The sequence below is a fragment of the Pseudomonas sp. K2I15 genome (assembly GCF_002204795.1).
Taxonomy (GTDB): domain Bacteria; phylum Pseudomonadota; class Gammaproteobacteria; order Pseudomonadales; family Pseudomonadaceae; genus Aquipseudomonas.
This window is the reverse complement of record NZ_NIXO01000018.1, coordinates 1-102,533: the sequence shown is the minus strand read 5'-3', so window position 1 is coordinate 102,533 and position 102,533 is coordinate 1. Positions and strand designations below refer to the sequence as shown.

87 protein-coding genes and 3 pseudogenes are annotated in these 102,533 nt (G+C 60.7%); 47 read left to right on the top strand and 43 right to left on the bottom strand.

All coding sequences use genetic code 11. From position 1 onward, the window contains the following. Positions 1-65: 65 nt before the first annotated feature. Both CEC48_RS13515 and CEC48_RS13510 read right to left on the bottom strand, forming a co-directional pair. Positions 66-1,559: a sensor domain-containing diguanylate cyclase gene (locus CEC48_RS13515; protein ID WP_088424209.1), complete on the bottom strand. Its 1,494-nt coding sequence runs from the start codon at positions 1,557-1,559 to the stop codon at positions 66-68. Between the two features lie 86 nt (positions 1,560-1,645). Then, a complete protein-coding gene (locus CEC48_RS13510) occupies positions 1,646-2,968 on the bottom strand; it encodes an OprD family porin (RefSeq protein WP_088424208.1) in 1,323 nt (440 codons plus the stop codon). 349 nt (positions 2,969-3,317) lie between these two features. Here CEC48_RS13510 and CEC48_RS13505 point away from each other — a divergent pair, with 349 nt between their 5' ends. From CEC48_RS13505 to CEC48_RS13490, 4 genes are all read left to right on the top strand, one after another. Next, a complete protein-coding gene (locus CEC48_RS13505; protein ID WP_088424207.1) occupies positions 3,318-4,292 on the top strand; it encodes a D-glycerate dehydrogenase in 975 nt (324 codons plus the stop codon). A 174-nt stretch (positions 4,293-4,466) separates the two neighbouring features. Next, a complete protein-coding gene (locus CEC48_RS13500) occupies positions 4,467-5,369 on the top strand; it encodes a chemotaxis protein CheV (RefSeq protein WP_088424206.1) in 903 nt (300 codons plus the stop codon). Positions 5,370-5,372: 3 nt separating this feature from the next. Next, positions 5,373-5,855, top strand: coding sequence for an N-acetyltransferase (locus CEC48_RS13495; protein ID WP_088424205.1), 483 nt, complete (start codon positions 5,373-5,375; stop codon positions 5,853-5,855). A 108-nt stretch (positions 5,856-5,963) separates the two neighbouring features. Beyond that, a complete protein-coding gene (locus CEC48_RS13490; RefSeq protein WP_088424204.1) occupies positions 5,964-6,707 on the top strand; it encodes a YkgJ family cysteine cluster protein in 744 nt (247 codons plus the stop codon). Between the two features lies 1 nt (position 6,708). Here the strand turns inward: CEC48_RS13490 and CEC48_RS13485 are convergent, their stop codons facing one another. The 5 genes and pseudogenes from CEC48_RS13485 to CEC48_RS13470 form a co-directional block, all read right to left on the bottom strand. Further along, positions 6,709-7,866, bottom strand: a complete 1,158-nt coding sequence (locus CEC48_RS13485) for a transporter substrate-binding domain-containing protein (RefSeq protein WP_176438714.1) — start codon at positions 7,864-7,866, stop codon at positions 6,709-6,711. A 191-nt stretch (positions 7,867-8,057) separates the two neighbouring features. Continuing rightward, positions 8,058-8,174, bottom strand: a pseudogene (locus CEC48_RS31080) (methyl-accepting chemotaxis protein); the annotation flags it as partial. A gap of 3 nt (positions 8,175-8,177) precedes the next feature. After that, a pseudogene (locus tag CEC48_RS31075) lies at positions 8,178-8,387 on the bottom strand (PAS domain S-box protein); the annotation flags it as partial. Between the two features lie 107 nt (positions 8,388-8,494). Continuing rightward, positions 8,495-9,286 carry a transporter substrate-binding domain-containing protein gene (locus CEC48_RS13475; RefSeq protein WP_088424202.1) on the bottom strand — a complete coding sequence of 264 codons (792 nt, stop codon included), beginning with the start codon at positions 9,284-9,286 and terminating at the stop codon, positions 8,495-8,497. A 168-nt stretch (positions 9,287-9,454) separates the two neighbouring features. Then, positions 9,455-9,697, bottom strand: a complete 243-nt coding sequence (locus CEC48_RS13470) for a hypothetical protein (protein WP_088424201.1) — start codon at positions 9,695-9,697, stop codon at positions 9,455-9,457. A 214-nt stretch (positions 9,698-9,911) separates the two neighbouring features. On the opposite strand from CEC48_RS13470, the gene CEC48_RS13465 reads away from it, so the two are divergent. Genes CEC48_RS13465 through CEC48_RS13450 form a run of 4 tightly spaced genes read left to right on the top strand, consistent with a single transcriptional unit; the run spans position 9,912 to position 16,233 of the window. Next, the gene (locus CEC48_RS13465) at positions 9,912-11,078 is read left to right on the top strand and encodes an efflux RND transporter periplasmic adaptor subunit (protein ID WP_088424200.1); all 1,167 of its coding nucleotides are present in this window, start codon (positions 9,912-9,914) and stop codon (positions 11,076-11,078) included. Next, a complete protein-coding gene (locus tag CEC48_RS13460; protein ID WP_088424199.1) occupies positions 11,075-14,170 on the top strand; it encodes a multidrug efflux RND transporter permease subunit in 3,096 nt (1,031 codons plus the stop codon). Before CEC48_RS13465 ends, CEC48_RS13460 begins: the two co-directional genes overlap by 4 nt. A 31-nt stretch (positions 14,171-14,201) precedes the next feature. Further along, positions 14,202-14,879, top strand: coding sequence for a heavy metal response regulator transcription factor (locus CEC48_RS13455; protein ID WP_088424198.1), 678 nt, complete (start codon positions 14,202-14,204; stop codon positions 14,877-14,879). Beyond that, positions 14,869-16,233, top strand: a complete 1,365-nt coding sequence (locus CEC48_RS13450) for a heavy metal sensor histidine kinase (protein WP_088424197.1) — start codon at positions 14,869-14,871, stop codon at positions 16,231-16,233. The genes CEC48_RS13455 and CEC48_RS13450 overlap by 11 nt, the downstream gene beginning before the upstream one ends. Positions 16,234-16,272: 39 nt before the next feature. Here the strand turns inward: CEC48_RS13450 and CEC48_RS13445 are convergent, their stop codons facing one another. Further along, positions 16,273-17,241, bottom strand: coding sequence for a LysR family transcriptional regulator (locus CEC48_RS13445; protein WP_088424196.1), 969 nt, complete (start codon positions 17,239-17,241; stop codon positions 16,273-16,275). 191 nt (positions 17,242-17,432) lie between these two features. On the opposite strand from CEC48_RS13445, the gene CEC48_RS13440 reads away from it, so the two are divergent. The 4 genes from CEC48_RS13440 to CEC48_RS13425 are packed head-to-tail and all read left to right on the top strand — an operon-like array spanning position 17,433 to position 22,199. Then, a complete protein-coding gene (locus CEC48_RS13440) occupies positions 17,433-18,944 on the top strand; it encodes an efflux transporter outer membrane subunit (RefSeq protein ID WP_088424195.1) in 1,512 nt (503 codons plus the stop codon). A gap of 10 nt (positions 18,945-18,954) precedes the next feature. Then, positions 18,955-21,138: an FUSC family protein gene (locus tag CEC48_RS13435; RefSeq protein ID WP_088424194.1), complete on the top strand. Its 2,184-nt coding sequence runs from the start codon at positions 18,955-18,957 to the stop codon at positions 21,136-21,138. After that, positions 21,128-21,328 (top strand): DUF1656 domain-containing protein, encoded by a 201-nt coding sequence (locus CEC48_RS13430; RefSeq protein WP_088424193.1) that lies wholly within the window; start codon positions 21,128-21,130, stop codon positions 21,326-21,328. Before CEC48_RS13435 ends, CEC48_RS13430 begins: the two co-directional genes overlap by 11 nt. Before the next feature lie 10 nt (positions 21,329-21,338). Next, the gene (locus CEC48_RS13425; RefSeq protein ID WP_088424192.1) at positions 21,339-22,199 is read left to right on the top strand and encodes an HlyD family secretion protein; all 861 of its coding nucleotides are present in this window, start codon (positions 21,339-21,341) and stop codon (positions 22,197-22,199) included. Positions 22,200-22,301: 102 nt separating this feature from the next. Here the strand turns inward: CEC48_RS13425 and CEC48_RS13420 are convergent, their stop codons facing one another. The 17 genes and pseudogenes from CEC48_RS13420 to yaaA form a co-directional block, all read right to left on the bottom strand. Then, complete coding sequence (locus CEC48_RS13420; RefSeq protein ID WP_088424191.1) at positions 22,302-22,700, bottom strand: DUF4440 domain-containing protein; 399 nt, start codon at positions 22,698-22,700, stop codon at positions 22,302-22,304. After that, on the bottom strand, positions 22,697-23,509 hold the full coding sequence (locus CEC48_RS13415) for an SDR family oxidoreductase (RefSeq protein ID WP_088424190.1): 813 nt from the start codon (positions 23,507-23,509) through the stop codon (positions 22,697-22,699). Before CEC48_RS13415 ends, CEC48_RS13420 begins: the two co-directional genes overlap by 4 nt. A gap of 20 nt (positions 23,510-23,529) precedes the next feature. Further along, a complete protein-coding gene (locus CEC48_RS13410) occupies positions 23,530-23,994 on the bottom strand; it encodes a multidrug transporter (protein WP_088424189.1) in 465 nt (154 codons plus the stop codon). Between the two features lie 154 nt (positions 23,995-24,148). Further along, positions 24,149-25,600, bottom strand: a complete 1,452-nt coding sequence (locus CEC48_RS13405; protein ID WP_088424188.1) for a mannose-1-phosphate guanylyltransferase/mannose-6-phosphate isomerase — start codon at positions 25,598-25,600, stop codon at positions 24,149-24,151. Between the two features lie 93 nt (positions 25,601-25,693). After that, positions 25,694-25,780: pseudogene (locus tag CEC48_RS31840) on the bottom strand (outer membrane lipoprotein carrier protein LolA); the annotation flags it as partial. A 39-nt stretch (positions 25,781-25,819) separates the two neighbouring features. Continuing rightward, positions 25,820-26,476: an alginate O-acetyltransferase AlgF gene (locus CEC48_RS13400; protein ID WP_088424187.1), complete on the bottom strand. Its 657-nt coding sequence runs from the start codon at positions 26,474-26,476 to the stop codon at positions 25,820-25,822. Positions 26,477-26,492: 16 nt separating this feature from the next. Continuing rightward, positions 26,493-27,689 carry an alginate O-acetyltransferase gene (locus tag CEC48_RS13395; RefSeq protein ID WP_088424186.1) on the bottom strand — a complete coding sequence of 399 codons (1,197 nt, stop codon included), beginning with the start codon at positions 27,687-27,689 and terminating at the stop codon, positions 26,493-26,495. An 11-nt stretch (positions 27,690-27,700) separates the two neighbouring features. Beyond that, positions 27,701-29,266, bottom strand: a complete 1,566-nt coding sequence (locus tag CEC48_RS13390; RefSeq protein WP_088424185.1) for an MBOAT family protein — start codon at positions 29,264-29,266, stop codon at positions 27,701-27,703. Between the two features lie 217 nt (positions 29,267-29,483). Further along, entirely contained in the window at positions 29,484-30,593 is a 1,110-nt protein-coding gene (locus CEC48_RS13385; protein WP_088424184.1) for a mannuronate-specific alginate lyase, read from the bottom strand. Between the two features lie 8 nt (positions 30,594-30,601). Next, a complete protein-coding gene (locus CEC48_RS13380; protein WP_088424212.1) occupies positions 30,602-32,050 on the bottom strand; it encodes an alginate O-acetyltransferase in 1,449 nt (482 codons plus the stop codon). 11 nt (positions 32,051-32,061) lie between these two features. After that, on the bottom strand, positions 32,062-33,654 hold the full coding sequence (gene algG, locus CEC48_RS13375) for a mannuronan 5-epimerase AlgG (RefSeq protein WP_088424183.1): 1,593 nt from the start codon (positions 33,652-33,654) through the stop codon (positions 32,062-32,064). After that, positions 33,654-35,141 (bottom strand): alginate export family protein, encoded by a 1,488-nt coding sequence (locus CEC48_RS13370; protein ID WP_088424182.1) that lies wholly within the window; start codon positions 35,139-35,141, stop codon positions 33,654-33,656. The genes algG and CEC48_RS13370 overlap by 1 nt, the downstream gene beginning before the upstream one ends. Beyond that, positions 35,138-36,529, bottom strand: coding sequence for an alginate biosynthesis TPR repeat lipoprotein AlgK (gene algK / locus CEC48_RS13365; protein ID WP_088424181.1), 1,392 nt, complete (start codon positions 36,527-36,529; stop codon positions 35,138-35,140). The genes CEC48_RS13370 and algK overlap by 4 nt, the downstream gene beginning before the upstream one ends. Before the next feature lie 2 nt (positions 36,530-36,531). Continuing rightward, positions 36,532-37,701: an alginate biosynthesis protein Alg44 gene (locus CEC48_RS13360; protein ID WP_088424180.1), complete on the bottom strand. Its 1,170-nt coding sequence runs from the start codon at positions 37,699-37,701 to the stop codon at positions 36,532-36,534. A gap of 48 nt (positions 37,702-37,749) precedes the next feature. Beyond that, complete coding sequence (alg8, locus tag CEC48_RS13350) at positions 37,750-39,231, bottom strand: mannuronan synthase (protein ID WP_176438713.1); 1,482 nt, start codon at positions 39,229-39,231, stop codon at positions 37,750-37,752. Between the two features lie 84 nt (positions 39,232-39,315). Further along, positions 39,316-40,632, bottom strand: coding sequence for a nucleotide sugar dehydrogenase (locus CEC48_RS13345; protein ID WP_088424178.1), 1,317 nt, complete (start codon positions 40,630-40,632; stop codon positions 39,316-39,318). Between the two features lie 821 nt (positions 40,633-41,453). Beyond that, complete coding sequence (yaaA, locus tag CEC48_RS13340; protein WP_088424177.1) at positions 41,454-42,233, bottom strand: peroxide stress protein YaaA; 780 nt, start codon at positions 42,231-42,233, stop codon at positions 41,454-41,456. Positions 42,234-42,989: 756 nt separating this feature from the next. On the opposite strand from yaaA, the gene CEC48_RS13335 reads away from it, so the two are divergent. From CEC48_RS13335 to CEC48_RS13305, 7 genes are all read left to right on the top strand, one after another. After that, positions 42,990-44,114: a polysaccharide deacetylase family protein gene (locus tag CEC48_RS13335; RefSeq protein ID WP_088424176.1), complete on the top strand. Its 1,125-nt coding sequence runs from the start codon at positions 42,990-42,992 to the stop codon at positions 44,112-44,114. A 350-nt stretch (positions 44,115-44,464) separates the two neighbouring features. Further along, on the top strand, positions 44,465-45,859 hold the full coding sequence (locus CEC48_RS13330; RefSeq protein ID WP_088424175.1) for a PhoH family protein: 1,395 nt from the start codon (positions 44,465-44,467) through the stop codon (positions 45,857-45,859). Between the two features lie 152 nt (positions 45,860-46,011). Beyond that, positions 46,012-46,485, top strand: coding sequence for a cyclic pyranopterin monophosphate synthase MoaC (gene moaC, locus CEC48_RS13325; RefSeq protein WP_088424174.1), 474 nt, complete (start codon positions 46,012-46,014; stop codon positions 46,483-46,485). Next, positions 46,482-46,724 (top strand): molybdopterin converting factor subunit 1, encoded by a 243-nt coding sequence (moaD, locus tag CEC48_RS13320; protein ID WP_076015690.1) that lies wholly within the window; start codon positions 46,482-46,484, stop codon positions 46,722-46,724. Before moaC ends, moaD begins: the two co-directional genes overlap by 4 nt. Before the next feature lie 2 nt (positions 46,725-46,726). Continuing rightward, positions 46,727-47,176 carry a molybdopterin synthase catalytic subunit MoaE gene (gene moaE / locus CEC48_RS13315; RefSeq protein ID WP_088424173.1) on the top strand — a complete coding sequence of 150 codons (450 nt, stop codon included), beginning with the start codon at positions 46,727-46,729 and terminating at the stop codon, positions 47,174-47,176. 203 nt (positions 47,177-47,379) lie between these two features. Next, entirely contained in the window at positions 47,380-48,378 is a 999-nt protein-coding gene (locus tag CEC48_RS31060) for a hypothetical protein (RefSeq protein ID WP_141099674.1), read from the top strand. A gap of 61 nt (positions 48,379-48,439) precedes the next feature. Further along, positions 48,440-53,230, top strand: a complete 4,791-nt coding sequence (locus tag CEC48_RS13305; protein ID WP_088424171.1) for an RHS repeat-associated core domain-containing protein — start codon at positions 48,440-48,442, stop codon at positions 53,228-53,230. Positions 53,231-53,236: 6 nt separating this feature from the next. On the opposite strand, the gene CEC48_RS13300 is transcribed toward CEC48_RS13305, so the two are convergent. The 3 genes from CEC48_RS13300 to CEC48_RS13290 form a co-directional block, all read right to left on the bottom strand. Beyond that, positions 53,237-54,364, bottom strand: a complete 1,128-nt coding sequence (locus tag CEC48_RS13300; RefSeq protein WP_088424170.1) for an FAD-binding oxidoreductase — start codon at positions 54,362-54,364, stop codon at positions 53,237-53,239. Positions 54,365-54,539: 175 nt separating this feature from the next. Further along, positions 54,540-56,027 carry an ATP-dependent RNA helicase RhlB gene (gene rhlB, locus CEC48_RS13295; protein WP_088424169.1) on the bottom strand — a complete coding sequence of 496 codons (1,488 nt, stop codon included), beginning with the start codon at positions 56,025-56,027 and terminating at the stop codon, positions 54,540-54,542. A 96-nt stretch (positions 56,028-56,123) separates the two neighbouring features. Continuing rightward, positions 56,124-56,780: an alpha/beta hydrolase gene (locus tag CEC48_RS13290; protein ID WP_088424168.1), complete on the bottom strand. Its 657-nt coding sequence runs from the start codon at positions 56,778-56,780 to the stop codon at positions 56,124-56,126. Positions 56,781-57,127: 347 nt separating this feature from the next. On the opposite strand from CEC48_RS13290, the gene CEC48_RS13285 reads away from it, so the two are divergent. The 4 genes from CEC48_RS13285 (at position 57,128) to CEC48_RS13270 (ending at position 61,296) form a co-directional block, all read left to right on the top strand. Next, entirely contained in the window at positions 57,128-58,159 is a 1,032-nt protein-coding gene (locus tag CEC48_RS13285) for an amino acid ABC transporter substrate-binding protein (protein WP_088424167.1), read from the top strand. A 72-nt stretch (positions 58,160-58,231) separates the two neighbouring features. Then, the gene (locus tag CEC48_RS13280; protein ID WP_088424166.1) at positions 58,232-59,413 is read left to right on the top strand and encodes an amino acid ABC transporter permease; all 1,182 of its coding nucleotides are present in this window, start codon (positions 58,232-58,234) and stop codon (positions 59,411-59,413) included. Positions 59,414-59,423: 10 nt separating this feature from the next. Then, entirely contained in the window at positions 59,424-60,521 is a 1,098-nt protein-coding gene (locus CEC48_RS13275; protein WP_088424165.1) for an amino acid ABC transporter permease, read from the top strand. A gap of 10 nt (positions 60,522-60,531) precedes the next feature. Then, complete coding sequence (locus CEC48_RS13270) at positions 60,532-61,296, top strand: amino acid ABC transporter ATP-binding protein (RefSeq protein ID WP_003171943.1); 765 nt, start codon at positions 60,532-60,534, stop codon at positions 61,294-61,296. A 57-nt stretch (positions 61,297-61,353) separates the two neighbouring features. Here CEC48_RS13270 and CEC48_RS13265 read toward each other — a convergent pair whose 3' ends face one another. Together CEC48_RS13265 and CEC48_RS13260 are read right to left on the bottom strand one after the other, a co-directional pair. Beyond that, entirely contained in the window at positions 61,354-61,842 is a 489-nt protein-coding gene (locus tag CEC48_RS13265) for a type II toxin-antitoxin system MqsA family antitoxin (protein WP_088424164.1), read from the bottom strand. Next, entirely contained in the window at positions 61,839-62,150 is a 312-nt protein-coding gene (locus CEC48_RS13260) for a type II toxin-antitoxin system MqsR family toxin (protein WP_088424163.1), read from the bottom strand. Before CEC48_RS13260 ends, CEC48_RS13265 begins: the two co-directional genes overlap by 4 nt. Positions 62,151-62,309: 159 nt before the next feature. On the opposite strand from CEC48_RS13260, the gene CEC48_RS13255 reads away from it, so the two are divergent. Both CEC48_RS13255 and CEC48_RS13250 read left to right on the top strand, forming a co-directional pair. Then, positions 62,310-62,969: a FadR/GntR family transcriptional regulator gene (locus tag CEC48_RS13255; RefSeq protein ID WP_088424162.1), complete on the top strand. Its 660-nt coding sequence runs from the start codon at positions 62,310-62,312 to the stop codon at positions 62,967-62,969. Beyond that, complete coding sequence (locus CEC48_RS13250) at positions 62,959-64,254, top strand: CynX/NimT family MFS transporter (RefSeq protein WP_088424161.1); 1,296 nt, start codon at positions 62,959-62,961, stop codon at positions 64,252-64,254. Before CEC48_RS13255 ends, CEC48_RS13250 begins: the two co-directional genes overlap by 11 nt. Here the strand turns inward: CEC48_RS13250 and CEC48_RS13245 are convergent. The 8 genes from CEC48_RS13245 to CEC48_RS13210 form a co-directional block, all read right to left on the bottom strand. After that, positions 64,251-64,892 (bottom strand): DUF1120 domain-containing protein, encoded by a 642-nt coding sequence (locus tag CEC48_RS13245; protein ID WP_088424160.1) that lies wholly within the window; start codon positions 64,890-64,892, stop codon positions 64,251-64,253. The genes CEC48_RS13250 and CEC48_RS13245 overlap by 4 nt on opposite strands. A gap of 15 nt (positions 64,893-64,907) precedes the next feature. Continuing rightward, the gene (locus CEC48_RS13240; protein WP_088424159.1) at positions 64,908-66,044 is read right to left on the bottom strand and encodes a DUF1120 domain-containing protein; all 1,137 of its coding nucleotides are present in this window, start codon (positions 66,042-66,044) and stop codon (positions 64,908-64,910) included. 11 nt (positions 66,045-66,055) lie between these two features. Beyond that, positions 66,056-68,494 (bottom strand): fimbria/pilus outer membrane usher protein, encoded by a 2,439-nt coding sequence (locus CEC48_RS13235; protein WP_088424158.1) that lies wholly within the window; start codon positions 68,492-68,494, stop codon positions 66,056-66,058. A gap of 133 nt (positions 68,495-68,627) precedes the next feature. After that, on the bottom strand, positions 68,628-69,332 hold the full coding sequence (locus CEC48_RS13230; RefSeq protein WP_088424157.1) for a fimbria/pilus chaperone family protein: 705 nt from the start codon (positions 69,330-69,332) through the stop codon (positions 68,628-68,630). A gap of 20 nt (positions 69,333-69,352) precedes the next feature. Continuing rightward, positions 69,353-69,979 (bottom strand): DUF1120 domain-containing protein, encoded by a 627-nt coding sequence (locus tag CEC48_RS13225; RefSeq protein WP_088424156.1) that lies wholly within the window; start codon positions 69,977-69,979, stop codon positions 69,353-69,355. Positions 69,980-70,070: 91 nt separating this feature from the next. Continuing rightward, on the bottom strand, positions 70,071-70,691 hold the full coding sequence (locus CEC48_RS13220; RefSeq protein WP_088424155.1) for a DUF1120 domain-containing protein: 621 nt from the start codon (positions 70,689-70,691) through the stop codon (positions 70,071-70,073). Between the two features lie 31 nt (positions 70,692-70,722). Beyond that, complete coding sequence (locus tag CEC48_RS13215; protein WP_088424154.1) at positions 70,723-71,346, bottom strand: DUF1120 domain-containing protein; 624 nt, start codon at positions 71,344-71,346, stop codon at positions 70,723-70,725. Positions 71,347-71,382: 36 nt separating this feature from the next. Continuing rightward, on the bottom strand, positions 71,383-72,003 hold the full coding sequence (locus CEC48_RS13210; RefSeq protein ID WP_088424153.1) for a DUF1120 domain-containing protein: 621 nt from the start codon (positions 72,001-72,003) through the stop codon (positions 71,383-71,385). A gap of 388 nt (positions 72,004-72,391) precedes the next feature. Between CEC48_RS13210 and CEC48_RS13205 the strand changes: the two genes are divergently transcribed. From CEC48_RS13205 to dacB, 8 genes are all read left to right on the top strand, one after another. Then, positions 72,392-73,210 carry a response regulator gene (locus CEC48_RS13205; RefSeq protein WP_088424152.1) on the top strand — a complete coding sequence of 273 codons (819 nt, stop codon included), beginning with the start codon at positions 72,392-72,394 and terminating at the stop codon, positions 73,208-73,210. A 198-nt stretch (positions 73,211-73,408) separates the two neighbouring features. Continuing rightward, positions 73,409-74,044: a response regulator transcription factor gene (locus CEC48_RS13200; RefSeq protein WP_088424151.1), complete on the top strand. Its 636-nt coding sequence runs from the start codon at positions 73,409-73,411 to the stop codon at positions 74,042-74,044. Between the two features lie 98 nt (positions 74,045-74,142). Continuing rightward, positions 74,143-74,613 (top strand): nuclear transport factor 2 family protein, encoded by a 471-nt coding sequence (locus CEC48_RS13195; RefSeq protein ID WP_088424150.1) that lies wholly within the window; start codon positions 74,143-74,145, stop codon positions 74,611-74,613. 36 nt (positions 74,614-74,649) lie between these two features. Beyond that, entirely contained in the window at positions 74,650-74,925 is a 276-nt protein-coding gene (locus CEC48_RS13190) for a GIY-YIG nuclease family protein (protein WP_088424149.1), read from the top strand. Between the two features lie 75 nt (positions 74,926-75,000). Then, the gene (locus CEC48_RS13185; protein ID WP_088424148.1) at positions 75,001-75,936 is read left to right on the top strand and encodes a glutathione S-transferase family protein; all 936 of its coding nucleotides are present in this window, start codon (positions 75,001-75,003) and stop codon (positions 75,934-75,936) included. 110 nt (positions 75,937-76,046) lie between these two features. Next, positions 76,047-78,473: a TonB-dependent receptor gene (locus CEC48_RS13180; protein WP_088424147.1), complete on the top strand. Its 2,427-nt coding sequence runs from the start codon at positions 76,047-76,049 to the stop codon at positions 78,471-78,473. Continuing rightward, positions 78,473-79,510 carry a hypothetical protein gene (locus tag CEC48_RS13175; RefSeq protein ID WP_088424146.1) on the top strand — a complete coding sequence of 346 codons (1,038 nt, stop codon included), beginning with the start codon at positions 78,473-78,475 and terminating at the stop codon, positions 79,508-79,510. Before CEC48_RS13180 ends, CEC48_RS13175 begins: the two co-directional genes overlap by 1 nt. A gap of 54 nt (positions 79,511-79,564) precedes the next feature. After that, positions 79,565-81,025, top strand: a complete 1,461-nt coding sequence (gene dacB / locus CEC48_RS13170; protein WP_088424145.1) for a D-alanyl-D-alanine carboxypeptidase/D-alanyl-D-alanine-endopeptidase — start codon at positions 79,565-79,567, stop codon at positions 81,023-81,025. Between the two features lie 53 nt (positions 81,026-81,078). Here dacB and CEC48_RS13165 read toward each other — a convergent pair whose 3' ends face one another. Continuing rightward, complete coding sequence (locus CEC48_RS13165; RefSeq protein ID WP_088424144.1) at positions 81,079-81,954, bottom strand: helix-turn-helix domain-containing protein; 876 nt, start codon at positions 81,952-81,954, stop codon at positions 81,079-81,081. Between the two features lie 137 nt (positions 81,955-82,091). Between CEC48_RS13165 and CEC48_RS13160 the strand changes: the two genes are divergently transcribed. Next, entirely contained in the window at positions 82,092-83,003 is a 912-nt protein-coding gene (locus CEC48_RS13160; RefSeq protein ID WP_088424143.1) for a DMT family transporter, read from the top strand. Between the two features lie 139 nt (positions 83,004-83,142). Here CEC48_RS13160 and norR read toward each other — a convergent pair whose 3' ends face one another. Beyond that, positions 83,143-84,687 carry a nitric oxide reductase transcriptional regulator NorR gene (norR, locus tag CEC48_RS13155; RefSeq protein ID WP_088424142.1) on the bottom strand — a complete coding sequence of 515 codons (1,545 nt, stop codon included), beginning with the start codon at positions 84,685-84,687 and terminating at the stop codon, positions 83,143-83,145. Between the two features lie 147 nt (positions 84,688-84,834). Here norR and hmpA point away from each other — a divergent pair, with 147 nt between their 5' ends. The 8 genes from hmpA (at position 84,835) to queC (ending at position 93,318) form a co-directional block, all read left to right on the top strand. Then, positions 84,835-86,016 carry an NO-inducible flavohemoprotein gene (gene hmpA, locus CEC48_RS13150; protein WP_088424141.1) on the top strand — a complete coding sequence of 394 codons (1,182 nt, stop codon included), beginning with the start codon at positions 84,835-84,837 and terminating at the stop codon, positions 86,014-86,016. 284 nt (positions 86,017-86,300) lie between these two features. Beyond that, complete coding sequence (locus tag CEC48_RS13145) at positions 86,301-86,807, top strand: disulfide bond formation protein B (protein ID WP_088424140.1); 507 nt, start codon at positions 86,301-86,303, stop codon at positions 86,805-86,807. A gap of 799 nt (positions 86,808-87,606) precedes the next feature. After that, entirely contained in the window at positions 87,607-88,548 is a 942-nt protein-coding gene (gene cyoA / locus CEC48_RS13135; RefSeq protein WP_088424139.1) for a ubiquinol oxidase subunit II, read from the top strand. A gap of 3 nt (positions 88,549-88,551) precedes the next feature. Next, positions 88,552-90,570: a cytochrome o ubiquinol oxidase subunit I gene (gene cyoB / locus CEC48_RS13130; protein WP_088424138.1), complete on the top strand. Its 2,019-nt coding sequence runs from the start codon at positions 88,552-88,554 to the stop codon at positions 90,568-90,570. Between the two features lie 3 nt (positions 90,571-90,573). Beyond that, on the top strand, positions 90,574-91,200 hold the full coding sequence (locus tag CEC48_RS13125; protein ID WP_088424137.1) for a cytochrome o ubiquinol oxidase subunit III: 627 nt from the start codon (positions 90,574-90,576) through the stop codon (positions 91,198-91,200). Further along, positions 91,200-91,535 (top strand): cytochrome o ubiquinol oxidase subunit IV, encoded by a 336-nt coding sequence (cyoD, locus tag CEC48_RS13120; protein WP_003216374.1) that lies wholly within the window; start codon positions 91,200-91,202, stop codon positions 91,533-91,535. Before CEC48_RS13125 ends, cyoD begins: the two co-directional genes overlap by 1 nt. Before the next feature lie 11 nt (positions 91,536-91,546). Next, the gene (gene cyoE / locus CEC48_RS13115; protein ID WP_017480052.1) at positions 91,547-92,434 is read left to right on the top strand and encodes a heme o synthase; all 888 of its coding nucleotides are present in this window, start codon (positions 91,547-91,549) and stop codon (positions 92,432-92,434) included. Between the two features lie 191 nt (positions 92,435-92,625). After that, positions 92,626-93,318 (top strand): 7-cyano-7-deazaguanine synthase QueC, encoded by a 693-nt coding sequence (queC, locus tag CEC48_RS13110; protein WP_088424211.1) that lies wholly within the window; start codon positions 92,626-92,628, stop codon positions 93,316-93,318. 42 nt (positions 93,319-93,360) lie between these two features. On the opposite strand, the gene CEC48_RS13105 is transcribed toward queC, so the two are convergent. Next, entirely contained in the window at positions 93,361-94,257 is an 897-nt protein-coding gene (locus CEC48_RS13105; protein ID WP_088424136.1) for a queuosine precursor transporter, read from the bottom strand. Then, positions 94,244-94,849 (bottom strand): helix-turn-helix transcriptional regulator, encoded by a 606-nt coding sequence (locus CEC48_RS13100; RefSeq protein WP_176438712.1) that lies wholly within the window; start codon positions 94,847-94,849, stop codon positions 94,244-94,246. The genes CEC48_RS13105 and CEC48_RS13100 overlap by 14 nt, the downstream gene beginning before the upstream one ends. A gap of 277 nt (positions 94,850-95,126) precedes the next feature. Here CEC48_RS13100 and glyA point away from each other — a divergent pair, with 277 nt between their 5' ends. The 4 genes from glyA (at position 95,127) to CEC48_RS13080 (ending at position 100,325) form a co-directional block, all read left to right on the top strand. Continuing rightward, positions 95,127-96,482: a serine hydroxymethyltransferase gene (gene glyA, locus CEC48_RS13095; protein ID WP_088424135.1), complete on the top strand. Its 1,356-nt coding sequence runs from the start codon at positions 95,127-95,129 to the stop codon at positions 96,480-96,482. Between the two features lie 241 nt (positions 96,483-96,723). Beyond that, on the top strand, positions 96,724-97,275 hold the full coding sequence (locus CEC48_RS13090; protein ID WP_088424134.1) for a sugar dehydrogenase complex small subunit: 552 nt from the start codon (positions 96,724-96,726) through the stop codon (positions 97,273-97,275). A 14-nt stretch (positions 97,276-97,289) separates the two neighbouring features. Next, complete coding sequence (locus tag CEC48_RS13085; RefSeq protein ID WP_088424133.1) at positions 97,290-98,879, top strand: GMC family oxidoreductase; 1,590 nt, start codon at positions 97,290-97,292, stop codon at positions 98,877-98,879. A 3-nt stretch (positions 98,880-98,882) separates the two neighbouring features. Continuing rightward, entirely contained in the window at positions 98,883-100,325 is a 1,443-nt protein-coding gene (locus CEC48_RS13080) for a cytochrome c (RefSeq protein ID WP_088424132.1), read from the top strand. 86 nt (positions 100,326-100,411) lie between these two features. Here CEC48_RS13080 and CEC48_RS13075 read toward each other — a convergent pair whose 3' ends face one another. Next, positions 100,412-100,861, bottom strand: coding sequence for a hypothetical protein (locus tag CEC48_RS13075; RefSeq protein ID WP_088424131.1), 450 nt, complete (start codon positions 100,859-100,861; stop codon positions 100,412-100,414). 361 nt (positions 100,862-101,222) lie between these two features. Here CEC48_RS13075 and CEC48_RS13070 point away from each other — a divergent pair, with 361 nt between their 5' ends. Further along, on the top strand, positions 101,223-102,308 hold the full coding sequence (locus CEC48_RS13070) for a pyridoxal phosphate-dependent aminotransferase (protein WP_088424130.1): 1,086 nt from the start codon (positions 101,223-101,225) through the stop codon (positions 102,306-102,308). Positions 102,309-102,533 lie beyond the last annotated feature (225 nt).

The window sequence follows — 102,533 nt, the reverse complement described above, 5'->3', positions numbered from 1 at the left end:
GTGCTTGGGCTCATCGGGCGTACTTCTGCTTCGAGGATGCCTTTAGCGTAGTTGCTGATAACGGCTCATGCGGGACGGCTGTGAACGATACGGTTGCGTCCGGAGTGCTTGGCTTCATACAGCGCCCGGTCGGCCGTCAGCAGCAGCTCTTCGAGTGAGCCACGGCTGCGTTTGTCCCAGGTGCTGAGGCCGATGCTGACGGTGACCGGCAGCGCGTCCCCGTCCGCAGGTGGCAAGTGCTCCACCGCGCTGCGGATATGCTCGGCGAGCGTGCTCGCGCCCTCGCCGTCGGTGTCCGGCAGGATCACCGCGAACTCTTCGCCGCCGTAACGGGCGGCGAGGTCGGCGGGGCGACGAATATTGCTGCCGATGACCCGGGCCACGTTGCGCAATGCCTCGTCACCGCCCTGGTGGCCATGCCGGTCGTTGAAGGCCTTGAAGTGGTCGACGTCGATCATCAGCAAGGCCAGCGGCTCGTTCGAGCGTTGGGCACGCTCCCATTCCAGGCGCAGGCGCTGGTCGAGGGTGCGGCGGTTGGCCAGGCCGGTGAGGGCGTCGGTGGCGGCCAGCTCCGACAAGACCTTTTCGGCGCGATAGCGGCGGCGCAGTTCCAGGCGCAGCATCCAGGTCAGCCACAGCAGGCCCACACACAGCACGCCGGTGGCGCCACTGATCAGCAGGGCTGCGCGTTTCCAGGCGGCAAACACGTCGTCGCTGGACAGCGCCACCACCACAATCAGCGGCAGCGCGCCGACGTTGGTGAACGTGTAAAGGCGTTGCGTGCCGGTGGTGGTGGACACGCCGCTGAAACTGCCGCTGCCTTCGCGCAGCATTCTTTTGAAGTTCGGCCGCGTGCTCAGGTCCTTGTTGATCATGTCTCTTTCGAGCAGGGGTTGCTGGGCCAGCAGAATGCCGTCGTTGTTCAGCAGGTTGATGGTGCTGCCGCTGCCGATGGTGAGGCTGTTGAACAACTGGTCGAAATACGCCAGGCGCATGGTCGCCACCGCCACGCCGGCAAATTCGCCGTTGGGCCCGGACACCCGGCGGCTGAACGCGATGCGCCAGACTTGATCGCAGTCGCAATGGATCTTGAAGGGGCGGCTGATGAACAGCCCTGCGTCGGGGTTCTGCTGGTGCACCTGAAAGTAATCGCGATTGGCGAAATTGCGCGGCGTGGGTGTCAGTGTGGAGGAGTCGGCGGTGACCGCGCCGGTCTTGTCCAGCAGCAAGACTTCGCCTTTGAAAGGGGCGGCTGTGGACTGGTCGAACTGCACCATATGCAGGACCTCGGCCGAGACCTGGGGCAGGTCATTGCGGGTGGTCGCGGTGATCAGGCCGTTCAGGGCCAGGTCGTAGAGTTCGACGTTGCGCAGCACATCGGCGTTGATCAGTTGGGTGATGTTGCTGGTGGAGCGCTTGGCCGCCTGCAGGGCGCTGGCGTGTTCGCGAATCAACAGCACAGCCACGATGATCACGATCAGAGCGACGGTAAGGCCACTGCCCAGAATCAGCAAAAGCTCCGGGCGTGCAGGCGGGGTGAAGGCGCGGCGTTGAATCATGGGACTGACTTCGGCACTCAAGATGCTGGCAGTTTAGTTCCCTGCTGTGAAAAATAAGTCGTCGCCGCAAAAAGAAAACCTGAACGTTAGAAAACGTCAATCGGGTAGTCGACGATCACCCGGTATTCATCCACGTCCCGGTCCACTGCCGCGTAGCCGTTGCCGCCGCGATTGGTCGCCCATTGCAGGCGCACGGCCAGGTCCTTGGCCTTGCCGCCTTGCACCACGTACTTGAGGTCGATGTCCCGTTCCCAGTGCTTGGCGTTCTTGCCGTCGGCGCTGTACCAGGACGAGTAACCACGGCTGTCCGGATCGGCCGTGGTCAGGTCGGTCTTGCCGCTGATGTAGGACACCGCCGAGGTCAGGCCCGGCAGGCCCAGTCCTACGAAGTCATAGGCGTACTTGAGCTTCCACGAGCGCTCATTGGGGCCGTTGAAGTCGGAGTATTGCTGGGAGTTATCCAGGTAGATGCTGTCGCCCTGGCTGATGTAGTCGAACGGGGTGTTGCCGTTGACTCGCTGGTAGGCGGCGGTGACGCTGTGATGGCCCACGCCCACGGTGAAGTGCAGGCTGTAGGTGTTGTTGTCGATGTTACCCAGCAGGGCTTTGCCGGTTTCCTGGGTGTGGTAGTAGTGCAGGCCCGGGTTGAGGCTGACCAGTTCGTTCAACTGCCAGGTGTAGTCCAGGTCGTAGTAGTACTGGTTCCAGATGTCCTTGAGTTCGGACGCGTACAGGTTGCTGGTCAGCCCCGGTACGCCGCTGAAGGACACGCCGGCCCAGTCCAGGTGCCGGCTGTCTTCGCCGTTGGGCAATGCGCCGTAGCTGGTGCCGATGCGGCGGTGGCCGCTCTGGTTGTAGAGCTTGGTAAAACTGGCCTGGCCGCCTTCGAACATCCAGCCGTCGAAGCTGTGGTTGGTCAGGCTTACACCACGAAAGGTCTGGGGCAGCATGCGGGTCATGCCACCGGCGATCACCGGGTTATTGAGGAACAGGTCGCCGGCTTTCAGCTCGGTGTCGAAGGCACGCATTTTCAGGGTGGCGCCGGCGGTGGAGAACGAGCCAGGGGCTTTGCCGTTACCGGAGCCCACCGGCAGGATGCTGGAGCCGTCGGTGCCGCCACCGCCGTCGAGCTTGAGGCCGAGCATGGCGTTGGCATCCAGGCCGAAGCCGACGGTGCCCGGGGTGTAGCCGGATTCGAAGATCCCGATGACGCCTTGGCCCCATTCCTTGCTGTCATCGGTGTGAATGTCGCGGCGGTCGCGGTTCATGTAGTAGTTGCGGGTATTGATCTTGAAGCTTGCACCTTCGACGAAACCGTCGGCGGTCGGGGTGTCTGCCGCGTGGGCAAGGGGAACGATCGTTGCAGCAATCGCGAGGAATAACGGGGTGAACGCAAGCGAGGTTTTCACCGGTGGAGCTCCTTTGGGTCAATCGAAACCGGCCAGTGTTCTTGGGGTTCCTGGCCTTTTTTCAGCGCAAAAAAAAGCCGCTCAACTCAGCGGCTTTAAGACAGATTCCCAGTATAGAGCCCTGGAAATAAGTCGAGGGAAATCGGGGGAGAGCGGGTCGGTCTTAACCGCTGCGCTCATCGATGCGACAAATTAGCGCAGGTGAGCGGTGCGATACAGAGTGTAACAAGATAATGACTGTTACCCAAATCGCAACAGTCTGGCGGTGTGGGTGCGGGGCGTCCTGACAACCCCACGCAAGAATGTTAGCGTGCTTGCCATTCCCACGTAGTCGATGAGCCCGCCTTCCATGAAAAAGACCGTCCTCGCCTTCAGCCGCGTCACCCCGGAAATGATCGAACGCCTGCAACAGGATTTCGAGGTCATCGCCCCCAACCCCAAGCAGGGCGACATCAACGCCCAGTTCAACGAAGCCTTGCCCCATGCCCATGGCCTGATCGGCGTCGGTCGCAAATTGGGCCGTGCGCAACTGGAAGGCGCGAGCAAACTGGAAGTGGTCTCCAGTGTGTCGGTGGGCTACGACAACTACGACCTGGCGTACTTCAATGAACGCGGGATCATGCTCACCAACACCCCTGACGTACTCACCGAAAGCACCGCCGACCTGGCCTTCGCCCTGCTGATGAGCAGCGCGCGCCGCGTCGCCGAGCTGGACGCCTGGACCAAGGCCGGCCAGTGGAAAGCCAGCGTCGGCGCGCCGTTGTTTGGCTGCGACGTACACGGCAAGACACTGGGCATCGTCGGCATGGGCAACATTGGCGCGGCCATCGCCCGCCGTGGTCGCCTGGGTTTCAATATGCCGATTCTGTACAGCGGCAACAGCCGCAAGACCGAACTGGAACAGGAGCTGGGTGCGCAGTTCCGCAGCCTCGACCAATTGCTGGCCGAAGCGGATTTCGTCTGCCTGGTGGTGCCATTGAGCGAGAAAACCCGTCACCTGATCAGCCATCGCGAGCTGGGGTTGATGAAATCCAGCGCGATCCTGGTGAACATCTCCCGTGGCCCGGTGGTGGACGAGCCGGCGCTTATCCAAGCCCTGCAAAACCAGACAATCCGTGGCGCGGGCCTGGATGTGTACGAGCAGGAGCCGCTGTCGGAGTCGCCGCTGTTCCAGCTGAGCAACGCCGTGACCCTGCCGCACATCGGCTCGGCCACCCATGAGACCCGTGAAGCCATGGCCAACCGTGCCCTGGAAAACCTGCGCAGTGCATTGCTGGGCCAGCGCCCGCAGGATCTGGTCAACCCGCAGGTGTGGAAGGGCTGACCACTGCTCTTTGTAGGAGCGAGCTTGCTCGCGAAGAACGTCAACGATAACGCGGGTAGCCTGGATAAACGTGGCGCCCTCGGGTTTTTCGCGGGCAAGCCCGCTCCTACAGTTTTTGGCCGTGAAGTCGATAACGGTTTATAGATCGTCATCCCTGATCCACAGAAGGTTTTTATGTCCACCACCAAAGCCCGCGCAGACTCACTCTCGCTTCTGCTCTTTACCTTGCGCAGCGGCAAGCTGATGGCGATCAACCTGCTTAAAGTCAGTGAAATCATTCCCTGCCCGCCACTGACCAAGCTGCCGGAGTCGCACCCGCACGTCAAAGGCATCGCCACCTTGCGCGGTACGGCCTTGTCGGTGATCGACCTGAGCCGGGCGCTGGGGGAAATGCCCCTGCAAGATCCGGACGGCGGCTGCCTGATCGTCACCGATGTGAGCCGCTCCAAGCAGGGCCTGCATGTGCAGGCGGTGAGCAAAATCGTGCACTGCCTGACCACCGACATTCGCCCGCCGCCGTTTGGCTCCGGTGGCACGCGTTCGTTTATCACCGGCGTGACCCAGGTCGAAGGGGTGCTGGTGCAGGTGCTGGACATCGAAAAAGTTATCCATGGCATCGCCCCGGCGCAGATCGAAGCGGCGCCCACCGACCTGAGCATGGAAGAAGCCGAAGTGCTGGGCCACGCCCGAATCCTGGTGGTGGACGACAGCCAGGTGGCCCTGCAGCAGTCGGTGCACACCCTGCGCAACCTCGGCCTCACCTGCCACACCGCCCGCAGCGCCAAGGAAGCGATCGACCGTTTGCTGGAACTGCAAGGCACCGCCGAGCAGATCAACGTGGTGGTCTCGGACATCGAAATGTCCGAAATGGACGGCTACGCCTTCACCCGTACCCTGCGCGAAACCCCGGACTTCCAGGACCTCTACGTGCTGCTGCACACCTCCCTGGACAGCGCGATGAACAGCGAAAAAGCCCGCTTGGCCGGCGCCAATGCAGTGCTGACCAAGTTTTCTTCCCCCGAACTGACCAAGTGCCTGGTGGTAGCCGCCCAGACCGTGGCGCAACAAGGCATCTGACCGGTGGGTGAATACTTCCACCTGTTGCGCCGCGACCTCACCGGCAGCCTGCCCGCCCCGCAATGGCCGGCGGGTATTGCGCTGGATCATTACCACGAAGCAATGGCACCGGCGATCCATGCGGTATTGAGCCTGGCCCAGGAACAGGGCGGCGGACGTGTCGGCCCTCTTGAGCACTGGCGCCAGCAGTTCGTCACCGACGCCGAGTTCGACCCGAAACTGTGCCTGGTGGCCAGTAATGCCAGCGGCATCCTCGGCGTGTCGCAATGCTGGACCAGCGCCTACATCAAGAACCTGGCGATTCATCCGTGTGCCCAGGGCATGGGGCTGGGCCGGGCCTTGCTGTTGCACACCTTCTTGGTGTTCAAGCACCGCGGCGAAGCGTTTGTCGACCTCAAGGTGCTGGAGTCCAACCAGCGGGCCCGGCACCTGTATGAAAGTGCCGGCATGGTGTTTGTGCTGCGAGACCTGGTGCCCGAGGACTGAAGGCGCTGGCGCATAACTTGCTTTGTACAGTGGCAGAACGGTGAACAGAGGCAAAAACCCGTCACCGTTCATGAGTGCCTTCTGACCTTGCCTGGTGACAGATCCTCCATGAATACCCACTTTTCCTGCGTCGGTTGCGGCAAATGCTGCACCGACCACCATGTGCCCCTGACCCTTGAAGAAGCCCGCAGCTGGGCGGCTGACGGCGGTAATGTCATCGTGCTGGTGGAAGGATTCCTGGGCAGTGGCCTGGGGCTGCCCGAGTTGCAGCGTGAGCACGCACAACGCCGTTCCGCCATCGTGCCCAGCGGCAACGCCGAGGCGTATGTGGCAATCACCTTTGCCGCGTATAACGCCGGGCGCTGCCGGAATCTTGACGAAGGCGACCGTTGCCGCATCTATGAGCGGCGGCCGTTGGTGTGCCGCATCTACCCGATGGAAATCAACCCGCATATCCCGTTGAACCCGGGCGCCAAGGACTGCCCGCCGGAATCCTGGGAGCAGGGGCCGGCGCTGATCGTGGGGGGCGAGTTGATGGACAAGGAGCTGGCCGAGTTGATCCGCCGCTCACGCCAGGCTGACCGCGACGATATCCAGGCCAAGGAAGCGGTGTGTGGGTTGCTGGGCATTCACACCACCGCGCTCAAGGGTGACGGGTTTACCGCGTACCTGCCGGATATGGGCCTGTTTGCCCAGGCAATCGAGTTGGCGACGCAGGAGGCCGTGCAGGCCACTGAGTGGGTGTTTCATGCGTCGGGGATGGATATTGCCGAGCAATTGCTGGACGCCGGCGCCCGGATTGCCACCGAGGTGCCGGCCAACTATGCATTCATTTCTTTGCGGGCGGCTTGAGCTAAAAGCTGGCCAGACATTCGATTTCGACCCGGGCATCCAGTATTAAACCGCCCGCGGCAAAGGTCGTTCGAGTGGGAAGACGATTCGCTGAAAAGTAGTGGGTATAGACTTTATTCATGGCCGCGAAGTCGTTGATGTTCGCGAGGATTACCGTGCATTTGGCGACCCTGTCCATGCCCAGCCCTTTTTCCTCGAGTATGCTTCGTAATGTTTCCAAGGCCTTGGCTGTTTGTGCGCGAATGCCTCCGCTGACCAGTTTGCCGCGCTCGTCAAGTCCCAGCAGCCCGGAGATGTAGAGGGTTTGCCCCACTTGCACCGTTTGGGAGAAAGGCAAGCTACCCTCTGCCGGCGTGTACAACATCGGAACCGGATCGCTGTTTGAGGTCCGCAGGTAACGCTGGGTAATCAGCGAGTACTGGCCACTTTCCTTCAAGCGTTGAAGCGCCTGGTTCAGCGCCATACGCAGGTCGGGCTCGCCCTTGCGAACCCCAATGGCGACGCCGCTGCCGAGCATTTCATCGACAATCTCAGGCCCCGCGAACTCAAAGCCCGCGCCCTCTGGGGTTTTCAGCAAGGCGTCGGAGATCTCGAGGGTGTCTTGCAACGTTGCGTCGATATCGCCGGCCAGCAGGCTGCTGATCAGCTCGGCATTCAGGTTGAAACTTCGTACCACCACGCCATAGGGTACCCATCGCGCCAAGGCATAGGCTTCTCGGCTGGTGCCCGCCAGCACGCCAATCCGTTTGCCTTGAAGCGCCTTGGCCTCAGGCACAAGCCCGAGGCGCTTGCGCGCTACCAGCCTCGTTTCAAGGGCGTAGAGATTATCGGTGAAGTCGATTTTCTGCCGCCGTGCCGGGGTGGCCGACATGGGCATGATCGCATCGAATCGACTCGCCTCGAGTGCTGCCAGGTTGGTTGCATACTCTTGATCGACCCACACGCAGCGCGCCTTGAGTTCGGCGCACAAGGCGTTGCCCAACTCAATGTTCAAACCGACCAACTCACCTTGGGCATTGCGGCTTTCAAACGGCGGTACCAGGGCCTCTACCCCGAAGCGTATCTCGGCCAGCGTTTTTTCAGCCGCGTACGTCACGGAGCACAGGGTTCCTGTGGCCGTAGATAAAACCAGTGCCAATAGTATTCTCAGGGATGTCATTTGCCTGTCCTGTAGGAAGAAAGGTGGGAGGCGTCCCGGCCCCGTTACCGGCGCCTGCCCCCCCCCTCAGAAGCTTTCACAGCCACACGCTGGCCTTCAATCAAGGCACTTCCTTTCTTCCCGTAGGAGTTGACTCAAAATCTTGTCGGACGTTTTTTGATCTACCGCCGCTTATTCCAGAACTCCTCCACCAACCGTCGCACTTCATCGGCTACCACGGCAAACCCGCGTCCCTGTTCCCCGGCCCGCGCCGCTTCGATGGCGGCATTGAGCGCCAGCAAGTTGGTCTGTTCAGCGATCGCCCGGACATGCCACATGTGCGCAAACGCAGCGGGCGGCATGTCCGGGTGACGCAGCAGGTTGTGCGGGGTACCCAACAACACCTCGCGGGTATAGCCGCTGATATCGATGAAGTCCTGGTTGGCGTAGGTAATTGCGCTAGTCAGGTCGGTGGTCGAGAGGATATTGGCGTCGGGGGCAAAATCCACATTTCGACCGGTGACCGGCAGATTGATCTTCATGCAAACGCGCGCTCGTGATTGTTGGAGGAGTCGGCAGGGCGTCGACTCCAAGCGCACGGGTTGGGTAAATACTGATCCTGTTCATGTTCGGTGCAATTAATTGGCAATTACGGGCTGGAGGGCGGCGCGTCCAGGCGGTAGGGCAGGACGATGCGCTGGTATTCGCCACTCTGCATCAGTTGCTCAAGGGCGCAATTGAGGGCGCTGCGCAACGCGGTGTCGGGCTTGCGCAGTGCAATCGCCACGCCGTTGCCCAACAGTTCGGTGGTGACGGCGGGGCCCAGGAAGTCGAAAACCTGGCCCTCGGCCGTGTCGAGCAGCGCCTCGCGGATTTCCACCGTGCCTTGCAGGGTCGCATCGATGTCGCCTGCCAGCAGGCTGCGGATCAGTTCGTCATTGCGCCAGAACGCCTTGACGATCACGCCCCTCGGCGCCCACTTCGACAGGGCAAAGGCCTCGCGGTTGCTGCCCACTAATACGCCCACACGCTTGCCCTTCAGCGACCGTGTGCTCGGTTTCAAACCGGATGTCTTGCGGGCCACCAGACGCGTAGTGATCGGATAGAGGTCATTGGTGAAGCTCACCCGCTGGCGCCGCTTCGACGTAGGGGCCATGCCCATGATCGCGTCGAATTGCCTGGCCTCAAGGGCGGGGAAGTTTTCTACAAGGATCTGGTCGACCCAGGTACACCGTACATTGAGCTGTATGCACAGGGCATTGCCCAGTTCGATGTTCAGCCCTGCAAGCTGGCCTTGTTGATTGCGGCTTTGGAAGGGTGGGAATTGCGCGGCGACGGCGAAGCGAATTTCGCGCCGAGGTTGATCATTGGCCGCTGCGGCAGCGACAGCACCGAACATCAGTAACAAGAGCAGCACAACACAGGTGCGTATAAGAACCACGGGAACGTCCTTTTCCGGAAAACCAGCTTCACCACCCCCAGCCCCGTGATAAAGAATCGGGGCAGGCGGGTGTCGTGCAAGCTTTCAAGAATTGGCCGCAGGCCTACAAGGCGAAACGTCAGTAAACGTTGTAGGCACAGATCGCCATTGCGCGGGATTTGTTACCGGTCAGCGCTTGCCCATCGAGCGACGGGTGCCGGGAGGTGCCATGCCCGGGCTCTTGGTGTGGCCGTTCTTGGCGCCGTTTTTGTACCACGGCTGGCTGGCGTTTTTCGCCTCGGCCAGTTCGCCCGGCTTGAACGGAAACTTGAACGCCGGGATCTCGGCGCGGGTTTCGCCTTCGACGCTGTCAGGGTTGGCCTGTTGGTCGATGTCGACCGCTTCAACAGCGGGTTGTGTCGGGGAATTCATGGAAGCTCCGGGGAGTACTGAAAATGACGCGGGCCCGACTTGCAGGCCACACCGTCGCGCAGTATACCTGCGCGCCTCGGATCTTTAACCACTGCTCGTACGAATGGTCGGACTTTACTGACGGCGCTGTCAGTTAGCAGTCACTTTGCTGACCGGGTTGGCGGGCTATAAAGAACCTTCATTCTTCCGATCCTTTGCCCTGGCGCCTCACCCCATGCACATTCAACGAAAACCGGCCTTGATCGTAGGCGTCCTGGTGGTACTGGCCGTGGTTGCCTGGGCGGGGACTCGCCCGGCCAAGACCAAACTCACCGCGCCCACGGCGATTCCAGTGCGTGTGGTCAGCGTCAAACAGCAGGACATCCCGCGTTTTGTCAGCGGCATTGGCTCGGTGTTGTCGTTGCACAGCGTGGTAATTCGCCCGCAAATCGACGGCATTCTCACCAAATTGCTGGTCAAGGAAGGTCAACTGGTGAAGACCGGCGACCTGCTGGCAACGATTGATGACCGCTCTATCCGCGCCAGCCTGGATCAGGCCAAGGCGCAACTGGGTGAAAGCCAGGCGCAACTGCAGGTCGCGCTGGTCAACCTCAAGCGCTACAAGGAGCTGAGCATCGACGACGGCGTGTCCAAGCAGACCTATGACCAGCAGCAAGCCTTGGTCAATCAGCTCAAGGCCACGGCGCAAGGTAACCAGGCGGCCATTGATTCGGCCCAGGTGCAGCTTTCGTACACCCAAATTCGTTCTCCGGTCACAGGCCGCGTCGGGATTCGCACGGTGGATGAAGGCAACTTCCTGCGCATGAGCGACACCCAGGGCTTGTTCTCCGTGACCCAGATCGACCCGATTGCCGTCGAGTTCTCCTTGCCGCAACAAATGCTTCCGACCTTGCAACGCCTGATTGCCGCGCAACTGCCCGCCGACGTCAACGCCTACATGGGCGCCGACACCGACGGCCAGACCGGCGACCTGCTCGGCGAAGGCCGCCTGAGCCTGATCGACAACCAGATCAGCGGCACCACCGGCACCATCCGCGCCAAGGCCGAGTTCAGCAACGGCGCGCAAAAGCTCTGGCCGGGGCAACTGGTGACGATCCGGATCCAGACCGCCCTGCACAAGAACGCCCTGGTCGTGCCACCGACCGTGGTGCAACGTGGGCTGGATTCGCACTTCGTGTACCGGCTCAACGGTGACAAGGTCGACATCGTGCCGGTGCAGGTGGTGTACCAGGACAGTGACATGAACATCCTCCAGGGTGTGCAGGTCGGTGACGTACTGGTCAGTGATGGCCAGTCGCGGCTCAAGGCGGGCGCTCAGGTAGAAGTGCTCAAGGAACCGCCGCAAGTGATCCAGACCGTTGATGCCAAGGTGCAGCCATGAGTGGCAGTCGTTCGCCGTCTGCCTGGTGCGTCGACCACCCGGTCGCCACCTTGCTGCTGACCTTCGCCTTGGTATTGCTCGGGATGATTGCCTTCCCACGCCTGGCCATCGCCCCACTGCCGGAAGCGGAATTTCCGACGATCCAGGTCAGTGCCACGCTGCCCGGCGCCAGCCCGGACACCATGGCTTCATCCGTGGCAACCCCGCTGGAGGTGCAATTCAGTGCCATCCCCGGCATGACCCAGATGACCTCCAGCAGCGCCTTGGGCTCCAGCCTCCTGACCCTGCAATTCACCCTCACCAAGAGCATCGATACCGCCGCGCAAGAAGTGCAGGCGGCGATCAATACCGCGTCCGGCAAACTGCCCAGCGATATGCCGAGCCTGCCGACCTGGAAGAAGGTCAACCCGGCGGACAGCCCGGTGCTGATCCTCAGCGTCAGCTCCGACAGCATGCCCAGCACCGAGCTGAGCGACTACGTGGAAACCCTGCTGGCCCGTCAGATCAGCCAGATCGACGGCGTAGGCCAGATCAACATTACCGGCCAGCAACGCCCGGCCATCCGGGTGCAGGCGTCGCCCGATAAGCTCGCGGCCATCGGCCTGACCCTGGCGGACGTGCGCCTGGCGATCCAGCAATCGAGCCTGAACCTGGCCAAGGGCGCGATCTACGGGCAGAACAGCGTGTCGACCCTGTCGACCAACGACCAGTTGTTCCACCCCGAGGATTACGCCCAGTTGATCGTGTCCTACAAGGATGGGGCACCCGTACAACTGCGCGATATCGCCAAAGTCGTCAACGGTTCGGAAAACGCCTACGTGCAGGCGTGGTCCGGCGACACGCCAGGCGTCAACCTGGTGATCTCCCGCCAGCCCGGCGCGAATATCGTCGAGACCGTGGACCGCATTCAAGCCGAGCTGCCACGCCTGCAAGCGATGTTGCCGGCTTCGGTGCAGGTCAGCGTATTGACCGACCGCACCAAGACCATTCGCGCCTCCCTGCATGAAGTGGAAGTGACCCTGCTGATCGCCATCCTGCTGGTGGTGGCGGTGATGGCACTGTTCCTGCGCCAGTTGTCAGCCACGTTGATCGTGTCCAGCGTACTCGGCGTGTCGCTGGTCGCCAGTTTTGCGCTGATGTACCTGATGGGCTTCAGCTTGAACAACCTGACCCTGGTGGCGATCGTGATCGCCGTGGGGTTTGTGGTGGACGATGCCATCGTGGTGGTGGAGAACATTCACCGCCACCTGGAGGCAGGCCTCGACAAGCGCACCGCTGCGATCAAGGGCGCGGGCGAAATCGGTTTTACCGTGGTCTCCATCAGCTTCTCGCTGGTGGCGGCGTTTATTCCGCTGCTGTTCATGGGCGGTGTGGTGGGGCGGTTGTTCAAGGAGTTTGCGCTGACGGCCACGTCGACCATCCTGATTTCGGTGGTGGTCTCATTGACGTTGGCGCCTACCCTGGCCGCGTTGTTCATGCGCGCCCCGACCCATCACGCCCACGACAAACCCGGCTTCAGCGAACGCCTGCTCGCAGGCTACGCGCGCAACCTGCGCCGCGCCCTGGCCCACCAACGCACCATGGCTGCAATCTTCATGGTGACCCTGGCCCTGGCCGTGGTCGGCTACGTGTACATCCCCAAGGGCTTCTTCCCGATACAAGACACCGGCTTCGTGCTCGGCACCAGCGAAGCGGCGGCCGACGTGTCCTTCCCGGACATGGTCGCCAAGCACAAGGCGATCGCCGAGATCGTCAAGGATGACCCGGCGGTGGAAGCGTTCTCTCATTCGGTGGGCGTGACCGGCAGCAACCAGACCATCGCCAACGGCCGGTTCTGGATCGCCTTGAAAGATCGCGGCGACCGCGATGTGTCTGCCAGCCAGTTTATCGACCGCATCCGGCCGAAACTGGCGAAAGTGCCGGGCATCGTGCTGTACCTGCGTGCCGGCCAGGACATCAACTTAAGCTCCGGCCCCAGCCGCGCCCAGTACCAGTACGTGCTCAAGAGCAATGACGGGCCAACGCTGAATACCTGGACCCAGCGCCTCACCGAAAAACTGCGGGCCAACCCGGCGTTCCGCGACCTGTCCAACGACTTGCAGCTGGGTGGCAGCATCACCCACATCAGCATCGACCGTCAGGCCGCCGCGCGTTTTGGCCTCACCGCCACCGATGTGGACCAGGCGCTGTACGACGCCTTCGGCCAGCGCCAGATCAACGAATTCCAGACCGAGATCAACCAGTACCAGGTAGTGCTGGAGCTGGACACCCAGCAACGCGGCAAGGCTGAAAGCCTGAACTACTTCTACCTGCGCTCGCCGCTGACCAACGAGATGGTGCCGCTGTCGGCGGTGGCCAAGGTCGACCCGCCTACCGTGGGGCCCTTGTCCATCAGCCATGACGGCATGTTCCCGGCGGCCAACCTGTCGTTCAACCTGGCGCCGGGCGTCGCGTTGGGTGATGCGGTGATCATGCTCAACCAGGCCAAGAATGAAATCGGCATGCCGACCACCATCATCGGCAACTTCCAGGGCGCGGCCCAGGCGTTCCAGAGTTCGTTGGCCAGCCAGCCATGGCTGATTCTCGCGGCACTGGTGGCGGTCTACATTATCCTGGGTGTGCTGTACGAGAGCTTTGTGCACCCGCTGACCATCATCTCCACCTTGCCGTCGGCGGGGTTGGGGGCGCTGATCATGTTGTCACTGATGGGCCAGGACTTCTCGATCATGGCGTTGATCGGCCTGGTGCTGCTGATCGGTATCGTGAAGAAGAACGGCATCCTGATGATCGACTTCGCCCTGGACGCCCAGCGCGTGCGCGGCCTGCCGCCTGAAGAGGCAATTTATGAAGCGTGTGTCACGCGGTTCCGGCCGATTATCATGACCACCCTCGCCGCGCTGCTGGGTGCGGTGCCGCTGATGCTGGGCTCCGGCCCCGGTGCGGAAATGCGCCAGCCGTTGGGCATCGCGGTGGTGGGCGGGTTGCTGGTGAGCCAGGCGCTGACGCTGTTCACCACGCCGGTCATATACTTGTACCTCGAGAAGTTTTTCCATAGACCCAAACCAGCTCCCCAGCTGGCAACCACACACTGAGGCTGAGGCCCCGTCCTGGAACAAAAGGCTCATGCGTGTACTGATTATTGAAGACGAAGAAAAAACCGCCGACTACCTGCACCGCGGCCTGACGGAGCAAGGCTATACCGTCGACGTCGCCCGTGAAGGCGTCGAGGGTTTGCACCTGGCCCTGGAGAACGATTACGCGGTGATCGTGCTCGACGTGATGCTGCCCGGCCTGGATGGTTTTGGCGTATTGCGCGCGCTGCGAGCGCGCAAGCAGACGCCGGTGATCATGCTCACCGCCCGCGAGCGCGTGGAGGACCGCATTCGCGGCCTGCGTGAAGGTGCAGACGATTACCTCGGCAAGCCATTCTCGTTCCTTGAACTGGTGGCGCGCCTGCAAGCCCTGACCCGCCGCAGCGGCGGGCATGAGCCGGTGCAGGTGACCATCGCCGACCTGTGGATCGACCTGATCAGCCGCAAGGCCAGTCGCAACGGCATTCGCCTGGACCTGACCGCCAAGGAGTTCTCGCTGCTCAGCGTATTGGCGCGGCGCCAGGGTGAAATCCTGTCCAAGACCTCGATTGCAGAAATGGTCTGGGACATCAATTTCGACAGCGATGCCAACGTGGTGGAAGTGGCGATCAAGCGCTTGCGGGCCAAGCTCGACGGGCCGTTTGAACAGAAGCTGCTGCACACCATTCGCGGCATGGGTTACGTGCTGGAGAACCGCAGTGTCGGCTAATTCCATCGCCCTGCGCCTGAGTGGCATGTTCACGTTGGTGGCGCTGCTGATCTTCCTGTTGATCGGCGGCGCGCTGTATCAGCAGGTGGATAAAGGCCTGGGCTTGCTGCCCGGCGCTGAGCTGGATGCGCGTTATAGCGTGCTGGAGTCTTCGGTGAATCGCTTTGGCACGCCGGACCACTGGGAGAAAATCACCGCCAAGCTCAAGCTGCTGGGGCAGGAAGACAAGCGCATCCGCTTCTGGGTGGTGAGCAGCGATCCCACCTACGAATACGGCAACCCGGACGCACAGATTCGCGCCTTCGCCGCAGGCCCGACGGGCAAGCGTGACTTGCGCCTGCCGGGTCAGGCTTACCCGTTCAAAGTGCTGGTCAGCCAGTTTCCGGCCAAGGACCAGCGCCCGCCGCTGCGCTTCTTGATCGCGGTCGACACCGAAAATTTCCGTACCACGCAACACCAACTGCTGGTGGCGCTGATCAGCCTGGCGTTTGTCGGCGTAGTGTTGGCGTCGCTGCTGGGGTTCTGGGTGGCGCGTATCGGCCTCAAGCCGCTGATCAAGCTGTCGGATGAGGCGCAGAAACTCGCGCCGCCGAAACTCTCGGGGCGCCTGCAATTGTCGCCGTTGCCGCCGGAGCTGAAGCAGTTCGTCAATTCCTTCAACTCAACCCTGGAGCGGGTGGAACAGGCGTATTCGCGCCTGGAGTCATTCAACGCCGATGTGGCCCATGAGCTGCGCTCGCCCCTGACCAACCTGATCGGCCAGACCCAGGTGGCGCTGACCCGTGGGCGTTCGGCAGAACATTATTTCGAGGTGCTGCAATCGAACCTCGAAGAGCTGGAGCGGCTGCGTTCGATCATCAATGACATGCTGTTCTTGGCCAGCGCCGACCAGGGCAGCAAGGCCACCAAACTGATCACCAGTTCACTGGCTGATGAAGTGGCGACCACCCTGGATTACCTGGACTTCATCCTGGAAGACGCCCAGGTGCAGGTGCAGGTGAGCGGCGATGCCCAAGTACAGATCGAGAAGGCGCACCTGCGTCGGGCGCTGATCAATCTGTTGAGCAATGCGGTGCAGCACACCGCGCCTGGGCAGGTGATCGAGGTGAAGATCGATGTGCTCGAGGATCACGTGTCGATCGGGGTGACCAACCCGGGCGAACGGATTGCCAGCGAGCATTTGCCCCGGCTGTTTGAGCGGTTTTATCGGGTGGATGCGTCCCGCAGTAATAGCGGGGCGAATCACGGGCTGGGGCTGGCGATCGTCAAGGCCATCGCGTTGATGCACGGCGGGGATGTGTTTGTGCGCAGTGAGGGCGGCGGCAATACTTTTGGCATTACGCTGCCGGTGTAGCGGGGTGCGTGCCTGTCCGTGTGCACGCTTCAACCAGCATCAGTTGCTCAGCCGGGCCCCGCCCAAACTGCCACTTAGCTCATAGGCCGCTAATTCCGCCTGATGCGCGGCCATGATCTCCGGCAAGGAGCTGCGCAGGTATTCCACCCACGTCTTGATCTTCGCATCCAGGTATTGGCGCGAAGGGTAGATGGCGTACAGGTTCAGTTCCTGGGAGCGGTAGTTGGGCATCACCCGCACCAACGTCCCGCTACGCAGCCCTTCAATCGCCGCATACACCGGCAACAGGCCAACGCCCATGCCGCTGGTGATTGCGGTTTTCATCGCATCGGCCGAGTTCACCAGGAACGGTGAGCTGTTGATGGCGACGCTCTCCTGGCCTTCAGGGCCGTTGAACGACCATTTATCCAGCTGAATCACCGGGCTTACCAGGCGCAAACACGCGTGGTTGAGCAGGTCGCTGGGCCGTTGCGCACAGCCATTGGCCTTGACGTAAGCCGGTGACGCACAGGCGATGCTGTAGGTTATCCCCAGCCGTTGCGAGACAAACCCCGAATCCGGCAGCTCGCTGGCCAGCACGATGGACACGTCGTAGCCCTCGTCCAGCAAGTCCGGCACGCGGTTGGCCATGGTCAGGTCAAAGGTCACGTCCGGGTGGGTGCGGCGGTAGCGGGCAATCGCATCGATCACGAAGTGCTGGCCGATGCCGGTCATGGTGTGCACTTTCAGCTGGCCGGAGGGGCGCGCATGGGCATCGCTGGCCTCGGCTTCGGCTTCCTCGACATACGCCAGGATTTGCTCACAGCGCAACAAATAGCGCTTGCCGGCCTCGGTCAGGGCGATGCGGCGGGTGGTGCGGTTGAGCAAACGGGTTTGCAGATGGGCCTCAAGGTTGGAGACCGCGCGCGAGATGTTGGCGGTGGTGGTGTCCAGTTGTGCGGCGGCGGCGGTGAAGCTGCCGGCTTCGGCTACGCAACTGAAGGCGCGCATGTTTTGCAAGGTGTCCATGGGGTGCTCTCTGGGAGATGGCAAATTGTGACACGAAGTTTCTTTTTTTTGCAGAGCGAATAATGAACCTACCAAAAGATTATCGCCTGAACTGTAACAAAGATTCACAAGAATCCCACCTTATCGCCATCCGGCCCGCCCCTTAGAATTGCGCCACCTTCCCCGCAACACCCTCTCAGGAATTCGCAGCAGTGCCGCGTCGCATCAGCAGAGAGCTGAAGACTCTCAGTGTTTGGGCCTTATCGTTAGCAATCAGCGGCTGCATCGGAACCGGGGGAATTGCCCCTCAAGGCCAGTCACTCGTCGCCAATGCATTGGCCACCGACGAAGCGATCAAAACCGCTGCCCAGGACGCCCACTGGCCCACCGCGCAATGGTGGCAAGCCTACGGCGACCCGCAACTCAACCACTGGATCGACCTCGCCGTGCAAGGCAGCCCGAGCATGGCCATGGCCGCCGCTCGCGTGCGTGAAGCCCGGGCCATGGCTGGCATCGCCGAATCGGCCGAGTCGTTGCAGGTCAATGGTGACGCCACGCTCAAGCGCCACAACTGGCCCAGCGACCAATTTTACGGCCCGGGCGCCCTGGACAATTCCACCACCTGGGACAACAACGCTTCCCTGGGCTTCAGTTATGCCCTCGACCTCTGGGGCCGCGAAAGCAATGCCACCGAACGTGCCGTGGACCTGGCCCACATGAGCGCCGCCGAAGCGCGTCAGGCCCAGCTCGAATTGCAAAACAACGTGGTGCGCGCCTATATCCAGTTCTCATTGCACTTCGCCCAGCGCAATATCGTGGCCGCCACCCTGGCCCAGCAACAGCAGATCCTCGACCTTGCGCAAAAGCGCCTGAATGGCGGGATCGGCACCCACTTTGAAGTCAGCCAGGCCGAGACACCGTTGCCGCAAACCCATCGGCAACTGGACGCCCTGGATGAAGAGATCGCCCTGAGCCGCAACCAGTTGGCTGCGCTGGCGGGCAAAGGGCCGGGGGAGGGCGCGCAATTGCAGCGGCCCACCTTGTCCCTTGGTGCACCGCTTAAGTTGCCTTCTAGCTTGCCCGCCGAACTGCTCGGCCAGCGCCCGGACGTGGTCGCCAGCCGCTGGCAAGTAGCGGCCCAGGCCCGCGGTATTGATGTGGCCCACGCCGGTTTCTACCCCAACGTCGACCTGGTGGGCAGCCTCGGCTACGTCGCCACCGGCGGCGGTATGCTCAGTTTCCTGACCGGTAAGAAGCTCAACTACACCGCAGGCCCCGCCATCAACCTGCCGATCTTCGACGGCGGCCGTTTGCGCTCGCAACTGGGGGAAGCCAGCGCCGGCTACGACATCGCCGTGGCGCACTACAACCAGACGCTGGTCAACGCGCTCAAGGGCATCAGCGACCAGTTGATCCGCCGCGAGTCGATGGACAAGCAACAGGCCTTCGCCGCCGAATCGGTGGCCTCGGCGCAGAAAACCTACGACATAGCGATGATTGCCTACCAGCGCGGCCTCACCGACTACCTCAATGTGCTGAATGCCCAGAGCCTGTTGTTCCGCCAGCAGCAGGTGCAGCAACAGGTCCAGGCCGCACGCCTGAGTGCCCACGCCGAACTGGTGACCGCATTGGGCGGTGGCCTCGGCGCCGGCAGCGACGTGCCCCAGGACAGCAAGACTCTACCGAGCAAGACCCCGGCGGCCCTCGCCGTGTTTGATCACTGAGTAGGATGCGATGACTCCCTTGCCTGCACCGCTGCGCTGGTTGCACTCCCTTGAGTGGCGCCGTGGTTTTTTCGATTGGGCACGCAGCGACGGCGTGACCTGGGTTTATATCTTCAAGGTGCTGATCGCGGCCTTCCTGACGCTGTGGCTGGCCATGCGACTGGAGTTGCCGCAGCCACGCACCGCGATGATCACCGTATTTATCGTGATGCAGCCGCAAAGCGGCCAGGTATTCGCCAAGAGTTTTTACCGCTTCCTGGGCACCCTGGCAGGCTCGGCGGTGATGGTGTTGCTGATCGCCTTGTTCGCGCAGAACACCGAACTGTTCCTCGGCTCGTTGGCGATCTGGGTCGGTATCTGTACCGCTGGCGCAACGCGTAATCGCAACTTTCGCGCCTACGGTTTTGTGCTGGCTGGCTACACCGCTGCGATGGTCGGGCTGCCGGCCCTGGCCCATCCAGACGGCGCCTTTATGGCTGCAGTGTGGCGGGTGCTGGAAATTTCCCTGGGGATTCTTTGCTCCACACTGGTCAGCGCCGCGATCCTGCCGCAAACCTCCAGCGCCGCGATGCGCAACGCCTTGTACCAGCGCTTTGGTGTGTTCGCGCTATTCGTTACCGATGGCCTGCGCGGTCGTAGCGAGCGCGAAGGGTTCGAAAGCAGCAACGTGCGCTTTATCGCCGAAGCCGTGGGCCTGGAAGGGCTGCGCAGCATCACCGTGTTCGAAGACCCGCACATGCGTCGACGCAATGGCCGGCTGACGCGCTTGAACAGCGAGTTCATGGGCATCACCACCCGCTTCAACGCCTTGCACCAATTACTCGAACGCCTGCGCAGCCAAGCGGCCGATCATGTGGTGGCCGCTATCAAACCCGGCTTGCAAGACCTTGCGCAATTGCTCGATGGCTTCTCCGGCCGCGCCCTTACCAGCCCCGACGCGGCGCGTCTGGTCGGCCAACTCACCGCTTACAAAGAAGGCCTGCCCGCCAAGGTCCGCAGCCTGCGCGCGAGCTTCCAGGAAAGCGCCCCCAGTGACGCCGAACTGCTGGATTTTCACACCGCCTACGAGCTGCTGTACCGCTTCGTCGACGACCTGCACAACTACGCCCAGACCCACGCGTCCCTGGCCGACCACAGCCACGCGCGCGAACACTGGGACGAACCCTACACCCCCAAAACCAACTGGCTGGCCTGCGCCGCCTCGGGGATTCGCGCCTCGTTCATCCTGATCGTCCTCGGCAGTTACTGGGTCGCCACCGCATGGCCCAGCGGCGCCACCATGACCCTGATCGCCGCCGCCACGGTGGGCTTGTCCGCCGCCACGCCCAACCCCAAACGCATGGCGTTTCAAATGGCCTGCGGCACGTTGATCGGGGCGCTGGTGGGCTTTGTCGAAATGTTCTTCGTATTCCCCTGGATCGACGGTTTCCCGCTGCTGTGCGTGATGCTCGCCCCGGTGATCATCTTCGGCGCATTCCTGGCCTCGCGTCCGCAGTACGCAGGCGTCGGCGTCGGGTTGCTGATCTTCTTCAGCACCGGCTCGGTGCCGGACAACCTGACGATCTACAACCCCTACACCTTCATCAACGACTACATCGCCATGGTCATCGGCATGCTGGTGTGTGCGGCGGCGGGCGCGATCATCCTGCCGCCCAACAGCCGCTGGTTGTGGCGCCGGCTGGAGCAGGACTTGCGCGAGCAAGTGGTGTTCGCCATCAGCGGCAAGCTCAAGGGCCTGGCGTCAGGTTTCGAAAGCCGCACCCGCGACCTGCTGCACCAGGCCTATGGTTTTGCCGCCGGGCAACCGCAGGTGCAACGCAATCTGCTGCGCTGGATGTTCGTGGTGCTGGAAGTCGGCCACGCGATTATCGAGTTGCGCAAGGAACAGGCGATCTTGCCGGTGCACCCGGCGTATGCCGAGTCCCAGCCGTGGCGCCAGGCGATCCGGGTGATGGGCCGTTCGTTGGTGCGCCTGTTCCTGCAACCCAGCGCCAGCAACCTGGAGCGCAGCCTGATCGCCGTCGACCATGCCATCAGCCGGGTGCAGGCCACCGACGAACCCTTCGCCCCGCACTTCGACACCTCGGCCCTGCGCCGGGTGAAAAGCTACCTGCACTTTATCCGCACCTCACTGCTGGACCCGCAATCACCCCTGGCTGCCCTCAAGCCCGAAGGACCCGCTCATGCCTCGTGAAATCGCCTTCCACGGCGTCTACATGCCCACCCTGACCCTGATGTTTTTTATCGCGGCGGGATTGGCCTGGGCCCTCGACCGCTTCCTGGCCGGCTTTGACCTGTACCGTTTTTTCTGGCACCCGGCGCTGTTGCGCCTGAGCCTGTTCGCTTGCTTGTTCGGCGCCCTGGCGCTGACCGTCTACCGTTGAGAATGCCCTGATGAAAAAGTTTTTCAGCCTGCTCGCGACCTTGCTGGTACTGGCCCTGGCGATCTGGATTGGCCGCACGCTGTGGGTGCAATACATGGAAACCCCATGGACCCGCGATGGCCGCGTGCGCGCGGACATCATCAACGTCGCCGCCGATGTCACGGGCGAGGTGGTCAACGTGCCGGTGCGTGACAACCAGTTGGTGAAAAAGGGCGACCTGCTGATGCAGATCGACCCCGAGCACTACCAGATCGCGGTCAAGCAGGCGCAGTCGCTGGTGGCGTCGCGCAAGGCCACCTGGGAGATGCGCAAGGTCAACGCCCACCGCCGCGCCGACCTCGACGCCCTGGTGATCTCCAAGGAAAACCGTGACGACGCCAGTAACATTGCCGACTCGGCCCTGGCCGATTACCAACACGCCTTGGCGCAACTGGAAGCGGCCGAACTGAACCTCAAGCGCACCCAGGTGCTGGCGGCGGTGGACGGCTACGTCACCAACCTCAACGTGCACCGTGGCGACTACGCACGCATTGGCGAGGCGAAGATGGCGGTGGTGGATATGAACTCGTTCTGGGTCTATGGCTTTTTTGAAGAAACCAAGCTGCCCCACGTGAAAGTCGGCGACAAGGCCGACATGCAGTTGATGAGCGGCGAAACCCTCAAGGGCCATGTGGAAAGCATCTCGCGCGGGATCTACGACCGTGACAACCCGGAAAGCCGCGAACTGATTGCCGATGTGAACCCGACCTTCAACTGGGTGCGCCTGGCCCAGCGGGTGCCGGTGCGGATTCACATCGATGAAGTGCCGGAGGGTGTGCTGTTGGCGGCGGGCATAACCTGCACAGTGATCGTTAACCAAACACAGAACTAAATGTGGGAGCGGGCTTGCTCGCGAAGGCAGTTTGTCAGTCAACGAAAATATCGACTGATCCACCGTATTCGCGAGCAAGCCCGCTCCCACATTTTGACCGCGTCAGGTCTGTAAAAACGTTTCGTGCAAGTGGCGCCACAGCAGGGCGCCACTGGCCTGCTTTTCAAACACCACGGTCGAACGCCGATCTGTTTGTGCACCGCTGCCATCCACCTGCTGCTCGCGATAACTCACCGTCGCGCCACGGGCATGTCGGTCAATCCCGGTAAATTCGCTGAGGCTGATCTTGAACCCGGGCCGCTTGCCGCCCGCCTGGCTGAACAGCTGCTTGAGCATCGCAAAGTCCAGTTGTTTGCCGGCCGGGGTGATCATGGAAAAGTCCGGCGAAAAACGCCCCAACAAAACCTGCAGTGTTCCCTCGGGTGCAGTCCCGGCAAACCATTGTTCGATCTCGACATGGGCCTGGATCACTTCATCAAAAAAATCGCGGTAATCAATCACAAGGCGCCATCCAATCCAAAACGTTTCTTCAATATCCATTCCAGCAAACCCTTGGGCAACAACGCCGCCATCCACGGCAACGCGTGGCAACCATTACCCGAGCGCAACAGGCGTGGCGGCGTAGTCTGTTGCACGGCCTTGAGCACGTCCGCCGCAAACTGGCTGGCGGGCGTAGGCCGGTCCTGGGAGGCCTTGGCCCGGGCGCGGATGCTTTCGCGCAGTGGCCACCAGGGCGATTGCTCATTGATCAACAACTCGGCCTGGGTGCCGGCGTTTTTCGCAAAGCTCGTATCAATGGCCCCCGGCTGCACCTCCATCACGCGCACACCAAACGGTGCCAGCTCCATGCGCAACGCATCACTCAAGGCCTGCACCGCCGCTTTCGAGGCGCAGTACGCACCGGCAAACGGGGTGACCAGCACACCCGAGACACTGCCGATGTTCACCACCAACCCTTTGCGCTGGCGCAGGGCAGGGAACAGCGCCTGGGTCACCCCAACCACGGAAAACACGTTGGTCTCGAACTGCTGCTGCATCGCCTGGGTGCCGCCGTCGAGCAGCGGGCCCATGGCGCCGTAGCCGGCGTTGTTGATCAGTACATCCAACTCGCCGATCTGCCCGGCCAATTGCGCCAGTGCAGCGCTGTCGTTGACATCCAGTTGCACGGCGTTGAAGCCGGCGGTGCTGAGTGCCGTCACATCGTCGGTGCGCCGGGCACTGGCCCACACCTCAAAACCGGCGTGCTTGAAGGTATCTGCCAGGGCACGGCCAATGCCACTGGAACACCCGGTGATGAGTACGTTGGGCATGGATCAGTCCTTTGTCGTGATTAGTCGGAGAAGCTGCCTTGCAAATGCTCGGCGCGAAATTCCAGAGTTTGTGGGCGGTAGCCGGGGCGCAGCGGCGGCACCGGCAGGCAGTCTTCCCAGGTGGCGCCGGCTTGCAACTCGCCGGGGCCGCGGTAGCGTGGGGCAGCGTACACGTTGTCGGCCAGGTTGATCGTATCGCCCGGCGCATAGGCGGCGACGCGCCAGCGCAGTTCGGTCAGCGGTACGCTGTTACCGTTGTTCAGGGTGAGTTTGAGCGGTCGGTCGGCCGGGCATTCTTTAGGGGCGTAGACGGTGCGCAGCTCCAGGCGTGCCAATTGTTGGGCCTCGCGGTTGTCCAGCCACACCACCGATACCGCCACCAGGCCCAAGCCGACGGCGGCTGCCAGAGAAACCGGAAAGGCCTTGGCCGGGTAGCGCAGCAGGAGGATCAGCCAGGTGATAATCAGCAAGACACCAAAGAACATGGCAACAACCTCGAAAACGGAACGAGCATCCTAACTAAGCGTAGGTGGAGTTGACCATCTTCGGGTTCCGCAGGCTCAAAGAAAAAGCCCCCGACCCACCGGCTGCGGATAGGGGACGCAGTCGGTGGGACGGGGGCTTCTTGTGCCGCTCTGTTTACTGCGCGATGGTTTTCACCGACACGCCGCGCTCGATCGGCGTAGACCGACCGTAGATATCTTCAAAGCGCTCGATATCGTCTTCACCCAGGTAGCTGCCGGACTGCACCTCGATAATCTCCAATGGAATCTTGCCCGGGTTACGCAAGCGGTGCACCGAGGCAATCGGGATGTAGGTGGACTGGTTTTCGGTGAGCAGGAACACGTTCTCGTCACAGGTGACTTCGGCGGTGCCGCTGACCACAATCCAGTGTTCGGCGCGGTGGTGATGCATCTGCAGCGACAGGCACGCGCCCGGCTTGACCGAGATGTGCTTGACCTGGAAGCGGCCGCCCATGTCCACCGAGTCATACGAGCCCCACGGACGGTACACCTCGCAGTGGTTCTGGGTTTCGCTGCGGCCCTGTTCGTTGAGGGTGTTGACCATCTGCTTGACGCCCTGGACCTTGTCCTTGTGGGCAATCATCATCGCGTCCTTGGTTTCCACCACCACGATGTTTTCCAGGCCGATCACCGACACCAGTTTGCCGTTGCCGTGGATCATGCAGTTGCGGCTGTCCTGGATCACCACGTCGCCCTTGCTGACGTTGCCGTTGGCGTCTTTTTCATTCACGTCCCACAGCGACGCCCAGCAACCTACGTCGCTCCAGCCGGCGGTCAATGGCACTACGCAGGCCAGTTGGGTTTTTTCCATCACGGCGTAATCGATGGAATTGTCCGGGCAGCAGGCAAAAGTGGATTCGTCGATGTCGATGGTGTCGTCGGTGTGGTTGCTGCGTTCCAGGGTCAGCAGGCAGGTGTCGTAGATGTCCGGGTCGTGCTTTTTCAGCTCTTCCAGGAAGCGGCTGGCGCGGAACAGGAACATGCCGCTGTTCCAGAAATAGCCACCGCTTTTGACGAACTCGGCGGCGCGTTTTTCGTCCGGCTTTTCAACGAACTGCTGCACGCGGCTGACGCCTTCGGGCAGCAGCGAATCGTTGGTCGACTTGATGTAGCCGTAGCCGGTTTCCGGACGGGTTGCCGGTACGCCGAACAGCACCATCTCGCCGCGCTCGGCCGCCACGGTGGCCAGGGCCAGGGCGCGTTGCAGGGCTTTCTGGTCCTCCAGTACGTGGTCGGCCGGCAGCACCAGCATCAGCTCGTCACGGCCTTCGTTGACCAGCATCATCGCGGTCAGGGCCACGGCCGGCGCGGTGTTGCGGCCGAACGGTTCCATCAGGATGCGCTGGGTTTCCAGTTTACGGGCGGCCAGTTGCTCGTTGACGATAAAGCGGTGGTCCTTGTTGCAGACCACGATGGGTGCGTCCATGCCGTCGAATACCAAGCGCTCCAGGGTTTGCTGGAACAAGGTGTGCTCGCCGGTCAGGGCCAGGAACTGCTTGGGAAACTGTTTGCGCGAAAGCGGCCAAAGACGTGAGCCGCTACCACCGGAAAGGATTACTGGGATCATGGTGTTTCTCCTTGAATCAATATGGGTTAGAGCCACGAGCGTTCTGTCGTTTCACTCTTGTTTTTGTCCGGGGCCGGGCTGGCCGCCTATTCCTGTAGGAGAGAGCTTGCTCGCGAAAAACCTGAGAGCGCCGCGATAAACCAGGGGCGCAGCGTCATCGTTAACGTTCTTCGCGAGCACGCTTGCTCCTACAGCGGTTGCGGCCAGTCCGGGAAATAGTTAGCGAGTCGACACGGGGCGTTTCACCCACACTGGCGACAAGTTGGCGCCGGTGCCGGTGACGTACAGCACTGCTGCCTCACCACGCTCCAGGGCCACTGGTTTTACGTCGCCGACTTTCTTGTCGCCTTCATACAGCGCCAGGCTGACCTTCACCGGGTTGATCTCGCGCTCGCCACGGCCCTTGGCAGCCACGGCCTGGACCACGTCGGTCTTGCCGTCGGCGGTTTTCAGGGTCAGCGACTTGTCACTGAGGTTCTGCACGCGCACCAGGGATTTCTGCTTGTTCTTGAACGGCGGTTCTTCGATCAGTTGCGGCTGGCCGCTGCCACTGCTGACCAGGGTGTAGTAATGATCGGCGGCGAGCTTGACCGGCAGCGTCTGGCTGCCGACCTTGGCGCTGTAGTCACCGCCCGGCATGAAGCTGAAGTCACTGCTGGCCAGCGGTGCAACCTCGTTGAGGTTGGTGCTGCCGACGGTGGCGCTGACTTCCTGGTTGCTGGCGTTGTACACCCGCACAAAGCTGGAGCCTTTTGGCGCGACAGGGCCGTAGAGGGCCGCGTCGCCACCGGCGAAGGCGGACATCGAAATAACGCTCATGCCGGCAACCAGTGCAAAAGTCTTGGCGAGACGGCGAGGATTAGTAGTGAAAGTCATGTGAGTTACCTCTCTTTCAGTTTTGCGCCCGGTCGGGCGTCTCGGAGTTTTGGGTATTAATTGGAGTTTTAACTGGGGTGTTCAGGGCCATGTTTTGTTGGCGCGTACCGGCTTGTTTGAGCTGCGCAACCCACTGCGGGTCGGCGTCGCCGATTTCGTTGTTCACAGGCAGATAACGTTCAGGAAACTCCCAGATCAGCACCTGGGGCGGGCTGTTCTTGAAGTCGTCGCTTTTCAGGTAGCTGAGCATCGGCAGGATCGGGCCGTGGCCGTCTTCGGAGTAGTTGATGACGTCGCTGCCCAGGGCTTGCTTCAGCGCGCCGACAAAATTCCAGTTCGGGTTGGCGCTGTAGCTGGTGCCCACCAGGGCCACCGGGGTTTCGCTGTCGGCGAACAGCGCGTCGTCGCCCTTGGTTTCAGCCAGGCGCGTCACGCGTTTTTGCAGTGGCTCCTTGGGCGGCATCAGGTTTTCGAACAGCGGGTCCAGTGGCAGGAACAGGCGCAGGTCGCCCTTGTGTGGCTCGGTTGTCTCGGCTTCGGTGACGAAGCGTTGAGGCTCGCCGCTCAGGGGCGTTTTATTGGCAATTGTCTTGGCCAGCTCTTTGGCCGCCACTTCAGCGCCGTCCGGGGTCCAGTGGGTGTCAGTGCGCAGGAACACTTGCTGGCCGTGCAGCTTGGCCTGTTGCAGCGGGCCCATCAGGTCGGGAGCGATGATCTTGTCGGCGGCCATGCGGGCATGGAAGTCCTGATAGAGACCGGCGTGAATGCTCGCAGGCTGTACTTCACCCACGTGCTCCGGGTACAGGCGCACTTTGGCCGGCACAATCGCCATCACCAGTTGGATGCCTTGGGCCTTGAGCTTCTGGCGCACGCCTTCCACCAGGGCGTAGTTGCCTTGCAGGTTCTGGTCTTCGTTGACGATGGGGTTGAATTCCTCGTCGCTGTACAACCAGTGATCGCGGCCAATCACCACGCCAGGGCGGCCTTCATTGAACAGCTTGTAGTCCAGCGCTGCCCAGAGGTTGGTGCCCAGGCGCTTGATCGGGAACTGGTCGTCGTAATGGGTCTCGATGGCCTTGGTCCAGCGACCGTTGAGCACAGTGGCGTCGGCGTTGGTGCTGAAGCCGAAAAAACTGCGCATCGACCAGGCGCCCAAAGCCAGCAGCACGGCCATGAACAAGGCGATATAGAGGACGCGTAATGAACGGGTCATGGTCGGCTCCCTCAGAACTGGAAGTAAAGGAACGGCGAGAAGCTCTGCGCCGAAAGTTTGAGAATCGATGCCACGAACAACAGCAGTACGGCGGCGCGCATGGCGTAGCGTGGCCAGGTGGCGGTCCAGTAGGCCGGTTGCACGGTGGCCTCGGTGCCAACGGTGTAGCCGGGCTCATGGATGCTGCCCGGGTTGTCGCCCGGTACGGCCTTGATCAAGCCAGGTTGAGCAGTGGCCGGGCCGTCGGCCTGGGTGTTGACCGCAGGCTTGGTTTTTTCCGGTGGACGGTTGCTGTAGAAGTCGCGCAAACCGAAGAACGCCAGGGTTGCGTACGCCACCACCAGGGTTGCCACCTGCAGGCCGGTGAGGCTGGCGCGGTTGAGTTCCGACAGCGACCACTCGCCAAAGCTGAACATCGCGCCGTACATGCGGCCGGCGACGTGCAGGTTTTCCGAGCGGAAGATCACCCAGCCCATCACCACCAGCAGGAACGTCAGGGCCCAGCGAACCGGGTTGAAGCTGCGTGGCGAGGTGTTGAGGCCGATGGCTTTTTCAATCGCCAGCCACATGCCGTGCCAGGCACCCCACACGATGTAGGTGATGTTTGCACCGTGCCACAGGCCACCGAGCAGCATGGTCAGGAACAGGTTGCGGTAGGTGGTCAGCGTGCCTTTACGGTTGCCGCCCAGGGTGATGTACAGGTAGTCACGCAGCCAGGTGGACAGGCTGATGTGCCAGCGGCGCCAGAACTCGGTGATCGACTGGCTGATGTACGGCTGCTTGAAGTTTTCCATGAAGCGGAAACCCATCATCAAGCCCAGGCCGATGGCCATGTCGCTGTAGCCGGAGAAGTCGAAGTACAGCTGCGCGGTGTAGGCCAGCGCGCCGAGCCACGCGTCACCCGTCGTAGGGTTTTGCAGGGCAAAGCAATGGTCGGCGACCACCGCCAGGGTGTCGGCGATGAACACCTTCTTGATGAAACCCTGCATGAACCGCGTGCAGCCCTCGGAGAATTTATCGAGGGTGTGGGTGCGGTTGTTGAACTGGTCGGCCAAGTCGCGAAAGCGCAATACGGGGCCGGCAATCAGGTGCGGGAAGATCGCCACGAACGCCGCAAAGTCGATCAGGTTGCGGGTGGCCGGGGTGTCGCCGCGGTACACGTCGATGATGTAGCTGATGGACTCGAAGATGTAGAACGAGATCCCGATCGGCAACAGCACGTGGGTCAGGATGAAGGGCTCAAGGCCTGCCGACTTCATCATCAGGTTGATGCTGTCGACGCCGAAGTTGGCGTACTTGAAGTAGCCGAGGATGCACAGGTCGACCGCCACGCCCAACAGCAGCCAGCGCTGGGCCGGCTTGGTGCGCACGCCTGCCGCACCGACCTTGAGGCCGATCCAGTAGTTCCACAGCGTCACGGCGGCGAACAGCGCCAGGAAGTCCACTCGCCACCAGGCGTAGAACACATAGCTGGCAATCAGCAGCAGCAGATTGCGATAGCGTTGCCCGCTCAAGTAGTACAAGCCGAGGAAGATCGGCAAGAACAAAAACAGGAACACATTGGACGAGAAAACCATCCCGATCTCTCCATGTTTAACCAACAGTCAAGGGCCAACGGCCCCCCCAAACCCCCCACGGAAATACGCAGAGAGCGGTACTACATTCCTACTGACGAAACCGGCTCAAATTGTGGGAGCGGGCTTGCTCGCGAATGCGGTGTGTCATTCAACACAGAGGGCGACTGTTACACCGCCTTCGCGAGCAAGCCCGCTCCCACATTTGAATTGCGTTTCGTCAGGAGCCTTTGTTGCCTTTCTCGTGCGCCGGGTCGAAGACCTTGGTCAGGTCACCCCCGAGGCGGAACGTCTTGAACGGTTGCATCCCGTGCTTGCGCTCGATCACATCCGGCGCGCAGGTGTAGAGCGTGCAGAACGGTTCGAGCCAGGCAAATTTCATGTCCTCCTTGAGGTCTTTCATGTCTTGCTCTTTGCCGTTCTTCTTCTCGAAGATTTCCGGGTCTTTCACCCCGGCCAGCACGTTGTCACCCAGGCGTTTGAGTGCACCGTTGTTTTCCTGGCGCAGGTCCACGCCGTTCACCAGCGCAAAACTGGCGATCATTGCCAGCGGCGGCAGGGCGTAGTTGTGGTACGACAAGGCCCGTTGCTGGCGCTTCAATTCGTTTGGCAGGAAGCCCTGGGCATCGACCTGATTGGCACCGACCTTGTATTCCTTCACAGCCCAATCAAACAGGTCGCGACGGTTGGTGGCGATGGAGGTCGCCATCACCGACCAGGCGGCCCAGTAGGAGTGGTTGTTGGTTTTTTCCAGCGGCAGGTTGTCCCAGTCGCTCACTACCTGGTCGGCCATTTTGCTGAACCAGGCTTCAATCAACTGCGACTCTTGCTGGTGGTTGGCCAGCGGGTGGGAGTCGGAGAACTTCAGGCGCACATAGGCTGAAGCCATGCTGCCCAGCGCCCATTTGCGCATGGACTTGCCGGTGTGGTTGAAGTCCTTGGACATCAACGCATCCGCCTTGGCCCAGCTGGTGAGCCAGTTCAGGGTGCATTCCAGCTGTTCCGGGCGACCGTCACGCATGAACTGCATCACGCGTTTGCTGGTGTCTTTTTCCAGCTTGGTGATGTCGGCGGTGCTGTCACGAAAGGCTTTTTCGGACTGCACATTCAGGGTAGAACGCGCCTTGTCCGAGCCTTCGTACTTGCTGCGAAATTGCAGCGAACCGGTGTAGGGCGCCGGCATGGCGTCGCAGTCATTCTTGAAGTCGCCGGTCTTGAACGCCTCAATCGGTGCGAAGTAACCCTGGGGCGGACGCAGTGGTGCGGCGGCGTTAACGGAGCCGGCGAAGATCGCCATCCCCAGTAATGTTGGAATCAATAGCTTCTGCATAAGTAACCTCATTGCCCGGCGGAAGCGGTCTGTTGACCACCCGCCGGGAATACGTTGCGTGTGCAAATTTTCGCTTCGACTTTCTGCGCGGCAGCGCCCGCTTCAGGGCCCTGCACTTCCACGGCCAGCAGATTTTGCGTGGCCCAGTCTTCATCGGTGCGCAGTTCAAAGGCGAAACGCCCGTCTGTATCGGATGTTTCGGGTTTGTCGATCTTGATGTCCTCGTGGCGCCCGTTCATGTACCAGAGGGTGGCTTGCAGGGTTTTCACCGAAGGGTCGGCGAAGCGGATGTCGACCTGGTGGCTGGAATTGCGCAGGTCTTTGTTCGAACTGTTAACCAGCAATTCGTTCTTGCCGGGTTTCAACGTGGTGCTGGCACTCATCTGGGCGGTCTTGCCTTCACAGCCGTTGTCGAGCAGCGACATCATCTGGCGGTAGATGGTTTCCTGGTCCAGGCGATACAGCGGCGAGAATTCCCAAATCAAAATCTTCGGCGGGGTCTTCTGGAATTCGTCGCTGCCCAGGTACTGGATCATCGAGCCTTCCAGGCCACCGCCGGGGAAGGCGACGTTGAGAATGTCGGCACCGATTTCCTGTTCCAGGAAGCCGGCGAAGTTGTAGTTCTTGCCGCTGTGGCTGGTGCCCACGAGGGTGATCTGCGGGTTGCCGGAATCACCGAACAGGTCGCCGTCTGCCGCCTCGCCCTTGGGCTCGGTGGTGAACTGGTCCATGTACTGGATCGCGTAGCTGGTGCCGCACAGTTGCCCGGCCATGTTGTGCAGGGTGCCGGTCTTGCCCATGCGCCCGGACCGCTTGGTCTCGAATTCGCGCTTGGGAATATCGGCAAATTCAGGCATTGCGCGCACTTTGGCGCCGACGATTTTGGCGGTGCGCTGGGCGCCGTATGGCGTCCAGTGTTGGTCGCCACGGAAGTAGAAATCGTGGGCCGGCAATTCATCCGGCAGTTGCTCGTTGGTTAATGGCGAGAGGTCCGGCACTACGTAACCCATCTTGGCGAAGCGCCCGAGCATGGTCTTGTAATTGCCCAGGGCCTTGTCGAAATCGAACTTGGCTTTCTCTTCAGGATTGAGCTTGTTGCGATTCACCAAACCACGGGTCGGTTGGTAGACCACGACCAGTTCAACGCCCTTGCTCTTGAACGCATCGTGCAACTGTTGCATGCGTTTGTAGCCGGCGGGGCTGGTGTCGAATTCGGTGCGCAGGTCTTCCTGGGTCCGGAACAACCAGTCGCCCTGGGCTTGTACCAGGGTGGTGAAGTTTTGCTGGTAGCGCGTGGTGTAGTTCTTCGCGTCGTGGGCGGCCGGGCACAGGCTGCAGCACGGTTCGGCGCTGAATTTCGGCGCCTGCACTTCGTCGGCGCGCACGCCCTGGCTGGCCGCGAGCAGGCCGAGGGTCAAACCCGAAAGGCTGAGCAGTTTGATCATGTGTGGGTGCATAAAGGTCATCCTCAGTCCTGCATTTCGGTCTGGCGTTCGACAGGGTCGATCAGCACGGCTTTCTTCTGGCGTACCAGCAAGTCGAGAATCTCTTCCTGGCGATCGCCGAGAACGCCCGAGAAGCTGATGCCACTGGATTTGGTCGGCGCAAGCATCGACACGCGATACAGCTCGACGCTCAAGGGCGAGTCGATGGACAGCGGCCCGCTGCCGTTGGCGGCCAGCTCACCGCCGACCACGATCAGCGAGACCTTGGTGTCGAACGGGTCGAGGGCGATGTCGCGGTCGGTGTCGGTCAAATCCTTGATGTGGCCGTACACACCGGTCAGGCCGTTGGCCATGGCGACGTTCTCGTACAGGCGAATGTTCACGCTGTTACGTATGCGGATGCCGTGGCGACGGTTGCTGATCACCTTGTTGCCCCACAGCAGGTTATCGCCGCTCTCATAGAGGGTGATGCCGTCGGTGTGGTTGCGGTAGATCTCGTTGTCGGCGATCAGGTTGTTGACACTGTTACGGTCGATCACCAGGCCCGAGAGCTTGTTGTCGAAGCTGCGGTTATTGAAGATGAAGCTGTCGTTCACTTCCCGTGAAATGATGATGCCGTGCTTCTTCTTCGTGCCGTAGACGGTGTTGTCGGTGATGATCAGGCCATGTGAACGGTCGTGGGGGTCAATGCCGTAGACGATGTTGTCTTTGTAGGTATTGCCCTTGAGCACAAAGCCGGTGGTTTCGTAGCAGTAGAAGCCGTACCACATGTCCGAGAACTCAGAGTCGACGATCCAGCCCGTCGGCTCGGGGCGCTTGAGCACCTTGGCCATGTTCGGCGTGTACTGGGAAATACTCACACCATAAGACTTACTGTTGGCGTAGCCGAAGCTGGCCATCTTGCTGTTGGCAATGTACGTCTCGGTGCCACCCCAGGCCAGCAGGAACGGACGGAATTCATTGGGCGACTGGAAGGTCGCCGGGCCGTTGGTCTTCTCGCGCCAGCCGGTAATTTTGGTGTCGCGCACAAACAGTTGGCCGTCGTTGATCAGGAACGAACCGGCTTCCTGGGACAGGCGCAACTCTTGGGTCTGCTTGTCGATTTCGAGGATGCCTTTACGGCCCACCACGATCGGCAACTTGGCCAGGAACACACCCGGCGAAGTTTCGCTGAAGTACTGCTTGGGCACTTTCTTCAGCAGGTCCTTGAGGTTCATGTAGCCGTCATCGACAAAGATCGCCTGGGGAATGCCGTGCTGGCGCACCACCCATTCAGCCATCTTGTTGTCGCCGCCGATGAAGTCCTTCAGGGCGTCTTCCTGCATCATCCGGCGGATGCTGACTTTGCCGGGTTTGGTACGCACGATCTTCTTCGCGATATTCGCTGCGGTGTAGCCGGACACGTCCGGCAGCGCGGGCTTGGCCATCTCCAGCGGCTCGGTCGGCGGGCTGGTGATGGTGTAGGTCTTGGCCTGTTGCAGCTCTTTGGCGATGGTCGGCGCCTTGACCTGCTGCGCGACATCGGCGAAGGCCGAAGTGCTGGCCAGCAGCATGGCTGCGACCAGCAGGCTGACCGAGCCTTTGAGGGCTTGAGGGTTCATTGCGCAGGCTCCCATCAGAACTTCCAGATCACGTCGACAAAGGCGCGATGCATGTACGAGTCGACTTGGCTGCCATAGGCGTCGCCCGGTTTGAACACGCCTGCACGGAAGCGCACCAGGGCCGACGGTTCGTCGATCGACTGGCTGAGCCCGGCCGGCAGCAGGCCTTTCTTGAAGTACTTGGTGACCACCAGGTCCATCTCCTGGCCCAGGTCTTTCTTGCCATCTTCAAGCGGCAGGGAAGTGCTGGACAGGATCGCGCCGGTCACGTCGTCGGTGTTGTTCTGCACGGCATCGATGCCGTTGCTGCCGACCGCCTTGTTGCCGTCGACGCGCCAGAACTTGTGGTACACAAGGCTTGCGTCATAGTCCTCGCGCAGCTGCCAGGAACCGAACAGGCTCATGGACTGCATGTTGTTCATTTCGCCGCGAAACGCTTCGCCGAAACGGTGGACGCGGGACTGGGTGCCGGTCCAGTTCGAACGGTTGCTTTGCAGGCCGTTCTGCTCGTATTCGGCACTCGCGCGGGAGTAGGCGGCGCCCACTTGCCACTGCGGGTCGAGGCGCAGGCGCACACCGAGGTCGGTGGCCCAGCCATTCACGTCATCGCTGCGCTTGGCAGTGGTGGGGCGGGTGCCGTCGGCGTTCAAGGCGTTGACCGTGTCGCGGTCGCCCTGCATGCCGGTGACGCTGGCCCAGTAGTTGACGGTGTTGGTATTGCGCCAGTTGTAGGCGTCGCTGTTGGCTTCGATGCCGAGCCAGGTCAGGTCGCCGTTCTCGCGTTTGTCCAGCGAGTCGGTGGCCACGCCCGGTTCCGGGAAGTCGAGCTTGCCGTCGTCATGGGTGTGGTGAGCGCGCAGGCCGATCCACTGGCCTGGCGTCCACTGATAGGCGGCGTCGGCGTAAAGGTGCTGACGGTCCTTGTCCTTGGGCGACAGTTCCTTGAGGTCGGTGCGGTATTCGCTGAAACGCTCGGCGACGCCGACATTGGCCTTGAGCAAGGTGGTGTCGAAGGTCCAGTTCAGCGCTTCGATATTGGTGTCGCGCCATTGGCCGTCGTCATTGCGCAGGCGTTGGCGACCGAGCTTTAGGATCTCGCCGGGGTAGGGCGTGAAGCCGCCGTAGGCAACCCAGAACTCGCGCATCGCCAAGTAGTTTTTCTTACTCTTGCGGTCGTCATTGCTGGTCTGTTGGGTGGCGTCATCCGAGGACTGTTGCAGGGTGTCGGTCTCGATGATGTCGCTGGAGGTCACGGCCTGGCCCATGGCGTAGGCGCTCCAGTTGCCGCTCTCGCCGTAGATCCATGGGCGCAGGTCAAGGCCGATGCCGTTGACGTCGCCGCCTTTTTGGGTGCCCAGGTCGCGGTCATCTTCGGACTGGCCGGTAACTTTGACTTCCAGGCCGAAGTTCTTGGCTTCGGTCAGCGCGGCCAGGGTCGGGCACGACCACAGCAGGGCGAAGGTCAGGCCGATGCCGGCCTTGACGAATGGATTGAGCTTCATAGGGATTCCTCGCCGTCTTCTTCTTGCAGGGCGTGCAATTGCAGCGTGCTTTGGGCCAGGGTGCCGCGCACGGCCAGTTCCTGTTGCACCAGGCGTTGGCCCTCGGCGCGTTGTTCTGGCGTCAGCGGGGCTTCGAGCTGGGTCGCCAGGTCGTTGGCTTCCGGCGTGTCCTGGGCCTTGGCCAACTGGCTGAAGACATAGGCGTTAAGCGGGTCGGGCTTGGTGCCCTTGCCTTGGGAAAACAGTTGGGCGATCGCGAAGTCGGCGCTGTTCTGGCCGTTGCGTGCAGCGGTCAGCAGATGGTCCAGGGCCTTTTGCGAATAGACCTTGCCCAGGTAGCCACGGCGGTAGATCTGGCCGAGGTAGTAATCGGCAGCCACTTCGCGGCCGACGGCTTTCTGGAAATGCGCTTCGGCGGCCTGGGCATCCGCCGGGACCCACTTGCCTTCGTAGTAGAGCTTGCCCAGCAACAGTTCGGCGCGGGGCTGGTCGGCGGCGCGGCCGTTGTCGAGGTACTTCATCATCTGGTCGACGTCGCCCAGTTCCGGGAAGTCGTAGAGCAGTTGCGCCAGGCTGACCCAGGACGCCGGGTAGCCAGGGGCGATTTTTTCCAGCAGGGCTTGCGCGGTTTTTTCGTCGGTCTTGCCCAGGGTTGCATCACCCAGTACGCGAGCGACGCTGTCGACCCGTTGGGCGGTGACGGTGCCACGGCTGTAGCCTGCTTCCATCTGTTTGAGCAGCTCGGCCTGTTTTTCTGGCTGGGCTTTTTTCTGGTAGACCGTGGCCAACTCGACATAGCAAATATCGGTGGTGTTCAGCGCGGCCTTGCAGATGCTTTCCACTTCATCCAGATGCTGGTCGTAGGTGTCCTGGGTGCGGTACAGCAGCACCTGGGCCAGGCCCGCCTCCGGGTAACCCGAGGCGCGCCATTTGCTGATTTGCTGCTGGGCGTTGATGTTCGGGAAACTGTGCGGGTATTGCAGGTACAGCATCGCCAGCGGGATCAGGGTGTTGCCTTCGCCATTGGCAAAGGCTTTTTTCAGCAGGCCTTCGGCTTCGTGGTGCTCGGCCTCAGTGGCGCCCGGCTTGGCCACCAGCAAGCGGCCCAAGCGCGCCTGGGCGCGGGGTGAGGTATCAGCGGCCGCGCGATACGTCGCTTCGGCCTGCTTGATTTGCTCGGGGTCGCGGGTGCCGACCTGGATATCCGCCAGGCCCACCTGGGCCTCGCTGTAGCCCAGGTCTGCCAGTTGCTGGTAGTTCTGCTGCGCGGTGACCGTGTCGCCACGCTTCAAGGCTTCGTTGGCCAGGCGTTGGTCGGGCAGGCCGGCGCAACCGGCGAGGGCGATGGCCAGCGCCAATGGAACCGGCAGGGATCGAAGGGCGCTCATGGTTAAAGACCTGCAGCCATGGCTTTGTCGATCAGCCAGTTCAGGGATGGGCCACGGTCGCTGGTCACTTCAACCGGGCGACCGGCGTAGGTGCTGTCCAGCGGGGCGTCGGGTTTGATCTGCACACGGATGTCGGAGGACATTTCGGTGCTGTTGAGGCTGGTGCTGCTGACGATGGTGCCGGTGCGCACCTGCTCTTCATCCGCCACCTGGAAGTTCACACGGGTACCCGGGCGAACGTCGGCAAACTGGCGATAGGAGAAGCGGGCATCAACGTTGGCCTGGCTGCCGCGTGGCACCAGTTGGAAGATCACGTCGCCCTTGCTTGCGTACTGACCGTCGGCGACCAATTGCTGGGCCACGACGCAGTCGCACGGGGAGGTGAGGGTGCCGGTCATTTGCTTGCCGAACAGCTCTTCAACCTTGGCCGGTTGCAACTGGTCTTCGTCCAGATGGCCCTTGAGCACATCGAGCATGCTGGTGCTGAACGTCGCCAGTGGCGCGCCCTTGGCGGCTACCGCATCGCCTTTGATCAGGCTCTGCACGGTGCCATCGCGAGGCATGGTCACGTTCATCCCGGGCACGCTCACCAGGCCGGAGGTGGCGTGGCTGACGAAGTACATGCCGTACACCGATTTGACGACGAAGCCGAATGCCGCCAGGCCCACCAGGAAGATCGCCAGGCTGAAGGTGACAGCCCGCAGGCGGCCTATGGCGCTCATGTTGCTGCCGCCGTCCTTGACCTTGCGCGCCTTGGTGAAGTTGTCGCGTTGCAGGGTTGCCAGCACGTCGCCCATGGTCACGATGTCGCCGGACAAGTGCGAGGTGATCAGGTGGCGCAGGGTGGAGATGTCTTGAGCGTCGAGGTTCTGGAACTGGCAACCGGTGCGGCCGGTCTGGCGGTCGTAGGAGCGAATCTGCAGCTCGACGTCCATCGCCAGGCCCAGGTTATCGATCACGAACTGCAAGCGACCCTTGTGCACGTCGCCGACTTTCAGCGGCTGTTGCGGGGCGTTGAACGCCAGGCCGCCTGCGGACAGGTCGATGACGCGTACTTCCATCGGCGTGTGGTCGGCGCCGAAAAAGCGTAGCTTGGCCGGGATTTTTACCCGGGCGTGTTGGCGCTGGGCTTCGGACTCGTGGACAACGTTGGCGTTTACTGGAGAATTCATTGGGCTATTCATCAGGTGTAGTTCCTAGTTAATTCAGGCTTGGCAGGGTCAAACCATCATCAGCAACACGGCAACGAAAATGCTGCCGGCGGAGAAGGTCATGGTCCGAGACGACCAGGTGTTGAACCAACGTTGAAAGCTGGCCAAATCGCGGGTCAGTTTGGTGTCCTGGCGTGTCCAGGACTGTTGATCAAGGCGGAAGAACACGTAGATCTTCACCAGCGCGCCCATGATCTGGTTGTAATAGAGAATCACCGGGTAAGCCGGGCCGATCCGGTGACCGGAGCACGACAGCAGCAGGGTCAGGACCAGGCGGGTGATGCCGATCCACAGCAGGTAGGCGAGGATGAACGCGCCGCCGTATTTGAAGGTGGCGATGATCGCCACGGTCAGCCCCAGCAGGGAGGTCCACATCGACACGCGCTGGTCGAACAGCACGATGCTGGTGAACAGGCCCAGCCGACGCATACCCAGGCCCAAGGCCCGTGAGTTCTGGCGCAGGTTGTTGCCGTACCAACGGAACATCAGCTTGCGGCTAGCCTTGATGAAGCTCTTTTCCGGCGGGTGTTCCACGGTGTGGATCGCGGCATCCGGCACGTAGAAGGTGTCGTAACCCAGGCGCATCAGGCTGAACCAGCTGGACTTGTCATCACCGGTCAAAAACTTGAAGCGGCCCAGGCGCCAGTGTTGCAGCGAGTCGCTTTCCACGTCGGCGATAAAGCCCGGGTCGGTGACTACGTTGGCGCGGAACACCGACATGCGACCGGTCATGGTCAGCACGCGTTTGGACAAAGCCATGGAGCACATGTTGATGTGGCGCTGGGCGAAGCGCAGCTTGTGCCACTCGCTCATGATGTAGCCGCCGCGCACTTCGCAGAACTCATTGGTGGTCAGGCCGCCGACATTGCCGAACAGTTGGAACCACGGCACGGTCTTGCGCACGACGCCCTCGGCGAGCACGGTGTCGCCATCGATCACGGCCACCACGGCGCGGTTGTCCGGCAGGTGGCGGGAGATGGCGCGAAAACCGAAGGCCAGGCCGTCACGTTTGCCGGTACCGGCGATGCGCACGAAGTCCAGCTTGACGTGGTCAGGTGGGTTCATCTTGGCCCACAGGCTCTTGACCAGCAGCTCATCGGACATTTCCACCAGCGAGCACACCACGGTGGTAGGGAAGCCACATTCGATGGCCTCGCGAATCACCGAGCTGTAGACCTGGGCGGTGGTCAGCGCGTCGATTCTGAAGCTTGTGACCATCAGGAATACGTGGGACGGGTCTGCCGCCTTGCCCAGCTTGCGCACTTTGCGCCGCAGGTGCGGGTAGACCACGTACAGGAACAGCATGCCGCGAAAGAAATGCGTAGCACCCATCGAGTAGCGCCAGATACCGACGGCGCCAATCAGGAAAATAAAATTCTTCGACTCGGAGTCGAACGTACTCGCCGGCAACAGCAGGGCGAGACCCATCAGCAGGCTCAGGAAAAACAGCCAGCCGGCGGATTGGAGGAGTACGTGTTTTAACTTGGACATAGGCGTCATTCCGCAGGTGAAGGAGGCTTCAAGCTGCAAGCGCTGGGGATCAGGACGCTTGCAGCTTGAAACTTGCCGTTGCTGTTACCAGCAAATGCCTTCGGTACGACCGGTCACGCTGGTGGCCTTGGACATGAAGCCCACCAGGTCGACCACTTGCTTGCCGTGGGGTGCGTTATGCGCCAGGGCACGGAACTTCTCATCGCGGTTGCCCAGGATGATCACGTCGGAGTTGTTGATCACTTCGTCGAAGTCCGAGTTGAGCAGGGACGACACGTGAGGGATCTTGCCTTCGATGTATTCCTTGTTCGCGCCGTGCACTCGAGCGTATTCGACGTTGCTGTCGTAGATGCTCAGGTCGAAACCCTTGCCGATCAGCATCTCTGCCAATTCAACCAGCGGGCTTTCGCGCAGGTCATCGGTGCCGGCCTTGAAGCTCAGGCCCAGCAGGGCGACTTTGCGTTTGTCATGGCTGGAGACGATGTCAAAAGCGTTTTGCACCTGGGACTCGTTGCTGCGCATCAGCGAGTTGAGCAACGGCGCATCCACGTCCAGGGAGCTGGCGCGGTAAGTCAGGGCACGCACGTCCTTGGGCAGGCAGGAGCCGCCGAAGGCGAAGCCTGGGCGCATGTAGTACTGGGACAGGTTGAGGGTCTTGTCCTGGCAGACCACTTCCATCACTTCGCGACCGTCGACACCCACCGCTTTTGCGATGTTGCCGATCTCGTTGGCGAAGGTCACTTTGGTCGCATGCCAGACGTTGCAGGTGTACTTGATCATCTCGGCGACGGCGATGTCCTTGCGGATGATCGGCGCGTCGAGTTCTTCGTACAGCGACTGCAGGACATCGCCGGAGGCTTTGTCGAATTCACCGATGACGGTCATCGGTGGCAGATCGTAGTCGGCGATGGCGGTGCTTTCACGCAGGAACTCAGGGTTCACCGCGACGCCGAAGTCGACGCCGGCTTTCTTGCCCGAGCAGTCTTCGAGAATCGGGATTACCACATTCGCCACGGTGCCCGGCAGCACGGTGCTGCGGACCACGATGGTGTGGCGGGTGGTCTTGTCACGCAGGACAAAACCGATCTCGCGGCACACCGATTCGATGTAGTTGAGTTCCAGGTCGCCGTTTTTCTTGCTCGGCGTGCCGACGCAAATCATCGACAGGTCGGTATCACGGATAGCTTCGGCGAAATTGGTGGTGCCGCGCAGTTTGCCGGTTTGAATGCCCTGGCTTAACAGCTCGCCCAGACCCGGTTCAACGATGGGGGAAAGCCCTGCGTTGATCAGGTCGATCTTTTCCTTGGAGATGTCTACGCCAACGACCTCATGGCCCCGTGCAGACAGGCAACCGGCACATACTGCGCCGACGTAACCTAGACCAAATATGCTGATGCGCATCGCAATTACCTCATTGTTAATCGTGCCACTAGATGGCCGGAGTTCATGTTTTGAAGCGTCACTCAGGCACTGGAAAGTGCGACGAATAAACGTCGATATATCCTGTGCAGGCATACTAAAAGTCGAGTGACTAACTAATGCACTCAAGTTGTGCGCAACTTGGCCTTATTGTTGGGGCTTGCCCTGAAATGCAGCCAGCCTTCCTGGGGAAGGGCCTGGCGCCAGTGCCGCAAGGCGTCGACAGGGGCTTTGAGCCCTTAAATATCAACGGCTTGGGTTGTCTCACTGACCCATACAGGTGAGCTCAGCCTTGGCCTTTTCGGAGAAAGTTGTGAAACCTTTTCGTCCGCCTTCAACTAATCAGTTGATGAGTTGACCATTGAGTCAAAGTCATATGACAACTTTGCTACTTCCGTTGGTCGCCATGTAAGTCATCTCTTACATCTGCAGAGATAATCGTTACCGGTGGTATGAGCGGTGCTTTGGGACATAGTTCCTGTCCACTCATCCTGTTTCCGGAAATTTCTTGAAATATTAGGAAAGATGGCACTAGTACTACAGTGATAGCACTGGCTACTTGGGCCAGTAGTTGCGGGGAGTTGAGAGAATTAAATAGTTTTGTGCCACTACTGTTTGAAAAAAGAGGTGCCACTACGAAAAAAACTCGGAAATGTCGAGTGAAATAAATGTTAGGAAATCTGAAGAATTATTTTTGACGCCAAACAAATGACGTTTTTGGCGGGCGAGCGAGGGTGGGGAGAGGCTTTCAGGGTGAGGGAGCAAGGCCCCTCACCACAGGGGATGCGTGTTTGGGTACAGACTTATTCCGGTGCGTGGTCGCGCAAAAACACCAGGTTATCGGGCTTTGACTGCTCTGCATTGAAGCGATAACCGTGCACGTCAAACTCCTTGAGCCTGGCCGGGTCGTTGATGCGCTCTTCAATCACGAAGCGACTCATCATGCCCCGGGCCTTTTTGGCGTAGAAGCTGATGATCTTGTACTGGCCGTTTTTCAGGTCCTTGAACTCGGTGTTGATGATCCGCGCGTTCAGGGCCGGGCGCTTGATCGCCGAGAAGTACTCGTTGGACGCCAGGTTGAGCAGCACGTCATCGCCTTGTTCGGCCAGGGCTTCGTTGAGCCACTCGCTGATGCGGGTGCCCCAGAAGGCGTACAGGTCTTTGCCTCGGGCGTTGGGCAGTTTGGTGCCCATCTCGAGGCGGTACGGCATCATCAGGTCCAGGGGGCGCAGCAGGCCGTACAGGCCGGAGAGCATGCGCAGGTGGTCCTGGGCGTAGGTGAAGTCGGCGTCCTTGAATGTTTCGGCGTTGAGGCCGGTGTAGACGTCGCCTTTGAATGCCAGCAGGGCTTGTTTGGCGTTGGCCTGGGTGAAGGCTGGGGTCCAGCTGCCGAAGCGTGCGGCGTTGAGGCCGCCGATTTTGTCGGAGACGTGCATCAGTTCGCTGATTTGCGCCGGGGTCAGTTCACGCAATTTTTCGATCAGCTCCTGGGAGTGGTCGAGGTATTGCGGCTGGGTGAAGCGCGGGGTGACCGGCTTTGACTCGAAATCGAGGGTTTTGGCGGGGGAAATCACCGTCAGCATGAAGTCGTCTCCTTTAATCGTGGGGGGATTCTAGGGGGTAGGGCGGTTTGACTCCACCTATGATGGTGATAGATAGCTGTTCGGTCGTTGGTGTGTATATCCGTTGCTGCGGTAACGGCTTCTTATGGTTCCGCTCTTCCAGCGGGGTCACTTTTGGCAAACGCCCGGAATGCCGGCCCAGCCAAAAGTAACCAAAAGGTCTTTGCCCGCTCCCACATTGAGACCGAGTTCGCCTTGGCCTTTGCTCTGCCTGAAAGCCGACTCCAGTGGTAGAAACCAAGATAAAGGCCAGTGTGAAAGCCAAATCTGAAGCTGAAGCAGCTCTGCTTTTCTGTGGGAGCTGGCCGTGCCCGCTTTAGCTTTTGATTTTGCTTCACCACACTCAAGCCGGCCGGTAGGCCGCTGTGCTGTTGCTTTTGATCTTGATCTTAGGCGCCCCGTTAGCCACGCTGGCCGAACGCAGGTAGTACGGAGCGGGTAAACCGGCAGGACGCCGGTTTAGCCGCGACGGGGCAGGGACGCCCCGTCGCGGCGGCCCGCGTAGTAATACCGGAGCTGAGGGCACACCGAGCCTAAGCGAGGTGCCGAGTGGTGGGGCAAGAGCGTTTTGCTTACTTTTGCGCTTTTCAAAAGTGAGCCGCTGTAAGAGCGGAACCAATAGCGGCCGTTACCTAAATAACGGATATACACACCAACCAATAGCGCCCCCACGCGATCGGCTATAGTGCCCGACGACTCTGGAAAGGGAGACCCTTCGTGCGAATTGCGCTTTTACTGTCAGCCTGGCTCATCTGCCTGGGCGCCCAAGCCGCCCCCGTGGACGTCGCCACCCTGGACCGCGGCACCTGGCCCGAACGCCTCAGCAGCCCCGCCCTGTTCGACGTCGCCTCACGCGCAGAAATCCTGATGTTCGCCCACACCCTGCTGGCCAGCGAAGCCCTCGACGAGCCCGCCCTGAAACAGCGCCTGGGCCTGAAAATCATCAACCAAGCCTCCATAGACGACCTGCGCCGCCAACTGTGGCAACGGCTATTGGAAAACTACACCTTCGCCCAACAAAGCTGCGAACAGGACGCTTCCTTCTGCTACCTGGTGGAAAACATGGACGACCTGCGCGAACAAGCCGCCAAGTTCCAGGTCAGCGACAGCTCCTTCTATATAGGCTGGGCCGGCCCAAGCAGCATCTTCCACGAACGCTACCTCGACGAACAACTGCGCAAAGCCGCCCTGTTCCCTCAGATCAGTAGCGAAATCGCCCGCTTCGGCGACCACGAACGCAACGGCGACGAACTCAACGACCGGATGTTCCTGATCACCTTCGACAGCGGCCCATCCCCCGTCAGCGGCAACACCGACTGGCTCACCGACTACCTGCGCAAACAGAAAATACACAGCGTCTTCTTCGTGCTCGGCAACAGCCTGCAAACCCGTGTCGAGAAAAGTTCGGCTACCGATGTACAGGCGCTGTATCAGGGCCAGTGTGTCGGTATCCAGGGCTGGCAGTACCGCTCACATAGCCACTGGGTCGACTGGCAGTCGTCCATCACCCGCAGCGCCTCCCTGGCCCAAAACCTGATGCCGGAAAACTATCTGCCGCTGTTCCGCCCACCCTACGGCCAGCGCCGTTCCGACAGCCAGGGCTTCTTCCAGTCCCAAGGGCTGCAAGTGGCATTGTGGGACATCGATTCAGAAGACGAAGCCGGCAAGCTCAAGGCCGATGAGTCGGCCAACCGCGTGCTCACGCTGATGCTGCTGTGGCGGCGAGGGGTGATCGTATTCCACGACACCCAGGACAAGGCGCGCATCGCACTCCCCTGGCTTTTACACGCCACGGCAGAAAGTGGACTCGGCTGGCAGGATTGCCGCGAAGCGTTTCGCTGAAAAAAGCACGAAGAGCCCGGCCCTGTTGGGGCTGAGGTTTTTTCGGGGGGAATTTGGGAGATATTTCGATACAGGCGGACTTCCGACTTTAACGGTGCAATGCCGACTCGCCTAGTGCTATTCGTCATCCTGAAAAATAAACTTCAAAAAAGCGTCAAAGTGCTTTTTCCTGTCATGTGTTTTGCGGTATTACGAAGACAGACAGCCGAAACCTGCAACACAGGTGGCGTCTTCCAAGACACCTCTTGTGTGCACCGCACTTGACGCCCCTCAAGTGCGTTCGACGGTCGAATCGAGGCGCAGCACTGTCGTGGTATTGCGTCGACTGGCTCCCACAAAGGTGACCGAGTATGGATGATCATGGACGTAACCCTTCTTCCGACCAGCCAATCCTTTATGTGCTTGATACCAACGTACTGATTCACGATCCAAACGCACTGCTTAACTTCGAAGAACACCACGTCGCTATCCCGATGATCGTGCTTGAGGAACTCGACAAACTCAAAAGCGGGCACCACAGCGTTGCAGCCGAATGCCGCCAGGCCATCCGCCTGATCGACAAGACCCTCGGCGAAGCCTCCCCCGACGATGTCGAGGTGGGCGTACCGATCCAGCGTGGCAAAAGCGGGCCCAAGGGCTTGCTGTCGATTCTGATGAACAAGCGCAGCGAGCCCAACAGCCTGCTGCCGGAAAATCTGAACGACAACAAAATCATCAACCAATTGATCGACCTGCACGCGCGCGACAAGGACCTGCGCCTGGTGCTGGTAACCAAAGACATCAATATGCGCCTCAAGGCACGAGCGTGTGGGATCGCTGCCGAGGACTACAGTACCGACCAGCTTGTCGACGACGTGTCGATGCTGTCCCGTGGTTATCACACCATGACCGGCTCGTTCTGGGATCGCGTCAGCAAGGTCGAAACCCGTCAGGACCATGGCCGCACCTGGCACCAGGTACAGCTGATCGACAACCTGCCGGCTGTGCACATCAACGAATTCATCATCGACGAACAGGGCTTTGTGGGCTGGATCAAAGAGATCCAGGTCGACAAGCTGCTGATCCTCGACCTGCATCAGGAACCCCTGTTGCACCAGGAAGCCTGGGGCCTGAAACCGCGTGATATTTACCAGAGCCTGGCGCTGTATGCCTTGCTTGACCCAGATATTCACCTGGTCAACCTGACCGGCGCCGCAGGCTCGGGGAAAACCATCCTCGCCCTGGCGGCCGCCATCGAACAGACCATGGTTACCAAACGCTATCGCCGCATCATCGCCACCCGCAGCGTGCAGGGCCTGGACCAGGAGATTGGCTTCCTGCCCGGCACCGAAGCGGAAAAAATGGAGCCGTGGCTGGGGGCGATCACCGACAACCTCGAAGCCTTGCACATGGATGACGAAAACACCCATGGCAGCGTCGACTACATCCTCAGCAAAGTGCCGTTGCAGTTCAAATCCCTCAACTACATACGGGGTCGCAGCTTCCAGCAAAGCCTGATTTTGATCGATGAATGCCAGAACCTTACGCCGCACCAGATGAAAACCATCATCACCCGTGCCGGCGCCGGTTCCAAAGTGGTGTGCCTGGGCAACCTGGCACAGATCGACACCCCTTACTTGTCCGCGACCAGCTCCGGGCTGACTTACCTGACAGAACGCTTCAAGGACTTCCCGAACGGCGTGCACATCGCCCTGCAAGGTGTCCCTCGCTCGATTCTGGCCGAATACGCCGAATCTCACCTGTAACCCACTAACCCATGTGGGAGCGGGCTTGCTCGCGAAATCAAAGTGTCAGTCGCCGGATGTATTGGCTGACACACCGCCTTCGCGAGCAAGCCCGCTCCCACATTTGATCTGCGTTGGGTTTACAATCGGTGCTCCTGATCAGGAGTATCCCTGTGCTGACTCATCTCGATTCCCAAGGTCGCGCCCATATGGTCGACGTCACTGAAAAAGCCGTGACGTTCCGTGAAGCCGTGGCCGAAGCGCGGGTGCGCATGTTGCCCGAGACCCTGAAAATGATTGTCGACGGCGCCCATCCCAAGGGCGACGTGTTTGCCGTAGCCCGCATCGCCGGGATCCAGGCCGCGAAAAAAACCAGCGACCTGATTCCCCTGTGCCACCCGCTGATGCTCACCGGGGTCAAGGTGGAACTCAGTGCCGATGGCGTCGACGCCGTGCACATCCTCGCCCGCTGCAAACTCTCCGGCCAGACCGGCGTGGAGATGGAAGCGTTGACGGCGGCCAGCGTGGCAGCCCTGACGATCTACGACATGTGCAAGGCCGTGGACCGCGGCATGACTATCGAAAATATTCGGCTGCTGGAGAAACTCGGCGGCAAGAGCGGGCATTTCAAGGCGGACCAGGTATGAGCATCACCGTACTGTTTTTTGCCCGCTACCGCGAAGCGGTGGACCTGGACTCGCTGGAAGTTGAAGGCGAATTCGCCACGATCGAAGCCGTGCGCCAGGCATTGGCGGGCGATCCCGGCTTTGAAGTGCTCAACGAAACCGGCTTGATGTGCGCGCGCAACGAAGAGTTGTGTTCGCTGGACGAGCCGCTGGTTGACGGCGACGAAGTGGCGTTTTTCCCGCCCGTGACCGGAGGCTGACCATGGCGATTCGGGTGCAGGCCGAGGCGTTTGATCCGGGTGCTGAAGTCAACGCGATGCATGCCGCCAATGTGGGCGTGGGCGCGGTGGTGAGTTTTGTCGGCTATGTGCGTGATTTCAACGATGGCCTGGATGTGGCGGGGATGTTCCTTGAGCACTATCCGGGCATGACTGAAAAAGCCCTCGGTAAAATTGCCGTGGAGGCTGAACAACGCTGGCCGCTGCTCAAGCTGGAAGTGCTGCACCGCATCGGCGCCCTTGAGCCGGGTGAACCGATCGTGTTCGTGGCGGCGGCCAGTGCCCATCGCCAGGCGGCGTTTGATGCCTGCGCTTTTGTGATGGACTACCTGAAAACGCGGGCGCCGTTCTGGAAGAAAGAAAACACCAGTGAAGGGCCACGCTGGGTGGAGGGCCGGGACAGCGATCATCAGGCGGCGCAGCGCTGGACTTAGTTTTTGATTAGCGCCAAGTAGCGGGAATAACCACGCCTGGTTTAATTTCGTTTTGCTCTGTAAAACCCCCGCCTACTGTCAATTATGACAGTAGGCGGGGGTTTTTTTTAGGTATTAACTATCAGTCAGTCAAAGGGTGTTAACTAATTTAGTGGAGAGCATTTTGCGAAGAGTACTTACGCAAAACTCTCGAGGAGGTCGCCGTGTCTGCGGGTGATGTGCAATTAAAACTATTTGAGATTGAACTTCCAGGTCGACAGACGCTAACCAATGCGCTTTATACCAATGGGCGTCATCAGTGCAGGGTGAATCTTTTGATTGTCAAGGAAGTGGAAGATGAAAACGGTAATTGGCGCAGTACACCGTTAACCCCCACTGAAGTTGAAAGTGCAACGATTACCGGTTATGGCGTACCGGCTCAACCGCTGCCCTCAGGCTGGTATTGTGATCGCCAGAAAAATAAATATGACGCCGGGCTTAGACGTTCAGGTGTTGAAGGAGAAGAGGGTAGCGAACCGCCAGGAACTATCATCCCTGTACCGGGAATCACGCCCATCGAAGAGATAGCACGCTACATGCGTGTCAATTCGGATATTCCCATCGAGGTCCAGCGTTTTATGGGGCGTATCGTCGTTGGAGGGAAGGTTTATACAACCAATGGGACTTTCGGTACGGTGTCTTTTAATAGCTATGTGCATATTGAGCCTACTCGTCCATATCGTTTGAGCGCGGCGGACTTGACCGTGTACCATGATACAGATGCCTTCGATGGAAAAATTGATACCAGGGATGTTGATGTAGATGTGTATTACTGGACGCCACCGAATGGTTTGCGTTTCGTTGAGAACTTTGGGTTGGACCGCCCAGCGCCAGTGAATCACGAAGGTATGCATTTCCAGACATCCTTTATATGGGATACAGGGAATAGGGGGGTGCGCAGAAAAGGGGGAGTTATTTGGGGGAAAGATACGCTCGGTTTGCTATTGCGTATGAGTGACGTTCAGCGCCCTCCCGGGGATAATCCATATATAGAGTTTAATCGTCGGCCTACCATAATGCGGGCTCTTCGGTACACGGGGCAGGTTGACACGCCGAACAGTGAACTAAAGAGTGCATGGCGTTTATGGGATAACTACGGGTGCGAACACGTATTTTACGTGGACTGGGCCAGCAATAGAAATCTGTTGGAATTGAGGAGCTAGCGGTGACGCTTTTTTCTATCCAGTGACGCGATAGCGTTCTTCCTGAATAAGGGCTGCCACCGTGAATGTCTACTCCAACGCGTTTAACTTCAACACCCACCTGAGTGGTTCAGTCGATGTTCGCACCGGCCAATACGGCTGTCTGATTCGACTGGCCACGCTTTACCCGCAGGGGCCGCTGGAAGTCAGTCGGGAAATCGTGCTCACGTTTTCCATGATGAATACCCAGGCGTCGGGCAACTATGGTGCTGGATGGCGCCTGAGCAATACCGAGTTCGATGTTGCCACTTCAAGACTGACCTTGATCACAGGCGAGCAATTTCAAACCCAGAGCCTCCCCTCCGTAGGGCGCACCCTGGTTATCAAGGATCACAAGCTCAAGGACGTGGTGGTCCAGCGTGTCGCAGAGTCGACGCTGCATGTGATCTACAAGGATGGCACCGTTGAAATACTGGGTCGCCCCAGCAGTTCCGGGCCTTACAAGATCAACGCCATCCAGTTTGAAAATGGTGAGCGTTTGAGCTTTCGCTACCCTGGTGGCGGCCCCCTGGAACGGATTCTCGATCACAACGGCGAGGAACTGTTGCTATTGACCTACATCGACGGCGTGCTGGCCATGGCCGATACCCGTGTAGAAGGCGGGCGTCATGCCCGCACGCGATTCACCCATGCCAATACCAACAACCAGTTGACCAGTGTCACTGCCCCTTACGACCGCACGCAGCCGCCGGGTACTGCGGCCTATGAATTCATCTACACCCGACCGTTCCGCAATGGCTTGATAGCCATCAGTGAAGTGAAGTCGCCCATGGGTGGCAACGACCTGATCAGCTATGAAGAAAATGGCCATCAATATGCAAACGGTCAGTACATCCCCCGGGTGGTGGGCTGGCGGCAAACGCCGGGCGCCAGCCAGCCCTCGATGGCTAAAACGTACAGCTACAGCACTGGGTGCAACTTCACGGGTTTTCCGTTTGGCGGCGGTTTTCGCGAAGGCGAAGACAACCTATATCTGGTCGCCGGCGACTACGACTACTGGACGGAAGAAACCAGCATCGACATCGCCAACAAAGATGCCGTGCTGAGCACCACGCGTGACACCTTTAACAAGTTTCACCTGATGACCGAAGAGCAGGTCCGCCGAGAAGGAACGCGGGTGACCACCACCATTGCCTACAATGTGCTCGCAGGCAAACTGTTCCCGGACCAACCTGCCAACCTGCAATTGCCGCGGGAGGTGACCAAGCGGTTTGAGCTGGTCGCCGGTGGCCAGGGCCGGGAGGAGGTGCAAGTTATCCAGACCGATGACTACGGCAATGAGTTGAGCCGTACCGAATCTACCGGGGTGCGCACTGAGTACAGCTATTACCCGATTGCCGGTGATGGCGATAAATGCCCCGCCGACCCTCATGACTTCTTTCAGCGTTACCTGAAGCAGGAACGACTGGTACCCGCCAACACCACGGTTGCCCCCAGGATTACCGAACACACCCATACGCGGCTGTCGACGGCGAATGGTGGCTACTTTGTGCTGCAGCTCGCGACCAGTCGGGCGGGAGCGGCGTTTACCCAGCACGCCTATTATGATCAAGTGAGTAATCCGGCCTTGCACGGGCGGTTGAAAGCTTCGACCACCACCCTCGACCGGCTCGCGCAGACCACAGATTTCAGCTACAGCGTCAGCGCTGACACCCTGACCGAAACACGTCGCCTTGAAGGGCGTGAGGCCGGCCAACGGCTGACCTCGGCGCGCGCGCTGTCACTCACTAACCGGCGCATCCTCTCCATGACCCGGGATGCGAGCAGCGTGTTGGCCATGACGTTCGATGTCAGTGGCAGGCTGATGACTGAAACGGCAGCACCGGGCAAACCACAAAAGGCCGAGCGCCGTTATGACTATCATTTTGCGGTTGCCGACAAGCTCGCCCATCTGGTGACCACTGATGCCAATGGCAACAAGGTTGCGACCTATTTCGACGGGCTTGGCCGGCAGGTGTCTGCTATGCAGTGTCTTCAAGGAAGCCCGCTGCAAGAACGGCTGCTGGGCACCTGGCGTTACGACGCCTTGGGGCAGATCGTGGAACAGACTCGAGTCGATTATCTGAGCGACGGCCCGCGTTCATTGACAACCGTCCATGGCTACAACAAATGGGGCAACGCCAGTCGTGTGGTCCAGCCGGATGGTCAGGTTCTGCTCGACGACTATGACCCGTTGCAGAACCTCAGGGTCACCGGTACTGAAGGCGGAGTACGCCTGCAAACCTGGTTCAACGCCCACAACCAGCCGGTGCGGGTGGAGCGCTTGAGCAGCAAAGGAGTGCACCGCGAGGTGGAAACCCGCACCTACGACGGCTTGGGCCGTTGTACAGCGTTGGTGGACGCGAGAAAAACCCGTACTCAATACACCTATGATGCTTTCGACCGCGTGGTCTCGACCCTGGAGACTCCATCCGACGGAACGCCGGCCCGGGATCGGTTGACGGAGTATATGCCCGGCACCAGTGAGCAGATGGCCAGCGGTATCTCTGTCAACGGCAAGTGTGTCGGCACGTGCAGCTACGACAGCCTCGGTCGCGTGACCTCCCAGGCACGCGGCAACGCTGCGGCCACTGGCTGGGAATACAAGGCCGACCAGTTGTACCCCACCGTGGAGATTTCCCCTCGGGGCGATCGCCAGACCCAGCGTTATGATCCGGAGCTGGATGTGTTGACGAGCATCCAGACTCCAGGCCATCCGCAGGCTGATTTCCAGCATGACCTGATCAGTGGGGCCATGCGGCATTCGCAGGTTTCCAGCCTCAAACATCAGATGCACTACGACAGCAATGGCTACCTTGAGGAGGAAGTCCAGACCAGCGCCAGCGCCACCTTGACCGGACGCTACAGTTATTCACCGGGCGGGCGGCTGTTGAAACACGTCGCAGCTGACGGGCAGAACAGTGTATTGACCTATGACTCGCTCGGGCGGTTTTCCCTGATCGTCACGGGTGCTCTGGGCGTAACCCAGACCTATGACAGCCTGGGCCGCCCCCATGCGCTGGTCACCACCTATCGGTTGTGGCAACTCATCGAGTCGGTGACCTATGACGAGTGGGGGCTGGAAAGCGTGCGCCGTCTTGAACTCGGAGGCGGGCTCCTGCAGAGCGTCGCCAGCACGTATGACAGTGACGGCTTGTTGGCGACCCGCGTGGTGAGGGGCGAAAATAATGCCGTGCTGACCGGCGAGACGTTTAATTACGACGGCTACTCAAGGCTGACCACCTACCAGTGTGAGGGGACTGAATACCCGCAGGATTCACAGGGTCGTGGCATCAAGGCGCAAGCCTTCAGTTATGACGCCCTCGATAACCTGACGGCTGTGACGACGAGCTTTGCCGATGGCAGCCTTGATACCAGCGCGCGTTTCTTCCAGGGTGACGACCCCACTCGGCTGACTCGTGTCACTCACACAAACCCTGCACGGGACCTGCACCTGACCTATGACGCCGCGGGTAATTTGCTGCGGGGCGTTCCGGGGCGCACCTTCGGCTTCAACCACTTTGATCAACTGGCCAGCGTGCAAACCGATACGTTCAAATACACCTATGAATACGACGCCGAGGCACGGCAAGTGCTCGCCTCCCGGGGTGCCGAGGCACCCGTGATGCTGGCCTATGCGGGGGATCGCCTGGACACCCTGGTACAGGGGGCCAAAAAAATACGCTACCTGCGTGCCGAGGACCCGGTGCTGGTCCGAATGGGCGGCGTGGAAGGCCTGCAAATGCTGGCCCACGATGCGTCGGGCAGTGTTCGCGGAACGCTGGTGCCTGGCCAGGACCTGATTCGTCGCCAATACGCGCCCTACGGTAACGCCAGGATCGACCTCAATGACGGCAAGGTCCGGGCCCTGGCAGACCTGCAACTGCCGGCCTTCAACGGTGAGCGCCTGGATGTGCCGGTCAACCTCTATCACTTGGGTAACGGGCGACGCGCCTATGACCCCGAACTGATGATATTCCTCTCTCCCGATCCGTTGAGCCCCTTTGATGAAGGCGGGGTCAATAGCTACGCCTACTGCGTTGGCGACCCGATCAACCGTGTGGACCCCAGTGGTTACTTCAGTCTCCCGACGTGGGCCCGGTGGACGCTCACCGGGGTTGCACTGGGCTTGACGGTGGTCACCCTGGGATTTGGCGCCGTGGGATTGTTGGGGGCAATCGCGGCGAGCGCGGCCACCATGGCCATTGTCGCGAAATCGGCGTTGGTGGCGGCCTCAGTAGCCGGCGTGATCGGTGGCACGCTGGGACTTGCTGCGTTGGGCATCGAGGCGGTGGACAAGCAGAAAGGCTGGGATCGCTCGCATCACATCAACAACCTGGGGTGGGCGTCTGCCGGGTTCGCCGTGGCGGGTTGGGTGGCCAGTTTCGGTGGTGCCTACGCCTCTGCCAGCCTGGCGTATAGCGCGGCGCAGAAAGCCGCGACGCTCGAGAAGGTTGCCAAAACTGCGAGTTTTTTTGACAAGCCCTTAGGTGCCGGCCTGCTGGCGGCAGGCAAGCAGATCGTTGGCTTGTCGTACAAATTCACGGACAAGTCTGGAGTCACCACCTTTAGCCAGAGTTATGGTGCATTTCGTTTTGGCTTGCGTGTGCTCAACTCTTACCGTTCAGCTGACGGCCGGGTTAAAAGCCTGCAATCCAATGCTCCCATTGAGCCGGACGATGAGCAAGGAATCGTCTCGGCCCAACCCCAGGGACAACCCCTGGCCTACCGTTTTATCGATATGCCAGGCAGCAGTGCCAGCTTTCATCAGGCCTTTCGGGATGAAGTCATGCGTATTCGCCAACCCATCCTGACGGAATGGAGTTCGGCCTGAGGCGGGTCAGCCCAAGCGCTCAACTGACAGCATGGCCGCATTCAGGCCTGCTGCCTTCAGTGCATCGGGTAATGGTAAGCCGCGTACCAGCGCGGCACTGGCCTGGCCCATCGCCGGCGAGGTTTGAATCCCATAGCCGCCCTGCGCCGCAATCCAGAACAACCCCTCCACCTGTGGATCGAACCCGCAGACCAAATCCCCATCGCTGACAAAGCTGCGTAGCCCCGCCCAGGTCCGAGCAGGGCGGCGGATGCTCAAGGTGGTGGCTTCTTCGATGTGATAGATACCCGTGGCAATGTCCAGCTCTTCAGGCTGCACATCATGGGGCTCCACGGGGTCTGCATTGGCAGGCGAGCCGAGGAACATGCCGGCGTCGGGTTTCATATAGAAGGAGCCGTCGAGGGCGGCCAGTTCCGGCCATGCGTGGATGTTCAGTTCGGCAGGTGGAGCGAACACGAATGCACTGCGGCGCTTGGGTTGCAGGCCGATTTTTTGTGCCCCGGCCAACTCGCCAATGTGATCGGCCCAGGCGCCGGCGGCGTTGATGATTACCGGGGCGTTGAACCGTTGTTGCGCGGTGCGTACCTGCCACATTCCCTGAGCGTCGCGGGTCAGTTTCTGCACGTCGCTGTCGGTGTGGATTTCACCGCCATTGCGGCGAATGCCACGCAGGTAACCCTGATACAGCGCATCGGTGTCGATGTCGCAGACGGTCGGGTCGTAGATTCCGCCATGGACTTTTTCCCGGCGCAGGATCGGCATCATGGCCATCGACTCCTCGGCGTCGAGCAATCGCGTCTCGGGCACCAGGGCCTTGGTGCTCAGGTATTGGCGCTGCAACTCATCGGGGTCGCCGATCAAGTCCACCAGCAATTCGCCCCGTGGGGTCAGCAACGGGTGCTCGGCAAAGCCTGTGGGCGGGTGGTCGAAGAAGGCGCGGCTGCCGAGGGTGAGGGCGCGTACCTGGGGCGTGCCGTAGGCGGCGATGTACAGGGCGGCGGAGCGGCCGGTGGAGTGGTAGCCCGGCATCGACTCGCGCTCCAGCACGATGACGCGGGCATGTTGTGACAGCCAGTAACCGGCGGATGCGCCAGCGATGCCACCGCCGATGATGAGGTAGTCGGCCTGGTTCATGTGTTCCTCCTTGAAGTTGAAAGCGCTGAAACCAAATGTGGGAGCGGGCTTCTGTGGGAGCCGGGCTTGCCCGCGATGCAGGCACCTCGGTGTGTCAGTGACACCGAGGTGATGCTATCGCAGGCAAGCCAGCTCTCACACAAGCCAGCTCCCACATTGTTTACCGCATTCCAGCTTAAGGGCGTTTGCGCTCCACTGGGCGCAACAAATGCGTCGGCGGCGTTTCGCAACTGATCTTGCGACCCAGCAGCGTTTCGATCGACGGCAACTGGTACGAATCGTCTTCACCGGCAAAGCTGATGGACACGCCCGCAGCGCCCGCACGGCCGGTACGGCCAATCCGGTGCACGTAGTCGTCCGGCACTTCCGGCAGGGTGAAGTTGATCACGTGGCTGATGCCATCGATGTGAATCCCGCGCCCGGCCACGTCGGTGGCCACCAGCACGCGAATCTTGCCTTCGCGGAAGCCTTCCAGGGTCTTGATGCGCTTGTGCTGGGGCACGTCGCCAGACAGTTGTGCGGCGTTGACGCCATCACGCACCAGGCGTTCTTCGATGCGCCGCACTTCGTCCTTGCGGTTGGCAAACACCATCACGCGCTCCCAACCGTTGTCGTTGATGAGGTTGTAGAGCAGCTTGTATTTGTCGGCACCGGCCACCGCATAGATGTGCTGTTCGACGTTCTCGCTGGCAACGTTGAGTGCCTCGATCTCGACGATGGACGGGTCGGTGGTCCACTGCTTGGCGAGGTTCATCACGTCTTCGGTGAAGGTCGCGGAGAACAACAGGGTCTGGCGCTCGTTTTTCGGCGGGGTCTGGCGAATGATCTGACGCACTTGCGGGATGAAACCCATGTCGAGCATGCGGTCGGCTTCGTCCAGCACCATCACTTCGACCATGTCCAGGTGCACGTCGCCACGCTGGTTGAAGTCCAGCAAGCGGCCCGGCGTGGCCACAAGGATGTCGCAATGGCGCGCTTCCAGGTGCTTGAGCTGCTTGTCGAAGTCCATGCCACCGACAAACGTCATCACGTTAAGGCCGGTGTATTTGGTCAGGTCGGCGGCGTCCTTGGCGATCTGTACCACCAGCTCCCGGGTCGGGGCGATGATCAGTGCGCGTGGCTCACCCATGTAGCGCTCTTTGGGCGGCGGGGTTTGCAGCAACTGAGTGATGATCGAGATCAGGAAAGCGGCGGTCTTGCCGGTGCCGGTCTGGGCGCGACCGATGGCGTCTTTGCCGGCGAGGGTGAAGCCCAGCACCTGCGCCTGGATCGGCGTGCAGTACGGGAAACCCAGGTCCTGGATGGCGTGCATCAGTTCCGGGGCGAGCTTGAAGTCATGAAAGCGGGTTTTGCCTTCCTGGGGTTCGACGGCGAAGTCTTCCAGTTTCCAGGGAATAACCACAGGTTTGGGCGCGCGTTCGCGGCGCGGTTTTTCCTGGCGTGGCTCCTGGCGTGGTTTGTCGGCGGCTGGTTCTTCAGCGACGTTAACCGTGGCGGGTGTGGTCACCGGCTCTTTTTTTGGCGAGGCAACAGGTGCGGTCCGGCCAGGCTGCTGACCGTCGTTGCGGCTGCCTTGGACGTGGGCGGGGGCACTGGAACCTGGCGCGAGCTGCTCAGCCTCGCTTTTACCGAACATCTTTTTGAGTGCTTTGAGCACGGTCATCTCATCAATTGGTTAAGGAATGTACGCCGGCCAGTGTAATGCAAGAATCGGGCGCGGCGTAGTGCGTTGGTCATACGGCTACACAATGGGTGGTTTTCAGCCCAGGCGGGCGGCCAGCCAGTCACCAATATCGTGTATCTCCTGGGGTAACACTTCGTGGCCCATTGGGTATTCCTGCCATGCAACGGTGACACCGCGCGCCTTCAAATGCTCATAGGCGCTGCGACCCATGGCGTTCTGCACCACGTCGTCGTATTGGCCGTGCAGGCACAGCGCCGGAATCCGCTGCTGGCTGGCCGACAATTCAAGTTCGTCACCGAAGGTCGGAGCGTAGGTGGAAAGGGCAATCACGCCACCCAATGCGCCCTGCCATTTAAGGAAAGCGGTGTGGAACACCACGGCGCCACCTTGGGAAAAACCGGCGAGGAAAATCCGCGAGGCGTCTATTCCGGTGCTTTTTTGCTCCTTGATCAGGTCAGTGACCATTTTTGCCGAGGTTTCCAGCTCTTCAAGGCTGATGGAGCGCGCCGGGCTCATGGCCTTGATGTCGTACCAACTGGGCATCTCGTAGCCGCCATTGATGGTCACCGGACGTGTCGGCGCCTGGGGCAGAACAAAGCGTGTAGACAGGAGTTTTTCCTGCAGGGCTTCAGCCACCGGCAGGAAGTCGTAGCGATCGGCACCCAGGCCATGCAACCAGATTACGCAGGCGTCTGCGGGCTTGGCGGGCTGAAGAATCAAGGGTTCGGTCATGTCTGCTCCATATATGTGCGTGCGCTCCGATTGAGTGCGTCGGAACGGTGCGCGACGGGTTGATCTGTTAAGAGAATGTCGCAAGGTTGAATCTTTTGCTCTTGACCATGGGCTGAAACGACTCAGCCACCAGTCTGGTACGGGGCTTGCTATGTGAAACCCGATGTCAAGGCTCACCCCAGGCGGTAACACTATCAGTGACTGACGCCTTGGGGATAGCAACTGAACTTAAAGCAAAAACCTCATGCTGTTTGACCCCAAAAAAAGCCAACACGGGTCAATGTCGCCTCATAAGGGTGCGGTGGGGTTCGAGCACAGGCACAACAAGAGCAAAACTGGAGGTTTGAATGAAGGTATTGAAATCCACCCTGGCCATCGTGACCGCGGCTGCCGTACTGGGTGTGAGTGGTTTCGCCCAGGCTGGCGCCACCCTGGATGCCGTGCAGAAGAAAGGCTTTGTGCAGTGTGGCGTAAGCGACGGTCTGCCGGGCTTCTCGGTGCCGGATGCCAGCGGCAAGATCCTCGGGATCGACGCTGACGTGTGCCGTGCCGTTGCCGCTGCCGTATTCGGCGACGCAACCAAGGTGAAATTCAGCCAGTTGAATGCCAAGGAGCGTTTCACCGCGCTTCAGTCTGGCGAAGTCGACATCCTGTCGCGTAACACCACCATGACCAGCTCCCGCGATGCCGGCATGGGCCTGAAATTCCCGGGCTTCATCACCTACTACGACGGTGTTGGCTTCCTGGTGAACAACAAGCTGGGCGTTAAAAGTGCCAAGGAACTGGACGGTGCAACCATCTGCATCCAGGCCGGTACCACCACTGAGCTGAACGTTTCCGACTACTTCCGCGCCAACAACCTGAAGTACACCCCGATCACGTTCGACACCTCCGATGAAAGCGCCAAGTCGCTGGAATCCGGTCGTTGCGACGTACTGACCTCCGACAAATCCCAGCTCTACGCACAGCGCAGCAAGCTGGCCTCGCCGAAGGACTACGTGGTTCTGCCGGAAACCATTTCCAAAGAACCACTGGGCCCTGTCGTGCGTAATGGCGACGACGAGTGGCTGGCCATCGTGCGCTGGGTTGGCTACGCCATGCTCAACGCTGAAGAAGCCGGTATCACCTCCAAAAACGTCGAAGCTGAAGCCAAGTCCACCAAGAACCCGGACGTAGCCCGTCTGCTGGGTGCTGATGGCGAATACGGCAAAGACCTGAAAGTGAAGAAAGACTGGGTCGTACAGATCGTCAAGCAAGTCGGTAACTACGGCGAAGTGTTCGAGAAAAACCTCGGCAAAACCACTCCTCTGGAAATCGATCGTGGCCTGAACGCACTGTGGACCAACGGTGGCATTCAATACGCACCACCTGTGCGCTGATCGCTGATGGTTCTGTCACCCGGTGGGCCAACCGCCGGGTGATGTTCTGTTCCATTATTCCTGGGGCACTTAATGCAAAATCAAATCGGCGCACCAAAACAGAAGCTCAGCTTCAGTGATCCAAAAGTGCGTGCGTGGCTATTCCAGATCATCACGATTGTGGCGGTGGTCTCGTTGGGCTGGTACCTGTTCAACAACACGCAAACCAACCTTCAACACCGGGGCATTACCTCGGGTTTCGACTTTCTTGAGCGCAGTGCCGGCTTCGGCATCGCTCAGCACCTGATCGACTACACCGAATCGGACAGCTATGCCCGGGTCTTTGTGATCGGTCTGCTCAACACCTTGCTGGTGACCGTGATCGGCGTGGTCCTGGCGACCATCCTCGGGTTCATCATCGGCGTGGCGCGCTTGTCGCCCAACTGGATGATCAACAAGCTGGCGACCGTGTATGTGGAAGTGTTCCGCAACATTCCGCCGCTGCTGCAAATCCTGTTCTGGTACTTCGCGGTATTCCTGACCATGCCGGGGCCGCGTAACAGCCACAACTTCGGCGACACGTTCTTTGTCAGCAGCCGTGGCCTGAACATGCCCGCCGCGTTGATGGCGGACGGGTTCTGGGCGTTTGTGATCAGCGTCGTGGTGGCGATCATCGCCATCGTGCTGATGACTCGTTGGGCCAACAAACGCTTTGAAGCCACCGGTGTTCCGTTCCACAAGTTCTGGGTGGGCCTGGCGCTGTTGGTGGTGATCCCTGCGTTGTGCGCACTGATCTTCGGCGCGCCGCTGCACTGGGAAATGCCGAAGCTGCAAGGCTTCAACTTCGTAGGCGGCTGGGTATTGATTCCCGAACTGCTGGCGTTGACCCTGGCCTTGACCGTGTATACCGCGGCGTTTATCGCCGAGATCGTGCGTTCAGGCATCAAGTCGGTCAGCCACGGCCAGACCGAAGCGGCGCGCTCCCTCGGGCTGCGCAACGGTCCGACCCTGCGCAAAGTGATCATCCCGCAAGCCCTGCGCGTGATCATTCCGCCGCTGACCAGCCAATACCTGAACCTGGCGAAAAACTCGTCACTGGCGGCCGGTATCGGTTACCCGGAAATGGTTTCGCTGTTTGCCGGCACGGTGCTCAACCAGACCGGCCAGGCCATCGAAGTCATTGCCATCACCATGAGCGTGTACCTGGCGATCAGCATCAGCATTTCCCTGCTGATGAACTGGTACAACAAGCGCATTGCGCTGATCGAGCGGTGAGGAAACCAGCATGACGTCTCATATTTTCAAACCCGACATGCCGCCACCCAACAAGGTCTTCGGGCCGATGGCGTGGATGCGTGCCAACCTGTTCTCCAGTTGGCTCAACACCCTGCTGACGTTGCTGGCGTTCTACCTGATCTACCTGGTGGTTCCGCCGATCCTGCACTGGGCGATCCTCGATGCGAACTGGGTGGGTACCACCCGCGCCGACTGCACCAAGGAAGGCGCCTGCTGGGTGTTTATCCAACAGCGCTTCGGGCAGTTCATGTACGGCTACTACCCCGGCGACCTGCGCTGGCGCGTAGACCTGACCGTGTGGCTGGCCATTGTCGGCGTGGCGCCGTTGTTCATCTCGCGCTTCACGCGCAAGGCGGTCTACGGCCTGAGCTTTTTGGTGGTGTACCCCATCGTTGCCTACTTCCTGCTGCACGGCGGGATCTTCGGCATGACCAACGTGGCCACCAGCCAATGGGGCGGCTTGATGCTGACCCTGGTGATCGCCACCGTCGGCATTGCCGGTGCCTTGCCGCTGGGCATTGTGCTGGCGCTGGGACGGCGTTCGAACATGCCGGCCATTCGTGTGGTCTGCGTGACCTTCATCGAATTTTGGCGCGGCGTGCCGTTGATCACGGTGCTGTTCATGTCGTCGGTGATGTTGCCGCTGTTCCTGCCCGAAGGCATGGGCATCGACAAACTGCTGCGGGCGTTGATTGGCGTGATCCTGTTCCAGTCGGCCTATGTGGCCGAAGTGGTGCGCGGTGGTTTGCAGGCGATTCCCAAGGGTCAGTACGAAGCGGCTGCAGCGATGGGCCTGGGTTACTGGCGCAGCATGGGCCTGGTGATTCTGCCCCAGGCGCTGAAGATGGTGATCCCGGGCATCGTCAACACGTTTATCGCGTTGTTCAAGGACACCAGCCTTGTGATCATCATCGGCCTGTTCGACCTGCTCAACAGCGTCAAGCAAGCCGCCGCCGACCCGAAATGGTTGGGCATGGCCACTGAAGGCTACGTGTTCGCCGCCCTGGTGTTCTGGATTTTCTGTTTTGGTATGTCCCGCTATTCCATTCATTTGGAACACAAGCTGGACACAGGCCACAAGCGTTAGGAGTTTTGTGATGAGTGAAGCGATCAAACAGCCTGTGAGCCCTGAAGGCATTATTCAGATGCAGGGCGTCAACAAGTGGTACGGCCAGTTCCACGTGTTGAAAGACATCAACCTGAACGTCAAGCAGGGCGAGCGTATCGTGCTGTGCGGCCCGTCGGGTTCCGGCAAGTCCACCACCATCCGCTGCCTCAACCGTCTGGAAGAGCACCAGCAGGGCCGCATCGTGGTCGATGGCGTGGAGTTGACCAACGACCTCAAGCAGATCGAAGCGATTCGTCGTGAAGTCGGCATGGTGTTCCAGCACTTCAACCTGTTCCCGCACCTGACCATCCTGCAGAACTGCACGCTGGCACCGATGTGGGTCCGCAAGATGCCCAAGCGCAAGGCCGAAGAAATTGCCATGCACTACCTTGAGCGCGTGCGTATTCCGGAACAGGCCCACAAGTTTCCGGGGCAACTGTCCGGCGGCCAGCAACAGCGCGTGGCGATTGCCCGTGCGCTGTGCATGAAGCCGAAAATCATGCTGTTCGATGAGCCGACCTCGGCACTCGACCCGGAAATGGTGAAAGAGGTGCTCGACACCATGATCGGCCTGGCAGAAGACGGCATGACCATGCTCTGCGTAACCCACGAAATGGGTTTTGCACGCACCGTGGCCAACCGCGTGATCTTCATGGACAAAGGCGAGATCGTTGAACAGGCGGCGCCGAATGACTTCTTCGACAACCCGCAGAATGATCGGACCAAGTTGTTCTTGAGCCAGATTCTGCATTGATCGATGGGTAATGCTTGAAAACAAACCCGGCCTTGTGCCGGGTTTATTTTTGCCTGTCTAGGAGGCGTTGAGGGCTTCTTGCGTTTTGTTGTTGATGGTGTACGTGAAGGCGTTGCGCAGGTCTGCGCCTTCGGCCAGTTCTTTGGCGTCGGTTAGCAAGTGTGGGTAACGATCCAGCAGGCGCATCAGCACCATCAATGGTTTGGGCGGCGTTATTTCACCGCGTTCGTAGCGTGAGAATGCGTTGTGGCCGCCACCGGAGAGCAATCCCACGGTTTCTTTTTGCGTGAGGTGCAGCTTGCGGCGGATACGCTTCAGTTCGCCGCCCATCATCCCTCGGGCGGCGTGGAGCAGATCATCACCGGCCTTGGCATGGCGTTCGCCGCTATCGGGGTCATACATGCCGTCCTCGCACACCTGACATTCCCAGCCCGAAAGATCATCAATGCGCCGCTCTAAGCCTTTTATACGCATGGTTTCGCTGCGGCCTTCAAAACGCGTCATGGCGTCGGGGGCACCGCAGATGAAGCAATGTTGGGTGTTCATAGGTTCATCTCTTTGAAGGAGATCACCGGAGGGTTGCTGCCGGAGCAGTAAGTAACCTTGATGTAAATCTCCAGACCGTGTGAATGTATGTGGTAGACGTCATGCCAGATCCGATGATCTGCATAGGTGGTCATCGACTTGTACAGCATCCTGTTTTGCAGTTCGAAAACAACCGCTTGCATCTCAGAGAGATCAAGGTCGAGAGCCTCCGCAGTTTTCTTTGCCGCACGTGTGAAAGCCTTGGCACCTAGCCGCCTGACATCTGCCTTTATCACCGCCAAATCGTAATGAGGTGTGTACTTTTCCATAAGACACCTGAGTCCAATAATTACCCTTTAAGGGTAATTTTACCAATCGAAAATACTGCTCCTTTGCCTGCCCAAGAACCTTAGTGCTTTGCCTTTGTAGGCAACTCCGAATAGTCTGTAGGGAAATTCATCCTATGATTGGATGAAAGGACGAAACCCATGACAGACATCGCCCCCCTGATAAAACGCTCCCTCGTCGACCAGGCCCTGGACCAACTGCGCCTGCGCATCACCCAAGGCGTATGGGCCATCGGCGAACGCCTGCCCACCGAGCCCGAGTTGTCTGCCGAGCTGGGCATCAGCCGCAATACCGTGCGCGAAGCCATGCGCGTATTGGCGTTCTCCGGGTTGATCGAGATCCGCCAGGGCGACGGCAGCTATTTGCGCTCCATGACCGACCCGCTGGGTGCGATGAAAGCCTTGTCGCACTGCACCCTGGCCCAGGCCCAGGAGACGCGGCAGATTCTCGAAGTCGAGGCCATCGGCCTGGCCGCACTGCGCCGTACCGATGAAGACCTCAAAGGTCTGCGCGAGGCGCTGAAAACCAGCGGCGAGCACTACCACGGCGACCTGGAGCACTACATCAGCTGCGACCTGGTGTTCCACAAACGCCTGGTGGACGCCGCCCACAACCCGGCCTTGAGCGAGCTGTACCACTACTTCTCCAGCATCATCGGCGCGCAACTGCGCCAGACCCTGAACATCCAGCCGCGCCGGCAAGCGGTGTTCGACCTGCACGGCGCCTTGCTCGATGCCGTGGAACAACAGGACCCGGAACGCGCCAAGGCCCTGTCCCGGCAGTTGATCAATGAACCTTGAACCCGAGAACGCCATGACCCGCCCAGAAAACGCGCCGCGCAAGGCTGAGCTTGAAGAACTGCTGATCGACGCCGAAGCCGATGACGATCAGGTCCAGCACAGTCAGCCGATCGTGAGTCGCCCGTGGCTGCTGTTGCTGGGTTTGATCCTGGTGGCGTTGAACCTGCGCCCGGCGCTGTCGAGCCTGTCACCGCTGCTGGCCGAGGTTTCCAATAGCCTCGGCTTGTCGGCTGCCAAGGCCGGGCTGCTCACCACCTTGCCCGTGTTGTGCCTGGGCCTGTTTGCGCCGTTGGCGCCGATCCTGGCCCGGCGTTTTGGCGCCGAGCGGGTGGTGCTGGGGATTCTGCTGACCCTGGCGGCCGGCATTATCCTGCGCAGCTCATTGGGTGAAGTCGGGTTGTTCGCCGGCAGCCTGCTGGCCGGCGCCAGCATCGGCATCATCGGCGTGCTGTTGCCCGGCATCGTCAAGCGCGACTTCGCCAAACAGGCGGGCACCATGACCGGCGTGTACACCATGGCCCTTTGCCTGGGCGCGGCGCTGGCGGCCGGCTCCACCGTGCCGCTGAGTCATTACTTCGACGACAGCTGGAACATCGGCCTGGGGTTCTGGATTCTCCCGGCGCTGGTCGCCGCGCTGTTCTGGCTGCCGCAAGTCGGCCAGAAGCAGGGTGCCCATCAGGTGGCGTATCGGGTGAAAGGTTTGCTGCGGGATCCGCTGGCCTGGCAGGTGACCCTGTACATGGGCCTGCAATCTTCCCTGGCCTACATCGTGTTTGGCTGGTTGCCGTCGATCCTGATCGGCCGTGGCCTGAGCGCGACCCAGGCGGGCCTGGTGCTCTCGGGATCGGTGATCGTGCAACTGGCCAGTTCCCTCGCCGCGCCGTGGCTGGCCACGCGGGGCAAGGACCAGCGCCTGGCCATTGTGGTGGTGATGGTGCTGACGCTGGGTGGCCTGTTCGGTTGCCTGTATGCACCGCTCGACGGTTTGTGGGGCTGGGCGATTCTGCTGGGCCTGGGCCAAGGCGGCACGTTCAGCCTGGCGCTGACCTTGATCGTGCTGCGCTCGCGAGACGCCCACGTCGCCGCCAACCTGTCGAGCATGGCCCAGGGCATCGGCTACACCCTGGCATCCATGGGGCCGTTCGCGGTCGGCCTGGTGCATGACTGGACCGGAGGCTGGGGCGCGGTCGGCTGGATTTTCGCGGTGATCGGCCTGGGCGCGATCATCGCCGGGCTGGGTGCCGGGCGTGCGCGCTATGTCGCGGTGACCAGCGAGAAGGTCTAGAGGTACACCACCTCCAGGGTCGCCGAGCCGTCCAGGGGCACTTCGGTGCTCAGGTCCAGGTTCTGTTTGGCGTTGATCAGCGCCTCGATCTTCACCGTGCTGCTGAGGTTCTGGATCGCCGATGGCCCGGCGGTGCTGCCCTCAAGGTCGGTGAACCCCAGGTAGCTGTTGGCGCCGATATCGATGGGCCGGGTGTTGGCGGTTCGCCAGGCGACACCGCCGGTGGTGGACTCGGTGCCATACGCCTGGCCCAGGCTATCGACCACGGTTTGCAGTGGGTCAAAACTCATCGAATACAGGCCAATGCGATTGCCGCTGCTGTCGAGGCCCAGGCCATAGTAAATCTCGCTGTTGACCATCGCCGAACCGTCGCGGTTGTCGCGCATGCGCAGGGCGTAGCGGCTGGCACCGTCGCAGCCGACCGTCAGTTGCAGGTTTCTTACCGGCAGGCGGGTGCTGCGATCGGCATTCAGGTCTTGTTGGGAAATCTTGCCGTAGTCGATCAAACCGGCACTCGACAGCAACGGCGTGCACGCCGCTGGTGTGATCAGGCCCGTGATGGTCAGGTCTACCGTTGACGCCGCCAGGGCGCTGTTCATCAGCATGAGTGTGGAGAGTGCGGTAACGTAGCGATTCATGGGTCAGCTCCTTGTTTACAGGTAAATAATCTCGATCGTTCCCGAGCCGTTGATATGCACGTCAGTGCTCAGGTCCAGGGCGTTCATCGGCGCGAGGTAGGTCTTGATGCGCACGGTGCCGGCCAGGTTCTGGATCGCCACCGGGCCGCTGGTGCTCCCCAGGCTGTCGGTAAACGCCAGGTAACTGTGGGCCGCCATCGGGATCTGCCGGGAGCTGGCGCTGCTCCATGCCGCGCCGCCGCTGGTGGAGTCGGTGCGATAGAGCAGGGGCTGGGTGTCGGCGGAAAAGTCTGCCGGGTCGATGGTCAGGTAGAAGCGCCCGATCTTGTTGCGGCTGTTGTCCACGTCTAGGCCGTAAGCGGTCTCGTCGGTGCCGCCGGTGGCCGAACCGTCGCGGTTGTCTTTCATCAACAGGGCAAAGCGGGCGGGCGCGTCGCAGTTGACGGAAAACAGCAGGGTCTTGGTGGCCATCGGCGTTTCATTTTCGGCATTCAGGCTTTTGGCCGGCAGGGTGCCGTAGTCGACGAGGCCGCCGTTGGACAGTTGCGGCGTACACGCCGCCGGGGCGAAGCGGGCGCGCAGGGACAACTCCCGTGACCGGTCGGCCTGGGGCGCGTCCATCAGCCCGGCAACGTCCCAGGTGGTGGCATCGCGTACGTAGGTCGCCGCAGCATCCGCCCAGGCGCTGAGGGTCAGTTGCACCGAGAAACTTTTGCCGAGCAGCACCGTACCGTTTTGCAACGGCGCGATACCGTGTCCGGTCAGCCAGTTCAAGGTCGCCCCGATGGCCGCGGGCGGTTGCCCCTGGGCGGGCAGCAAGCCCAGGTCCACGGCTTGGCCGTCCAGTACGCCATTGCTGGCCTGCAGGTTGTAGCTGCCATGTTCGGTGAAGCGCCAGCGTTCGGCAGTGGCCGCCGTGGCGCGGTAGAACAGGCTCATGTCGGTGGGCTGCGCGCAGGTCAGGGTCACACTCAGGCGGCGTTCCCCCAGCAAGCGTTGCGGGGCGCTGTCGTGTTGGGCGAGGCGGCTCATCAGGCCAAAGTCCAGCAATGATTCGCTGAGGTTCAACTGGCATTGGTCTTGCGCCTGGGCATGGCCCGCCAAGCCGATCAATAGCGCGGCCAGCAGCCGTGTGGGGTGATGAAAAAACATGGCAATGCTCCTCATGGGGTTTCGCAGCGGGCGGGTGCGGTTTCGTAATACACCTGCAGGTCCGCCTTTGGCGGCAGGTCAAACTGCAGCGCGCAACGTTCCTTGCCGGGCGCCTGGACCCACAGCTGCGGTTGATCGAGCACGTTGGGCACAAACACCTGGCTGCCTTCCTGGACCAGGGTCACGAACTCGCCGTCGGCGGTGCTGACCGAGGCGCCACGGGGCAGTGGGGCGCCGTGTTCGGTGCGCACGGTGAGCAACACCCGGCGGGTCTGGGTGACGTTGAAGTCGACCCGGTCCACCGCGCCGCGCCCGGCCGAGATCACCGCCAGGCCGTTGTTGATGTCGGCGTTGCGCGGCAGTGAGCGCGTCTGCACTTCCACCGGGCTGCGACCGTAGGCCGCCACCTGCGGGACCACCGCCTGGCCTTGCCAGTCGGTCCATACCGGGCCGCTGGGGGTGTTGACCTTGATGCCGCTGAGGTCGCCGACCCCAAGGACGGCAAAGGTCTCGCGCACCGGATAGGGTGAAAAGGTCACCCCGCCGCCGTGTGCCACCACGCCGCCCCGGGCGCCGCCCTGATAGCTCGAACGTTCGGCGTCGGAGCGGCTGTAGCTGAAGTCCAGTTGGGTGTAGCGCGGCAGTGCCGAAACCCCCAGGGTGGTTTCCACCTGCTGGTCGCGGGTGTCGTGTTCGGCACTGACCTGATAGCCGAACTGATCGTTGAGCTGCTCGCTCAGGCCCAGGCCGGTGCGGTGTTCGCCACCGGAATTGCGCACCCAGGCCCGTGCCCGGCGGCTCTCGCCCATCGGCACGCTGAGGTTCAGGTAAACCGCGTTGTCCTGTTGCTGGTCACCGCCCATCTGCCATTCGGCGCTGGCCGACAGCGAAACGCCGCTGATGCTGGTGCCCCAGGACGCCAGGCCTCGGCTGCTGCGGGTGCCGTCGAATGCGCCGGAGCGGGACACTCCGGTGCTGAATGCTCCAAGCCACGGATGCGCCCAACCAAGGCTGACACTCTGTTGGTCGCGATAGCGCGAGCGGCGCTGCTGGGTGGTTTCGGGTTCGTAGGTGGCTTCCTCCAGTTCACGGTAGCCTGGGGTACGCCAGGAACTGCCGGCGGTGAAGGACCACTGGTCATTCAAGCGTTGGGACCAGGCCAGGTCGTTTTGCACGCCCCGGACCTTGTCCCGCGCCCGTGCATGAGAGGCTTGGCTGGAGAACTGCACCTGGCTGCCCGCCCACGGCAGCCAGCCCAGGCTTGCGCCGCCGGCGGTGTATTCGCTGGACGCAAGCGCACCGGCGCCCAGCGTCAGTTGGCGCTGCACGGCGCCGCTCCAGCCGGCGCTGATCACCCACGGGTCGTCGCCCTGAGCATCGCCGATATTGCGCACCCGCCCGGCGGCCAGCGAATAGCCCGGCGCCGGCAGACCCACGCCGAGCATTGCCGCCGGGACGGTAAAGCGCCGTTCGCCGCCGCTGCTTTCCTTGACTGTGACTTCGACGTCCGAACGGCTGTTCAGGCGCCGCACGTCGGTCAAGGAAAATGGCCCGGCCGGCACCACGGTGGAGTGGATCAGCGCGCCGTTCTGGCGCACCTCGACCTGCGCCGGGCTGTTCGCGATGCCGTCGATGGTCGCGCCCTGGCCCTGGTCTTGGAGTGCCTGTTCGGTGAGCACCTGCATCCCGGTAATCTGTGCGCCGGACAGCACCGGGTTGTAGAGGTTGATCTGCCCGGCTTGCAGCACCGCCTGTTGGCTGGCGAAGGTGCGCTGTGCGTAGGCTTCCAGATGCGTGGTGCGCGACAGGCCGTCTTGCCAGGTCTGCACCTGGCGGCTGCGCACGATCCAGTCACCAGCGTTGAAGCCGACCTCGGTATTGGCCGAACCGAAGCGGTTGGAGTTGTCACCGTAGTGGTTATACAGGCCGGTCAGGTCGTAGTTGAGCAGCGCGGCGAAACCACCGCTTTCATAGCCGGAGACATCCCGCTGCAACGGGCGCAGGGCCTCGGTCGGCACCACCAGCGTCACACTCAGGTTGGCCGGGTCGGGTTCCACCACGCTATGGGGGAATTGCGTCAGGAAGTCATGGCAAGTACCGCTGTCGGCGGGTATCACCAGGTTGGCGGCATCAAGCAACTCGCGGTCGAAACACAAGGCGCCCTGGCGATCAAAACTCACTTCCAGCCGCCCCCGGCGCTGACCGTTGACGATCAGGCTGACGGCATGCCGCCCGGCGGCAAAGCGCGGGGCGTCCAGCAACAGGCTGGCCAGCTGCGGGTCAATGCCGCGCTGGTGTAGGGTCTGGGCATCGAAGCTGGCCCGTGGTGCGTCCTGGCCCCGTGCTTCAGGGGCCAGCAGCGCGCTGACCAGCAGCAGCGCCGGCAGGGCGAAACGTGGGTAAACCTCGGGCACGGCTTCGCCGTCACGATAACTCGATACTGTTTTCACGAATGGCACTCGGTTGATGGAGGTGCTGGGTCGAATCCGCTTCGGTCGTCGCACACATCTTGGTGACGGTCATTGCGCCGTCACTTCGTTATTCAGGCGGGTGACTGTCCTGTCGCGCCTGGGGCTGTTTCGTTCAAGGGGTGATCGGCGCGTCGTAGGCGGCCACGGCAAAACCGTACACCGTGGCCGGTTGCAGCCTGACCGACGTCGCGGGCCCGCCGGTGGCTGGCACCTTCAGGGTTTCCCCCGGCAACACGTAGGTGCGCGGCAACATCGCCTTGCCCGCGCCGGGCAGCAAGCGCAGGTCCTGGCCCAGGCGTACTACGTAGGCGGTGTCGTTGCGCACCTGCAACGTGCCGCCCTGCAACGACCAGGTCAGGCCGGTCCAGGGTGTGCGATTGGGGGCCAGGCCCTTGGGGTGAATGATTACCGGCAGGTTCTGCCGCACCGTTACACCGACCCGTGCGTGCCCGGCTTCGGTGGCGGGGCGGTCCTGGGGCATGCCTTCGAAAATCACCCGTTTGAGGCGTTGGGTGCGCAGCGGCTGGGGGCTTTGCAGGATAAACCGCACCAGCTGCGATTTGCCCGCTTCCACCCGCGCCAGCGGCGGGGTGACAAACAGCAAGGGCTCGCGGTCTTCGGGAATGTCTTCCAGGGAGACATGCAGCAGTGCCAGTTGGCTGTCGGTGTTGGTCACCGACACGGCGGCTTCGCCCTCGCTTTCGTGGATGATCACCACGGACGTGTCCGGGACCATGCCGTCGGCGCGGGCTTGGCTGGCGAACAGCAATGTCAGGGCGATCAAGCCAACCGCGGTGTTTGAACATAGCGTCTTCATGACGGGCCTTTCCAGAGTGTTCATAGGTAGCGCAAATCCAGGACGATGGAGCCGTCGAGCGGCACTTCCTGGTCCAGGGTCAGGTACTGCGAGGTATTGATGGCGGTGTCCACGCGCAGCTCGGCGTTCAACTGGCTGATGAAGTCGGGCTGACGATCGCCGGGTAGCGCAAACCCCATGTAGTGCCTCGGGTAGGCATTGGGGTCTGCACGCCAGGTTTCACCGCTATTGTCCGAGGCCATCACCTGCATGGGTTGCCTGTCGCCCACCGGGTTGCGGTAGGACAGCGCCACCGAGCCCAGGCGTTCGGCCGGGACATTGATGTTTCGGCCCAGGCCATACAAAAAGCCTGGCGCCACGGAGGAGTCGGTGCGGTTGTCGATGCCCACCAGGGCAAACAGCATTGGCCGGCTGCACAGCACGCTCAGCTCCAGCGAACGGCTGGGCAGCACGGTAAATTCTTCTGTGCTCAGGCTGTGAGAGGGGATCTTGCCGTGGTCGATCGTGCCCTCATCAGACAGCACGACACTACAGGCATCCGGAGTCAGCCGCCCAGTGACGGTGACGTCCAGGGCCGAGCGGGCGAGCGCCGGGGTTACGCTGGCCAAGGAAAACAGCAGCGCGATAAAACGGGGAAGCGAGTTCATCGGTCAGGGCCACTGGCAAAGGTAAATACAGCCAACAGGGCAGACTGCCCATTCCCAAAGGGTGGCCTCAAGGTCCGGGCAATCCATGGTGTTACAGGTACTTCACTTCGAGGGTGGCCGAGCCGTCGATGGTCACCTCGTTGCTCAGGTCCAGGCTATCGGCGCGGGCGATAACGGTCTGGATCTGCACGGCCATTGTCAGGTCCTTGACGGCCAGCGGCTGGGTATCGTCATCCATCGCGCCGACCGACATGTAATACCCACGCTCCCAGGACCGTTCGGCGGACCAGGTGGTGCCGTTATCGCCGGAGGTAATCGGTTGCACGGCCACGCTGTCGGCGACCGGATTTTGCAGCATCAGGTTGTACGAGCCGATTTTCTGGGTGCCATTGATGAAGCCCAAACCGAAGTCGGAGGACTGCATGGCAGAACCCGCGCGGTTGTCGATGGCGTTCAGGCCAAACGTGATGGGCGCGTCGCAGCTCACGCTCATGGTCAAGGTGTGCGTGCCGATCAGGGTCGGGTTGGTCGGCTGCAAGTCCTTCGCCGAAATCTTGCCGTGGTCGACCGTGCCGCCGCCCGAGAGGACAGGGGTGCAGGCGCTGGGGGTAATCAGACCTTTGACGATCAGGTCGACGCTGGAGGCGGCGAAGGCGCTTTGGGTGCCGACCAGCAGCAGGCAGGCGGCGAGGGCAGAGAGTTGCTTGTTCACGGTGGGGCTCCTTTGAGGGATATAAAACGGGTTAGAGGTACTTCACTTGCAACGTTACGTGACCGTCGATGGGCACTTCGCTGGTCAGGGTCAGCCCGTCGGCGCGGGCAATCATGGCGTATACGTTGATGCGGGCATCCACATCGGTCAGGGCAATCGGGCGGCTGGTGTCGCTTGTTGAAGCGAACGCGGTCAGCGCGGCATGCCCCAGGTAAGAACCGGCATACCAACTGGCGCCGCCATTGGTCGACATGATGGTGGCGACCGGTCCCGAATCAGCCACGGCGTTGCTGAGGCCGAACGCCACGCTGCCGAGTTTTTCGTTGTTAGGGGTCATGCCCAGGCCTTGCAGGACTTCATGCTGCGACGATGAGCCGGCGCGGTTATCAATCATGTTCAAGGCAAACAGGGTGGGCCCATCACAGCGCACACTCAGTTGGATCGGCATCACCGGCAGGTCAGTGTGGGTGTCGACGTTGAGGTCTTTCGCCGCCAGTTTGCCGTGATCGATGCTCCCTCCACCGGACATCACCGGTTCGCAAGCCGTGGGGATGATCAAGCCCTTGACGACCAACTCCACGGTGCTGGCGGCGAAGGTCATCGACGATGTGCTGATCAGTAAGGCGGCCAAGGGGATCGCGCGGGAGAGATGCATCGTTAGTACCTTGTTTGAGGTGGATGGGGAGTAGCGTTAGAGGTAAATCACTTCCAGGGTGGCGGAGCCGTCGATGGTCACCTCGTTACTCAGGTCAAGGCCGTCGGCTCGGGCGATCTGGCTGCCGACTTCAAATTCCATCGCCAGGTTCTGCATCGAGATCAGCACTGAGTCATTGTCCATTGCGCCCACGCCCCACAGGGTTCCCAGTTCCCAGTTGCGCTCTGCGTACCAGGAGTTGCCGCCGTCGCTGGAGGCGATGGGTTGGGCACTCACCGAGTCGGCCAGAATATTTCTCGGCGTCAGGTAAAAGCGTCCCAGCTTCTGGCTGTCATTGATCAGGCCCAAGCCAAAGTCGGTACTGCCGATGGAGGTTCCGCTGCGGTTATCAATGGGCCGGATGGCGAAAGAGGTCGGGCCCTCACAGCCGATCGTGAACTGCAGCGTGACTTGGGGCAGCGACGTCGGGTTGTTCTGTACGAGGTCTTTGGAGGCGATTTTCCCGTGATCGACCAAACCGCCGCTGGCCACCGCAGGTGTGCAGGCATTGGGGGTGATCAGGCCCTTGACCGTCAGGTCGACGGTACTGGCGGCCGAAGCGAGGGACGGAGTGGCGAGCAGCAGGGCGGCGCTCAAAAATGCCAGGGACTTGTTCATTTCAGGGGTTCCAGTGCAAGTGCGGCGGATAAGTACGTGCCATGGCAACGCTTGCCCCTCGACGGTTAAAGGGTTGCGCATGGGCAGGTGTTTTCAGGGCTGCCGCGGGTGGCAGGCCAAGACCCTCTAGCGGGGTGGGGCGCAATTTAGCGCCGGGGTCGAGATGGGGAAATACAACAATTACGACAATTCATTGGGCCGTTTGAGATGCTTTTGGTCAGGTCGGAATAGAGGTTTGGGGGTGTAGGAAAAGCTCGCTTTCGTAGTTCTTGTATCGTCACGACGCCATTCGCATGGATAGCTTCTTTGGGTAATGGGTGACGTGCGCCGGCCTGAAAAACCCGCGCAGCGAGTGCCCGTCATTTGAAGCGTCAATATCGAGGTGGTCATGAGGCCAAGCGTTCTGGCTGGCGACGGCCCGAGGCAGCAAACGGTGCCGTGGCGCGCACCTCCCGCTCACTGGCAGCATTTAAGCGTTTTGGTTGTTGAAGACCATCAGGCCTACCGCGCCTTGATGGGCTGGTTTTTGCAGAAATTCGGGCTGGGTTACGAGTTGGCCGGTGACGGGCAGTCCGCCTTGAGCGCCATGTCAGCCAGGCCATTTGACCTGGTGATCAGTGACTGTCGAATGCCGGTGATGGACGGTTACAGCATGACTCGGGAGATACGACGCCGTGAGTCTGCCGATGGCCGCCTGCGTGTCCCGATCATTGCCCTGACCGGCAAGCTCGGCCCGGACGATGCACGGCGTTGCCTCGAAGCCGGCATGGACGACTGGTTGCCCAAACCGTTGTCCATCGAGCAACTGCGCCACCTGCTTGAGCGGTGGTTGCCGCAGCCGTCGAGTGTGCTGCACGGTCCGGGCACCTGCCTCCCCTCGTTGTCGTGGCCAACCCGGGCCGAGTTGATCAAGACGTTCGGTGATGAACAGGTGGTGAACCGGATGCTGCACAGTTTGCGGCACGAAACCGAGGCCGATTATGCGGGCCTGGTCCACGCCTGCCGTGTGCTCAACCGGCACGCCATGATCGAGTGCCTGCACCGCCTTGTCGGCGGCTTGGCGTTTCTCGGTGGCACAGGCCTGGATGCGCGGGCCGGGCACTTGATCGAACAGGTGCGCGATCACGGTATTCGGCTGAATTGGCGAGCGCTGCAACAGTTCGAGCAGGACTTGAAGGTGTACCTGCGCTATTTGACAGATTTATGACATCGAGCCTGTTTTGTAGGGTGTATTACCCTGATGCGTGGCTTTGTTTTGTAAGGCATTTCCTTTTATTTTGTAGGCAAAAGGTCTTCTCTAAAAGACACGGGGCTTGGGTGGAAATCACTCGGTTTCATGCAGTTGTTGCTCGGGACGGACAGCGGTATTTTTTAAGATCAATTTGCCATCTTTCGTGGTTTTCCAATGCTTCGCGTAATTATTGCTGATGATCATCCCATTGTTCGTATCGGGCAACGGGTGGTGATCGAGGCCAACGGCAAGTGCAAGGTAGTCGGTGAGGCCAACGGTCCCGACGAGCTGCTCAGAATACTCAGCGTCACGCCCTGCGATGTGCTGGTGACGGACTTTGCCATGCCCGGTGACCAGCAGGCGGACGGCTACGGCTTGCTGAGCCTGTTGCGACGCCAATACCCGCAGCTGCCGGTGATCCTGGTCACGATGTTTGCCAATATCGCTACGTTGCGTGCGTCTTTCGCCCAAGGTGCCCAGGCGATCATTGCCAAGAGCGCGTCGGCCAAGGAGTTGCCCACCGCCATCAGGGAGGTGTGCGAGGGCAAGACCTTTGTCAGTGAATGCCTGCGCACCCAGCTGGTGCAGGCCGGCACGGGCGACCAGTCGCAACCTGCGCAGTTGTCCGGCAAGGAGCGGGAAGTGGTACGGATGCTGGCCAGCGGCATGACCGTCAGCCAGATCGCTGCACGGGTCAATCGCAGCATTTCCACCATCAGCAAGCAGAAAAGCACGGCCATGAACCGGCTGTGTATCTCAACCGATGTGGATTTGTTCGCCTATGCTCGCAGCAGCGGCATGGTGCCCTGACGGTTTGGGATCAGGTATTCCTGGCATTAATGCCAGTAGTGTTCCTGGGCTGTGGGCATTATCGTACCGGCCATCCAACCCTTTTGCGGAACCTGCCCATGAGCGACGCCCATAACGCTGTGATCACCGAGTTCTACAGCGCCTTCCAGCGCCTGGACGCCGAGGCCATGAGCGCCTGCTACACCGACGACGTAGTGTTCAGCGACCCGGCGTTCGGCGAGTTGCGCGGGCGTGATGCTGGCGACATGTGGCGCATGCTCACCACCCGCGCCAAGGACTTTTCCCTGACCTTCGACAGTGTGCGCAGCGACGAAATCACCGGCAGCGCCCATTGGGTGGCGACCTACCTGTTCAGCGCCACCGGTAATACCGTGGTCAACGATATCCAGGCGCGGTTTGTGTTTCGCGACGGCAAGATCTGCGAGCACCACGACCACTTCGACCTGTGGCGCTGGTCACGCCAGGCGTTGGGCACCAAAGGGCTGTTGCTGGGCTGGACACCGCTGGTGAAAAATGCCGTGCGCGCCCAGGCCTTGAAAGGGCTGAAGGCGTTCCAGGCCAGTCGTTGATAAGATTGGCGCTCCTTTGGTTTGCCGAATTGATCCGTGACGACTCCTTCTGAAGCCAAGCCCTGGTTTGTGTACCTGGTGCGTGCCGCCAATGGCTCGCTCTATTGCGGCATCAGCAATGACCCGGTGCGCCGTTTTGCCTCCCACCAGAGCGGCAAGGGCGCACGGTTTTTTCTCTCAAGCCCGGCCGTGGCGCTGGTGTATACCGAAGTGTGTGCGAGCAAGGGCGAGGCGCTGCGCCAGGAACGGCTGATCAAGAAGCTGAAGAAAAGCGCCAAGGAATGCCTGGCCGCCATTGGCCCATCACTCTGACTGATGGGCTCCCATCACACCAATCGGCGGTTTGCCGCGCTAAGCTGAGCATCTACTTGTTTAGCGGAGTCCAGCATGTCCGAGTTAATTCTGCACCATTACCCGACATCCCCATTTGCGGAAAAGGCTCGCCTGCTGCTGGGCTTCAAGGGCTTGTCCTGGCGTTCGGTGCACATCTCGCCGGTGATGCCCAAGCCCGACCTCACCGCGCTCACCGGCGGCTATCGCAAGACGCCCGTGTTGCAGGTGGGCGCCGACATCTATTGCGACACCGCCTTGATTGCCCGGCGCCTTGAGCAGGAAAAATCCTCACCGGCACTGTTCCCGCTCGGCCAGGAAGCAATCACCCGCACCTTCGCCGCCTGGGCCGACTCCGTGGTGTTTGCCCATGCGGTCAGCCTGGTGTTCCAGCCGGAGTCGGTGGCAGTGCGTTTTGCCAAGTTGGCGCCGGAAGCGATCAAGGCGTTTATCGCCGACCGTACCGCCTTGTTCAGCGGCGGTTCGGCGACACGCATCCCGGCGGATCTGGCGCGCCACCAATGGCCGGCGATCATGGCGCGGCTGGAGCAACAGTTGCAGCGCGAGTCGGGGGACTTCCTGTTTGGCGAGCCGTCGATTGCCGACTTCTCCCTGGCCCATCCACTGTGGTTCCTCAAGGCCACACCAGTGACCGCGCCGCTGGTGGACGCCTATCCGGCCGTTTCGGCCTGGCTGGGCCGGGTGTTTGGTTTTGGCCATGGCACCTCCAGCGAAATGAGTTCGGAACAGGCGCTGGAAGTGGCCCGCAACGCGGCACCGGCGGCCTTGCCTGAAGAGTTGTTCGTCGACCCGAACGGCTTCAAGGCCGGCCAGCAGGTGACCCTCTCGGCGACCGATTATGGTGTCGACCCGGTGGCCGGGGAACTGCTGTTTACCGGCAGTGAAGAGCTGATTCTGCGCCGCACCGACGAACGCGGCGGCACCGTGCATGTGCACTTTCCACGCTTCGGATTTCGGATCCAACCGGCGTGACTGAAATTATTTTCAAATCAGTGTGAGGTAAACCTGTCGGCCATCCGTGTAGTGCTTGAAACTGCGATTAATTCGCATTAACAGCGCTTTTTACACACGGGTTCTCAAGCATGAAGTCCAGGGCAACGTCGGCGGGTTCGGTTAAACAGTGGCTGGGAGCCTCGGTATTGGCAGTTTCGGGGCTGGCGCTGCTGCCTCTGGGCGTGGCGCAGGCGTCGCAGGCGGAGCAACAGAGTACGCAGTTCAACTTTGCCCTGGCTGCCAAGCCGCTGCCGCAGGCCTTGAGCGACTTCACCCGGGTGACCGGCATCAGCGTGGTCTACACCGACGAAGCGCCCTACGCGATCAAGGCCCCGGCCATCACCGGGCAAATGAGCGCGAGCCAGGCCATGCAGCGTCTGCTGGGCAATTCCGGCTTCACCTTCCGCCAGATCGACGCCCGCACCCTGGCCCTGGAACCGCTGCCGACCGACGGTGCGCTGAACCTCGGTGCCACCACCATCAACGGTGCCGACCAGGCCTCGGATACCACCAGCTACCAGCCGCCGCCCACCAGTTCGGTGATGCGCTCCCACGGCTTGCTGCTGGAAACCCCACAAACCGTCAACGTGGTGCCGGCCCAGGTGATGCGCGATCAACAGCCGCGCAACCTCGACGATGCCCTGACCAACATCAGCGGCATCACCCAGGCCAACACCTTGGGCAGCACCCAGGATGCGGTGATGTTGCGCGGCTTCGGCGATAACCGTAACGGTTCGATCATGCAGGACGGCATGCCGCTGGTGCAGGGCCGGGCGCTGAACGCCACCGCCGAGCGCGTCGAAGTGCTCAAGGGCCCGTCGTCGTTGCTGTACGGCATCCAGGACCCGGGCGGCGTGGTCAACGTGGTCAGCAAGAAACCCGAGCTGATCCAGTCCACCTCGCTGACCGTGCGCGGTTCGACCTTTGGTGACGGCAAGAACGGCAGCGGCGGCAACCTCGACACCACCGGGCCCATCGGTGACAGCGGGTTGGCGTATCGCCTGATCGTTGACCATGAAGACGAAGATTACTGGCGCAACTTCGGCACTCACCGCGAGAGCCTGATCGCGCCGTCGCTGGCCTGGTATGGCGAGAGCACCAAGCTGTTGTTTGCCTATGAGCATCGGGAGTTTCTCTCGCCGTTCGACCGGGGGACTGCGATCAGCCCCACCACAAACCATCCGTTGGATATCCCGGCCACTCGCCGCCTGGACGAACCGTTCAACAACATGGAGGGCCGTTCGGACCTGTACCGCTTCGAAGCCGACCATGACCTGAACGACGATTGGAAAGCCCACTTCGGCTACAGCTGGAACCGCGAGACCTACGATGCCAGCCAGGTGCGCGTCTCCGCAGTCAGCGCCAACGGCACCGTGACCCGCAGCATGGACGGCACCAAGGGCGCGCTGACCACCGATCGCTTCGCCACCGCGAGCCTTGAAGGTAAGGTGAACGTCGCCGGCATGCAGCACGACCTGACCTTCGGCCTGGATGACGAGTACCGCAAGATCTACCGTGCCGACCTGATCCGCCAGGCAAGTCGCGGTACGTTCAACTACAACGATCCGGTGTACGGCGGGGAAGTGGCGGGCACCACCGTCAGCGCGGCCGACAGTAACCAGACCGACCTGCTGCGCAGCGACTCGTTGTTCTTCCAGGACGCCATTCACCTGACCGACCAGTGGATTCTGGTGGGCGGTGCGCGCTATCAGATGTACGACCAATACGCCGGCAAGGGTGTGCCGTTCACGGCCAATACCGACGGCAACGGCCAGAAATGGGTGCCGCGTGCGGGCCTGGTGTATCGCTACACCGATGAGCTGTCGTTCTATGGCAGCTACACCGAGTCGTTCAAACCCAACTCGACCATTGCTCCACTGGCCAACAAGATGGTGCTGGATGGCAGTCTTGAGCCCGAGCAATCGAAGGCCTGGGAGTTGGGCGCCAAGCTCGATTTGCCTGGACGCATTACGGCGAGTGCGGCGCTGTTCAATATCGACAAACGCAACGTGCTGGTTCAGGTCGGTGATGGTGCAACCTCGGTTTACAGCGTCGCTGGCAAGGTGCGTTCCCGTGGGCTCGAACTGGACGTCAGCGGTCAGTTGACCGACCAGTGGAGCGTGATCGCAAGCTATGCCTATACGGACGCGGTGGTGATCGAAGACACCAAGTACAAAGGCAATGACCTGCAGAACGTCGCGAAGAACACCGGCTCGCTGTCAGCGGTGTATGACTTCGGCAGCATCATCGGTGGTGACCGGCTGCGGGTCGGCAGCGGGGCGCGGTATGTCGGGCAGCGCGCCGGCGATGCGGGCAATACTTTCGACCTTCCGGGTTACACCGTGGCTGACGCGTTCGCCACTTACGACACCAAGATCGAAGGGCAGAAGGTCAAGTTCCAGCTCAACGTGAAGAACATCTTCGATAAAACCTACTACACCTCGGCAGTCAGCAAATACTTCGTCTCCATCGGCGACGCACGTCAGGTGTCCGTCTCCAGCACCCTGGAGTTCTGATGAAGCATTGGCTACTGGCAGCACTGTTGATCAGCGGAGCGTCTTGGGCCGATGACTCAACCTATCATCGCGAACACCGGGTGACGCTGCCCGGTTCCGCCCACAGCTGGGGCTTTGTCGGGCTGGACCCGACCCGGCCTTATCTGTTCGTGGCGCGCCGGGAAAACGGCCTCGGCGTGTTTGATGTGAAACGCCAGCGCCTGGTCAAGACCGTGGCGCAGTCCGAAGGCGCCAATGGTGTGGTGTTCGTGCCCGAGGTGGACCGGGTATTCGTGCTCAACACAGACGGCAGTTTGAGTGTGGTGCAGTTATCCACACTCAAGCCCCTGAAGTGCATCCCGGTGGCGCAAAGCAACCTCAACAGCGCGGTGTACGAGCCCTCGACCGGCAAGGTGATTATCGTCAGCGGGCGTCGGGCGGATCGTTCGACGCTGTTTGAATTTGACCCGAAGCAGGAGCGGATCACCGGCGCCCATGAGCTGGCGGTGAAGAAAATCGACCCGTTGCTGGTCAAGGGCGATGGCAGCTTCTTCCTGCCGATGCGCGATGAAGGCAAGGTCGCCCGTTACTCGGCGAGCACCTTTGCGCTACTCGACACCTGGCAGTTCGCCGATTGCCCCAAACCCAGCGCCCTGGCCCAGGACGTAGCACGCCAGCGACTGTTCGTGGCGTGCCGCGGTGAGGCGCCAGTGTTGATCGTCGCCGACCGGGAAACCGGTGAAGTGAAGGCGACGCTGCCCATCACCCGCGACGTCAACGCCCTGGCCTACGACCAGCAGCATCGACGCTTGCTGATCCCCAGTGGCGTCGACGCCAACCTGACGCTGGTGGATCAACTGGATGCCGATCACTACGCTGTGCGCGCCAGCATCAGCACGTTGCCGACGGCTTACAACATGGCGTTCGACCCGGCGAGCCAGCGGGTATTCCTGCCGGCCATGGACTTTACCCAACCGGCGCCGAGCAAGGCCGAGCCCAAGCCAGACCCGCTGTTTCACGCCAATACATTTTCCGTAACCACCCTGGGCCTTGATTGACCGGGAGGAATTCCACAAGCTGCGCACTCTCGAAATTCAAGGAATACCAGGTTTATGCGGTTGGGACGATGGACACACGCCAGCGGGCTGCTGCTGGGCTTGAGCTTGTTGCTGGGCGGCTGCGCCACGGCGCCGAACACTTCCACCAGCGACACCCTCGACCAACTGCTGGCCGACCCGGCCCTGCACGGTGCCAGCGTGTCGGTGATGGTGCGCGATGCCCGCAGTGGCAGCACGCTCTACCAACACAACCCGCACACGCGGCTGACCCCGGCCTCCAGCCTCAAGCTGCTGACCACTGCGGCGGCGATGGATGTGCTGGGGCCGCAGTACCGTTTTGCCACGCAGGTGTTGAGCACTGGCACCCGACAGGGCCCGCAGCTTAACGGCAACCTCTACCTGCGCGGCCTGGGCGACCCGACGGTCCAGTGGGCGGATTACCAGGCGTTGGCGGCCAGCCTGGCGCAGCAGGGCATCAAGCAGGTGCAGGGCGATCTGGTGTTCGACGACACCTTTTTCGACGCCGAGCGGCTGGGCACCGACTGGTCCCAGGACGATGAAAGCACCTACTACGGCGCGCAGATTTCGGCGCTGACGGTGTCGCCCAATGACGACTTTGATGCGGGCTCCCTGATGGTCACGGCCAAGGCGCCGATGGTGGCGGGGCGCCCGGTGACGGTGGAGATCAGCCCGGCGACCGACTACGTACAGATCAGCAACCGTGCCGTCAGCGGCGCGGGCAACAGCTATGGGATCAATCGCCAGCACGGCACCAACCTGTTGCGCCTCAGTGGCGCGTTGGCGCCGGGCAAGCAGAGCCGGCAATGGGTCAGCGTTTGGGAGCCGACGCAACTGGTGGCCAATCTGTTCGAGCAGGCGTTGGTGCAGCAGGGGATTACGGTGCAAGGGCGTCGTGTTATAGGCGGTGCGACGCCGACCACCGCAACGGTGCTGGCGATGCATGAGTCGGCGCCGTTGCAGGAGTTGATCACGCCATTGCTCAAGCTTTCCAACAACAACATGTCTGAAGCATTGCTCAAGACCATGGGGCGCAAGACGGCGAATGCCGGTACCGCGCCTGCCGGTGTAGCGGCAGTGGCGGGGTTTTTGAAGCGCCAGGGGATTGATGCGGGCACGTTGAATCAGGTCGACGGTTCGGGGTTGTCCCGGCGTAACCTGGTGTCGTCGCAGAACCTGACGGACCTGCTGCTGGCCGCAAGCAAACAGCCTTGGTTCAACGCCTGGTACAACGCGTTGCCGGTTGCCGGTAATCCGGAACGCATGGTGGGCGGCAGCCTGCGCTACCGCCTGCGGGGCACGGCGGCGCAAAACAACCTGCACGGCAAGACCGGCTCCATGAGCGGCGTGTCGTCGTTGACCGGTTATGTCACCGATGCCAAGGGGCGCAAGCTGGTGTTTTCGATGGTGACCAATAACTACGTGGTCGAAGGTGCGCGGGTCAAGGCATTGGAAAACCGCCTGGCCACGGTGCTGGCCAACAGCACGGCCTATTGAGCACCGAAGATCAAAATGTGGGAGCGGGCCTGTGTGGCTGGGTAGATTGTATTTCAGGGCAGAAATGCCTGCCGGTATTCCCCAGGCGTCGCGCCCATCGCCTGGCGGAACCGGTTGGTAAAGTGGCTGGCACTGGAAAACCCGCACGCCAGCGCAATCTCACCCAGCGGCAACGACCCGCCACGCAACAGCTCCCGGGCGCGCGCCAGTCGCCGCGCCAGCAGGTACTGGTGGGGCGGCAGGCCAAAGCTCTCGCGAAACATCCGCGCAAAGTGGTACTCCGACAACGCACACAACCCCGCCAGTTGCCCCAGGGTGACCGGCTCGGCCAGTTGCTGGTCGATGTACTCCACCAATTGCCGGCGCTGGTGGGCAGCGAGTCCGCCCTTCAAGCGCAAACCCTCACGCATCCCCACCTGGCTGAGCAAGGTATGGCTGAGCATTTCGTGGGCCAGGCTGCTGGTCAACAAGCGTTCGCCGGGCTCTTTCCAGTTCAGGCTGATCAACTGGTGAAAACGCCGGGCCTGCTGGGCATCGTCCAGGAACGTGCTCTCACGCAACAGCAACTCCCGCGGCTCGCGGTCCAGCAGCGTCACGCAGCCGAGGGCGAATTGTTCCGGGCTGAAATACACATGGGCCAGACGGATCTCGCCATTGATCACCCAGGCGGACTGGTGGTCAGCCGGCAGGATGCACAGCTTGTCCGGGCCGCCCTTGGTACCGGGCTGGTCACGGCGAAAGGTGCCGGTGCCACCGCCGATGTAGCAGGACAACGTGTGGTGGTCGGGGGCTTCGTAATCCTGGGCGTCGTGATGGTTGCTCCACAAGGCTGCAGACAAGCCGTCACCGAGCTCGGCGCACAGCTCAAGGCGAGCGTTGGGCGAACGGTTGAGGGATTGAAAGACTTGCAGGGTTTCCAGTGGCGGCATATTCGTACTCTCTGACGGCTTGCATCCTACTCCCAGCGGCGGTGGCTGTGAGCCCGGCAGCCGACAAAAGCGCAAGAATCTGCAAGCGGCCTGCCGCCACCCGGGGCGACACTGTGGCTCAACCCTCGGAGCCCGCCATGAACCTTTTCCTGTATTTACTCACCGTACTGATCTGGGGCACCACGTGGATTGCTCTCAAGTGGCAGCTGGGGGTGGTGGCTATTCCGGTGTCCATCGTCTATCGCTTCGGCCTCGCGGCGCTGGTGCTGTTTGTGATGCTGCTGCTCAGCCGCAAGCTGCAGGTGATGAACCGGCGCGGGCATTTGATCTGCCTGGCCCAGGGTTTGTGCCTGTTTTGCGTCAACTTCATGTGCTTCCTGACTGCCAGCCAATGGATCCCCAGCGGCCTGGTGGCGGTGGTGTTCTCGACGGCCACCTTGTGGAACGCGCTGAACGCGCGGGTGTTCTTCGGTCAGAGGGTTGCACGCAATGTGTTGATGGGCGGCGGTCTCGGCTTGCTCGGCCTGGGGCTGTTGTTCTGGCCGGAGCTGGTGGGGCACACCGCCAGCCCGCAAACCTTGCTCGGTCTGGGCCTGGCGTTGCTTGGCACTATGTGTTTCTCGGCGGGCAACATACTCTCGAGCCTGCAACAGAAGGCCGGCCTCAAGCCGCTGACCACCAATGCCTGGGGCATGGCCTATGGTGCCTCGATGTTGGCGATGTACTGCGCGGTGCAGGGCATTCCGTTCGACATGGAGTGGAACAGCCGCTATATCGGTTCGTTGCTGTACCTGGTGATCCCGGGTTCGGTGATTGGTTTTACCGCCTACCTGACGCTGGTCGGCCGCATGGGGCCGGAGCGGGCGGCGTATTGCACCGTGCTGTTCCCGGTGGTGGCGCTGAACGTCTCGGCATTTGCCGAGGGCTATCAGTGGACGGCGCCGGCGTTGGCGGGGTTGGTGCTGGTGATGCTGGGGAATGTGTTGGTGTTTCGCAAACCCAAGGCTGGCGCGCCAATCAATCCTGTCTACAAGGCGAAGCAGGTCTAGTGTGGGAACTGTCGAGCCCAAGCGAGGCTGCGATGCGGGCGCTGCGGCCTTGCAGGTGCACCGCGGTGATGCCATCGCAGCCTCGCTAAAGCTCGACAGCTCCCACATTTAATCCCTTTTGTCTGAGAACCAGAGCTCGTTATTTCAGGCCCAGGCGCTTGGCCATCCGCCCCAGGTTGGCCCGGTCCAGGCCCAACTCGCGGGCCGCGCTGGCCCAGTTGTGCTGGTGGCGTTCCAGGCAGGCACTGATGACCTGGCGCTGATAGTTCTCGGTGGCCAGGCGCAGGTCGCCGGTGACGTCCGGCACGTCGTCGGGCTGCTTGTCGATCGGCGGCGCGGTGACGTTCGGCAAGTCCAGGTCTGCCGCGCTCAGGCTGAGGATCTTCGGCCGTTCCCGGCAATTGCCCAGCGCTTTCAGTGCGCTGCGGCCGATCAAGTGTTCCAGCTCGCGCACATTGCCCGGCCATGTATAAGCCAGCAGCGCCGCCTGGGCATCGCTGGTCAGGCGCAAGCTGCCCAGGCCCATGCGTGAGCGGTTCTGTTCAAGAAAAAAGCCGGCCAGGAGCAGCACATCGCGCCCACGCTCGCGCAACGCCGGGACTTGCAGCGGGTACACACTCAAGCGGTGGTAGAAGTCGGCACGATAGCGGCCACTGCGCACTTCTTCGGCTAAATCCCGGTTGGTGGCGGCGATCAGGCGCACATCTACCTGATGCTCCTTGTCCGACCCCAAGCGCTGCAACTGGCCGCTTTGCAGCACCCGCAGCAGCTTGGCCTGCACGGTGAGGGACAATTCGCCCACTTCATCCAGAAACAGCGTGCCGCCATTCGCCAGTTCGAACTTGCCCCGGCGCTCATTCAGCGCGCCGGTGAACGCCCCGCGCACATGGCCGAACAGCTCGCTTTCCACCAGGGTTTCCGGCAGGGCGGCGCAGTTGAGGCTGATCAGTGGTTTCTCGGCGCGGTTTGATGCGGCGTGGATCGCCTGGGCCACCAGTTCCTTGCCCACGCCGGTCTCGCCGGTGATCAACACGGTCAGGTCGCTGCCGCCCACCAGGTTGATTTCTTCTACCAGGCGTTTGTGGGTTTTGCTTTGGCCGATCATTTCCTTGTGCTGCTGGCCACTGGCCTGGCGGTAGATTTCGGCCCGCTGGTGTTCGTCTTCGGCACGCAGTGCCAGGCGTTCGATGCGTTCGGCGACATTGACCGTCGCGGCGGCGAGACTGGCGAAGGCTTGCAGGGCGTCCAGTTCCACCCGCTCAAAACGCTCGGTGTCGAGGGCATCAAGGGTCAGCAGACCCCAGGGCTGGTCGTCGACAAACAGTGGGCAGCCCATGCAGTCGTGGACTTCCAGGTGCCCGTGCAGGCCATCCACCAAACCGTCGTAGGGGTCGGGCAGTTCGCTGTCGCTGTCAAAGCGGGTAGGGCCGGGGCTGCTGAGCAGCACGGCAAAGCGCGGGTGCTCGCTGACCTTGAAACGCCGGCCAAGGGTGTCGGTGCTCAAACCGTCCACCGCCAGCGGCACCAGCCATTCACCGTCGAGGCGCAGCAGGGCGGCGGCGTCACAGGGCAGCAAGGCGCGCATGGCCTGGAGCAGGCGCCGGTAACGCTCGCCTTCGGGCAGCTCGCGGGACAGGTCGGCGACGAGGGGCAGCAGGGTGGTGAGCAGTGGTTGCGCAGTCATAATGACTCCTTGTAGTCATAGTGACTATAAAATGCATGAGGTCATACTGACTACATATAATTTAAGTTGTTGATTTATATGTATTTATTAGTTGGCATGAATACTGAGTAACAAAGGGTAATCAGTAAGAAGCCTCAGGAGTCTGCCATGCTTAGTGCCCAAGACCGTGCCATCGTCAAATCCACCGTGCCGCTGCTGGAAAGCGGCGGCGAAGCTCTGATCACTCATTTCTACCGCATGATGCTGTCCGAATACCCGCAGGTGCGCCCGCTGTTCAACCAGGCCCACCAGGCCAGCGGCGACCAGCCCCGGGCCCTGGCCAACGGCGTGCTGATGTACGCCCGGCACATCGACCAGTTGGACCAGTTGGGTGACCTGGTGGCTAAGATCATCAACAAGCACGTGGCCCTGCAGATCCTGCCGGAGCACTACCCGATTGTGGGTACCTGCCTGTTGCGGGCGATTTCTGAAGTGTTGGGCAGCGAAATCGCCACCCCTGAAGTGATGGCTGCCTGGGGCGCTGCCTATGGCCAACTGGCCGACATTTTGATCGGTGTCGAAGCGGCTATCTATAAAGAGAAGGAAGAAGCGCCGGGCGGCTGGCGCGGTGCGCGTTCGTTCAGCCTGGTCAAGCGAGTGGAGGAGAGCGCGGAAATTACCTCGTTCTACTTCGCGCCTGTGGATAACGGCCCGATCCTGGCCGCCGAGCCTGGGCAATACATCGGCATGAAGCTGTTGCTGGATGGCGAAGAAGTACGCCGCAACTATTCTCTGTCGGCGCGTGGCGACTCGGGCCAGTACCGCATCAGCGTCAAGCGCCAAGCCGGTGGCCGGGTGTCGAACTACCTGCATGACGAGTTTCAGGTGGGCGCGACCATTGACCTGTTCCCGCCATCGGGTGAGTTCACCCTGGCAGCCAGCGACAAGCCATTGGTGCTGATCAGCGGCGGCGTAGGCATCACGCCAACCCTGCCGATGCTCGAAGCTGCCCTGGCTACCGAGCGTCCGATTTACTTTATCCATTGCGCACGCAACGGCGGCGTGCATGCGTTCCGCGAGTGGGTGGATGGCCTGGCCGCGCAGCACCCGCAGCTCAAGCGCTTCTACTGCTATGCCGAAGATGATGGCGTGAGCCCGGCGGCGGACAAGGTCGGCCTGCTCAGCCAGGAGCAACTGGCGGCGTGGTTGCCGCAGGAGCGCGACGTGGATGCGTACTTCCTGGGGCCTAAAGGCTTCATGGCGGCGATCAAGCGTCACCTGAAGGCCCTGGGTGTGCCGCAGAAGCAGAGCCGGTATGAGTTCTTTGGGCCGGCATCGGCTTTGGAATAACCCTTACCCCCTATGGTCTTGTGATTATCTGTGGCGAGGGGGCTTGTCCCCCGTTGGAGTGCGCAGCGCTCCCATTCTTTTGGGGCTGCTGCGCAGCCCAACGGGGGGCAAGCCCCCTCGCCACAAAGGACTCGGTCGCAAGGAAGTTTCGAAACAGTTCCCCAGATTAATCCGCTGTTAACCCTCCCTGTTTAAACCTCCTCACGCCAACAGCTCAACTTTCGCATTCCACGTGTAAACTTGCGGCCATTGGCACAACCATCATTGGCTAAAGGGAAACGGGGATGATCGACGAATTGCGTTTGGGCAGGGAGCGACGCTTTCTGGTACTGCTGGGCATCATCTGCCTGGCGCTGATCGGCGGGGCGCTGTACATGCAGGTGGTACTGGGCGAGGCACCTTGCCCGCTGTGCATCCTGCAACGTTATGCCTTGCTGCTGATCGCACTCTTCGCCTTTATCGGTGCCGCCATGCGCACCACCCGCAGCGTTACGGTGTTTGAAGCACTGGTAACCCTCAGCGCCCTCGGTGGTGTCGCCGCCGCCGGCTATCACGTGTACATCCAGTACTTTCCGAAGGTCAGCTGCGGCATCGATGTGCTGCAACCGATTGTCGATGGCTTGCCGCTGGCATCGGTGTTCCCCCTCGGTTTCCAGGTGGACGGCTTCTGTGAGACGCCTTACCCACCCGTCCTTGGCCTGTCCCTGGCTCAGTGGGCGCTGGTGGCCTTTGTGCTGACCGTTATCCTGGTACCGCTGGGCATTTACCGGAATCGCCAGGGCAAAGCCTGACCCGAAACCACCAAACGCCCCGGCCTTCCGATAAAGAAGGCCGGGGCGTTTTTGTTTGTAGGCATTTTGTGAAGGCGCCGTGACGCGGGGCAAGATTGGGTGCGCGCAGCATGCGACATGTTGTCACACGGAAGCTGTCGCAGGACGTTTCTGACCCCGGGAAACGCGGCAAAAATTTGCACCAAGCGGCGTTTTGTGGCTGTCAGTTCGTCGTTTGGTCGGTGCCGCGAAGGGCGTGAGGTCGGCGACATTGGCAGATGTACGAATGCCTTGTTTTCAGGGCACTTGGATCCGTTTTTGATGCCCTTACAGCCTGTAGGGGAAGTGGCGAAATGCCCAATAACACGGCATTTTTTGTGGTTTTTGTCGAGAATCAAACGCGATACGATCGCGGACCTTTGCAATAATGGTGAAGGATTATTGCTGGAAACGATAAAAATTATTTCTGGATAAGACATGGTTTATACATCGCTAGCTAACTACAATCGCCCGCACTGAATGTCCGGTGCTGCTCACCCCTGAGCAAACTAGGGCGGTCGAGAAGCGGATGTAACGTTTCATGCGACCCCAGGTGCCGGCAGCCTTTCAACTATCCGCACCAAATGGAATTGGTCTGTAACAAGGCCTTTGACCAACGAATTCGAATAAGAACTCACCGCTAGCCCGGGACGTGTCGATTCGCGCAAGGTGCGACGGGCAGGCCCTTATTCAATCGAAGAGAAATGCCAACCCTTGGCAGGGTGAAGTGTTGGCGATCAAAACCCAACTGCATTGCGCAAGCTGCTTTAGAGGTCGTGAGATGAGTAAAAACAGGTACCCCCGATTACTAGGCTTTTTGCCGCTGCTCGGCATGCTGTTAATGCTGGGAGGCTGCAAGTGGACCTTGCTCGACCCCAAAGGTCAGGTCGGTCTGGATCAACGCAACCTGATCATCACCGCCACCCTGCTGATGCTGTTGGTTGTGGTGCCCGTGATCATCATGACGTTCGCCTTCGCCTGGAAATACCGCGCGTCGAACACCAGCGCGACCTACGCGCCGAAGTGGTCGCACTCCACCAAGATCGAAATCGCGGTGTGGCTGGTCCCGATCCTCATCATCATCGCCCTGGGTTACATCACCTATAAGTCGACCCACGAGCTGGACCCTTACCGTCCGCTGGACTCCGACGTCAAGCCGATCAACATCGAAGTGGTTGCGCTGGACTGGAAGTGGCTGTTCATCTACCCGGACCTGGGTATCGCCACTGTGAACCAGATCCGGTTCCCGGAGAACACCCCGCTTAACTTCCGGATCACCTCCGACGCCGTGATGAACTCGTTCTTCATCCCTGCACTGGGCGGCCAGATCTACGCGATGGCAGGCATGCAGACCCGCCTGCACCTGATCGCGAACGAAAAAGCTGAAATGGAAGGCATCTCCGCCAACTACAGCGGTGCTGGCTTCACCGGCATGAAATTCAAAGCGATCTCGACGAGCCAGGAAGATTTCAACGCCTGGGTAGCCGAAGTCAAGGCCGCACCTAAACAGCTTGATCAAGCTGAATACGAGGCCCTTGCCAAACCAAGCCAGAACAACCCAGTCGCCCTGTACTCCACGTACGAGCCGGACCTGTTTCAGAAAATCGTCGACAAGTACGAAGGTATGAAGCCAGGCAAGCCGATCGAGCACGAGAAGAAAGAAGTGGCCGCGGTTGAAGGTTCTGACACGGGCTCGCATTCAACTGCTGGGGCAGAGGAGTAAACGATGTTTGGTAAATTAAGTTGGGATGCGGTCCCGTTCCACGAGCCGATCGTGATGGTGACCATCGCCATGATCGCGCTGGGTGGTCTGGCACTGTTTGCAGGTATCACTTACTTCAAGAAGTGGACCTACCTGTGGACCGAGTGGCTGACGTCTGTCGACCACAAGAAAATCGGCGTCATGTACGTCATCGTTGCCATGGTCATGCTGCTGCGTGGTTTTGCCGACGCCATCATGATGCGTACCCAGTTGGCCATGGCCACCGAGGGTTCGCCTGGCTACCTGCCTCCTGAACACTATGACCAGATCTTCACCGCTCACGGTGTGATCATGATCATCTTCATGGCGATGCCTTTCTTCACCGGCCTGATGAACCTTGCCTTGCCGCTGCAGATCGGTGCGCGTGACGTTGCGTTCCCGTTCCTGAACTCCTTGAGCTTCTGGCTGCTGGTGTCCGGCGTGGTACTGATCAACCTGTCCCTGGGCGTCGGCGAATTCGCCAAGACCGGTTGGGTTGCGTATCCGCCGCTGTCGGGCCTTGCCTACAGTCCGGGCGTGGGTGTGGATTACTACATCTGGGCGCTACAGTTATCAGGACTCGGGACGACACTGACGGGGGTCAACTTCCTGGCCACCGTCTTGAAAATGCGCGCCCCTGGCATGAAGCTGATGGACATGCCGATCTTCACCTGGACCTGCACCTGGGCCAACGTACTGATCGTCGCTTCGTTCCCGATTCTGGCTGCAACCATGGCGTTGCTGTCGCTTGACCGTTACCTGGATTTCCACATTTTCACCAATGAACTTGGTGGCAATCCAATGATGTACGTGAACCTGTTCTGGGCATGGGGTCACCCTGAGGTGTACATCCTGATCCTGCCAGCGTTCGGTATCTTCTCTGAAGTGATCTCGACCTTCTCGGGCAAGCGCCTGTTCGGTCACCACTCGATGATCTACGCCTCGGGCGCGATCTCGGTACTGGGCTTCATGGTTTGGCTGCACCACTTCTTCACCATGGGTTCGGGGGCCAGCGTCAACGCGTTCTTCGGACTGGCGACGATGCTGATTTCTATCCCGACGGGGGTGAAGCTATTTAACTGGCTATTCACCATCTACCACGGTCGTCTGCGTATCACCAGCCAGGTTCTGTGGACCCTGGGCTTCATGGTGACCTTCGCGATCGGCGGCATGACCGGCGTACTGCTGGCCATCCCAGGTGCTGACTTCGTACTGCACAACAGCCTGTTCGTCATTGCTCACTTCCATAACGTGATCATTGGCGGCGCAGTATTCGGCTACATCGCAGGCTTCAGCTTCTACTTCCCGAAAGCGTTCGGCTTCAAGCTGCACGAAGGCTGGGGCAAGGCTGCATTCTGGTTCTGGATCTCGGGCTTCTTCGTCGCGTTCATGCCGCTCTACGCTTTGGGCTTCATGGGCATGACCCGTCGTCTGAACGCCACCACCAACCCTGAGTGGGTACCGTACCTGTACGTTGCCATGTTCGGTGCGGTGATGATCGCTGTCGGTATCGCCTGCCAGTTGATCCAGCTGTATGTCAGCGTGCGTGATCGCAAGCAGAACATGTGCGAATCCGGCGACCCATGGAATGCTCACACCCTGGAATGGTCGACTTCGTCGCCACCGCCGTTCTACAACTTTGCCGTACTGCCTAAGGCTGACAGCATCGATCCGTTCACCGAAGCCAAGGAAGGCGGTACTGCGTACCAGAAACCTGCGCATTACGAGCCGATCCACATGCCTAACAACACCGCTACCGGCGTTGTGATGGGTGCGCTGTTGACCGTGTTCGGTTTCGCGATGATCTGGCACATCTGGTGGCTGGCCATCGTTGGCCTGGTGGGCACCATCGGCTACTTCATCGTTCACGCTGCCCGTGATGACCAAGGCTACATGGTGCCGGTCGACGTGATCGAACGCATCGAAGCCGAGCAACACGCTCGCCTGGTTGCCGAGAAGAAGATCCCGGCCAACCGTGTTGAAACCTCGTTGGAACAGGCTTAAACCATGTCGAACTTAGTGACCAATGCTGGACACGCCCATGTCGATGACCATGGGCACGATGACCATCACCACGACTCGGGGCCAATGACCGTCTTCGGTTTCTGGCTCTACCTGATGACCGACTGCATCTTGTTTGCGTCGATCTTCGCGGTGTACGCGGTACTGGTAAACAACGTAGCGGGTGGCCCGTCGGGCCACGACATCTTCGAACTGCCTTACGTGCTCGGCGAAACCGCCTTGCTGTTGTTCAGCTCGATCACCTACGGCTTCGCCATGTTGGCCTTCTACAAGGGCAACAAGAAAGGCGTACTGAGCTGGTTGGCACTGACCTTCCTGTTCGGCCTGGGCTTCATCGGTATGGAGGTCAACGAGTTCCACCTGCTGATCTCCGAAGGTTACGGCCCGCACCGTAGCGGCTTCCTGTCGGCGTTCTTCACGCTGGTAGGCACCCACGGTCTGCACGTAACTGCCGGTCTGATCTGGATGGCGACCATGATGTATCAGGTCAACAAGCATGGCCTGACCAACACCAACAAGACTCGCCTGAGCTGCCTGAGCCTGTTCTGGCACTTCCTGGACGTGGTCTGGATCTGCGTCTTCACCGTTGTCTACCTGATGGGGACTCTATAATGGCTAATGCACATTCCCATGACAGCCACGATGATAGTCACGGCAGCGTCAAGTCGTACGCCATTGGCTTCATCCTGTCGGTCATCCTGACGCTGATCCCGTTTGGCCTGGTGATGTACCCGACCTTGCCGAAATCGATCACCTTGATGATCGTCCTGGCGTTCGCGGTGATTCAGGTTCTGGTTCACCTGGTGTACTTCCTGCACCTGGACCGCTCGAAGGCTCAGCGCGATAACGTGATTGCGTTCGTGTTCGCAGGTTTGGTAATCCTCCTGCTGGTTGGCCTGTCGGTATGGATCATGTTCAGCATCCATACGTTCATGATGGCGAAGTGAGGTAAGACCCGATGTCGCTTAAGCACTTTATCCAAATCACCAAACCGGGGATCATTTTCGGTAACGTGCTTTCTGTGGCAGGCGGCTTTTTCCTGGCCTCCAAGGGGCATGTCGATCTGGCCATATTCCTGGCTGCGATGATCGGCACGTCCCTGGTGGTAGCTTCCGGTTGTGTATTCAACAACTGCATCGACCGCGATATCGACATCAAGATGGAACGCACCAAGAATCGTGTGCTGGTGCAGGGCCTTATCTCCCTGAAACTGGCACTGATCTTCGCGACCGTTTTGGGTATCGCAGGCGTGGTGTTGTTGTACAAGGTGGCCAACCCGCTGGCGGCGCTGTTTGCCGTGATCGGCTTTGTCATCTACGTCGGCTTCTACAGCCTGTACCTCAAGCGCAAGTCGGTTCACGGCACGCTGGTGGGCAGTCTGTCGGGGGCGATGCCACCGGTGATTGGTTATGTGGCTGTGACCAATAGCTTCGACATGGCCGCGCTGGTGCTACTGGTGATGTTCAGCCTGTGGCAGATGCCGCACTCTTATGCCATCGCGATCTTCCGCTTCAATGACTACCTCGCTGCCTCGATTCCGGTTCTTCCGGTCAAGCGTGGCATCAAGGTCGCCAAGAAACACATCCTGCTCTACATCCTGGCCTTCCTCGTGGCGACCTTGATGTTGACCTTCAGTGGCTACGCCGGCATGAGCTACCTCGCCGTTGCCGCCGCCATGGGCATGTATTGGTTGTACATGGCCTGGACCGGCTACAAGGCGGTGGATGACACCGTCTGGGCACGTAAGCTGTTCGTCTTCTCGATCTTCACCATCACCGCCTTGAGCGTGATGATGTCCCTGGATTTCCAGGTGCCGAAAGAGTTGCTGCTGACGTACGCCCACTGAGTGGATGCAGTAAAAAAGCCCCGCCTTCGAGAGAAGCGCGGGGCTTTTTTGTGGGAGCGGGCTTGCTCGCGAAAAACCTGAGGGCGCTGCGTTAAACCAGATGCGCTGCGTTATCATTGACGTTTTTCGCGAGCAAGCACTAGGCGTCCCCCTCGCTCCTACACACTTGAAAAATGCAGGAAGCAGAAATGATGAAGAAAAAAGCCGTTATCGTATTCAGTGGCGGGCAGGACTCAACCACCTGCCTGATCCAGGCACTGGCGCTGTATGACGAAGTGCACTGCATTACCTTCGATTATGGCCAGCGTCATGTGGCCGAAGTTGAAGTCGCACAGACGCTCGCCAAACAGCTGGGCGCCACCGTTCACAAAGTGATGGACGTGTCGTTGTTGAACGAGTTGGCCATCAGCAGCCTGACCCGCGACAACATCCCGGTGCCCACGGTAAACAGCTCCGGCGAGAGTTTGCCGAGCACCTTCGTGCCGGGCCGGAACATCCTGTTTTTAACCCTGGCGGCGATTTACGCCTATCAGGTAAAGGCAGAAACCGTGATCACCGGCGTGTGCGAAACCGACTTCTCGGGTTATCCCGATTGCCGGGACGAGTTCGTCAAGGCGCTGAATAAAGCGCTGCAGTTGGGCATGGAATACGACGTGCGCCTGGAAACGCCGCTGATGTGGCTGAACAAGGCCGAGACCTGGGCCCTGGCGGATTTCCACAACCAGCTGGACCTGATCCGCAACCAGACCCTGACCTGCTACAACGGCATTATCGGTACGGGCTGTGGCAACTGCGATGCGTGCAACCTTCGCGCACGCGGCTTGAACGACTACCTGGAAAACAAGACAGCCGTCATGCAGAGCCTGAAAAGCAAACTGGCGTGAAGCTGATCGTTCCCACGCGAGCGTGGGAACGATCATCACTGGTCAGTTGCCTTGTGGTTGGGCCTGGTTTTCGCCCGTGATGTAGCGCTTGAACAGCGAGCGGGCACCGTAGGCCGGCAAGATGTTGAAGAAGGCAAAGCAGACTTTGATCGCGATCTGCACGTAGATCATGTTCAGGAGGTCGCTGGTTTGCATGGCGCCGTAGAACGCGATGAAGCAGAACAGGAAACTGTCGATAATCACCGCGAAAAACGTACTTAGAAAAATGCGCAAAAATAGATATTTGGAATTGGTCAGTTCTTTGATTTTGCACAGCAGGTACGAATTTATATTTTCCGAAACCAGGAAAGAAATCGAAGACGCCACCAGCACCGACGACACTTGAATGATCACATCATTGTAAGGCCCGTCGAGCTTCCAGCCTGGCAGGCCGGGGAGGAAGGTCGAGCCGTAGAGCAGGATGATAATCATCGCGTTGCTGGCAAACGCAAACAGGATGGCCCTTCTCGCCAGCCGAAGGCCGAACTGCTCGTTGAGCAAGTCCACGATCAAAAACGTCAGCGGGTAAAGAAACGTGCCGGGTGTGACGATAATGCCCAGCGACTCCAGGTAAATGGGTTTGGTCGCGGCAATACTGGTAAAGATATAAAACGTAAAGAGCAGCAAGTTCAGGACGATGTAAATCATCCATGAGTTCTCATTGCGGTCATTGAGGTCGTAGGCGGTGAGCGCTCCGCCCTGTGAATAGAACTTCTTGTACATGTTCTTGACTTCCATTTTGTTTAAATTGTCCATGATTTCGCTTTTCAGCACTTCGCTCAGCTTTATTCGAATGATCTTGCCGGTGGCGATCACCATGATCACCGCCAGGCTCTTGTCATTCTCGAAGCCCAACAGTTTGTACTTACTGTTTTCGGCTTCGCCCTCATACGTGGTCATTGAAACGCTCCTCGACAATATCTCCCACCACACAGATACGATCCGAGCTCACGCAGGCTTCATCCGTGATAAACAGTTTTTGGGTTGCGCGGTCGTATACCAGCTTTTCTTTATCGTCGCTCGACGAGCCCTTCTGCACGATCAGCAGGTCGCCAGGCTCATTCACGCCAGGGATCTCACTCTCCAGCAAAACGCCAATCAAGTTGTAGGAAGTGCCGAAGTAGTAGGTCAGCGGGTACAGCGTGGCCAGTTCGCCAATGCGCTTGTCCATGCTCGTCAGCACCAGGCTTTGCTTGATGATCGGCACGGCAGCGGGGTTCATATTTCCCTGAGGGGAAATACTGCTGTCGATGATCTCTTTCTCTTCAAAATCGAGGGTCTCGATTTCTTCATAAGACACACCAAAGAAATCCGAGATTTTGCGCACGGTGGACTGCTGTACGTTGACGACCTTGCCTTCCAGAATATTGTAGATCGTGGTTCTGGTCAGGCCGGCCGCGTTGCACAACGACAGCTGCGTCTCTCCGCGGCTTTTGATCAGGTATTTGATGTTGCTCTTCAAATACTCGGTGCGTTCTTTTCTATGAATCAAGTGCCCACCACATCCTTATGTTTTTCACAGAGCGTCCATGTTGCGCTGGGGTGCGTGCTTCGCCGCGGCGCGAAGTGTTGCATGCGCCCGCTACAAGAATAAAGACCGTGATCAGCTTTTTGGCGATTGGCCAGCATCCAGCCAGGGAAAACCGTGCCTTGTCCCCCATGCTCAGCCAAAAAGAATCATTTAATTTGGAAAATGTTCATTTTTCTGCTTAATTGCCCTGCGCCCAATGGAAAGGCGAACGGGATTTTCAGGGAAGGAACACACGACTATGACAGTCAACACGCAACCACTTACCCACCACGCCGGCCTGCTGCAACGAGGGCGGGCGGATCTACGGGCAGAAGACGCGGAGCTGGCGGGGCTGCTGGATGCGGAAGTCACGCGCCAACACCAAACCCTGTCACTCGCCTCTTCGTCCTGCGCAGTGAAGCCGCATATCCTGGCGGCGTCTGCCTCGGTGCTGGTCAACGTGACCGCAGAGGGCACACCCGGCCGGCGTCATCACGCCGGGTGCGAGAATGCCGACCGGGTCGAGTCCCTGGCTGTCCGCCGAGCGTGTGAGCTGTTCGGTGCGCAATACGCCGGCGTGCAATCTCATTCCGCGTCCACCGCCAACTACCAGGTGCTGGCGGCCTTGCTGGAGCCGGGAGACACGGTGCTCGGCATGGCTACGGACCACGGCGGGCACCTGAGCCATGGCAGCCCTGTGGCGTTCACCGGCGCGTACTACAAGGCGCTCAGGTACGGCACCACCTCCAAGGGTCTTATCGACTACGACCAGGTGCGCACATTGGCGCTGGCTCATCGCCCGCGGGTGATCATCTGCGGTGCGACGGCCTATTCGCACATCATTGATTTCGAGCGGTTCCGCGCGATTGCCGACGAAGCCGGAGCGATCCTGCTGGCGGACATTTCGACAATCGCCGGCCTGGTCGCCACCGGGCGCCATCCGAGCCCGGTCAATGCGGCCCACGTCACCACGCTGTGCACCCACCGCCAGCTTGGCGGCCCGCGTGGCGGCCTGATCCTTTCCGGGCGCGACGCTGAAACCAAGGTGCCCGGCCTCAAGACCACGTTCAGCCGGCTCCTCGACCAAGCGGTGTTCCCACGGATGCAGGGCGCGCCGGCCTTCAACATGATCGCGGCGAAAGCGGCCGCGTTCGGCTACGCAATGTCAGCAGAATTCGATGCCTGGATGGCGCGGGTTCGCACCACTGCCGATGAATTGGCCAGCGCGTTTCAAGACTGTGACTACGAGGTTACAGGCGGGCGCAGTGAGAACCACTCGGTCCTGATCCGCTTGCGTGGTGGCATCACCGGTACCATCGCCCAGGCGGCGCTGGAGCAGTGCGGCATCACCGTGGATAAGCACCGCGCACCGGGGGAGGCGCGCCCGTCATTCGTCGCCAACGGGTTGTGTATCGGCACCGGTTCCCTGGCGCAACGCCACATCGATGCCCACGGATGCCGCCAGGTCGTCGACCTGATTTGCCGCGTACTCGACGCGGTCACGCCGCTCAACGAGCACAAGTACACCCTCGACCCCTCCACGCGGGAAGCCTTGTATTTGCGGGCCCAAACCTTATGCGCGAAGTACCCCATCGCTGATTACCTGCGCAACTGAGCAATCATCCGTGGGGATGTTTCATGTTATTACGGGATAAATTGCTGTACGGTGTTTAAGCGGCTGTTATAGATGGTCGCGCTATTGCTCATCTTCATAATTAACAAGCTGCATGACAGCTTGGCGTTCTCCTGGCAGTTATAAAAAGGGCTCTTAAAGTCCGTTCAACCTCCGTGAACGAAGTACTCAGCCTTTTGCAGTGAAGTCGAACTTGGCCCATGCGCCGATAGTTGTTCGACTCATGAGGAGATATCCCGTGATAACCCGAAGAAAACTCCTATATTCAGGCGCAGCCTTGACCGGTGCCGGCCTGTTTGCCCCGCTGTGGGCAGGTTCTGCGTTGGCGCAGGATGTCAGCAGCGCGGCCAGCGACGACATTGAATCCTTCCGCCAATTATCGATGTTCCTCCTCGAACGTCCGAGCCTGGATGCCGCCTTGTCCTTGCGCATCCTGGCCCAGTGCACCCAGAACGACCCAGCATTCCCCCAGAAGATGAAAGCCTTGTGGAGCAAGGTCGGCCAGCATCACCTGCGCAGCGTCAGCCAGTTGTCTGGCAGCCCGTTCTACCGCGACGCGGTGGTCAAGGATACGACGCAGAAAATCGTCTCGGCCTGGTACCTGGGCTACACCGGCACCCCGGTGTCCCTGCGCGCCACCGACGGCACGCGGCTGGTGACCTTCACCGGCGCCCTGGCCTATGCGCCAACCGCAGACGCCACGGTGATCCCGACGTATTCCCGAGGAAAAACCAATTACTGGGTTAATCCTCCGGCCACGCTGGCCAACGACTAAGACAAGGCACTTTTATGAATCAGGATTTTGACGCCGATGTCATTGTGGTTGGCTCCGGCGCATTAGGCAGTAACGCAGCATTTGAATTGGCCAAACTCGGCAAGTCGGTGATTATTCTGGAAGCGGGTGAACATATTCCCCGCTGGAAGATAGTCGAGAACTTCCGTAATTCGTCGAACAAGGGCAATTACAACTCACCGTATCCGAATGAGCCGTGGGCCCATCATTCTTATGATGAGCAATACATCGAAAACACCGGTTCTTTCGAGTTCCGCCCCGGCATGTTGAAACTGGTGGGCGGCACCACCTGGCACTGGGCAGCGGCGTGCTGGCGTTACTTGCCCAACGACATGAAACTCAAGACGCTGTACGGCGTAGGTCGCGACTGGCCGCTGGAATACAGCGAGCTGGAACCCTATTACGTGCGCGCAGAAATTGCCCTGGGCGTATGCGGCAGCGACACCCAGGACCAGAGCGGGCAGGGCGGTGGCGCTTTCCCGCCGCGCTCAAGCCCCTATCCGATGGCGCCGGAAGGCGATACCTACCTGTTCCAGCGCTTGCGCGAACGCATGGCCCCGGCGGGTTATCACTTTATCCATGAGCCCAACGGCCGCGCCACCGAACCCTACGACGGGCGCCCGGCGTGCAGCGGCAACAACAACTGCATGCCGGTCTGCCCCATCGGCGCGATGTACAGCGGCGATGTGCACGCCCGCCACGCCGAACAGGCCGGCGCCAAACTGATCACCGACGCCACCGCCTACAAGCTGGAAAAAGGCGCAGACGACAAGATCGTCGCCATCCATTACCGCAGCTCCACCGGCGCCGATGTGCGGCTCACGGCCAAGTACTTCATCGTCGCCGCCCATGGCCTGGAAACCCCCAAGTTGCTGCTGATTTCCGAGGTGGCCAACGCCTCCGACCAGGTCGGTCGCAACCTGATGGACCACACCGGCCAAGGCCTGCAATTTATCGCCGACGAGCCGTTGTGGCCGGGACGCGGGGCCGTGCAGCAGGGCGGGATTTTCAATCGCCGCGACGGCGAGTTCCGCAAGGAACGGGCGTCGGTCAAACACTCGATCTCCAACAACGTGCCGAACATCGCCGTGGCCAAACGGCTGATCGCCCAGGGCGTGTACGGTAAGGAACTGGACGAGCGCATCCGCCACGACGCGGCGCGTTGGGTCGACGTGTCCACCGTGTATGAAACCCTGCCATTGCAGACCAACACCGTGCGCCCCAGCCGCACCCGCAAGGACGCCCTGGGCATTCCGATGCTGGTGGTCAATTACGAGGTGGGCGACTACGTGAAGGCGGCCAAGGCCGGCGTTACCGAAGACTATGCGCACTTCGTGCAACTGATGGGCGGCACGGTGGTGGAAGACAACACCGGCTACCAGAACCGCGACCACCTGATGGGCACCGTGATTATGGGTGCCAACCCCAAGGACTCGGTGGTCAACCACGAGTGCCGCACCCACGACCACGCCAACCTGTTCCTCGCCACCACCGGAGTGATTCCGGCCTCCGGCACCATCAACCCGACCCTGGCCGGCGTGGCGCTGAGTATCCGTATGGCCGACATCATCGCGCGGGAGGTCTAGGCCATGGGATTGCTTAAATTACCGTTGCTGGCCTTGCTGCTTGCCGCGTTGCCGGTATTCGCCGCTGAAGACACCGCTGCACTGATCCAGAAAGGCGCCTATGTGGCCCGTGCCGGCGATTGCGAAGCCTGTCACCGCACCGCCGAACATGGCGGCGCGCCGCTGGCCGGTGGGTATGTGATCGACTCGCCCATGGGCAAGATCATCTCCAGCAACATCACCCCGTCCAAGGCCTACGGCATCGGCGACTACACCGAGCAGCAACTGGCGGACGCCTTGCGCAAAGGCATCAACGCCAAGGGCCAGCACCTGTACCCGGCGATGCCTTACACCTCGTACCAAGGCATGAGCGATGACGACATCCACGCCTTGTATGTGTACCTGCAACAGGGCGTCAAAGCCGTGGACCAGCCGGTGCCGGAAACGCACCTGGCGTTCCCGTTCAACATCCGCCAACTGATGTTCGGCTGGAACCTGGTGTTCCTCGACAGCCAGGGTTTTGTGCCCAAGCCCGGCGCCAACGAACAGACCCGCCGTGGCCAGTACCTGGTGGACAACCTGGCCCACTGCGGCGCCTGCCACACCCCGCGTAACGCCTTGATGGCCGAGAACAACAGCCAGTACCTGGCCGGTGCCAAACTGGGCGGCTGGGTCGCGCCGAATATCACCTCCGACAAGGTCAGCGGCCTGGGAGACTGGAGCGAAGATGACCTGGTCAACTTCCTGAAAAACGGTCACCTCGCCGACAAGGCCCAGGCGGCTGGCGGCATGGCCGAAGCGGTGGAAAACAGCCTGCGCTACCTCAGCGACAGCGACCTGCACGCCATGGCGGCCTACCTGCACACCGTGCCGCCGATCCGCGATCCCGGGCAGACCGAACGGGTAGTGCGCAAAGTCACACCGGTGGCCATGAGCACCCTGGAAACCGGCCAGGGCGACCAGGCCTCACTGGTCGACGCCACCGGCCTGAATGGCGCGCGGCTCTACAACTCGGCGTGCTCCAGTTGCCACGGCCGCGATGGCCAGGGCAGTGCTGACAAGTTCTACCCGTCCCTGAGCCTAAACACCGCGCTCAACGGCAACCAGGCCAACAACCTGGTGATGGCGATCATCGCGGGCATCGACCGTAAAGGTGCCGACGGCGCAGTGAGCATGCCGGCCCTGGGCGGCGACCTGAACGACGCGCAAATCGCCGCCATCGCCAACTACAGCCTGCAAACCTTCGGCAACCCGGCGCTGAGCGTCAGTTCCGACGAAGTGACCAGCCTGTGCCGTGGTGGGGAGGCGCCGTTGTTGATTACAGCGATGCCGTACCTGCTGTGGGGCGGAGGCCTGTTGGCGCTGGTGCTGCTCATCGTGCTGGTGCTGTGGCGGCGTCACCGTAAACACCTGCGGGAAGTGCAGGCCAAGCGAGTCGCATTGAACCGGTGTTTTCATTCCAAGTAGGTAGAAACGCAAAAGCCCCGCCTTCGGTATGAAGCGCGGGGCTTTTTGTTGGCCGGGTAAATCTCCGGATGTTTGCTCACCCGACTTCACTTGGCTTGATCGACCTCGATCTCCAGTGTGCCGTTTCTGATGTGGGCAATTTCAGGCTGATTCTCATCGAACTTTTGCGCTTCGAAGTGGAACTTTCCACGGATTCGAGTAGGGGAAGGAGCTTCATAAAAGGTGATGCTTCCGCTGATGGCGTTGTATGAGTCCAGAGGGCTCGTGTTCGGTGGCAAATAGTGGGCAAGTAGTCCATTTTCAGCTGTCCCGAGTGGGTAGGTTTTTGCCTCGAGTCCATGAGGAATACCAAAGCTGATTTGATAGATACGGAAGGGGGCGAACGCCGTCTGGTAGGCTCTTATGACTAACCGAGCTGTCTGGTTTTCAACGGTGACGGAGTTTGAGGCGAAGTTCAGATGATCCTGCAGCACGGAAACATCCGCCGCCACTTCTCGCTCAACGATGACGGTCGATGTGGAAATTGTATTCTTCATGGGTCGATTCCTTGTAGTACGCGAACCTGGATGGAGAGTCCGCCCAGTGCTGCCAAGGAATGTATTGAGGCGCGCGGCCTTTGGTAACTGTGAGAATTGACAGTTTCACAGATTTTTTCTGGCGCCTTTGTGGAATTTTTATGCTGCTGAATTCTAAGGTTCGGTGTAAAGGTTGCCGGATAGGGTGGATCGTCTTTCTGCTGTGTGATGGTTTTGCCAGAAAAAAGCCCCGCCTTCAGTCTGAAGCGCGGGGCTTTTTGTTGGCCGGGTAAATCACCGGGTGTTTTCCTCGTCATACCCAACTGTAGGAACGGGGGCGAATCCCGCACCTGAAGCTGCGAGCCGACAAGGAGAGTTCATCATGGTCAACGTGAGCCGTCGTTCCCTGATCGCACTGGCCGCGGCCTTGCCGTTGCTGGGGCGTCTGGACTGGGCTGAGGCAAGCCCCGCCGTGGCGACGCCCGAGGTGCTGCTCAACTACAACGAAAGCCCCTACGGCCCATCGCCGGCCGCGCGGCAGGCCATGCAGCGCGGCATTGCCGCCTCGGGCCGCTACCCTTACCCGGCCATGTACGCGCTGGCCGAACAGTTTGCCAGGCAGCAGGGGATTTTGGACGAGCAGGTGGCGGTGTTTGCCGGCTCCATGGCCGCGTTGCGCTACGCGGTGCTGGCGTTTACCAGCGAAACCCGCAGCCTGGTGATGGCGACGCCTTCCTACGAAGTACCGCGCCAGGCGGCTGAGTCGCGCAAGGCCCCGGTGCACGAAGTAGACCTCACCGCCGACCACGCCCACGACCTGCCAGCGATGCTCGCCGTTGACCGCCAGCCCGGCCTGATCTACCTCTGCAACCCGAACAACCCCACCGGCACCCTTACGCCCGTCAAGGCCATCGAGCAGGCGCTGGCGAACAAACCCCAAGGCAGCATTTTGCTGGTGGACGAGGCCTACATCGACTTCAGCGATGCGCCCAGCTGTGTGGCGTGGGTCAAAGACCATGACGACTTGCTGGTGCTGCGTACGTTCTCGAAAATCTACGGCCTGGCCGGCGCGCGGCTGGGGTTGGCGATCGGTCACCCGGCGCTGCTGGAACGACTGGCGGTGTTTGGCGGGGATAACGTGCCGGCGGCCGCCAGCTTGCTCGCTGCCCGCGCCAGTCTTGAGGATGCGCAACTGGTGCCGGCGCGCAAGGCGCTGAATACCCGGTTGCGGGATGAGACGGTGGCCTGGCTGAAAACCCGGGGATTCACGTGCACGGCGTCCCACAGCAACTGCTTCATGATTGACGTGGGCCGGCCGGCGGAACAGGTCATTGAACGGCTGGGCGGGCAGGGCGTGAGGATTGGGCGCGTGTGGAAAAACTGGCCGCAGTGGGTGCGGGTCACGGTGGGGAATGCTGACGAGATGCGGCGGTTTCGCGAGGTGTTTGCGGCTCAGGTCGTACGCTGAATTCGCTGCGACGCAGGTCAAATGTGGGAGCGGGCTTGCTCGCGAAAGCGCAGTGTCGGTCAATGCATACGTGACTGACCCACCGTCTTCGCGAGCAAGCCCGCTTGTGTCTTGATCCGGGATTAAGCTGAGGGTGAGAGCGGTGAGTGGCAAGCTGAATGCCCGGAGTGCTTAAAGCACGTGTGGGAGCCCATGCTGCCACTCACCTCTCCGCTCTGGACATGA

Excerpts from the sequence above, each read along its gene's own strand:
- CEC48_RS13400 (WP_088424187.1), bottom strand. The coding sequence starts at position 26,476 with ATGACTTTCACTACTAATCCTCGCCGTCTCGCCAAGACTTTTGCACTG.
- CEC48_RS13430 (WP_088424193.1), top strand. The coding sequence starts at position 21,128 with ATGCCTCGTGAAATCGCCTTCCACGGCGTCTACATGCCCACCCTGACC.
- CEC48_RS13250 (WP_088424161.1), top strand. The coding sequence starts at position 62,959 with ATGAACCTTGAACCCGAGAACGCCATGACCCGCCCAGAAAACGCGCCG.
- CEC48_RS13260 (WP_088424163.1), bottom strand. The coding sequence starts at position 62,150 with ATGGAAAAGTACACACCTCATTACGATTTGGCGGTGATAAAGGCAGAT.
- CEC48_RS13215 (WP_088424154.1), bottom strand. The coding sequence starts at position 71,346 with ATGCATCTCTCCCGCGCGATCCCCTTGGCCGCCTTACTGATCAGCACA.
- norR (WP_088424142.1), bottom strand. The coding sequence starts at position 84,687 with ATGACTGCGCAACCACTGCTCACCACCCTGCTGCCCCTCGTCGCCGAC.
- queC (WP_088424211.1), top strand. The coding sequence starts at position 92,626 with ATGAAGAAAAAAGCCGTTATCGTATTCAGTGGCGGGCAGGACTCAACC.
- cyoD (WP_003216374.1), top strand. The coding sequence starts at position 91,200 with ATGGCTAATGCACATTCCCATGACAGCCACGATGATAGTCACGGCAGC.
- hmpA (WP_088424141.1), top strand. The coding sequence starts at position 84,835 with ATGCTTAGTGCCCAAGACCGTGCCATCGTCAAATCCACCGTGCCGCTG.
- CEC48_RS13165 (WP_088424144.1), bottom strand. The coding sequence starts at position 81,954 with ATGCCGCCACTGGAAACCCTGCAAGTCTTTCAATCCCTCAACCGTTCG.
- CEC48_RS13505 (WP_088424207.1), top strand. The coding sequence starts at position 3,318 with ATGAAAAAGACCGTCCTCGCCTTCAGCCGCGTCACCCCGGAAATGATC.
- cyoE (WP_017480052.1), top strand. The coding sequence starts at position 91,547 with ATGTCGCTTAAGCACTTTATCCAAATCACCAAACCGGGGATCATTTTC.
- CEC48_RS13290 (WP_088424168.1), bottom strand. The coding sequence starts at position 56,780 with ATGACCGAACCCTTGATTCTTCAGCCCGCCAAGCCCGCAGACGCCTGC.
- CEC48_RS13385 (WP_088424184.1), bottom strand. The coding sequence starts at position 30,593 with ATGCAGAAGCTATTGATTCCAACATTACTGGGGATGGCGATCTTCGCC.
- CEC48_RS13370 (WP_088424182.1), bottom strand. The coding sequence starts at position 35,141 with ATGAAGCTCAATCCATTCGTCAAGGCCGGCATCGGCCTGACCTTCGCC.
- CEC48_RS13425 (WP_088424192.1), top strand. The coding sequence starts at position 21,339 with ATGAAAAAGTTTTTCAGCCTGCTCGCGACCTTGCTGGTACTGGCCCTG.
- CEC48_RS13210 (WP_088424153.1), bottom strand. The coding sequence starts at position 72,003 with ATGAACAAGTCCCTGGCATTTTTGAGCGCCGCCCTGCTGCTCGCCACT.
- dacB (WP_088424145.1), top strand. The coding sequence starts at position 79,565 with ATGCGGTTGGGACGATGGACACACGCCAGCGGGCTGCTGCTGGGCTTG.
- CEC48_RS13500 (WP_088424206.1), top strand. The coding sequence starts at position 4,467 with ATGTCCACCACCAAAGCCCGCGCAGACTCACTCTCGCTTCTGCTCTTT.
- CEC48_RS13460 (WP_088424199.1), top strand. The coding sequence starts at position 11,075 with ATGAGTGGCAGTCGTTCGCCGTCTGCCTGGTGCGTCGACCACCCGGTC.
- CEC48_RS13085 (WP_088424133.1), top strand. The coding sequence starts at position 97,290 with ATGAATCAGGATTTTGACGCCGATGTCATTGTGGTTGGCTCCGGCGCA.
- CEC48_RS13265 (WP_088424164.1), bottom strand. The coding sequence starts at position 61,842 with ATGAACACCCAACATTGCTTCATCTGCGGTGCCCCCGACGCCATGACG.
- CEC48_RS13080 (WP_088424132.1), top strand. The coding sequence starts at position 98,883 with ATGGGATTGCTTAAATTACCGTTGCTGGCCTTGCTGCTTGCCGCGTTG.
- CEC48_RS13245 (WP_088424160.1), bottom strand. The coding sequence starts at position 64,892 with ATGAATCGCTACGTTACCGCACTCTCCACACTCATGCTGATGAACAGC.
- CEC48_RS13275 (WP_088424165.1), top strand. The coding sequence starts at position 59,424 with ATGACGTCTCATATTTTCAAACCCGACATGCCGCCACCCAACAAGGTC.
- alg8 (WP_176438713.1), bottom strand. The coding sequence starts at position 39,231 with ATGTCCAAGTTAAAACACGTACTCCTCCAATCCGCCGGCTGGCTGTTT.
- CEC48_RS13185 (WP_088424148.1), top strand. The coding sequence starts at position 75,001 with ATGTCCGAGTTAATTCTGCACCATTACCCGACATCCCCATTTGCGGAA.
- CEC48_RS13225 (WP_088424156.1), bottom strand. The coding sequence starts at position 69,979 with ATGAACTCGCTTCCCCGTTTTATCGCGCTGCTGTTTTCCTTGGCCAGC.
- moaD (WP_076015690.1), top strand. The coding sequence starts at position 46,482 with ATGAGCATCACCGTACTGTTTTTTGCCCGCTACCGCGAAGCGGTGGAC.
- algK (WP_088424181.1), bottom strand. The coding sequence starts at position 36,529 with ATGAGCGCCCTTCGATCCCTGCCGGTTCCATTGGCGCTGGCCATCGCC.
- CEC48_RS13360 (WP_088424180.1), bottom strand. The coding sequence starts at position 37,701 with ATGAATTCTCCAGTAAACGCCAACGTTGTCCACGAGTCCGAAGCCCAG.
- cyoB (WP_088424138.1), top strand. The coding sequence starts at position 88,552 with ATGTTTGGTAAATTAAGTTGGGATGCGGTCCCGTTCCACGAGCCGATC.
- CEC48_RS13380 (WP_088424212.1), bottom strand. The coding sequence starts at position 32,050 with ATGCACCCACACATGATCAAACTGCTCAGCCTTTCGGGTTTGACCCTC.
- CEC48_RS13280 (WP_088424166.1), top strand. The coding sequence starts at position 58,232 with ATGCAAAATCAAATCGGCGCACCAAAACAGAAGCTCAGCTTCAGTGAT.
- CEC48_RS13255 (WP_088424162.1), top strand. The coding sequence starts at position 62,310 with ATGACAGACATCGCCCCCCTGATAAAACGCTCCCTCGTCGACCAGGCC.
- CEC48_RS13445 (WP_088424196.1), bottom strand. The coding sequence starts at position 17,241 with ATGGACACCTTGCAAAACATGCGCGCCTTCAGTTGCGTAGCCGAAGCC.
- algG (WP_088424183.1), bottom strand. The coding sequence starts at position 33,654 with ATGGGAGCCTGCGCAATGAACCCTCAAGCCCTCAAAGGCTCGGTCAGC.
- moaE (WP_088424173.1), top strand. The coding sequence starts at position 46,727 with ATGGCGATTCGGGTGCAGGCCGAGGCGTTTGATCCGGGTGCTGAAGTC.
- CEC48_RS13415 (WP_088424190.1), bottom strand. The coding sequence starts at position 23,509 with ATGCCCAACGTACTCATCACCGGGTGTTCCAGTGGCATTGGCCGTGCC.
- CEC48_RS13180 (WP_088424147.1), top strand. The coding sequence starts at position 76,047 with ATGAAGTCCAGGGCAACGTCGGCGGGTTCGGTTAAACAGTGGCTGGGA.
- CEC48_RS13205 (WP_088424152.1), top strand. The coding sequence starts at position 72,392 with ATGAGGCCAAGCGTTCTGGCTGGCGACGGCCCGAGGCAGCAAACGGTG.
- glyA (WP_088424135.1), top strand. The coding sequence starts at position 95,127 with ATGACAGTCAACACGCAACCACTTACCCACCACGCCGGCCTGCTGCAA.
- yaaA (WP_088424177.1), bottom strand. The coding sequence starts at position 42,233 with ATGCTGACGGTGATTTCCCCCGCCAAAACCCTCGATTTCGAGTCAAAG.
- CEC48_RS13125 (WP_088424137.1), top strand. The coding sequence starts at position 90,574 with ATGTCGAACTTAGTGACCAATGCTGGACACGCCCATGTCGATGACCAT.
- CEC48_RS13395 (WP_088424186.1), bottom strand. The coding sequence starts at position 27,689 with ATGACCCGTTCATTACGCGTCCTCTATATCGCCTTGTTCATGGCCGTG.
- CEC48_RS13230 (WP_088424157.1), bottom strand. The coding sequence starts at position 69,332 with ATGAAGACGCTATGTTCAAACACCGCGGTTGGCTTGATCGCCCTGACA.
- CEC48_RS13345 (WP_088424178.1), bottom strand. The coding sequence starts at position 40,632 with ATGCGCATCAGCATATTTGGTCTAGGTTACGTCGGCGCAGTATGTGCC.
- CEC48_RS13200 (WP_088424151.1), top strand. The coding sequence starts at position 73,409 with ATGCTTCGCGTAATTATTGCTGATGATCATCCCATTGTTCGTATCGGG.
- CEC48_RS13490 (WP_088424204.1), top strand. The coding sequence starts at position 5,964 with ATGAATACCCACTTTTCCTGCGTCGGTTGCGGCAAATGCTGCACCGAC.
- CEC48_RS13075 (WP_088424131.1), bottom strand. The coding sequence starts at position 100,861 with ATGAAGAATACAATTTCCACATCGACCGTCATCGTTGAGCGAGAAGTG.
- CEC48_RS13390 (WP_088424185.1), bottom strand. The coding sequence starts at position 29,266 with ATGGTTTTCTCGTCCAATGTGTTCCTGTTTTTGTTCTTGCCGATCTTC.
- CEC48_RS13410 (WP_088424189.1), bottom strand. The coding sequence starts at position 23,994 with ATGTTCTTTGGTGTCTTGCTGATTATCACCTGGCTGATCCTCCTGCTG.
- CEC48_RS13330 (WP_088424175.1), top strand. The coding sequence starts at position 44,465 with ATGGATGATCATGGACGTAACCCTTCTTCCGACCAGCCAATCCTTTAT.
- CEC48_RS13455 (WP_088424198.1), top strand. The coding sequence starts at position 14,202 with ATGCGTGTACTGATTATTGAAGACGAAGAAAAAACCGCCGACTACCTG.
- CEC48_RS13300 (WP_088424170.1), bottom strand. The coding sequence starts at position 54,364 with ATGAACCAGGCCGACTACCTCATCATCGGCGGTGGCATCGCTGGCGCA.
- CEC48_RS13105 (WP_088424136.1), bottom strand. The coding sequence starts at position 94,257 with ATGACCACGTATGAGGGCGAAGCCGAAAACAGTAAGTACAAACTGTTG.
- CEC48_RS13285 (WP_088424167.1), top strand. The coding sequence starts at position 57,128 with ATGAAGGTATTGAAATCCACCCTGGCCATCGTGACCGCGGCTGCCGTA.
- CEC48_RS13435 (WP_088424194.1), top strand. The coding sequence starts at position 18,955 with ATGACTCCCTTGCCTGCACCGCTGCGCTGGTTGCACTCCCTTGAGTGG.
- CEC48_RS13485 (WP_176438714.1), bottom strand. The coding sequence starts at position 7,866 with ATGACATCCCTGAGAATACTATTGGCACTGGTTTTATCTACGGCCACA.
- CEC48_RS13240 (WP_088424159.1), bottom strand. The coding sequence starts at position 66,044 with ATGTTTTTTCATCACCCCACACGGCTGCTGGCCGCGCTATTGATCGGC.
- CEC48_RS13270 (WP_003171943.1), top strand. The coding sequence starts at position 60,532 with ATGAGTGAAGCGATCAAACAGCCTGTGAGCCCTGAAGGCATTATTCAG.
- CEC48_RS13465 (WP_088424200.1), top strand. The coding sequence starts at position 9,912 with ATGCACATTCAACGAAAACCGGCCTTGATCGTAGGCGTCCTGGTGGTA.
- CEC48_RS13515 (WP_088424209.1), bottom strand. The coding sequence starts at position 1,559 with ATGATTCAACGCCGCGCCTTCACCCCGCCTGCACGCCCGGAGCTTTTG.
- CEC48_RS13160 (WP_088424143.1), top strand. The coding sequence starts at position 82,092 with ATGAACCTTTTCCTGTATTTACTCACCGTACTGATCTGGGGCACCACG.
- CEC48_RS13070 (WP_088424130.1), top strand. The coding sequence starts at position 101,223 with ATGGTCAACGTGAGCCGTCGTTCCCTGATCGCACTGGCCGCGGCCTTG.
- CEC48_RS13470 (WP_088424201.1), bottom strand. The coding sequence starts at position 9,697 with ATGAATTCCCCGACACAACCCGCTGTTGAAGCGGTCGACATCGACCAA.
- CEC48_RS13175 (WP_088424146.1), top strand. The coding sequence starts at position 78,473 with ATGAAGCATTGGCTACTGGCAGCACTGTTGATCAGCGGAGCGTCTTGG.
- CEC48_RS13090 (WP_088424134.1), top strand. The coding sequence starts at position 96,724 with ATGAGGAGATATCCCGTGATAACCCGAAGAAAACTCCTATATTCAGGC.
- rhlB (WP_088424169.1), bottom strand. The coding sequence starts at position 56,027 with ATGACCGTGCTCAAAGCACTCAAAAAGATGTTCGGTAAAAGCGAGGCT.
- CEC48_RS13405 (WP_088424188.1), bottom strand. The coding sequence starts at position 25,600 with ATGATCCCAGTAATCCTTTCCGGTGGTAGCGGCTCACGTCTTTGGCCG.
- CEC48_RS13195 (WP_088424150.1), top strand. The coding sequence starts at position 74,143 with ATGAGCGACGCCCATAACGCTGTGATCACCGAGTTCTACAGCGCCTTC.
- CEC48_RS13145 (WP_088424140.1), top strand. The coding sequence starts at position 86,301 with ATGATCGACGAATTGCGTTTGGGCAGGGAGCGACGCTTTCTGGTACTG.
- cyoA (WP_088424139.1), top strand. The coding sequence starts at position 87,607 with ATGAGTAAAAACAGGTACCCCCGATTACTAGGCTTTTTGCCGCTGCTC.